Consider the following 115,343-nt stretch of genomic DNA (forward strand, 5'->3'; position numbering starts at 1 on the left):
CCCGGAATCATGGTGATTTCCTGTGGGCGCAGGTGGCCGTGATGAAGACAGTAGGGGTGAAGAGTTTGTACATAGCTATGTTTGACGAGATGAATGAAGGCACTGCCATATTCAAAGTGGCAGAGAATGCTTCTCAGGCTCCTACTGATAAATCGTACGTGAATCTTGATCAGGACGGGGTAGCTGTTTCATCTGATTTTTACCTGCGCCTGGTGAATGATGCGGGTAGAATGATCAAAGGTTTGATCCCCTATCAGGCTACTCATCCCACTCAACATGTAATAGGAGGGGCAGGTCCTCTGGCAGATGGCACCTATAAAATCATTAACCGGAATAGCGGAATGGCGCTTGACGTAGTGGCTCAGCTGACTACCAACGGTAGCGCTATTCAGCAATGGGGCTATAATGGAGGCAGTAACCAGCGCTGGGTATTAACCAGTTTGGGTGGTGATCATTACAAAATTACCGGTGTACAAAGCGGACGTTCGTTGCATGTAAAAGGAGATGATCTTACAGATGGTGCCAGGATCGAGTTGTATGATTATACCGGCAGTGCAAGTGAGCAATGGATTATCACTCCTACAGCCGGTGGTTACTATTTTATCCAGGGTGTACAAAGTGGAAAGGTAATTAATGTGCCAAGGCAGTCAACTGAAGCTGGTACATTAATAGAGCAATGGACTAATGATGGTGGTGCTAATCAGCAGTGGTCAATTAATCAATAAAACGGAATGAAATGAGGAATTTAATGCTTTTGATAGCGGTTTCTTTTTTGCTGAATAGCTGCACCACAAAGGAACTTATCAAAATAGATAATAAAGTAGCCGTTGTGGCAAATGCATCGGCTGCCAGCGGTAGCCTGGCAGATACAAATATCAGGTATTTCGGTCGCTGGGATTTTACTGATGCCAGTCAATATATCAGTTACTGGGGTGGTGCTTATATCAAAGTAAATTTTACCGGAACCACGGTGAAAATTAAGGTGGGTAATACAAGTAACTTCTATGCGAAGATCGATAATGGTCCCTGGGTTAGTTATAAGCAGTCTGGTGGCATCATTAATCTGACAGCTGTACCGCTTGTCAGTGGCACACATTCTCTGAGCGTTGCACAAGGGAGGGATTATGATTACCTGTTTAATTTTCAGGGTCTGATCTTAGATGGAGGAGCCGTAACAAGTGCGCCAACAGCATTAACAAGCCTGATAGAGTATATTGGTGATTCTATTACAGCAGGATATCTTGATGAACAAACGAATGTATCGGACTATGCCTGGGTTTGTTCTGAGAACCTGAATACTGAGCATACCCAGATAGCTTACCCGGGCATCTGGTTGATGGCTGGTATGGATACGCAGTATTTTAAGTTACAGACGCCCAATTATCCTTTATCTCCGGTCTGGGACTTTACACGATACACACCTGATCTTATCGTAATCAATCTTGGCACAAATGATAATCCAAATGTCATCAGTGACAGCATATTTCAAAAAGGGTATATTAGTTTTCTCACTAACATCCGGACTAAATTCCCTCAGGCTGAAATATTTGTATTACGTACATTCCTTGGATTATGGGCATCCCCTACATCTGCAGCTGTGAGTGCCAGAAACGCAGCAGGAGATACCAGGGTACATTATATTAATACACAAGGATGGCTGGCGCAGAACACCAGTGATTATCTGCCGGATAACCTGCATCCCAGTGTGAGTGGCCATATCAAAGCAGCTAACCTTTTACAGCCCATTCTGGCGCCTTATCTTAATGGCAGTCAGACTATTCCCGACGGGACCTATAAGATCATTAACAGGAATAGCGGACTTGCTTTGGATGCTGCGGGGCAGGGTACAGTAAATGGTACACCTGTTCAGCAATGGAATTATAATGGCGGAGGTAACCAGCAATGGACAGTAAAGAATCTGGGTAATAATCAATATGAGATCGCTGGTGTGCAAAGCGGAAAATCATTAGACGTAAAAGGGGAATCGGTTCTGGATGGAGCCGCTATACAGTTATATACTTATTCAGGCGGTAATCATCAGAAATGGGTGATTACACCTGCTTCTACGGGTTACTACACCATTACCAGTGTGCAAAGCGGGAAAGTGGCAGAGGTGGCAGCTCAATCCACAGCAGCTGGCGCAATAGTAAGTCAGTATACAAGTAATGGAGGGAATCATCAGCAATGGGCTTTCCAAACGCCTTAAAATATCATCCTGGCTCCGGTAGTTGTTTACCGGAGCCATTTATTACCTTTGCGTCATGTCGCACAGAGTTTACTTATATAATGTTAGTACCCCTTCAGCCGCACAGGACAATGATAAGATGATGATGGAATGGGGATATGAGATGCCGTTGTTGTTACAACCCTTACTGATAAACGGCGCATTCATTTCAGGCAATAATTATAATACCCATACAGATAGTAATGCGGGCTTGTATTATAATGCTCAGCCGGGGATTGAGAATCTGAAACGGTTTTACAATTTCCTGGAGAAGCAGGAATCAATTATTGCAGATAAAGCCGCTTTCTCAGCAGCTAAAAATAACCTGTTCAAATACCTGGATAACCTTAAACAGCCCTATTTTAACCTGGATATGTGGGATGTGTTCAATATGGAGGAAACACCGCATGAAGACCAGGCCGCAATATGGCAGGCTGATATCGCATTTAATAATGAGGTAATCACCAGGGCTATGGATAACAACGATATCTCCCTGTTATCTTATAAAGCGTTAAAGAATGTGAGTCTGGCTTTTCAGACATTCGCTGATCTGCTTAATTACGAAGGCTATCATTATGGATGGGCGCATATTTATGAAGAGATCCCTACCGTAGAAATTTACCAGGAAGATGAGTTATGGGGATTAAAAGGACCTGATGGAGATGTGCTGTTAAGTCCGCAGTTTGACGAGTTCTACGAGTTCAGTATGCAAGACCTTGCAGTGGTGATGAAGGACGGTAAATATGGGTATGTACATACTTCCGGCCAGATCGTGATCCCCCTGGAATGGGATGACGCATATGATTTTGAATATTCATACCTGGCTGTTGTTAAAAAGAATGATCTTTTTGGACTGGTCAATTTGGTTGGCAGAGTAGTAACCCCGGCGGAATATGAGGATATTGAGAACTTTGGGAACGAGGGGTGTTTTCTTGCACAGAAAAACGGGAAGTGGGGAATGCTGGATAAAGATGGCAAAGAGGTCCTGAGTGCAGCGTATGAAAAGATAATGCCGCTGTATGAGAATGTATTTATCATGCAGAAAAATAATTTATGGACGATTGCTGATTCACCCGCACATAAACTGAGTGATGATTTGTTTGATCTTGTAGTAAATAAAGTGCCTCATCAGGGGTTTGCTTATGCCTTTAAGGGAAAGGATGTTTTCCTGGTAGATAAATATGGGCTATCGAGGGCTAATAAAGACCTTGTACAGCAGGATGCCGGGAGTGAGTACTACCATCATTATTATGATGATACTGTACGTGACAGGCTGCTGGCTTATGCTGCGAGTCCAGATGAGGATACTGTTATCGATGCATACACCCCTGTAGAAGACCTGTATAACATCGGAGTAGATGCCCATAACAGTCAGGACTACCAATCGGCTATTCATTATTACACACTTGCGGCTGAAAAGGGATATGGGTATGCCATGAATAACCTGGCACATACTTATTATATGGTGGATGATTATATTGATCATGAGAAAGCCTTTTACTGGTATGAGAAAGGGGCTGCTGCAGGCAATACGAATGCGATGAACGGGTTGAGCCTGTGTTATCAGAATGGTATAGGTACTATCCCCGACATAGACAAAGCGATCTCCCTGTTAGAACAGGCGGCCAATGACGGGCTGGCGGTAGCCCATAATAATCTTGGTTTCTTATATTCTGATAATGACCCCGAGCTGGCATTGTATCATTATCAACTGGCAGAAGAGCTGGGAGAGCCGGATTACGGGGGGCTGGGTTATATGTATGAGGGGAAAGAGGATTTTGAGAAAGCCATTGAATATTACCGGAAGGATGAAACTGAAATCGGGGCCTATAACCTTGGTAATCTTCACAGGAAGGGACTGGGAACGGCAAAGGATATAAAAGCAGCTATAGGCTACTTTAATACTGCTGTGGAAGGAGGGTATGATGCTGCTCATATCGAGCTGGCCAGGATATATTTGTATGAAGACGGGTTTATAGATGCAGAGCAGGCTAAAAGGCATATTACAGCCGCTGAAGATGCCGGTCTGGAGATTCCTGTCTTATCTGAGTAATACAACTGTCCCTTTTCGTTCTCCATCTCCGCATAGTGTTTTAGCACGGATGATATAGACATAGGTACCTATAGGCTGTAGCTGGCCTTTATAGGTACCATCCCAGCAGGTATCTAAGGTGGTTGAATGAAAAATGAGTTCTCCCAATCTATTAAAAATACTGAAATCAACTGTCATTGCTCCCCAGTATTTAAATCCAAAACAATCATTTTTGCCATCACCGTTTGGTGTGAATGCTGATGCCATCGGGAAATTACTTAATGCGGAGGTAAGGTCCATTGCTATGGCAATAGAATCTTCACTACTGCATCCATTGGCGTCTGTAATCTGCACATGATAAGTGGTAGACGTAGTAGGTCTTACTACCGGATCCGCGATAGTGAGATCTTTAATACCAGCTGCTGCTTCCCAGATATATTGTACTCCACCTGAAGCTGTTAATTTGGTTTCAGGATGTGTGCAATCTATCAGATTAGTATATTTAACGGTAGTAGTTGGAGGGAGATTAACGATAACAGGTATATCCAGCGTTTGAGCAATCTGGCAGATATCATCTGTAACAATTACTTTATAGGTAGTATTGGATGCAGGAGTTATTACTAACTGATCTGTATTTCCAAGGGTGGTATTATCAGCATCCTGCCACTCATATGTATTCCCTCCGGTAACCCTGAGAACAGTAGATTCTCCTTTGCAAATTCCTGAAGGCGGGTCTACGATACCTGCATCAGGGTGATGTACGCTAACGAGTATAGAATCTTTATTACTACAGCCATCTGTGGTAGTAGCGGTTACAACGTACCTGGTATTGGCTGTTGGATTGGCTGATGGAACAGATGATGTAGCATCATCCAGTCCTGTTGCCGGCAGCCAGCTATAGCTCGACGGAATATCAGCCGTCGCAGATAATTGAGTAGGCGTACCTATACATGTAATTACATCTGCGCTTTTTGTTATTGAAGGAAGAGGGTTTGTACTGATGATGATGCTGGCTGTTTGTGAGCAGTCTCCATCAGTAGCGGTGACAGTATAAGTATTGTTAGTGGTTGGTGTTGCAACCGGATTAGCTATATTAACGGCGGAAAGGCTTGCGTCCGGCGACCATGTATAGGTAGGGTAGTTGCCTGTTGCATTGAGTTGTACAGGTGCTCCCATGCACACGGTTTTACTGCTGATATTCGTGCTAAGAGGATCACAGACCCATCTTAATGGCGTAAGATAATCTTCTACTTCTCCATCATCAGCAATACTACTTGCCATAGTGATGGCTATAGTAGACAACCGGAATCTGAACCCAAACAGTTTTGTGCTTCCCTGTACTGGTTTGTTGGGAATGCCTGTCCAGGTGAGGGTGGCTGTTGTTGCATTGTCCGGAACAGTAGCTGTGGCCATCTCACTGGCATCAAACTGCTGATTACGGTTAATGTCAAACCATCCGCTGAGATAAACGGCAGCGCCGGTGGTATTGGTCAGGGGAACGTTGATGGTGTAGGTGCCGCTACGGTCATAATCCGGGAAAGTAGTGATAGCCTCTTCATCTACTCCTGTAATATTATCATCTACATCATTAAAAGGATCGGAATCGGGGAGTACTGTGCCTAGTTTCAGATTTGGATTCTGTGTAACGGCAGGGAAGGGGACATCGTAATTACAGCTGTTGCTTTCTGCATAGCTGATCTTATGAGCCGCATAGCCATAGCTGGCCGGCAGATCGCCTCTGTCTACCGGTGTTAATATACCGAAGGCTACGGCCATCCCGCCGTTTACAACCCTATCCATATGTACTTCTACAGATACTGTTCCTGTTGAGGGGGCATCGGTAGCCATTAACGGACTTTGACCTATAGGTATAAATGAGTTGGCAGCATTTGAATGTTGCGTATCTGTGATTACGATCTTTTGTGTACCACATCCGGTGAGGGGATTGGTGATCCTTGTTGAATTCCTGTAGAATTGTAATGTTCTCCAGTTACCTCCTGTGGTGATAAAAGTGGTAGCTTCCAAATCTACTACACTGGCTTCCGCATCGACTGCACAAAAGGTGAACGGAGTAGCTACGCCGTTACGTGTGGCGTCTACTTTCATCGTAAAAACGCTGCTCTGTGATTGGTTTTCGGCGAATAGTGCCGGTTGTATTGCGGGATTGGAGAAGTCGTAAAGGAAATGTAGTACGGCGCCACTCCAGGTATTCATGACGGAGGGTCTGGGTATGGGGCCGCTTACTTTTGAAAAGGTAATTTTGATGGTAAGGCCATCTGTAGTATTGAATGTTTTACTGGCGCCATCAGCGAGAGTGAAGCCGGTCCAGTCGAACCACCATATATCTCCTTTGAGCGTTCCTTCGCCTAAATCAGCGTATTGTGCTTTTAATGAGAAACTTGTCAGGAGTAATAAAATCAGTAAGGAGTTACGCTTCATAATAGGTTGGGAGGCATTCTGCGCCACGAAATAAAGAAAAAAACGGGGATAATAAAAATCAAGGGAGATAAAGGTTATTGAATGGCAGAGGATTAAGGGGTATTATATATGTTTCTTTTATAATTTTTGCTTTCTCCTTCTTTCAATAATTTCTTCTTATAAAAATTTGGAATAATTAAAAAACTCTTTACCTTTGCAATCCCTAACACGGAAATGATGCCCAGATGGCGAAATTGGTAGACGCACTGTGTTCAGGTCGCAGCGCTCGCAAGGGTGTGCTGGTTCGAATCCAGTTCTGGGCACTTAAAATAGGAAACCTGCTCATAGAGCGGGTTTCCTATTTTAAATGCATTTCTACGTTTATTCTAACTTCGTGTTATTCAATTTAAAACAGGTTCGATTCCGGAACTGCCTTTCATAAGCATCACAGCCCAAGAACATGACGGATATAATTAAGGGTCTACCGGCATCGGAAATTTCACCGTATTACGTATTACTTAGAACCTATTCAGACTTAGGATTTAAAAAATAAAAGAAAACCAAGCTTAAATTATCGAACTCTTAGTCCATTTTTACAATTTAGGCTTATGGTTTGCCCTGCCAATGGTTATCATCGTCGCATGCTGTTCACCCATAAATCCGCAAAGCGTTTCATAGGCAAGTGCGCCTCTGAGGATTGGCATAACAATCGTATCACTATTGTTTTCGCGAGAGTGGAATCGATCAAAGAAAGATTCAGAGCTTCCGGGACCTAACTCTAGCATGTATAACATGCCTCCTGCAATAAAAAAAAGAGAGTTCGCTTCGGGTATATAGCGTGGCCCGGCCACGTTATAAATTATGTCTTTGTTGAAAGCTTGCAATGCGGCTGCTGCCACTCGGTATTTGCTGGGGATACCAGCATCTTCATTCATGATCATTTGTCGCAGGGCTTCTGCATGATGCTCAGGCATTTTTCCGTTTTTGAAAAAAGGGTTGCTTGCAATGTGAATGCGCCAGAAAATACTTAGTAGCATCAGTTTAAACTGTTCATAGGGCGCATTGTTGGCGATGACAAGTTCTAATCCATCCGGAGTAATTACCTTTTCGGTTTTGAAGCCATTTTTTATATTTTGTCCGTACAAAAAAATTGAACTTACCGTTTCCCATCTGTTTAGACGAATGGTGTCGCATTCAACACAAAGTATATATTTCTCAAATATTCCAGTTTGCACCGGAACTTTCCCACTTATGCCGTCTTGGTTATATTTCATCAACTTCGCCGATTCTTTGATCAGCTGTTTATACATGAAGTCGGGGATAATATGAGACTGCTTTATCAACTTTCTTTCAAGCTGACATAACTTGCAAATACCAACAGCATCATTCATATTTACGATTGTAATTATATATATCTGTACATTCTGAAGCATGTTGACCAGAATTTACAATATATCACTAAGTTAACAATATTCTAGATCATCATAAGTATGGACGCCAAGTTAGCTTGAAGCAATTTGAAAGATGAAAACACGCTAGGGTATATCACAAGTGAGTATTGGTAATGGCGGGTTATAGTTACAAGGAAATAAGGGCCCCCCGCCACTATCCTTGGTTCTTTTAGCCATTGAGTTAGTCCATTTACATACCACCCTATTACAGCTCTACTTTAATCTCCTCCCTCCTAAATTCAGCTAAAACATGCTCTATACACTTTTGTGGATGATACCCAAGTACTGAGTTTACAATGTTCAGAACTTCAGAATTCTTCTTTATTAATGCGTAAATAAGTAATATCCGGACATTCACTATTCACATTGAATACTCTTGCAACCAAATAATTAGACTTAACCTTTTCCTCAATAAACTTCCATTCAGAATTCCTCCAGAAAACCTCTGTTTTGTCAGTTTGATATTTCTTTGCAGTTGTAGATTTCGCATCTACGAAAAACAGTATGTTTTTTTTTGTCTCATCGTATATCTCAAAATCATATTCATTTGTACCAACAGTAACATCCGGATTCTCCGTACTCGTCCATTTTACTCTATCTTTACCAAATTTTTCGACTAAGTCAGCATATACTATAATCTCACCGACATTTCCTGAATTAAAAAAAGCGGCATCATTTGAAAAAGCCTGGCTACCAACTGCAAGGATATCTTCAAACATATCTACACCTAACTCGTTTTTAAGCCTGATTAGTTCTAAAATCTCCTCTATGTCACCGTTTTGCTCTATCTTTTTAAGAAAATAATACTGGTCTTTCGACACTTCGTATCCAGCAGATTTTCCATTTCTATCAATACTTAAATGGAGTTTAAGTAATTCATCTGCACTCATCTTTTCATCGGCTACCAGTTTAGTAAGGATCATCTTTAAATCAACAACTTTACGCTCATTGATATAAATTACATTTTCGTCAGAAATAGCTACATCATCTGATTTATATTCTTTAAATATATAATGGCCAAATTCGTTTAGCTTAATAATTGCCGGAAGTTTGCCTTTATATAGAAAAATGGAATACTTGTTATCTATCTCTTCCTTCCAATGGAGATAAAATTTATCAGACATTTCTACTGATTCCGCTTGCAGCTTAGAGAAGTTGAAACTATCTTCTATTATCAATTCCTTACCTCTATTCTCCTTTCTTTGATTATTGATAATAGAAACCATTCTTTTAAATATTTCAGTTGCATCTGTTTTTGTAAGTGTTAACTGATTTGATATCATCCAGGTAAAAGAATTATATAATAAATCTTCACTTCCTTCACTTTCAATTCTCGGGAAATGGAACGCATCTCCGTCTTTGAAATACTTTCGTATAGAGACTATAACGGAACTAGACGTATTAATTTTAAGATCTGATAAAAAAAATTCTGCTGATTCGTTTTGTTCTACCCATGCTTTAAGATAATCAGGTAACTGTTCTTCGGCTATAGCATACGCATCCGGGTATATAGCCTTCCCTGGATCAAACCCTAATAATACGGATGTCTCTATATCACTTATTTTGGACCAGTCAATTGCTTTAACACTCAATTTATCCTTATCCCAAATGCTGAAAATGAACAAAATAAAATTTAATTTCTGTTCGTCATCCAATTTATCATTCAAATCTGGGCAGACAAATTCATCTCCGGCTATATAAGGTTCAATTAATAATTGAGTATTTGCATCCTGATCTATTAACACCGGAAAAGTGTTAAAAATCTCCTCTATACCGTCATATTCTTGACTTAAGATAGCACCAGGTAAAGGAAAATCATATTGTCGCGTATAATAGGAGAATCCACCAAGTGGATAATTATCTTCTAAAGTTGCTACCTCATATGTATTCAGGTCCAGGTTTTCTATATTATTATGATATTGAATTATAAAGGCCAGTTGTTGAGCATTCTCAATGCACTTTGGAATTAATTTGCAAATCTCCTTAAAGTCAGGTTCTGCACTTACACCCAGCAACTTTCTAAGTTGATGTGCATTAAGCTTTAAATCTTCAAACCTTTTTACTACTAAATGCAGATAATCACTATTCTTGTAATTATCAGGAAACATCTTTTCCATACTAAGACTACGTGATTCTCCACCAAAATTTATTTCGCCAAGAGAAACTGGAATTTCCAATAGCTTAATAGGTCCTTTTTTAGTTACTATTACTATTTTACTTCTGAATAACCTCCGTTCTTCCTCCTGCTCCAGCTCTTTACAAGCCATATCAAGGATCTTGTATTCAAAACTTTCCTCAGTATAGTCATCTGAAATATCTAAACGAAATTCGGATAATCCTAATAGGAACCTTCGCTTAGGCTCCGGATACAAAATAACCTCTACCAGTTCATTTTGTAAAGAATTAATATCTATACTATCAATCAGCAAATCATAAAATGGTTCTTCTGACAATACTCCTTTTACATTCTTGAATTCACTCAGTTCAGGTGGCAGAATTTTGAATAATTTATTATTTATCAGCTCATCCGAACTTACAGTTTCATTCAGAAACTTTGCAGTTTTGCGGGTTACATTTACTTGATAAATATTTGGTGCACTGGGAGCAATACTAATCAACTTTCCTTTTTTCTCAAGGTAAAATGATTCAAAAAAATCTTCTCCGCTATTTATACAAAATTCTATAAGTACGCGAACTTCATCAGGCTCTAATAGTGTTGATTTAGGCTTAAAATCACGCAGGTAAGAGTTTTTGAGAGAGAATGGCGGATTGGCAAAAAAACTAATTACATTGTATTTTGGAGTATATTCTTCTATCAGGCTATAAATTGAGTTTTGCAGTAATCTATAATTTTTTGCAGTAGCAAGTTTATCATTATAGAATAAATTTCCAGAAGCGACAAATGATTCATTATTATCTTTGTCAATCACCGGAATAAATCGCTGATTTGTCAATGGCGGATTGTCTTCTTCCATGAGAAAATACTTTAAAATACTCTCATAAAATGATTTATGCTCACTAGGCTGCTGTATTATATTTTCCCAATTGGGAAGAATTAATGTTTTGTATATTCTCCGTTCTTCAAGTAAAAATTCATCAAGTTGCCGGAAATATTCTTCATCAATAATTTTATATTGTTCCAACCATGTAGGAGTTACTAAAGAAGTGTTTATTAGTTCTTTTAGTCCTTTTATATTACCCGCTTTGTTACTGAATAATTTTAATTTCTTTAGACTTTCTTCTCCAACGCCTGAAAATTTAGTATCTGGACGCAAAAAGTTTATAAAGAGCCCCTTTTTTTGAGAAGTTGTCAACTTATTACTCACTTCCGTTCTAGCTGAAATTTCATTAAATATCTCTACATCAGATTTCAAATACTCACTTAATTCATGACTGAAGTTGAGATTTAATTCAGATATATTTAGTTCAGACACTACAAAATTAAGCGCAATGAGCTCCGCTTTAATTCCTATCGTTTTAGGAGTAAGGAAGATGAGGTTTTTGTTTTCTTTTATATCCTTAATCGCATATAAATTACCATCAGAAAATTTAAACAACCTGATAACACCAATACGTTTTCTGGCTTCTGCATTGAATATCATTCTTTCCAACTCCTGTAAAAAAGAATCATAATCTTTTACTGACTGATTAGCTATCCATTCATCAAGTTTTGCAGTATCAGCGTTAATTAATATATCTCGAACCGACCATTCTTCTATCTTAAGATTTACTTTTATGGCATCAATTAATTCATCATCATCCTTTTCATGCCAGTACAACCATTCAATATGATCCAATCCTATTGTACCAAGTGATATTTCAGTTCCTATCTTTTTTATCCTTATATTCTCTATTTCATCGGAACATCCTTCCATAGTAGGAATTCCTTTGAATAAACGCTCTTTAATAAACTTAAAAAGATAGTTATTTATATTATTTCTGTTTGTAGGTTCGTTTGACAAAATGAGACTTGCATATGTGGCGCGATAAGCCTCAATATCCGAGCTCTCCTGTTCATCAAAATAAGCAAGAAACTTTTTACAGATTTCAGGTAGTAATCTTTCATTTATTTGAGAATCAGGCTGCAGTTTCCGCCTATCATTATTCATATCGAATGCATTACAATGCAACAGAAACCTAAATCTATTCTTTTCCTCATCCATAGAAAAGAAATTGTATAGATTCGGAGCGCTAGCAAGACTTTTAGAAATTTTATAATCTCTATACCAGGCAAATGTAAATTTTATATCTCTGCTATTGTTCCTGGGCCTGATATCATTAAATGCATCACTTAGTTGCGGGAAGCTTCCCATAAATGTTTCTGTCAGCGTTTGCTTGCCAATTTCATCACCATTTATATAAATTTTTTCAAGATTATTTAGAAAATTAAGAGAGTAAGAAATACCACTTCTTAAATTTCCTATGTTGTCATCAATGAATTTGAACTTTCCTTTTCCAAGTTTCAAGAAAAAAACAGATCCGGTGTTTAAGTTATTTTTCTTAATAAGATCCATTTTTTGCACTGACTGTTTCACCAAAGCTCTCACTGTTATCAGCTCGTCTTCTGTAAATACAATACCTTTTGTTTTATAATCTTTCAATCTTATTTCTTCATTAAGATCAGCAGGAAAACAAGTATAAATAATCTTAATAAGCCAAGGAAGTGTTTCGTCCTCATCATTACCCAGACAAACATCTTCATCATCATCAATAAAACCTTCTAATTGAGACTGATTGTTCCAGCTAAACAAAACAGGTCCTGCGTAGTCATTAATAATAGCATTAAGTCCGTCATCTTCACCCAATAAGCGATGTAAAATCTTAAATCCAATACCAAATGTTCCTATATCCTCACCATGTTTATCTGAATCTCCTACATTTAAAATGGCAGACATATTACTTTCAGAAAAGTAAGATCCATTGTTAATACATAAGAGGAAATTTTCATCATAAAGAACACTGAATAAAGTGGCATGACTATCATCTGCATTTTGGATAAGTTCATATATTGCCTGCTGATCTGCTGCGACATTCAATGAAGAACTTCTCAAGAAACCACCTATATTGGGTCTTCCTCCATAGATAAGATAAGGAAACCCCTTTTCCTTACGACCTGTTTCATGATGTATAGTATTAATGAAGCTTATGTCAATTGAGGGGTCATCATTTCTTGCCATATGCGCTTTGTACCAATTTCTGAAATTAACTGCACTTCTTGTAAATAGCATGTCCTGGGATTATTTAGTTACACAAGGGTTGTTTTAGGTTACCGGATTAATTTCTCACGACGTAAGGTTGAAATTTGATAATGTCTTTTTAGATTCAGACAGAGTCTCAGATTATCAAATATAACTTAAATTCATTTTGTACTACTTAATGCAAGAATTAAAATAAAGGGAATCATGCAATTCATTATATAAACCCCGCAATAAATGATATATTCTTTTAATCTGAATTGCGTCTGCTAAATAAATCTCCTAGGGGATTTATTTTCACCTACAAAACAAAGGAGCGTCCTTTAAAGAAATATTGGCATAAACTTCATTTAACTAGATAACAGGGAATTATGCAGGATTACAGCATTTACATAATACCTAGGCTCAGGTTAAACTATTGTGTTTCTATGACAGTTAATATGCTGTTAATCCGATCGTATTTTTGAGAAATACGCTGGCATTGAACACTTATCTGGGCAATTCTGTATAGTGCTTATATTATATCCGGAATTCATATTACATTTACAATATACATTATATGAAAATTTAACCTGATCACTGACTGATAGCAAACATGGAACAGTAAGCATTTAATAATTATAATCAGGATAACAACTCAGCATCTGTAACATAATTTCCTATCCCTAAATTCTAAACATGCCAAGAACTTTTCTGAAGAAGAAAAGGATGAACAAAGACAGTCATTTTCCCAACCTGGTTTTTCAATGGAAGCAGCCATTATAAAACTGATGCGTAAAGCATTTGAAGAAGCCATTGCAAAAATTTTAATCGCAGCTAAATTCCGCGAATCCGGGAATTGGATTTTAATATTTGATAATGCTACGCATTGATCTGACATAAGTTGTTTATAATCAATATCATTTGGTTCGATAACCTACCGCTACTGGGCACTTGGCGAAAAGCCGGAGAGAAATCTTCGGCTTTTCTTGTTCTGGGCTCTGTAAGTCTTTGGATCATGTTGAATTGGGGGGTGCAACATTTTCAGGAATCAATATAAAAATACGTGTACGAAAAAATAATGAGTGAAGTTGATTGTGACATTAGAAAAAATGGTTGAACCTACAAAAATAGCCTCATTGTTTATTTCTTGTATCTCCTGCAATACCTTATCTGAAAGAGACAATTATCTCATATTCAAAGAGCCATATTAAAGTCACATCCACTAAATTATTTGGAGAACTAAATAAAAAAGCCCTGTAATCATATAACTATAAGCTTATTTCTATAAGTTGAGACGTTTGGATTCGAACAGACAACCTATTGACAATCATAATACTATGCATAAGTCAGCACTGCTTCGCCGACATAAATGCCTTAAGGATACCTCACCCACTGCAGAAGTAGAAAATCTTCCGACCGCTTTTTCAAATCAGTTATTGTCGTGCAGATTTCATTATAGATAAATATCATTTTCATTATTATGTTACAAAACAGGGCAACCCGCAATTAACAATGTTTGTCACTTTATGCTTTACATTACCCATATTGAAATTTTATAATTAGTATAACAATATTTTATATGTCCACAAATACTTGGTCCAATACCGCCATTTTTAAGAAGCTGGAAGCAAATAAAAGCGATGTAGCCTCCAGGATTATAGTTTTCCTCAAACAACCATCAGTAATGAATAAGATCGAAAGTATTTTGCGAGATGGTAGCACTACTCCTAAGGACTTTACCCTACACAATGCAGATCATTCATTTCGGGTTGCTGAAAGAATGTGGGAATTGATTCCGGAAAAGACAAAAAAGATCCTTTCAGAATATGAATTGACATTTCTACTTTTATCTGCTTATTTACATGATATTGGAATGAGTCCTACCTATGAAAAAGTGATAAACCACGAAACGTATTTAACTACAGGTAACAAGCAATTACTGTCAGAACAGGAGATTGCAGACCTACAAAAGTGGATTGATAATGAACCTAAAACATCTTCAATTGATGTCAAAAAAGAAAAAATAACAGATGCTACCCTCTCCGATTATGTCCTATCCTATTATATTAGACATAAACACAATGACTGGAGCGGGGAATGGATTAAAGAAAATATTAAAGATGACCAATTACCTGGCCTTTTTGATTGGGTGGATGATCTGATTAAAGTTTGTAAAAGTCATCATTATGAACTTGAACACCTCTTGGGTGAGGCTTTTGATCCTAAGCCTGCAGGAACCGGGAAAGTATTGCACTTAAGATATCTTTCTATTTGTTTAAGAGTTGCCGACATTCTGGAGAATGACCCTGAGCGAACGCCAGAAGTAATCCTTCAGCATAGAATGATTGATAAAAAAAGTCTTACATATTGGTTAAAAGATAGAAGATTTACGCTAACAAGAAACAGTAACAGATTTTCTATATATGCGAGACCCGAAAAGGCTTATCTCCATAAAGCTATTGAAGAAACAGCAGACGGTATTGAAAGAGAATTAAAGTTATGTGAAGAATTACAGAAAACAAAGCCTTTAAATCATTCAACCTTTATAAAGATTGAAGGTTATTTATGGGAGATAGATTCATTTGTTATCAAAGATATAGCCCCAAAAGAAGATACCTATGTTTACATTCAGGGGGCATTTAGACCCAATACAGCAAAAATACTGGAATTATTAGGCGGCAATCAATTGTATGGAGATCCTATATGGGCAGTTAGAGAATTGATTCAAAATGCGTTTGATTCAGTGAAAGAAAGAATTGCCTACCAGATCATTAACGAAAATAGGTCTTCGACCGAATATCTTCCCAGGCTTGGAGATTTGTACTCTGTAGATATTAGCATGGAAGAACGGGTAGATGGGATATGGCTAATATGCAGTGACCAAGGAGTAGGAATGACTAAAAGTATTATAGAAAAATTTTTTCTAGAAAGCGGCTCATCTCAACGCCATGAAATAAAAGAGCTTGAAAGAAAATGTAACGAAAGAGGATTTAAATTAAATAGAACAGGACAGTTTGGAATTGGGGTTTTAAGCTACTTTATGCTGGCCGAAAAAATTGTTGTTATAACCAGAAGGGAATCAAACACCGGCTATGATCCGGATGACTCAGTAGCATGGCGCTTTGAAATTAATGGCACCCATGATTTTGGCGAACTAAAAAAAACTAATAAATCTAATGTGGGAACCATCATTGAATTCAAATTAAAACCCAACATCGAAAACGATATTCAAAATTGGTATTTGGCTATAGCGGAATTCATCGGAAATAACATAATTAAAGTCCCCTGTGCTTTATCATATAAAGATGAATTTAATCATCAAATAAAAAAAATAGTTTATGGGTGGGCTAAATCAAAAAAAGAAATCAGAAATAAAATAATTAATGATTTTGAAAAAAATTACGACTACGAAATTGATCAGCTAAATGAATATGTAACAGTAAAAAGAAAAGATGCGGCCGCTAAGTACAAATCTCTTATACAAGAAGTTATAAAAGAGATTGAGGATAAAATTGACTTCCTGGTTGATGAGGGTGATTTCCTGGGCTTAGCCCAATATAGAATACATATTCCTTACTTTAAATTATGTAAGGGGAATTCCTTCCTTTATTTAAAGGAACGTTTTGAGTCAGAAAACCATTGTATAGAAATGGTTAAACATGGTTACTATTGGTCTCCTGAATTTGATGAAATAAATTTAAGTTTAAAAGGAATAAAAATTGATCCTACGGAGAACCCTTTGCAACGGAATTTTAGCTATGACTTGCCCACATATGCATATATAGAATTGGATATTGAATTAATCGACCCCTCGCTTGTGACTGTATCCAGACATGGATTAAACATCGAGCATCTTATTAAAGATTTCACAACTTTTATTAATACAAAGTGCGTTGATTTATTACACAATAATAGCCATCTGTTTGAGAACCAGTATGGGACTTTGAATTGCCTGAAACATGATATTTTTCCTATTCATTCATACTGGATCTCTGAAATATCATTTAAAGACCGGAAAATTTGCACATGGAGTCCTATAAAATTACCAATAACTAAAATCCCACATGATGTACTATGCAAAGATGTTAAATATAGAGGACAACGAGTTCATAATATTACAGATATTGAACCTTACGAAGAGGGTGATAATTATAGTTTACGCTTCATTATTGACGGAGTTCACAAAATGGGCATATTTCAAAAAGAATTTTTTAAAGATAACAAGCCATTACTTGCTCCGATAATTACGGAATATAAATTTTCAATTTCAGATGGTGAATCAGAACGATACAATAGTATAGAACTTCCACAGGTTTTTAAAAATGTATTACTTTTTGAACCAGAAGAACCTAATACTTACACATTTTTAGAAGAAAATTATCTTAATAACCAACACGAACTGTATAAATATTTTGATCCTAGGATTTTCACCAATATTGAAGCTCTTGGGAAAGATATTTCAATTGATCAATTATCTGATCCCCAGTCATGTCTGAGCTTTGTTATATATTGTATTTATGATGATGATTGGGATGAGCTTTATGAAGTAATTGGAAATAAGATACAACATTGTTACAATGTGCTTAATATTACTGAAATAAATGTGTTGATGTCAGATTATTATATTACGAGATATTCACTTGGTAAAGAAGACCGATTTTATGCCGGATCTGATCAAGGATATCTAGATCCTGAGTTAATTGATCAAGAATTTCAGGTGTTGATAGATAAATAGTATTTAATAGATACTACTTTATCTAACAGATAGAAATTTTTGATTCACTGGATCAGTTGTAAAATAACCTTTGCAACTTATTAAAAATCAATGCAAATTGGTTCGATGATTTACCGGTACTGGGCACCAAATGGCGAAAAGCCGGAGATATTATCTCAGGCTTTTCTTGTTTTATAGCTTGTGAGACGTCTATTGGCTTGCTCATTATAGATCAAGTTGAATTGTTGGGGGATTGATAGTTCTCGCATACAATTTAGATAGTCTAAAGAGAAAGAATTCTACATCTCTAGCTCCTCTCATCGCATATCCAATTCTGCTGTTTAGAATATTTAATATTGTTGAAAGGACATTTTTTAACTAAAAATTTACAGTCTTTATTTCTCCTAATTTTAAAAAGGTCCGCCTATAATCGAGGATAAAATACCAAGTAGTTGGTATTTTTATTCCCTATGATTTTGATTAATCTTGTAAAATAATTCTACCACATTCAGAAAATATTTGCTAGATAAGGAATCATATTACAACCAAAGCATAGTATCGCAGATGCCAAACAAATTGATATTGAGCTTATGGTCTTTGAAACATACAAGTCAGCAACAATTATTTAATAAGAAACAAACTAAAATTGGAGTATTACATTCTGGATTAGCTTGTTATACTATACAACTTTCAGATGACTAACCTTTCTGGTCAGGTAATTTGAAATGTGGGTGATGGATATATCAATGGCCCAACGCCTAAAAATATAGTTCTTTAATTGATCAAATAAATTCGAATAACATATAAGAACTAACCTATAAGTTATATGTATACTAAAAAGAATCCTTGTTACTATTGGGAAATACTAATCCCAATAGTTTTTGCCGCTTCCTGTAAGTGTCCTTTACTGTCTGCGCCATCGGTCAAAGCCAGCCATATAACGGTTTACGATAGCACTAGCTTAATACTTGCTGTTCCACATGTTCGATATGCAGATGTCTATTGGCAGGGACCAATTGGTACACATGAAGGTGAGACATGGGTTATCGACACAGTGAACAAATCGATGTCAGGTACGTATAGCGTTTGGTATCAATATAGAAAAAGAAAACGCTGTTATTCCGACGAAACTAAGTATAGCTTAAATGTTGAAGCGTTCCCACAGTATCCTAATCCTCTCATCTTTTCAAATCAAAACGCGTTAGTCAGTGCTGGAAAGACAATTATACTTTCAGTTCCTAACATTAATGAGGCAGAAGTATATTGGACAACTCCGCAGGGAATTAATAAAGGAAACCCACTTGTGATACCTGCTGCCATTGCAGGAGATTCTGGTCTCTATTCAGTAAAGTATGTCCATAATAGTACACCCAGAATATCGTCTGTTTCTACATCCAAAAGCGTATATGTATATAGCCGAAGTATCATTGCAAACTTTAATAATAAAACCTACTACGTTGATTTTAATTCTTCTAGAGAATCTGTTGATATTTGGTTAAGAGCCGATAAATCGAAATACGATATAAATAGAGATCTCATGCTTGCGCAAGTAAACTTTGGCAAAATTACTCTTCAAGATGCTAAAACCTACTTTTGTGAGCAAATAGGCTACATTTCAAAAAGCAGACTTCTATCTGGCTGCATGATCTCTGCAGGTGCGGCGGGCTGCTTATTAGGCTCTACAGAAGGCCTACCTTTGGTCCCATCGTGTGTCGTACTATTGAACCTTTCGATTCCTGGAAGCGCCGCATGTCTCGACGAAGTTGGGGGAAATATCGCGGAGGTACTTGGTATTTCTGATGCTGCCGACATAGGTAGTACAGGGGCAGCTATTGCAAAAGACGATGTGGTAGGTGCACTTTCTGGATTAATGAAAATGGCCTGTTCTAAAGCACTCAATAAAGAACCAAAGATAAACGTGGATGGCACCGTAACATTAGTACCTACCCACTCACCCCCATCTACCTCAAAAGATTCTAATAAACCTGATGGAGGAAATGGACATGAGTTTGGCTTTGGAGCGAAAGGCAATGGCGGAAGCAGTAGTAAGACCGGCAACGGTGGTAGTAATTCTGGGGGGGGCAATACTGGTGGTGGGAATCGCGGTAATAAGAGCGGAGATAAGCCAGATAAAGGACAAGGTGGAACAATTCGCATACCGTAGGCTGGTCGTTGTGGTATTCCCCATAATTCAAAGTTAACCAATTGGGAAGGTAATATTTTATTTGATGAAAAAATGACATGTATATCATTGAATAGGACATCTAGCTACGGATGAATGTAAATTAAGTTACTATGTAACTTGTGTTTTTTAATAAGGATATATCTCACATGAGATCAGGTTCTACATGCATTTGTTGGAGATTGTATTCTTCCACTTAAGAATTTGTTTATAGTTTACTTTCTTACTTACCTTTTAGTACTAAAAACGGATACGATTGATAAATACCAAGTAGTTGGTATTTTATCGATCGTATTTTTTTCTCTTTAACTAAGAACTCCGAAATAATTTGTTATAGTCTCGTAGATATTTCAAAAAGGCAATATGATAAGCAAAACTGACATTACTGGAGAAAATGAAAATTTAGAATTCCAAGATGAATTTTATCTCCGCCAGCTGGCCAAATGGTAGAACAGTGTTGTCGCCTTATACTAATAATCATTTGCGTAAAAAGTACATGAAATAATTTGGTCATTTCGAAAGAACTAACGAATATTGTCTAATTAGTATTCCTAATCATTTCTGGGATTTTGGTAGCCATTTAATTATATCTCTTCTGTTGTAGCAGCGACCGAATTTTTTAGCGTTCCTATCTGCTATTTGAAGTGATTATATTTTGATATAACCTTACTTTTTAAATAGATTGTCATATGATGCTCTCCAGAGTTACCCTAAAAGGGTTTCGAAACTTTATGGATGCAACAATCAACCTGAATGATAAAACCTTGGTTATTGGTGCAAATGATGTAGGTAAAACTAATTTGCTCTGGGCTATTAGGCTACTCCTTGACAGGGGACTTTCAGACTATGATCTTGAACCCCTTGACAGCGATTTCTATGCTTATGAGGAAATCCATTCTTTTAATATAAATCTTTTCTTTAAGAATGTAACGGAAGATTGTGTTTTATCCAGGCTAAAAGGGAAGGTAGGTGAAAACAACGAACTATGCCTATCTTATAAAGCTGTCAGGGATAAGTCAACCGGTGCCAAAAGCTATTCTCTCTACGCAGGACCAGATGTTGATCAACTGGAAGAAATTCAGGAAAGATATTATTTAAAGGTATTAAACGTAAAATATATTGGTAGCCGGAGGGATTTGAATCCATATGTAAAAAGAGAAAAAGCATACCTTTTTCAGCAAGCAAAAGAAAACAGAAGTGAAGAACAGGAGAATGCTGATGATAACCTCTACCAGAAAATTTTAACCGACCTTAAATCAGTTGACTCCCGGATACCTAAGCTGAACTTTATTGCAACTGCGACCAAGACTATTAACGAGGAGCTAAATAAGTTATCCTTGCACCATACCAAACAACAGATTGTATTTGATGCGGTAAGCTCAGATGTCGATAATTTCATTAATAATGTTTCCATAGCTTCCAATACTAACGGCCAGAATGTGGCGGTTGGAGGAGATGGTCGCTTGAACCAGATCTACCTTGCTCTATGGGCATCCCGTAATGACCTTACTGAGGATGCACTAAAAGAAGTTACTATTTTTTGTATAGAAGAACCCGAAGCGCATTTACACCCTCATCAGCAGCGGAAACTTGCTGATTATCTGAATGAATCTTTGAAAGGGCAAGTTTTAATTTCTTCACACTCCCCACAGATCGCATCCGAATTCAGCCCCAACGCGATTGTTCGCTTATTTACTTTGGAGAATAAGACAGTCGCTGCGTCAAAAGGATGTTCAAAAATTATTGATGACGCTTTTGAGGATTTCGGATATAGAATGAGTATTATACCGGCAGAAGCATTTTTTTCGGACGTGGTGTTTTTGGTTGAAGGGCCATCAGAGGAGTTATTTTATAAAACCCTTTCCACGCAGATAGATGTTGATCTGGATATGCTGAACATTAGTATATTAATGGTTGATGGAGTTGGATTTGGAACTTTTATTAACATACTCAATAGTCTGGAAATTTCTTGGGTACTGAGAACGGATAATGATATTTCAAAAGTGCCTTATAAAGAACACTATCATTTTGCTGGAGTAAACAGATGTATCGGATTTTACGATGACTATACGCAATGTGATCCAGCTACGAATGCTTTAATTGCCAAGCATGGAATACATTTAACAGGATTTCCCACAAATATGCCTGAACTAGTGCATTTAAAAGCTGCACAAGCCATTATTGCAAATTTGGAGAAATATGATATGTATTTATCAGAAAAGGATCTTGAAAATGACCTGATCAATAGTGCAATCAAGTCAGATCTTGTAAGGCATTTTAACAATAGAACTGAAGCCAAGGTTATTAAGGTTATGCAAGAGAAAAAGGCCATCAGAATGTATGAATTTTTGAAGAAAAATAAAGCATCTCTTGCAGTACTCAAAGATTCGCAAATAGCTAAGCCCTTATTGCGCTGTAAGGAACTAGCAGAACTTATATAGAATGCAGCCCACTAAACAGCAGCAGCTAATTCTTGATCATGATGGGTGTGCCGTAGTCATTGCTGCCCCTGGTAGCGGTAAGACCTTTGTCATTTCTAATATGATCAAACAGAAATTGTCCAAACTTTCGGAACATCAGGGTATTATTGCAATCTCCTATACCAATAAGGCCAGTAATGAGTTGAAACACCGGAGCCTTTCTAATGGTGAAAATCCACGCTTCTCATTTTTTGGTACAATTGACCGGTTTACAATTTCCGACGTAATCATCCCGTTCGGGAAACATGTTTTTGGTATTCCTGCTTCTTCTTTTCGTACAGTAAAATTGAATGAATTGTCGGTAGAAGATGTTGAAGAGATCAAGAGATTGATGATAGACAGAAAGGTATTTAATCAGATGATTGAGAAACTGGGACGTTTGTTTATGAATGGGATTATTCTGATAGAATATGTTGGTTTATTGGCCAATTATATTTTCTCTGTATCCCAGGCATGCAAAGCATATCTTAAAGCCCGTTACACTCATATTTACATCGATGAATATCAGGATTCGGGTGCTGAACAACATCAGCTTTTTTTAAGTATTAAGAATTTGGGAATTAAAGCCATTGCGGTCGGAGATCTGAACCAATCGATATATGCGTTTTCCAATAAAGACGCGAAATATTTAAAAGAGCTGACTAAGAATGTTGACTTCAAATACTTTAAGTTGGATAAAAATCACCGGTGTGCTGCCGGGATCATTAATTATTCTAATTACCTGCTGAATCCTAAAACAGAGTTGATAGCAGATGAAGACCGTCCCATAATCTTTACAATGATTGATGGAGGGAATGAGGAGATTGCGGCATGGATTGATAAATTTATAGAAAAATTAAAAGAGGGATTTCACATCACTGACAATAACAAAATTGCCATTCTCACTCGGTATGGCAGGACTGCTGTGGCTATTGACAAAACACTAACCACTCCACACCGCTATTCGGAAAGCAACGAGCTAGATAAGAGTATGAACGTTTGGGCATCTATTTTTTCCAGCTTATTGTCCTTCCTTTTTGATCACAATTACCGTTTTATTGATGTTGTAGAACAAGTTACCGAATATAACCATCTTTCAAAAGTTGAATTGAAACGGCTAAATCAGTTAAAAAAGAGTATAGAAGCATTTCGGGGTAGACCGCTAAAAGAGCTAACCGCATTGAAAGAAACTTTCTGCGAGGTTGCCAAGATAATTGCACTTAATTCAGTTCATCAGGACTCGGTATTGTTATTGAATGAAGTATTGAATACCCCGGAAATGCTGGAACATTACTATCCGACAGCTACAAATGAGATTCATATTTTAACTCTGCACAAATCAAAGGGACTGGAATATGACTTGATAATCCATTTGGATTTGCATGAATGGGCTTTGCCTGCTAAACGTCCAGGACCGGGTAATGATTTCAACAACCCAGTGTTTGAGAATTATCAACAAGACCTTAATTTACATTACGTTGGGGTTACTAGGGCAAGAAAGGCATGCGTGCTAATTTCCAGTACAAAAAGAGTAAATAATACGGCGCAAGTTAAAAAAGGAAGTCCTTCTGAGTTTCTGAGCCTTAACGGAATTGAAAAATTAAGATATAGTAAGAAAAAAGAAGAAGGAAATGCTAAAAACTCATCTTAAACCAAGTTGGACATATTAGTTTCTAATGTTGATTTAAAGAATGTATCTAGTATGATATCTATTTCGTATGAGATGTTGAAATTTCGATAATTAATTGTATTTTTTATATGTTTCTATTGATTACTGATTATCATTCCCTTCTGGAAGAAAGCAACCTCTTTGAAGCTTTTGACTTATTAAAACTTTCCAAGAATTTCCTACTTTTGTTTATGACAGGTAGAACTTTTTAGAGAGTGTGTAAAACAAACAACTTTCTAAAAAGTTCTAAATCTTTGACACGTATTTGACACGAAGGCTTTATAAGTTATTGAGGTTCAGTATTTAATTCGCTCCTGTTCTGGTCACTTGGCGAAAAGCCGGAGATAGATATCCGGTTTTTCTTGTTTTATAGCTTTCGTAGGTAAACCTTAGATATTCTCACTATTGGCAACTATAAAACACCTTACATCTAACAACTCTTCGTACCTACTGGGAACTGTTTTCAGATTACCAGCCTGCAGTAACTGTGTTTAGGCAGTTCTTACTTTCGCAGCATCGCTATGCGCTCGTACTTTAGCTATCTCGCCACCAAAGTTAATATTATATGAAAATACATAGAGCCGTTCTATATATTATATTAAAACGTGTACTCAACAAATTGGAATTTCGCTTCAATTTGAAGCTAAACCGATTTTACTATAAGGAATTCTGATTATTAAAAAAAATTGTTCATTTTAGAATTATCAATATATTCATAACGTACAGGTTGTCTTCCTTACGAAATCGTAGGAATATTTCCAGTATGAAAATGGAATGTGAGTTCCCGTTATACAAGCATTTTCTTTTTAGCTTATCCCAATAATTACAACCCCAAATACCTTACTTGACGTAATGAACATTACTCTTTCATCTTATTTGAAGTAGTAGAATATCGCATTATTCAAAAAAGCCTATGCAAGTTTTGGAATAATAGTTAGTTTATTGCTACTTAAGTTCCTTCGGAACTCATAAATTGTCTCGTTATGAAAAAATTATCTGTTAAAGATCTGATAGAGTTTAGAAGAAAATCCGATAGAGGGAAAAAGACATTCGTTGAAAGCATTAAAGCTAAAGTAATCGAAGCCCCAACAGTAGGTGGAGGCGACTATTGGATAACAAGCTTAAGTGCTGTTTGTAATTCCTTTAAACAAGATAGCATTGAACTTGTTGATAAAAAGATAGATGAGTTAAACAGGAAGTTGAGTGATAGCCAACATAGCATTACAAAAAATATGTACAATCGAAATATTTCAATTCTCGAACGATACAAAAAGATGGACAGTAAAATGCTTCGTCCGAACGGAAAATTATCATTTCTAAAAAAATCCACTGGCGATTCATTGCTGACTATCAAAGGAATACAAGTTAAATCCAATCCCAGTCATATATATGCCTTTGGAACCAAAACGGAGGAAAAGGTTGGGGCTATTTGGTTTGTTGCGAAAGTAAATGGTTATCGTATTGAAGAAGTTGGCATGTTTTGCGAAATGCTATACAGATTTCTCGTAAATAATTATTCAAAAGAATACCTAGTTGACTCTAAATATTGCATAGCCGTTGACACATTAAGTGGCCATCGAGTAAAATATTCTCAGATAGAAGACGGCGACATCTCTCCAATGTTAAATTCAACTTTGTACGAGTTAAGTAAACTATTATAGGGGCATAGAAGAATCGTTATATACATTTCTTCACTCATTCATCAATAGAATGAAGACCTTATTGGCACTTTCTTTAAAAAAAAGAGTCATTTTTATTAATTCTCTATATTTTAATGCATATACTCACAACCTTACCACTGTTTGAAAAGAAAAACTTTTCTCCCCTTGTGGATAACCTGGGAGACCTTAACTAGAGAGAATACAATATCATTGCAATTGACAAAACGATTCCCGCAATATGAAAAAAAATTACCCAGGAAGATATTTCTATGGAATAGCTGTACAGACAAGGTTTCATTACAGACAATAGCCAGTTTTTTTATTACAGCCGTGGTTTTCGAACCAACAAAAGAAAATAAGCTCAAAAATAGTAAATTAGATACTGAATACTCAACCCCATGACTATTGATTCATTAACACCCTACTTATCTGCAATAAATGCAGTTTCCAGTGTTGCCGTCTTCACAGTAATTTTTAATTTAATAAAAACCCATAGAGAGACGACTACAGAAAGAATAAATACCTTATTAACACGGATTGATGCACTAAAAGATGACTCAGTCCGGAATGATAAATGGTTTGTAAGAGAAAAGGAGCTATTGGAGAGAGAAAAAAAGGAGAAGGAGGGTGAATTGACAAAACTACAAGTGCAGCTGGAAGAGGTGTTAAAAGGAGAAGGCGTAACCATGCAAAAACTTGCTTTGGGACAAACACTTAAAGAAAGTAACAATGAGGTAAAAAAGCTGATTGGGGAACTAAGCGAAAAAATGATTGAACAGATTAGGGAAATTACCAATAATAACCTCCAGCAAGATTCTATTGTTTCTCAATCACAATTGACATTGGCCAAAGCACAAATGGCAAGAGGCAGTTTTGATGACGCTGCAACTAACTTTGAACAATATACCTTGAACGAAAATGCATCTTGGGAGGTTCACTTCTCGAAAGCGGTCAATCTTGCAAATCTACGACAAGGTAAAACTTCCAATAGCGCCAGTGTTAGGGCTTACAGCGATGCAATCGGTGTTCTGCCGAATGAGATAGATCCCAATATAAGAGCAAGGGTATTTGGATACCGGGGTGCTATCCTTAAAAGGCTTGGCAGATTAGACGAAGCTGAAGCAGATTTACAGATTGCTAAAAAATACGCAACAGCTGACTATGAGGTGGATGATATTTATTACAACTTGGCCTGCGTCTATGCTTTACAGGGGAATAAAGATGAAATGCTATCAAGCATCTTTAAGATTAAGAACAAGAATACTTTCCTCTCAATAGAATATCACTTGGGTGATTATTTTAAACAATTTGTAAATGATGAAGATTTGAAATCTTTGCTGTCATCAAAAACACGTGGGTGATAAATTGAAAGAACAAAGTGATAGTAATCAGGGGATCTTTTGGGAACTGTGTAATTTAATCGAGAGTCTATTTTATAATTGCAATTCTACCTTGGTAACTTTGGCTTTGTTCCTGAAGTAACTGTAAACCTATATCAAAAGGAGACAATAAATATGCAGATTAAATTATTGGCATAATAAACTTTTAGAAATCCTCAGCATCAAAGATCTTTACCTGGTAAAGTTGAAGGTATCGTTTAAAGTGAACGCCCCTGATAGCACTTTTGGGAAGGAGGTCAACCTCACATGCTAAGATTTGTTGAAAGGAAAGCCATATCTGCAGCAAGGTAGGGGCCTGGTCTGCTTTTCTCATCCGCTTCAGCTCCACCCACATATCTATATCGCTTTCTCCAGGCCTGAAGCGGCCATCTACCACAGATCCGAAAACATACAGCGTTTTTATCCGGTGAATCAGACAGGCTTCCCGGATAGCGGGTAGTCTGTCTGTAAGATAAGTATGCATCAGTTTCGTTTTATCTGGCTAAGAATGGTTTGATCGGTGATCTTCTTATCGTTGGCTAGCAGCATCGCCTTGCTGATAATGACAGACATCATCATATCCCCTTCAAACGGCAGGAAAACCTTGTTGTTGAGGCCTTGTGCTCCTTGTACAATACAGAGATAACTATCATTAGGCTCCATAAGAATATTGCTGCTGCCCAGGTGTATTTTATAAGTAGTGAATGTGCCGGTCACTATCAGGAATTTTCCTTCAAAACTGCATTTATCAGCAATCGGTAGCCTGGAAACCAGGTTCTTCAGCGCTTCTTCCCTGATCCTGGCCGTTACGGACAGATCACCAAAGGCATAGCTTCTCCAGTATGTGCCACCTTCTTCTCCGCCCTTATCATACCAGGTAGGATCGTTCCCAACGCTGGTAACGCCCACGAACATATCAATGTCACGCATTACTTCAGAAAAAACGATCTCCGGGACTTCTGTGAGCGATACAGCCTTTTTCTTACGCAGGAATGTCACTGCATGAGTGGTAATGTGAGCAGAACCATGCATTCTACTGCGCACACCGAGGAATATACCCTGTGTGGCAAAAGCAGCCTGCAGGTCCCATTCGGGCAATTTGATGTTTGGCCCTTTATTCTCTATATCGCCAGGCGTCCACCCCTTCACCTTGCAGAGTGCGGCAAACTGGTCTTTGTTAAGAACATGGCTGGCAAAACGATTGGAATAAGTGCTGGTGGTTTTCTCCGCATCTGTGATCAGGTATACTTCGCGGAAAGCCTGTTTAAATGACTGCTGTATTTCATGGCTGTTAAGGTAGGTACGCCATTGCAATACGTGGGCAGCATCTGCAAAGATAGGATGCCATAATTCCACCTTGGTATGCTCGTCCAGCCAGTCCAGCATTTCGCCAGACACTGTACGGAAGCCTTGTTCTGTCCAGATGGCGACTCTGTTCTGGTCCTGTTTTGTGAATTGCCAGATCAGGCGTTTCCCAATAGCGCCTACCAAAGGGTGCTCAATATAGAGTGGTATCCATTCTGTAAACAACCAGCTGCGTTGTAGCCGGTAAAAACCTTCTATCCTGTTCCTGTGGATGGTGAACTGTTCGGCCAGTCTTTTAGCTTCCGCCTTTAGCCTTTTGAGGGCTGTTTCCGCCTCTTTCTTTACGCCGGCAGGTACCTTTGGTAATTCCTGCCCATTTTCCCACCAGACGATCTCTGTGGGTTTGTAATTCAGCAGGTCAAGACCTACAGTATAGTTACCTGTGTTAACCACCATCCGATGCACGGAGTCCAGTCCAAAATCGGGCACCATGGTTTCCTTCACCTGGTCGTTACTCATGTTCACCGATTTGCCCAGTGTAGTGATAGCCGCCTCTATCTTTTTGAGCAGGGGCTTCTTTTTTACCTTACCCTGTAGCTTTAATATACGAGCCATCGCAATATCCCGGGGAAGGCTCTGGTATATATGAAGAACATCCAGGCACTCATCATGATTGCTAAGCGCGAAAGCATCTACCATTAACATTAGCTCAGTGTCAGGGAAAAGGGCTGCAGTATGTAGTATGCCGCGCAGCAAGCGTCCACCCAACGTATAATAAAAGTAGTAGCCGGTAGAGGTATATAATGGGTTAACATCATTATCATAAATGTAATTCAACCCAAATACCTGGCTCACCCAGTTAGGGGTAGTTGCCTTTTCCCGCATATCGGTTTCCAGAGATATCCCCAGACTGGCAGCATTTCCTCCTGCAAAATGTTTCTTCCAATATTCATCCATCCGGTTTTTATAAGCTTCATAATCATCAATTTTATATCTGAGCCATCCTATCACATGGTCAATATATGCTTCTTTGCCTATGACCGTTATTTTTTCAAGCACTGTATTATACCATTCTTCATCCGGCATAATGTTATGGTTGTCCAGTGACAGGAAAAGTGTAAATAGCTCCTCCCAATCAGTGCCGGGTGGCACGGTTAATCCTTTTAAAATTCGCATAGTATAATATGAGTTTTATCCCCCTACTAAAGGCACAAGTTTGATAAAGGAAATGGTAGCATCTGGTTGCAGTCTTACGGTTTCATCAGGATCAGTATACTGTTTGTTATTTATCAGCAAAAGAAAGCCATTTTTATCAAATGCTTTCAGGGCAAGATCCACCTGTTCTGCAGGATCTTTTTTCGCGACCCCGTTTGAACGGACGGGGTTTAACAACAGCTCTTCTGCACGCGGCTGGACCAGTCCCATATAAGGTATAGATCCATTGCTGTTAAATGCCTTTACGTCTTCATATACTCTACTGCGGATCAGCTCACGGATAGTGATACCGGATGTATCCAGCTCAAGCCGGAACTCCTGTGTTATTTTGCCAGAAAGAGTTTCGTCCCTGATGAGAATTTTCATAGGTTGGTATTATGAAGGTAAATTTAAATAATATTCCGGGAATTAGCCGGTGATGACACCTTAGAACTGCAGTAATGCAACATCTAAAAGCCCTCTAAACCCCTACTCAAAGCGGATCTAGCCTTAACCAAACAACACTGGAATTGTACCCATATTTACTGGTGCTTATAACGTACTGATATTCAATCTATATGAGGGTATAAGCCCCATATAAGTCCCCTATAAGACCTATACAATTGTACTACAAGCCCACCTTATTTAAGGGGGGCTTATAGGGCAATTATATTTGTTGTAATTACAGGTTTTAAGTAAATTGTAGTATACACTACACCCCAAATGGCCAGACTTAGAGGAGGTATCGATTTTACCGGAACAATCGGAGGTTTATCCGCCTACAAAAGAAGGGATATGGATGGTACTTTTGTCCGCAGTCCCGGAGGAGCATCCAAAAAGAAAATTAAAACAGCTAAAAGTTTTGAAAGAACACGAGAGAACAATCTCGAGTGGAAAGGTTGTGGAAGAGCAGCTGCCAGAATCAGATGGGCTGTGTTGTTTGTAAGACATCTTGCAGACCATAACATTACATCTGAATTTTCCAAATTATGCAAAGTGATGCAGTTGCAGGATCCCGCAAATGGGAGAGGACAACGGTCTATTCTGCTTTCAAAACACAGGGAGCTCCTGGAAGGATTCCGCATTACGCAAAAGAATCCTTTTGATGGAGTAGTAAGGCATCCCTTAAAATGTGAGATTATAAGAGAAGCCGGCAGCGCATGGGTACAGTTACCTAACCTGATGCCGGAAATAAACCTGTTCATTCCGTGGCAATATCCGTTGTTCAGGTTTGTAATTTCACTACACGCTATCACAGATCTTCACTACAACTATCCCCAGTATACAAATAAAGATACTGACGCTGCACCAACTGCTTATACCGCCTGGCAGCCAACAGGTGAAAACTATACAGGAGAACGTATCGAATTACAATTAGAAGGGGGGCAGAAACTGGATGACTCGTGGACCTTTATACTGTCCGTAGGACTTGAAATGGGAACGCCCATCAGTAACAATGTCATAAATACGGTGAAATATACGGGTTGTGCCAGGATATTGGCATTAGGGTAACTGCCAGGAATGGGATCTATATCTTCTGAGTTTGTCTATCAACGAATCAAGTTGAAATGTCAATTCTCAAGGATTGCATTTGCTATGGGAATATCTGCGGGTGCTAAATTCCATTTATTAAGATCCTTTACATCTACCCATTCGTATTTGTCATGATCTGTAAGGGTATAATTAGCCTCTTGGAATTGACAGGTATAAGCAATAAGCTCAATGGTAAATGCATCATAAGGATGTATTACTGTTTTAAAGTGCTCGATGATTTTAACCTTCATTCCAAGCTCTTCATGCAACTCGCGAGATAGTGCATCTACATCCGTCTCTCCCGATTCAATTTTGCCACCTGGAAATTCCCAGTAACCAGCTAAAGACTTGTTGGCGTTTCTTCTACAAAGAAAAATCTTGTCATCCTTAAAGATTATACCACAAATGACCTTAATTGTACCCATGACTTTTACGATGATATTCCAGATTTGATTTATTCAAATAGTGCTGCTTATGGAAGAACAATTTTCCTTCTAATATCCCAATTAATTCTAAGTTGTCATTTATTGAAAACGAACCTTTATCAAACATTACATGATGGTTTGGGCAAAGGCAAATGATATTATCTATACTATCGTCACCATCATGAGGGTTCCCCAAGGGTTTTACATGAGCTCCTTCTGCATATCTGCCAGATCGTGTATTTATGGTATGTCTGCACACTTGACATTCATAATTATATAATTTCTTTATATCACGGACAATTTTAGTGTCCCTGATTATTCGTAAAATAGTACCTTCTTTTCGCTGCTTTTCTCTTTTGCTATATCTTAGTTCAAGTGTTTCGGGTAAGTTCCGTTCTTTATTTTTTCCACAATATTCAAGGCGAAACCTGCAAATTTTAAACCCACTTTTACCATTTTCTTCCCATGAATCTACTACGCTATATAGCCCTGCATATGTGTATCCAGTAGCAGGTGAAAACTCAGATTTGTGAGAATAGCCACGAATTACTCTCACCGGCAACCCTTGGTCCATACTTAAACGTAAACCCGCATTACCTTTATCCCATGTCTGGTCTTTAATTTGCTTCCTTGTATTAGGATCGTTTCCTCCAGCACCAGTATATATAATTTCATCACCGAGGTCTTCGTCATCTTCATAGCCTCCAGAAAGAACTATTGCAGCAACACCTTCCTTTGCATTGCCATCTATGCCAGCTCCCCAATTCCTATGAAAGCTAGAAAGCATCATTTCTTTTCTATCTTTAAACCAATGTCCTTCTCCGATGTCCAGTATTTCACCAAATATAATAGGTTTCCTCATTGTCTATCTTTAAACGCATTGAAATGGAGTTCTTTTTCAGGTTAGCACCGAATATTTAAACAACAGGGTATTTATAGGTTCATAACTATGTAAACAAATCTAAGTAAAATTTTGATTGCATAGCTATTAAGCTGACATGTTGAAAGTTAATAAGTGACTTAACATTGAGTTGTTAATTCCCTTATTCTTGGTACTGAAATAAGGGCTAATATTAGGTAGGGTTTCTGGGGTATCTTCAAACTTGCACGGCTTTTTAATGCTGCCATGTGTCAATTTTAAACAATCTGGCAGCAGAAGGTTTGTCAGCCATGACAAACCTTCTGAGAGATTTCTATTCTTTCCTCAAACTATTCACCGGGTTCACTAATGCTGCTTTGATAGCTTGGTAACTTACAGTCAATATTGCAATTGCTACTGATAAGAAACACGCAAGTGCAAATACCCACCAGTGAATACTAACACGATATTCATAATCCTGCAGCCATGTATACATACTCCAATATGAGAATGGCGCCGCTATTAAAAATGAAATAATGACCAGCTTTACAAAATCTTTGGATAGTAAAGTCGTAATGCTGGTTACAGACGCCCCCAACACTTTCCGCACACCAATTTCCTTGATCCTGTTTTCTGCCATATATGTAGCAAGACCAAATAAACCAAGGCATGAAATAAAGATGGTAAGTCCTGCAAATAAAGCAGCTAGAACCCCCTGACGTCGCTCATTATCGAATTTCTGCGCATAGGCTTCGTCTACGAATTTATACTCAAATGGATAGTCCGGGTTGTATTTATTGAAAATAGCTTCCGCCTTTTTCAGGTTTTTAGTAGTAGCATTTAGTTTTATCTGCATCACTTTGAAAGTCATGAAGCGACTCTTCGCACCACATATCAATATCGGTCTTGTTGGCTCATAAGGGCTGGTAAGAATAAAATCTTTAATAACCCCTACAATATGCCAGTCAATACCAAGGTCGCTGACTACTTTGCCAATCGGGTCTTTGAACTTCATTACTTTCAGCGATGATTCATTTATGATCAGCCCTGTTGAGTCGGTAGGGTATTTCTCCAAATCGAAATCACGGCCTTGTATAAATTGCAGACCAGCAGTAACACCCAATCCTTCATCAGCTAAATACCGGTCGAAAGATGTTTTATCATTCGGGTCTTTTCCTGCCCAATCCTGTCCCCATCCATCACTCCACCTTTCAGTAAGCGGAGAATTTGTTTTTGTAACTGATTTGGCAATACCTGATTCAATCAATTCATTTTTTATCAATGTATAGTTCTTAGGTATATCACCTGTCATGAAATGGTAAACAAGATTATCTTTATTATACCCTGTAGCCCGGTCAGTGGCATAGTCTATCTGTTGTTTTACGATGATAGTACAGATGATGAGAATGGTGGCACAGGTGAACTGTAATACAACCAGCGCTTTTCTTGGCGTTACTAATGCATTTACTTTTTTAAATGTGCCTTTTAATACTTTAACGGGTTGGAAAGATGAAAGAAAGAATGCGGGATAACTGCCGGCCAGTAAACCGGTGAACAGGATAAACCCGATAAATGCAATCCATGTATAGATGTTTCCAAAGTTTATGAATAGTTTTTTCTGCGTAAGCTGATTGTAGTCTGGTAAGCTTAGCAGTACAATAATAATAGCTACAATGCCTGCCAGAAAGGCGATAAAAACAGATTCCCCGATAAACTGAGTGATGAGAGAACTTTTCCCGGCACCCACTACTTTTCGTATCCCTACTTCCTTCGCCCGCTTTTCACTTCGTGCGGTACTCAGGTTCATAAAGTTGATGCATGCAATTAACAATATTAACGCCGCGATGATGCCAAATATTTTTACGAATGTGCTACGCCCACCGTTATCTTCTACGCCATTAGTGAAGCTGGAATATAGGCGCCAGCGATGAAGCGGATAAATAAACATCTCCCATTTCATCATTTTTGCTTCGCTACTGTAATGCTGTTTTAATTCTTTTATTTTAGGAGCGACAGCAGCATAGTTTACATTTGGCTTCAGCAGCACATAAGTAGGAGTGCTGTTATCATTCCAGCCTAAATCCTGTCCTTCCCCATATTTCAAAGATGACCAGGGCAGTAAGTATTCAAAATTGAACCTTGTATTCTCAGGCAAATCTTTTAGAATACCGGTAACAGTGAAATTATCCCTATTCTCAATTTTGATGATTTTCCCCATTGCCTCTTCATTGCCGAATAAACTTTTAGCCGTTTTTTCAGTAAGCACTATCGAATGCACATCATTCAATGCCGTATAAGGATTGCCTTTCAGCATCGGGAAGCTGAACACCTGGAGAAAACCGGTATCAACCGTAACTCCCGACTTCATCATTTTTTTATCAGCAACTGAAAAAAGAAGATTATCATTCGACTTTGCCCTTACTGCACGTTCTACCTCAGGTAAATCCTTTTCCAGGGCGGGGGCCGTCAATGTGGGTACGGTATTCCAGCAGGAAAGCTTACCATCAAGTGCTACACGATTCCATACCTCGTATATCCTGTCTTTATTCTCATGAAACTCATCATAGCTTCTTTCGTCTTGTATCCACAGCAAGATAAGTATTGCGGCAGCCATGCCTATTGCAAGACCTATAATGTTAATGGCAGAAAAACCTTTATTACGCAGAAGATTCCGGTAAACGACTTTGAAGAAATTTCTAATCATAATATGGGTTTGCGGGAATTGTACCAAGACAGTGCCGGATAATCATATGGTTGATTTACAATGTATTAGATTTGTATTATACAAGTTGGCTTGTTCGTTTTCAATACAAAACTGTCCGCTTCTGAACACCGGTTATATTCATGCCACTTCCATTTGCTGCTCGCCCCAGATACGCATCTGGTCAATAAACGGGAGCAACCCCGTTCCTGTTTCAGATAGTTTGTATTCAACGTGAGGGGGTACTATAGGATATGCTATACGGATCACAAGCTTATCTTCTTCCAACTCTTTCAGGGTTTGTGTAAGCATCTTGGGAGATATCCCTTCTATCACCCTGATAAGTTCCCCATATCTTAAACATCCTTCCCGGAGAGACCAGATTATACGACCTTTGTATTTACCCCCGATCCGTTGGAAAGCATAATCAACCGGGCAATAAGTTTTTCTAATCTTTTTTTCCATAAATGGGCGTTTTAATTATCTGAAAACCACTTTAGATACTTTTTAGTAAGTAGTACACCAATTGGTATGTACTTGTTATAAATATAACAATACATTTCTTTTGCATTATGCAAAATAATCCAGATTACACGTCAATTGGTCTCATTGAACTAAGGAATTATATCATAAATCCGGGGATGTGTGAGCCGTTCATAGATTACTTTGAAAAGAATCTGATTTCCCCTCAGATTGCATCAGGTGCTTATCCGCTGGGACAATACAGGATCAAAGGTGAAGCAGATCATTTCTTTTGGATAAGAGGATTTACCGACATGACTTCACGTGGGAATTTTCTCCGGACATTCTATGGTGGTCCGGAATGGAAGAAACATAAGGGGCTTGTCAATCCCATGTTAGCTAATAATGATAATGTTCATCTCCTGAAACCTTACAATGTACAGGTTTCGCAAGATATTTTACAAGCAGGAAAGCATTTGGCAATAATAGATTATTATATTTCCAATACCAGACTGCCGGAGCTCCTGGAAATCTTTACCACAAGCTACCTCCCGCTTCGAAAGAATGCAGGGTTACCAGATTGTACTTTATGGATAAGCGAATTAGCAGAGAATGATTTTCCTGCACTTCCGGTATTTCAGGACAAGAACCTGCTGGTGACTATAACATTCTATAAAGATGAACAGGAATACCAGCAGGGACAACAGCAACTGAATGAAACAATCAAAGGTCCTCTGCGTAGCCAGTTACGGGATGTCATTACATTACAGCATACCCTTGTTCTTTATCCAACGAATAACATCACGGAGAAGTAGGATTATTGAACATATACCTGTAAGGATTATATGTCCGTTCCGCTAATGGCTTCACCGAAAACCATCTGCCTATCTGAACATCATACATTCTGTCATGCTCATTATACCAATCCAAACCAGGGCCCTGTCTCATTTCCTTACTATGCAGATCGCTGCTTCTGTAACGGTATCTGTTTTCAGGATACAACAGCCCTTTTAACGCGATTGAGCTGAGACCGGTCATCGTTAATCCAAAGGGATAATAATGCGTCTCTTCCAATAGTGGCCCTGATATATGCTGAACAATGAGGTTGTCGAAATACATGTCTCCGGCTGATTCATTGCTCAGATAAATATACAGGAACCCGGATTTCTGGATGCGCATCTGTTCTATCACCAGGTTAAGCAGGGCATCAGGCGACCCATGTACCTGTCTTACACCACTATTGGCATCTACTATTTTAAACTGGTCATCGAATAAGATAAAAGACAGGTAGGCTTTAGCCAGGAAAGGACTATTCTCGAACGGATTTTTGTTCAGGAGCTGCTGATAATCTGTGCTGCTGAAACTTGTTGCAAGGGGTGAATTAGGGCCGTTTGAAGAGTGTATTCCCGCGGTGAGCCCTCCGGTACTAAAAACCTGCAAGAGGGCAGCTAACATGCTGGCAGGGGTATTACTGGACGTATTGACTGCTGTACTCTTATAGAATGCTCTGGTAATAGCTGCTATGGTATCACCTCTCATCACCCGCAACACAAGAGAAGGTCCGATTTTAGCACCATCCACTCCGTTTAACTTTGAAACATAGTCATTGGGACTGGTAGCATTATCAGTGGGATATCCCGAAGGCAATGCTGTTCGTGTATTATCAATATTGCTGAATAAAGCGTTTTCTATTGCACTCCGGGCCGTTTCCATGGAAGCAAAATATTGTGCCGTATCACGGTTGGCTCCCAGTACACTCCGCACATTTCCCTGGTAGTCTTTTACAAAAGCATCAAAGAAGTATTTGACAGGTTGTTCCGTTCTGTAAACCGGACGGATCTGCCCGTCATCATGTGAGATCAACTGTAATGTATCCTGTTCGTATACAAGACCACTTGCATAATCGATGACTTTTACACTGCCCTGTTGGGCGCTTGTATCAATAATAATCTTCGAAAGAAGATGACCGAGAGGATCGTACTGCATATAGATCATTCCTCTTTTCAGAAAAACGACAGAGGGCTGATTATTTTGATCATAAATGATACTGTCAATATCCTTGTTTTTATCCTTAGCCATGTTTCCATCAGGATCATAGCTGTAATCGGGGGTAGGGGTATTGATAGTCTCTCTGAAATCGCCAAGCGTACCTTGAGGGTTATTTGCCAGATCAGTTACATAGCTTAGCCGGTTGCTGTTTCCCTGGTAGTTGTATTGCAGACTATCAATGGTTTGGATGCTCACTCCATTCATGCCTGATTGTTTCATGGACAGGATGTTGCCATTGATATCATATGAGAGATTTTTCAGCGAGAAATTTATTTTGTCTTGTGTCCAGGCGGTGCTGCCATCATTCTGTTGATTGAATTCGCCGGTAATTAAACGGTTCATCCTGTCGTAATTATAACCGTATGCCCGTGCAGTGCCATCAGTTCCTCCTTTCCATTTTACACCGGCTATATTCCCGTTATAGTAGTGATTAGTAAAGCCTGTTTCATAGGAAATTTCCTGGCCAAACCAACTGCTGGTACTGTTAGGGGTATTGACAAATGATTTATTAATAGCTGTTAAACGGCCACGCAGATCATGCTGGTAAACCTGCGATTCTATTTGAAAAGAAGCACCGTTGACATACAGATTTTTTGTTTTGATCTGCCCCAGCTCATCATATTCCATTGTGGATACATTCCGTTGTAATGATGGATTATCGTTCAGTTTTTTAGTGAGCATATCAGGTCTTCCTGAGGCATCAAAATGATAGATGGTCAACAAGGTGGTTTGAGGAGTAACTGTACTTTTAGGATTGGTTTGATGGAGATAAGTGCTGATCAGTTTACCATCAAAGTTAAAGAGGTAACTGGTAAAGTCTCTGCCCCCCATGATATTATCGGCCGCGGTTTGCGTAGGTCTGCCCTTATTATTATAGAAATATGTAGTCGCCAGTTGTCGGTTGGTACCGGCGACTGTTGTTACTTTTATAGTTGGAAGTCCAATGGGCATATTAACAACGCCAGTTGGTAAGGGCTCTGCGTATTGATTACTTCCTGCATCTACCTTGGCTGCATCGGCAGCTGAATAGGGAATATAAGCAGGTATGAAAAAATAATTGTCGTACCAGGTGCGTATCAGCGGTGTAAACCCATGAACTGTATCTAAGCCAGGAACAGATACTGCGGGATTATATGGGGAAGAATTGATCAGGGTTTGCATCTGATCGCGTGTTGCACTACTGAAAAAGAGACCAGTAGCACGCTCTCTGTTTATTTCATCATAATAATACACCTGCCACATATTCCTGTTCTTCAGAATACCGGTCCTTGAAACGATTAACCGGTTACGGATATCATAGATCTGCTCTACAGAATCGCTGGCAGGTTGTTTGGATACTACCACTCTGCCCCGTCTGTCATAGCGGTAGATAAAACAAAGTCCTGCTGCAATATCGGGTGTAATGATCCAGTCTGATTGAATGGCCTGTACTGCTTTCGGTGGAATAATAACCCGCAGATGGTCCAGGTTATCATAAGTGTAATAGGTACAGGCCCAGCCGGTATGCTCTGTTCCCGGTGTTTCAGCAGCTTGTTCCTTGCTGAGGATAACATGCCCTTCCATATCCTTGTATTCGATCGATTTTGTTCCTGCTTCATCAATGGTAACGTTTTTGTATAATACGCCCGCCGGATAAACCTGGCTGGCAACAGGCAGGATGTCTCCGGTAGTAAAACGCCAGATCCGTACAGAGTCGCTCAGTGCATTGGTGAGGTATTGATATTGCCGGGGTTTGTTGCCGTCTGTTTTGGTATATGCATTGCCCGGGAGATAAGTTTTTTGTACACGGTTCAAAGGCGAATTTTCAAAGTCAGTCTGATAAAAGAAATAGCTTTCATTGTTAAAACCGGGGTTCTCTGCCTGGTTAGAATAGAAGTCCTGCTGTGCCTGAAAGGGATCAGTTTTGAATTTGCCATCATTGCTGTTAGAAGCATACGGCAGGTATTGAAAATACTCTCTGCCAGATGCATCATACAGAACAGGTGTCACCAGATCTCTGCCAGCAGGGCTTTTACGCCTTTCTACAATTTGTAATCGCCTGCCTGATCCATCCAGGTATTCAGTCGTTTCCTGTACTTCTGCCACTGTGGTGGAAGGAGCTTTTATAAAAACAGGATTCGTTGCCGGCATATGTGGCTGCAAGGTGCGGATATAACTGATCGTGGACCGCTGATACGCGGGTGGTAATGGCACCGCGACCGGCGAATAGGGTGTTTCGGTAACAGGTATATTCTGAGCAACAGTTATCTGTCCTATACAGACCAATAACAGCGATATGATAAATTGATATGTACGCATGGTTATTGAGTAATTGGTTTTACATATTGATAGTCTATGAGTTTCAGTATTTTTCCATCTCCGTCTCTCACCATTTTTAATCGCCCGGTTGCATCGTAGGAGTAATAGGTGATATTACCCCGTTCATCACAGGTGCTTGTGATACCAGTGTGAGGTTGATAGGTATATGTTTTTATTTGGGCTTTCGACGGATAGAGTCGTATATCGTCAACGTACCCACTGGAAGGGAATGTTACCCCCCCGGAAAGTGAAGTAGCAATCCAGTGTATGAAGAAAGTCCATCCGTTAATGGTCCTTCCTTTCAACGGTGTATAAGGAAACTCTGCTATAAAAGTAAAGGGTACTGCATTTTTTGTCCAGTAAGAAAGAACGCACATATCCCCGTGGTTTGTAAACACGGATGAGAGGCCACCTGTAGCCAGGTTATAACATTTTTGCCCGGAGGGAGAAGTTGGATCAGTTACCGGAACCCCGGAATAATTCCAGCCACCATGTTGATCTGTTTCAAATGAAGTATAAGCAACACTATCGGAAGTCGCATTCAATACTTCTGCAACCTTATACAGTTGCTGGTAGTCATATAAATAAGCAACACGTACGCCATTGACAGGTGTCATCAGTGTAAGATTGTTATTATTATCATAACGTGAAAAGGTGGTCGTTGTTTCGTATCTGCTGTCCTTTACAAGATTGCCTGTACTGATAGAGCTCGTTGTATAAGAAAGCATGGGGACAGGCTCATTCAGGTTTAATTGAAAGGTCTTATCAGGAAATGGTCTGTCTTCCCGATAGGTAGTTAATGTAGCGCCGGTTACATAATCTATACCCGCAATGGTACGGTATTGAATCTTTTCTATGGGTACCAGTACATTCAGTCTGCGCAAATTCCTGATGCCTCTTGCTTCTGCAGAACTGATAGTACTTGTATCGTAATCAAAAGAATAAATAGTGCGTTCATTTAATTTTTCTGCCTTACTGTTTAATTGTGTAACCAGTGTAGGCAATGTATGTGTGGCGGCGTTGGCCGTATAATTGGTCTGGTTCGTCAGACTTTGTGCAGGTAGATAATCGATCTTTTTTGATTGCAGCAGGTAAAACCGGTCAGAAAACAAAGTGGATAAGGAGACGTTGTAAGTGGATGAGTCAGACACACAATATACTGCGTAATTAGTCTTGAATCCTGTAGTAATCTGTTGTTTATTCAGCGTAGTATAAGTGTGCCGGTATTCCCGTATTAACTGATAGGTGTTACCTGTTGATGAATAGATTTTTTGATTCAGCAGTTTACCCGTATACCAGGAAGTGTTTACAGGTGCTACATATGGATCAGCATGACTTGCAGTTTTATCCAGAGGTAATAGATAAACATTTTCGGTTTTACCCAATTTCCCTGTTGCACTGGAATCATATACTGTTACGCGGCTATATACGACAGGGCTACCGTCAAAAGGGACCACGCTTTCATCGAAAATAACTGATTGTATACCACATGGAGGACAAACCCCGGTGTTTGTGATATAACGGGGAATATTCAGGAATGCCACCGCATGTAAACTATCTGCATACACGTATTTCCGGTAACGTGAAGGTGTTCCTGTACTGTCATTGATGATGATAGTCTTCACACGTACACCACCAATGATATAGGGGACCGGTGTACCTCCCGGTACTGTAAGAAAAGGAGAAAGATTTGTTAGTTCACTGTAAGCGCTAACCCTCAGCTGATTGGGTTCATATTGAAATGCAGTACTACCAGCAGCAGGATAAATGATCGACTGCAGCATACCATACACAGCAAATGTATCTGAAGAACGATTCCCATAACTGGCTACCGGATTGTTCCAGCCAGGTATAAGGGGTGAATAATCAATGTTGGGGATCAGGCCGGCATTATTAGCAGCATTGTAGTATCCCCAGTGGTCCTGATCCCTGGAGAATATTGCAGGAAATATAGCAGATTCATGATAATAGTTAAATTGCCATGTCTTATCAACGGTGGTGCCATTTAACTCATGAATACCGGATAATTTTAATCGTTTATTGGTATCGAAATAACTCTGAATAAAAGAAAATTCCTTGATCTTATTGTTATTCCCGCTAACGATGATTAACCCGGTTATAGAAGGAACTGCTGCTGCAGCTTGTATTGTTTTTATATCTTTCCTGAATGTTGTACTGATAGAGAATTTTACAAATCCCTGATCAAAAATGATGGAATCCGGTAACAGATAATTGATCTGTTCTGTACGGGTATAAGCGGATACACTATTATCAGTGCTACAGGTAGAATTAAAATGAATGACAGACTTATTTTTAGTTACTGTATAGCTATAACTTTTATACCTGAATAAAATAGTTCTGTTTTCTTTAGTGACAATTTTTGATAAATAATAGGCGGAAATATCATTAAAGTCGGGTCGGTATTTTTCTGCTGATGAATCGGTACTACTGGCATGCTCAGTCGCTCCGAAATAATAGTTATTATTTTCATTGTCCAGAATACGTATTTCATTCGCCTGCCGGAAGATCTTTAGATCCGTTTTCGGTACTGTTACTGCATTCATCAGCGTATCATAGTAATACATACCAGACCTACCTGGAAAAGTATAATGATACTGGTCAAATTCCGCATCTGCATTACCATTTACTACCTGTTCCAGGTAGCTCAATCGTTGCCCCGTATTCATATGTCCTTTTAAAAACAATTTCAGATTAGTCATGGAAGGAGAAGAGACCCCGCCATTGAAGAGGCCCGATGTATTAAAATCATTTAGTCCATTTTGCTGGAAAGAGATCATGCCACCATATTGTAATGACCATCCATCACCCACGGAAGAGGGTATTTCATCTACTTTTAAACCATTTTTATGATAACTGATACTGATAGGTAATGCAAAAGAACCAATGTGAAGATCAGCCAGTGGTATGCTTACATCATTTTCTGATGCAGGGGTTTCAATACTGACAATATCCGGCGATCGCGTAATGATCTGAGGCAGTTTCTGTTGGGCATGGATAGAAGTACTTGTTAACAGGAGTAATAACAATACGGGAATACGGGAGTTATACAATAGCATGACTTAGATTTATTTGGAGTAACCGAAGCGGATCTTTACGGGTTCTGAAAAAGGGGCTTGTTGTCTTGCGAGGAAATCATATAGCACAGTAAGTGTACCCTTTAATTTAGGACTTACTTTATAGGTATATTGTATACCCATTAAAGCGCTTTTCTGCCAGCCATTCCAGTTTTTGAGTTGTTCGATATGAGAGAAGGCTGTATAATAATTCATTTCCATACCACCGTTCAGAGAAAACGCTTTTTTAATACGGTAGTCGACAAATGACCTGATCCCGGTACCCTGACTGGAAAAGGCCATCCGGTTAAGTGAGCCCATCCCAAGTTTATAAGCGAGGCCTATACCGGCATGGGTTTTATCAGTGAATTTGTAGGCTGCCTGCAATGCGAGATCTCCGATAGTAGGATACCAGTTATTCGCCCTCTGGAACTGGGTATTACCACCCAATTCTATCCTTTGGAGAAAACGTTTTGTTTTCATCGGATTGGGCTTGAAATCCGGCATTTCTGCTGCATTATCAAGAAAAGGAAATTTGTCTTTTAACTGCTTAAACTGATCCCTCGCCTGGTTAACCTGTTGAGCAACAGCCTGCCGGGCATCAGGACCATCCCCAAGCCGCTGTTGTACCAGCTGTTCTACCTGGCTGCGGGTTTGTAATCCTTCCAGGCTTTGTGTAGTGTTAATATTAAGCAGACCAGCCAGGACGGAGTATTTGCTGAAGAAGTTCTGGAAGGCAGTTGATTTTCGCAATAACGCCATTACTTTGGCTTCCATCTTATCTCTATCCTGAATGATGGAAGTGTACTCCCGGACCTGTTCCTTATAATACCAGGCCTGTTTACTGAGTTGTTGCAGGTCTTTACTGAATGCGGTATACTGCGACAACTGCTCTTTTAATACCTGCTGTCGTTGATTAAGATAAGCGCTTACCTGTTCTGATTCCCCTATGGACGCTTCTAATTGTTTTACACGCTGCTGTAGTTCTTTAGAGGATGATAGAAATTTAGTAACCACCTGTAAAGTATCTAAGTAACTGTTGTAGTTATGATTTATCGCCCCGATAGCTGGTATTTTATCAAAGATCCGGTGGGCAGCAGCGGGGTCGGACTTCATTAATCTGGCCTTCATGCGTTGCTCACGGTTGAGGAACCAGCTTAAAGACTGCCGGCTTCTTTTCCGGATAAGGTCATTCACCTTTTGGGTTTTCTTCTGTATCTGCGCATAATATTTCCCCGGGATAATACTATCCTGTGCAAAGCATGAGACCGTTAACAATAAGAAAAGAGGGGGTAACAGTTTTTTCATAAAACCGGTGGTTGAGGTAACAGAATATTCTGGCGTTAAAACGTCACGCGTCCCGCTGATCTACGTGGAATTGATTGCTACTGGTTATATTGAGATAAAACACTTAACACAGAGTGTATCGAAAAAGTTTAAGATTGTCCGGATAAATTAATGAACAGCACTTTTAGAGAAAACATTTAACACTATTACGCCTATAACAATTAATGACAGGCCGGCTATCGCTGCTACATCTAATTTCTGCTTAAATAATAATAACCCCACAATAGCTGTTAATACTACTCCCAAGCCAGACCAAATAGCATAAGCAATACCCAGTGGGATACTTTTTAATGTTAAACTTAAACAATAGAATGCTACACCATATCCAACAACAACTATCGAAGAAGGAATCAGTTTTGTGAAACCATTTGAGGCATTTAGCGCTGAGGTGGCAGTTACTTCAGCAAGAATAGCAACTAGTAAAAGAAGGTACTTCATGAGATGAAAAGTTTCGACAAAATTATGTTGTTGAAAAAAAAGAAAGATTTTTTTGTCTTAATTAAAAGCGTCCATAAGTATTGATTTTAACTGGTATCAACAACCCCGATTACCATAAAACAGTATTGAGAATCAAGACGCTTAATTGTTTTTTATATTCATTCGCAGAAAATTCAGTATTTATTTTTATCTTAACCGCCCACTGTTATGTTACTGCCCCTAACCTGGCCTATATTCAACATTTACTCAATAAAATAACCAAGAAAAAATGAAAACCCGTATCAGAAATTTGAAATGTAGTCTCACACTTTTATTCTTTATGATGTATGGTCTTGTCAATGCGCAGAACAAGCCGTTTCCACAAGGTGTGAATTTTTCAGGATGTATAAAGCCCAGCAATGTCACGCAGGCGCAAATGAATACAGCCATCCAGACTTTTTACAATACTTATAAATCTAAGTATCTTAAACAGTGTCCAGACGCAACAGATCAGTATTATATGTATGCAGAAGGGAATCCTTCTTCCTCTACAGATGCTACTGTTTCGGAACAACATGGTTATGCCATGATTACAATGGTATTGATGGCAGGTTATGATGCCAATGCCAAGACTTATTATGATGGCATGTACAAACTCTATTCACGTTTCAGATCCACCAGTAACAACAACTTCATGTCGTGGGTGATCAAGAAAAACGGATCTGTTATGGTGGGTGGAGAAGGTTCTGCTACGGATGGTGATTTTGATATCGCCTATTCACTTATCCTGGCACATTACCAGTGGGGTGGTGGTCCGGCAGGAACCTCTGTTACCTACCTGAATGAAGCTAAACGTATTATCAATGCATTTAAAGGTACTAAAGGTGTAGTAGGCGCAACTACCTATCGCACTTTGTTGGGTGATGATTTCAGCAATCAGCTGAACACACGTTCATCAGACTGGATGATTGATCACATGACCGCGTATAAAAATGCGACTGGCGATGCTTTCTGGACCAATGTAGAGAACGAAGTATACAATTGCATAGATGACCTCACCGGAACAGGAAAACCCGGCGCAAGCACCGGATTAGTGTCAGATTTTGCAAAGAACGATCCTGCGGTACCGGATGCTGCCGGCGGAGGTACTGGTGAAGATGATGCTGACAAATACAGCTGGAATGGTTGCCGTTACCCATGGCGCATTGCAATGGGCTATCAGCACTACGGATCAACGAAGGCTAAAGCTGCTATGACAAAACTGCTGGACTGGGCTACAGGAACTCCTACAAGCGGCGATCCTCAGAACTTTAATGGCGGATATAATCTGAACGGCACCAAATTAGGCTCAGATGCAGGTGAACTGGCTTTTGTGGCACCTATTACCCTTGCAGCAACAGTAGATACCAAATACCAGGCTTTCCTGAATAAAGGATGGGGAGAATTAACGACCCTTTCAGGCAGCGATTCTTACAATGATGCGATCGGTCTTCTTTGTATGCTGTCTATTTCCGGTAACTGGTGGATACCTGGTTCTACCAGTACACCAACAGCGCCTGCTGCTCCATCCGGTCTGGTAGCTACGGTAGTTTCCAGCAGTCAGATTAACTTAAGCTGGACAGACAACTCTTCCAACGAAGATAATTTTAAGATTGAATACTCTACAAATGGTGGTACCAGCTGGACTGCCCTCGCTACAACAGCTGCCAATACAACCAGTTATTCCAATACGGGTTTAACAGCAGCCACTGCTTACTCTTACAGGGTGTATGCTGTAAATACGACTGGTAATTCTGCTTATTCCGGAGTAGTAACTGCTACCACTTCATCAGTAGGTACATCTGCTAACCTGGCATTGAATAAAACCGGTGTTGCTTCTTCTCTGGAAACATCTGCTTATCCTGCAAGCCTGGCATTTGATGGCAGCGCTACCACCCGTTGGGCCAGCGTTGAAGGAGTAGACCCACAATGGATCTATGTAGACTTAGGCGCTACGTATGCTATCAACAGGGTGAAAATTACCTGGGAAGCAGCTTATGGCAAAAACTACCTGGTACAAACTTCACCGGATGCTTCTACCTGGACTACCATAAAAACAGTGACAGGTAATACAGCACTTACAAATGATAATACCGGTCTTTCAGGTAACGGTCGTTATGTAAGAATATATGCCACTGCAAGAGGCACCGCATATGGATATTCTATTTATGAATTAGAAGTGTACGGTACAGCCGCACAAACATCTTCCAATATTGCTGTCAGCAAAACTGCCAGTTCTTCTTCAGTAGAAGAAGCCGGTTTTGAAGCAGCGAAAGCTTTTGACGGAGATGCTACCACCACACGCTGGTCTTCTGCTTTCACAGATAATGAATGGTTAGCTGTGGACCTTGGCTCTGCGCAGACTATCTCAAGGGTTGTCCTGAAATGGGAGGCTGCTTATGCGACATCTTATCGCATAGAAACATCTACCGATAACACAACCTGGACTACACAAAAGACCGTGACAGCAGGAACCGGTGGTACCGAAGATCTTAGCTTCACCGCTGTTAGTGCCCGTTATGTAAGAATGTACGGAGTAACGAGAGCAACGGTATATGGTTATTCCATCTGGGAATTTGAAGTGTATCCAACTACATTATCAAACAAAATTGCATATAGCCCGGCTAAGGAAAGTTTAACCGACCTGGTTTCAATCACTGTATCGCCTAATCCGGCAAAGGATGTACTGACTGTTAAATACAAAGGCACGACTCCGCAGTCTGTTTTAAGGATCTATAACATGAACGGACAGCAGACATACTTCTCAAAAGTGAATGGAAATACTACACAAGTAGATGTTTCCAGATGGCCTAAAGGAATTTATATTATTTCAGTAGGTAGTGTTCGCAAGAAAGTAGTAGTAGAATAAATACTAATCAGATTAAAGAAGCCGTATCAATTGTTTTGATACGGCTTCTTTATTTATAAACAGCATTAACTTTCTATCAGTTTTTATAAATATTGTATCAGCCCCCAATAAAAACAAAAAAAACAAGATGGATCCATTATTTTAGTACTCTCATGCTTAGATAGAGAATGCAAAATTAAACAGGTCGTAATGAAGAAACTAATCGGGATAACTGCAATATCCCTTGTAATGGTGGTATCCGGTTGTAAAACAACCACACCTTTAAAAAATACAGCATATGACATTGCTCCACCGGCTCCTTATGGCGCACTGCCTAATGAAGCGCAGCTGAGGTGGCATGAAATGGACATGTACGCTTTTGTGCATTTTACCGTAAACACGTTTACAAATAAAGAATGGGGTTATGGGGATGAAGATCCTGCTATCTTTAACCCTTCTGCATTTGATGCAGATCAGATAGTCGCTGCTATCAAATCTGCCGGATTAACGGGAGTGATCCTTACCTGTAAACACCATGATGGTTTTTGTTTATGGCCTACTAAAACTACGGAACATAATATCAGCCAAAGCCCATGGAAAAATGGTAAAGGAGATATGGTGAAAGAATTTGCTGATGCCTGTAAAAAAGAAGGGCTGAAATTCGGTGTATATCTTTCCCCATGGGATCGTAATAACAAAAATTACGGTACCCAGGAATACGTGAATATCTACCGTGAACAGTACAGGGAGTTATTAACGCAATACGGCCCCGTATTCGAGACCTGGCACGATGGTGCTAATGGAGGAGACGGTTATTACGATGGTGCCCGTGAGAGCCGTAAAATTGATCGTAGCACGTATTATAACTGGCCTGTTACCTGGCAAATGGAAAAAGACCTGCAACCAGGTGCTGTAGTGATGAGTGATGTTGGTCCGGATGTACGCTGGGTAGGTACTGAAAGCGGTTTTGCGGGAGACCCCTGCTGGGCTACTTATACACCACATGGAGAAAATGGGAATAGTACTCCTGCTCCCGGACTCTCAAAGTACGAAGAAGGATTAAATGGCACCCGTAATGGAAAGTTCTGGATACCGGCAGAAACGAATTTCTCTATCAGGCCAGGATGGTTCTATCATAAAAGCGAGGATAACCAGGTGAAAACACCGCAGCAACTGATGGACCATTATTTCGCTTCTGTAGGTGTAGGTACAAGTATGTTGCTGAATGTACCACCCGATCAACGCGGTCTGGTAAATGAAATAGATGCAGGCTCACTAAAAGAATTCGGTGCATTACTGGAAGAAATGTACAGTGTTAACTATGCAGAGGGTGCAACCGTGAAAGCAGACGATATCCGAAATACAGGAAAAGAATATGCCCCTGAAAATGTATTGGATAATGATCCTTACACTTACTGGGGAACTAAAGATAATGTGACTGCCAGCAGCATCGAACTGGACCTGAAAACGACCAGCACATTCAATGTGATCCGTTTAAGGGAGAATATCAAATTAGGACAACGAATAGACGACTGGGCCGTTGATATCTGGGAAAGTGGTAAATGGGTAACCGTTCAAAAAGGAACCGCTATAGGACGTTGTCGTCTTATAAGGTCCAATGAATTACTCACCACTTCCAAAGTGCGTGTACGAATTACTAAAGGAGCCGCCAGTATCTGTTTAAGTGATATCGCTTTATTTAAAGAACCCGCCAGGCTGACAATACCGGCTATTGAACGTGATAAGTCAGGAAATGTCTCTATCTCTACCTCTCCGCAGGTATTCGATATCCGTTATACAGTAGATGGAACTGATCCGGAACTTTCTTCTGCTCATTATGTTCAGCCATTCGCATTGCCGGAAGGTGGTGTAGTGAAAGCAAGAGCATTTAACAATAAAGGCAGACGCAGTGATGCCGGCTCAAGGACATTAGGTATTGTAAAGACCGGCTGGACTATCGCCAATAAGAAATTGGAAAAAGTGATAGACGATGAAGACAAAACTAATGTAATGATGCCCCTGAAAGCCTTTCAGGAACTGGCACCGGATGGTATCACTGTAGATATGGGACATGATGTCAAAATCCGCGCATTCACTTATCTGCCTGCTAAAAACTATCCTGCCAAAGGGTTAATTAACAAGTATAAATTCTATACCAGTGAAAATGGTAAGACCTGGGAAGAACAGAAAGAGGGAGAGTTCTCTAACATAAAAGCGAACCCTGTAGAACAGCGTGTAGATTTATTGACACCTGTTACAGCCAGGTATTTCCGTTTTGTACCTGTAGATGTTATTCCTGCATATGATACGTCCACTGATGTTGGTATAGCAGAACTGGGAGTTATTCAATAAGAAACAGGCTGCCTCAAAAGCTCAAAAGTATTAGTAGACACTAAAAAGGCTCCGTTAGGAGCCCCGTGTTTGTAGCACAATTTATATTCTACATAATAGACTCCGTTAGGAGTCCCCTATTATAACAAATAATAGGGGACTCCTAACGGAGTCTTGTTTTGTTGTTTAATATGTTTTTCTATAAACACGAGGCTCCTAACGGAGCCTATTTAGTGTCTACTGCAAACATATAGAGGGGGTATCAGTTACTTTCTTTTTATAATCATATCACCGCTGATGTAATTTTTAAAAACTTCCATTTATAAGATTTTATATTTGAAAAAATAGTTCACGTTAATGGATAATCAAATTAAAAAGCTCATATGCTTTGTACCGTTGTTGCTGCTCGTTAGTTTTTCCCACGGACAAACAAAGTATGTAAACACGTTTATTGGTACCGCTCCGCTTACAGATCCTAAAATCCTTGGTTATGAATTGCCTCATGGCTGGAGATCATGGGCTGGTCTTACCTTTCCCGGAAGTTCTTTACCTAACGCCATGGTGCAGCTGAGCCCGATTACCGCATACGGGTCTGGTGCAGGATATGAATATGAGGATACAGTCATTTATGGGTTCACACACACGAATAAGGGGCACTGGAATTTGTGTAATATTCCAGTGCTGCCGGTGTCTGATCCGGGTAAGGGATTTAGTTCGAGGTTTAGTCATAAAAGAGAAAGCTCGGCCCCGGGTTTTTACCAGGTATACCTGGAAGATTACAATGTAAATGTCAGCCTCACTTCTACCTTAAGATGCGGTTATCATCAATATGAATATAAAAACAATACCAACAGACAAATACTCTTTGACCTCGCCAAAGCTAATAACCATATTTCCAACTGGAATATAGAGCAGGATGGAAGCAATGCTTTACAGGGCTATCAGCAAGCAGGAGAGAAGATCTATTTCTATGCACGACTGAATACAAACGTCGAAAAGCTGGAAAAGACAAAAGAAGGTAAGCAGGATGGTTTTGCTGTAGTACATCTGGTAAATGGAGATGTAAAACCAGTAACACTCGAAATAGGAATTTCATTTGTAAGTACAGCAAATGCGAAAGAAAATCTGGAGAAAGAAATAGGTAATAAATCGTTTTCAGAAATCCGTAAAGAAGCAAATGATAAATGGGAAGCCTTGTTATCGCGTATCCAGATAAAAGGTGGAACAGAGAAACAAAAACGGATGTTTTATTCCTGCCTTTACCGTTCGTTCCTGTGGCCCGCCTTACGTAGTGATGTGAATATGGAATACACGGATGCAAAACATAATGTAGTAAAGAATGGATTTAACTATTATACAGAACCTTCTTTATGGGATACCTATCGTAATAAAGATGTTTTATTAGGATTGATATCTCCACAGGTAACATTGGATGTAATTAAATCTATGAAGGATGTGGGTGATAAAACAGGCTTCATTCCTACATTCTTCCACGGAGATCATGGCACATCCTCTATAGCAGGAGCGTATTTAAGAGGGATTGATAATTTTGATATAAAAGGCACTTACCAGATATTGTTAAGGAATGCGAATGTATCCGGTGGTGCCCGTCCTTATATAGCAGAATACATTGAGAAGGGTTATATCTCAGATCCTGATATTGCTAACCCTCATGTAGAAACGAAGGCAAAAGCAGGTGTTTCCAAAACCCTGGAATATTCTTATGATGATTACTCTCTTGCACAGATAGCCAAAAAGCTGGGAGATACCGCCAACTACAGCATATTAATGGCCAGATCAAAGAATTATAAAAACATGTTTGATCCTTCTACGCGGTTTATGAGAGGCCGGTTAGAAAACGGTGAATGGATTAAAAACTTCAATCCTCAATACCCTTATTACGAATACATGTACAGGGAAGCCAATGCCTGGCAGGTATCATTCTTTGCTCCGCATGATATGCCCGGACTGATCGCTTTATATGGTGGTGCAAAAGGATTCGAATCCAAACTGGACTCGCTCTTTACCATACCCTGGAATCCTGCCTATATTGCCAGGAATGTAGAGACTATGATAGGCCAGTACTGTCATGGTAACCAACCCGATCATGAAGCTCCTTTTGCTTATTACTTTATCAACAAACCGGAAAAATCACAAAAGATTATAGATACTATTCTGAATAGTTTATATGGGATAGGGGATGATGGTCTGGCTCTTTGTGGAATGGATGATGCCGGGGAGATGTCTGCCTGGTATGTGCTCAGTTCTTTAGGTTTATATACCTATTCTGCAACAGATCCTTCATACCTGGTGACGGTCCCTCTTTTTGATGAGGTAAAATGGAAGACCAACAGTGGTAAACTGCTTACATTGACTAAACCAGGAAAGGGGAGGGCACTGACAGCAATAAATGTAAATGGGAAGCGACTCAATGGTTATTTCGTATCCCATGATTTATTTAAGAGTGGGGGAGAGATTCAGATACAGACAAAATAAAAAAAGCCCCCAGGGGCTTTTTTTATTATAAATGACCTTTTGGTTTAGGAATTACCTTGCAGCAATTGCCGTTTTTATCCAATGGATCAGACAGATAAACGCCATTCGCTTTTTTATCTATTTTCTGGGTGTACTCCGCATCGAAAATAAGCCTGCCCTTATTGATCTCATAGAATTTCGAAGGGTTATAGTATATCGAATCATTCGATGGATAGGTTGTTGGCAGTTCACTACCACCAAACTCCAGATTACCATCATGGTCCATGTCCTTGACATCAGAACTGATGGCATCTAACAGTGAATCCGCTTTTGAGTTATTGATGCCGAAAACATACAATCTGTCTTTTTTAGGACTTCCTTTTATCTCCAGGAACAGGAATACATTACCATTGTCTTCTACCAGGCGATTACGTCTGGTGGCGTAATTGATATTGTCTGCGGCGAACTGGAAGGCCCGGTTGCCATTCACGAAGATAGTCCCCTTATACACCGTGATCTTTTGCTGCTTGCTGCTGGTGAAATGCAGCTCGGTCTTAGGTGTCTGGGCAAAGGCTGGCAAGCCAATAAAAAGCAGGAGACAGTGTCTGAGTTGAAAACGCATAGTGATATTGTTAAATAAGACCTTAACTTAAGTAATTTCCTGCTAAATACAAAAAAGGCGTATACAATACGTCTACAAAATATATGTGAAGTATCTCTCTGGAAGCATGTTTTATTATACTTTGTAGAGGCTTTGTATATAATTTATATCCCTAATCAGAGCTTTGTCAGATACTTTTGATTGATAATCAATGTAATCGGTTTTACAGATACACAACCCTCCTCTACTTGCTGTATTTACATTTTTGCCCATATTTTTGGGCACTATAGCTGCGTATTTAAACCTGAAAAAGCCAGCGTATTCTATTGAAATACTCACAAAAAATCGATGCTATTATATGCCCAGATACTTTGTTCGAGCGGTCTTTAATATCCTCTTATTGTTACAAATTAATGTCTGTTTTGCCGCTGTTTATGTTAATGTAAATAATCCCACTCCAGGTGCAGGGACCTCCTGGGCAACCGCCTATAACGATTTAAATGCCGCTTTTGCGGCGGCTCCCTCTGGAGCTGATATCTGGGTAGCCCAGGGGACCTATTACCCAACAACGGGGACCGACAGGACCATCGCGTTTAATGTACTACCGATGTACGTTCATGTGTATGGCGGTTTCGTAGGAAATGAGACCCTGCTGACCCAGCGCGACTTCAGGAATCACCCCACCATCCTGAGCGGAGATATCGGTGTAAAAGGAGATGCCAGCGACAACTCTTACAGTGTGGTACGTTTTAATGCAGGTGCTAACGGAAGCAGTACCTTTGATGGTTTTACCATCCGTGATGGTAATGCCAACTATGGATATCCCGGTTCTACAACACCTTCAGAGTATAATCAGGGGGGAGGTATTGAGCTGTACTCCACAGTAGTTAGTTTCTATACATATGCGTATGCTCAGGTACTGAACTGTACCTTTATCAACAACTTTGCAGTATATGGAGGAGCTTATGCAAGCTACTCAACCACAGGTACTATCGCTTTTGCTACCGCATTTAACTGTGTATTCAAAGATAATACTGCAGTGGTAGACGGGGGGGCATATGCTACGGTATCAGTGAATGGAGATGTGGTATATACCGACCTGTTGAACAGTGTCTTTATCAATAACAAAACTATCAATGGGGGAGGATCTGCTATATCAACCTATGTTGATACCAACCCCAATGCTGTAAGGGTTAATGTAACAAACTGTGTATTTTATAATAATCCACTACCTCTGATAAATAGTGTGTTGCTGAATGGTGCAGCAGTAAACAGGATCTGGTGTTCTTATTCGATCTTCTGGAATCCCACGCCCTATCCGGATAATAGTTTCATTAGTAGCGGAGGTGTTACCTATAATACCTGTGATATGTATATGGCTACAGCCAGCAGTGGTAATACGAATGTTGATCCCCTGTTTGTGGATGCGCCTGCAGGTAATTTTCATGTTTCACCCTGTTCACCTGTTATTGACTATGCTGGTTATGCTTATTATGGCGCACCATGGAATACTGATTTTGATGGAAACCCTCGTTTACAGGGGGGGAGTGAAGATTTGGGGATTTACGAATCAACGAAAACAACATTTGCTGCACCAACAGTTTCTACACCCACCCTTAACTATTGCGAGGGCGCTACTGTAACGGATGATTTGTCAGCCTTAGTGATTTCACCTACAGGTACACTCAACTGGTACGATGCATCCAATAATGCTTTAACAGGCGCGCCAACACCATCTACGACTGCTGCCGCCACCAGCATTTATTATGTGTCGCAGTCTGTGGGTACCGGTTGTGAAAGCCCTAAGACCCAAATTACAGTAGTAGTGGCAGCTGCCCCTTCAACACCATTAGATCCGGGATTGTCTTACTGTATGAATGCAACGCCTGCAGATTTAGATCTGAGTATTACAAAGGCTGCCCCTACAAATACGCTGATTTGGTATAGTGCAGCTACTGGTGGAACCGTATTACCTGCTACGCCTGTAATATCAACTGCTACTGCCGGTTCTCAATATTTTTATGTAAGTCAGAAGGCTGGTTGCGAAAGTGGTATTGCTACCGTAGAAGTGAAAGTGACAAAAACAGATGCACCGGTAACTACAGATCCTGCACCTGTCTATTGTCAGGGAGCTGCGGCAACACCTTTAGATATTACCGGGGCTTCCCTGTTATGGTATACAGCTGCTACAGGTGGAACGGGTAAGAGTACCATCCCAACACCATCCACCACTACAACCGGTTCCCAGGATTATTATATCAGTCAGACGTTGAACGGTTGTGAAAGTGATCGTACTGTCATTACTGTTACTGTAAACAACAAACCCGCCGCACCCACTACTACCAATACAACACTTACTTACTGTGTAGGTGTGCCTGCCGCAACACTGGATGCTACCGGTACTAACCTGCAATGGTATACAGGTGCAACTTTATTACCTGCTGCGCCAACGCCTTCTACAGCTACGGCTGGTACGGAGAATTACGGCGTAAGCCAGACAGTATCCGGCTGTGAAAGCCAGCAGACAGCCATTAGTGTTACAGTAGAAGCGCAATTGCCAGCGCCTGATGCAACAGGAGCCACTTACTGTCTGAATGATCCGGCGATAGCGCTGACGGCTACAGGGAATGATTTACTGTGGTATACTACAGATGCCGGTGGTGTAGGTAGTACTGAAGCGCCACAGCCGCTAACAATGAGCAGCGGTAATACTACGTATTATGTGAGTCAGTCGAATAATGGGGCCTGTGAAAGTGATCGTACAGCAGTGGTGGTTACCGTGAATGATTTACCGCAGGTAAGTATCAATACTGCAGGTAAGCCTGCCTGTCGCGGTACTTATGTAACATTACAGGCATCTGGTGCTGCTTCCTACCAATGGAGCCCTGCAACGGGCCTTTCCAATGCAGCAGTTAGTGGTCCGCTGGCATTGATGGATAACAACATTTCCTACACGGTAACAGGTACGGATATAAATGGCTGTAAAGCTACTGCACAGGTGAATTTACAGGTAAATGATAACTGTGGAGATTACGTGATGCCTACTGCTTTTACTCCTAACGGAGATGGGGTGAATGATCTTTTCCATGTAGTTAGCTACAACGTGCCTAAGACTTTTAATATGCAGATATTTAACCGTTATGGCGGAATTGTATTTGCAAGTAGTGATATTAATACCGGATGGGATGGAACGCAGAAGGGAACCCCTGCACCGGATGGAACATATGTATATATCATCCAGATTAACACCTCAGACGGAAAGGTGATCAATAAAAAAGGAACTGTATTACTGATCAGATAATAAAAACGGCCGGAGATACTCTCTGGCCGTTAATTTATTGTATCCAAAAGAAAATAATTACCTTATATATTTTATTATTTGATATAAATCATTAATATTAGGGTATTAATTGAATGATATGGCCCCACAGGATTTTAAGAATAATTGGATGCAGCATTCGGACAGCCCGCTTTTTCCGATATCCCCTGAGCGACTAAAACGCTTTAACTTATTGCCGTCTACAACTGCATTTCTAACAACAACAGGGTTCCCTAAATATGTAATGCCTGTCTTATCATTTAAAGAGGATTCCGATGATATTTTTTCTGGTATCAGCAGATTAAACGAATTGCATGATACTTTAGGGAATGATCCTGAATATGAAAAGTATGTTGTAATTGGCAGCTGCCGGGATCTGGACCCTATTGCCATTGATACAAAAGATTTTGACCGGATAGTAGCGCTGGACCGTAAAGATTCTTTTACACCATTTTATTTCAATAGTTCCATTGAAACACTGGCTGAATTCTTAATTATCTATAGAGATTTTGAAGAGTCTATTGTTACAGAACATGGCGTAGAAGGCTTTCAGAACGCGTATTTCACAGATATACAGCTTGAACATTTTCAAGGCTGCATGTCAAAGGTTGATCCGAGAGCATTAAAGGAGGGAAGCTTCTGGAAAAGTATCTTTGATATGTGGCTTTCATTAAGACAGCAATACCTGGATAGTTAAAATGGATCTGTGTTTGCTGATAATGTCATGAGTTCCGTATCGGCTATAGTCATCATTGCAAAAGGTTGTGGAGAAGTTTTTTTGCGCAGGATAATGGTGTAAGGGCTATCGAAGATCATTCTCTTAACGGGAATACTGTCTAATGCTGCCATCATATCAGCTTCATTGAATACAGTAGCGCCTTTTTCAGTTAAAAGAAATGCATTACGCAGGCTTGCATTGGTAATAGTGTAAGTTTCTTTTCCTGCCCTGAACTGTTGTCCTTGAACAGATGACAATTGTTGCGTCAGATCGAAGTTGATTTTCGGCGCAGAGAAACCATCATTTTCCATAAATGAAGTCCTCCAGGACTCTTTCTTTTTTGCATCAGCGATATCAATATTTACCGATTTGTAAAGTTTATTGAAATCATGAAATTGATTATATCCCATGCAGAATAGTATCTCTTTTGATGTATCCTGTGGGGTAATGCTAACAATAAAATGTTTCTCATCTTTATAAGAAAGAATGTCGATGTAATCACGATATTCATATGAATAAGTTATCCCGAAATATTTGACCTTTTTATTCCCGAAAGAGCCCTGTATCGTATCAAAAGAATGTTTAAAAGGAAGCTCTGCATACATGGTTGCCTTAACGTTGACCTCTCCATTCTCTGCACTTGCCTCTACTTCACTTCCTGGAATATTATCTGGTATTATTAGTGGTGAATAAGCCAGCGCTTTGATAGCAGCAGCGGTTTTATTTGTTAACCGTATGTTGTGATGTAAGAGGATATCCAGTTGTTGCCATGCCATTTCCATAGTAGGTATGTAGATATTATTTGCTCCCGGAACCAAAGGATCAGACATTGTTAAGATAAACCTCGTATTGGGTTTGGTGGAAATATCTTTGGATAAACTTGCATCGAAAAGTAAGGGATTCTTTCCTTCATACCTTTTTACAGGCTTACAATGACTACAACAAAATATAATTAAACAGGCAGATAGGGAAATACGCATAGGACGACAAAATAGATGTTTTTCCTCTAAATAAAAAACATACGGGTAATGGGTAGTGTCTCAGTTTGATTGCATAATCTTCGTGCCAGATGTTATTGATCAATAAATACACCTTATCTGACGTGAATATTAGGTGAAGTTAAATTGAAAAACAAATCCTGAACCCATATTCCAAAGCTAAATCAGAGAACTAAACAGTCAGATGCAGTGTATTTATGATCAATACATCTGGCAATCTACGCTGTCATTACATTCGAACTGAGGCACTACCGGGTAATGGTTACCATTACCCGTATTAGCTTATCTGCAATTATAACTGATTTGTAGATCCGTTAAAAGCATTGTAGCAAACTGCCCGTAGCCATGACTATTGGAAAAGTCTAGCGCTGTTGGCAGGCCATATTGATTGAAGGCAGTCGCATGAAATGAATTGTTTACACTGTAATCCCTGTCCAGAAATTGCCAGATAGGATGGGTACTACGTAAATTAATCTTATCATCGAAACTAAAGTTGGCCGTATTAGTAGCCCCGCTTCTTGTTGTAACTATCTTCACCAGGTTGCCATCCCGGTTATAAGTATATAATCTGGTGGTAATATCACTTTCAACAAAGCCATAAGTATCAGTGGATTTGATAATCCTGTCTTTCAGGTCATATCCATAGGTAGATACATTTCTTACCCTAAGTTGTCCATTATTGGTTTGATCCGGTAACGGGATACCCGGGCCAACAAGTCCGAATTCAAATGTAGTATCTGATATAATCCTGTTTTTTGCATCATAATGATAACGGTGCCATATATCAAAATAAGGGTTAGGACTGGTATAAACACCGTAAAAGTCTGTCAGCCTGTTTTTCTTATCGTAGATGAATAAAAAATTAGGAGAGCTGGTGCCTACGTAAGTGCGGGTAATACTCACAGGGTTCCCTTTGTTATTATAGGCAAAAGTAAGAGTGTCTTCAGGAGCGACAACAGCAAACCCCTGTATTATTTTTACAATCTGGCAGGAATGGGTAGCGGGGGAACAATCGGGATACTTGTTACAGCCGGATAAAATGCACGTCATAGCGCACAATACAATCAATGAAAATTGTTTCATGAGAAGATTTTTGGAGTGTAAAGAATTGTTACCTGGGAGTAGGGGTTATCGGTATGCAGGAATAAAGTACTTGGAATATAGGGAAGAGGTGCAGATACCTGCACCTCTTTAAAATATATTATACAGCTACATTAAACTCTCTCAATGTATCATTTAAACTTGTTTTGAGATCTGTAGAGGCTTTACGCTGACCAATAATCAGTGCACAGGGAACCTGGTATTCACCGGCAGGGAATTTCTTGGTATAGGAACCAGGAATTACTACGCTACGGGCTGGTACACGGCCTTTGTATTCTACCGGCTCAGGACCAGTAACATCGATGATCTTGGTACTTTTGGTCAGTACTACGTTGGCGCCTAATACTGCTTCTTTCTCAACAATTACACCTTCTACCACGATGCAGCGGGAACCTACGAAACAGCCGTCCTCAATGATAACCGGACCAGCTTGCAACGGTTCCAGTACTCCACCGATACCCACACCACCACTCAGGTGAACGTGTTTACCGATCTGTGCGCAGGAGCCAACAGTAGCCCAGGTGTCAACCATAGTGCCTTCATCCACATAAGCGCCGATGTTCACATAAGAAGGCATCAGGATTGCTCCTTTAGCTATATATGCGCCATAACGGGCAATTGCATGCGGGACTACACGTACGCCAAGGTCTTTATAATTGGATTTCAGCTTCATTTTGTCGAAAAACTCGAAGGGACCGAGGCTGATGGTCTCCATTGGCTGAATAGAGAAATACATCAGTATGGCTTGTTTTACCCATTCATTTACTGTCCAGCCATTTTCTCCGGGTTGTGCCACTCTTGCCTTCCCTTTATCTACAGCCTCGATCACGCATTTTACAGCATCCGTATATTTAGTATCCTGTAAAAGGGTGCGGTCGCTCCAGGCTTGAAGAATTAATTCTTTTTGCTCCATCTTGAAATGATTTTGTCACAAACATAAGAAAAGAAAAGGTATCGAAAGAGAGCTTGTTTTTACTAACTTTACCACCCTTTAAACACGACTATGAACATAGCCTTTGACGCAAAGCGGGCTTTTCAGAATAATACGGGCCTGGGAAATTATAGCCGTACCCTTATCAGTTCTCTCGCTACATATTATCCTTCAAATGATTATTACTTATATGCGCCTAAGCTTACAGAGATGTATGTTACGGCCGCATATCCCAACATACACACGGTATTGCCTGAAAAAAGACTGCACCGCTGGTTCCGCAGCGCCTGGCGCAGTAAATATGTGGTAGGGGAACTGGCTAAAAAGAATATTTCCATTTATCATGGATTAAGTCATGAAATTCCTTTCGGGATACATGAAAGCGGGGTGAAAAGCGTTGTAACCATGCACGACCTGATCTTTGAACGTTATCCCGGGCAGTATAACCCGATAGACGTGCAAACCTACCGCCGTAAAGCAAAGTATGCCAGTCTGTATGCAGATAAGATCATTGCTATCAGCGAACAGACCAAACAGGACCTCATTAATTATTATAATACACCGGCAGAGAAGATAGCCGTGGTTTACCAGAGCTGTGATGAGATGTTCGCAGTCTCTCACCCGGCAAACGTAATACAGGAGCTGCTTACGAAATATCATCTTCCAAAAGAATATTTTCTTTATGTAGGTTCTATTATAGAGCGTAAAAACCTGTTGTCCATCATAAAAGCAATGCTACAGCTAAAAGGCAAGGTGGACATACCATTGGTAGTGCTGGGAAATGGCAGTGGATATAAGAAGAAAGTAAAAGCATTTATAGCAGCCCATGACCTGTCCGACAGGGTCATCTGGTTAAATGAACAGGCTAAATTTGCTTACGGGGATTTACCCGCGCTGTACCAGGGAGCTAAAGCGCTGATCTATCCATCTATTTTTGAAGGCTTTGGTATTCCCATTTTAGAGGCTTTATGGAGCCGTACACCAGTGATTACCTCTGAAGGGTCATGTTTCCTGGAAACAGCCGGAAATGCGGCTGTTTATATCGATCCGCTGCATCCGCAATCAATTGCAGAAGCAATGAAGGAGATACTGGAGAACCCTTCGAAGGTGGCAGATATGAAAGAAAAAGGATGGGCACATGCCCAGTTATTTACCCGGGATAAATGTGCCGCAGGGGTAATGAAAGTATACGAAAGTTTATAGAACATGATTGATTTCGAAAATGATATTACAGCTTCTCTGGAAGCCCTCAGAAACGGGGGATTGATCCTGTACCCGACAGATACCATCTGGGGGATAGGCTGTGATGCGACAGACGAAACCGCAGTAAAGCGGATTTTTGCGCTTAAACAAAGGCCGGAGCAAAAAAGCCTGGTAGTACTGCTGGCTGATGTGCGGGACCTGCTGAAATACGTAGCAAGCCCCAGTCCGGATATAGCAGATATTATCGCCGGTTTCGACCGCCCAACCACGGTCATCTATGAAGGTGCCCTGGGCCTGGCCCCCAATGTGATCAATGAAGACGGCTCCATAGCCATCAGGATCGTGCAGGAGCCATTCTGCCGTCATCTGATAAAAAGACTGCGTAAACCGCTTATTTCCACCTCTGCGAATATCAGCGGACAAGCATCCCCTGCGTCTTTTGCCGATATAGACCCTACTTTAAAAAGTGGCGTAGATTATGCTGTGAACTACCGGCAGGATGAAATAACGTCTTCCCGTCCTTCCCGTATTATTAAGATGGGGAAAGATGGTTCCGTTCAGGTGATAAGAGAGTAGGCTAGTGGTTATGAACTAAAAAAACTACTTTTGCCGTTTTATTCATTTATGATCAGCAAAAGGCCTATAGATATTCCCTGTACATTGCAGGAGCGGAAAGTGTTGGAACAGATAGCGTTAGCCGCCCAGGAACTGGGTGTTCCGTGCTACCTGATAGGAGGCTTCGTGCGGGATAAGTTGTTGAACAGGCGTACAAAAGATATGGATGTGGTATGTGTAGGCGATGGTATCGCACTGGCACATAAGGTAGCCACTCATTTTGATAATGTACCAGTCAATTTTTTCAAAACCTACGGCACTGCCCAGGTAAAATGGAATGAGCTTGAAATTGAGTTCGTTGGCGCCAGAAAGGAAAGCTACCGGCGCGACTCCCGTAATCCGGAAGTAGTGCCTGGCACCTTAAAGGACGACCAGCTACGCCGGGATTTTACCATCAACGCGCTGGCTATCAGTCTGAATGAAACAGATTATGGTACGCTGATTGACCCTTTCAACGGTCTGGCAGACCTGGAAGCTAAAATTATCCGTACGCCACTGGAACCGGCACAAACGTTCATCGATGATCCGCTGCGTATGATGCGTGCCATCAGGTTTGCCTCTCAGCTGCAGTTTACGATCACAGACGAGGCATTCACTGCTATCCAGGATAATGCGGAAAGAATAAAGATCATCTCTCAGGAGAGGATCACAGACGAGTTTAATAAGATCATGTTGTCTCCGGTGCCTTCCGTAGGACTTGATTTGCTCTATAAAGCAGGACTTTTAAAGATCATCCTGCCCCAGATGATAGACCTGGTAGGTGTGGAAATGGTGGAAGGCAAAGGACATAAGGATAATTTCTATCACACCCTGCAGGTGGTGGATAATATTGCCAGGAATACGAAAGACCTCTGGTTACGCTGGGCAGCACTGCTGCATGATATCGGTAAGCCTGCAACCAAACGCTTTGAACAGGGCCATGGCTGGACCTTCCACGGGCATGATGCCGTAGGAGGGAAGATGGTCCCCAGGATCTTCGCTAAAATGAAGCTGCCTCAGCACGAAAGCATGCGGCTGGTGAAAAAGCTGGTAGAACTGCATCTGCGGCCTATCAGCGTTACCAAAGAGAATATCACGGATTCTGCTATACGCCGCCTGTTATTTGACGCAGGAGATGATATCGAAGGACTGATGATGCTCTGTGAGGCGGATATCACATCCAAGAACAGGGTAAAAGTAAAACGTTACCTCGAAAACTTCGAACTGGTACGCCAGCGGCTGAAAGAAGTGGAAGAGATAGACCGGATACGCAACTGGCAGCCTCCCGTAACAGGAGAAATGATCATGGAAACTTTTGGGCTAAAGCCTTCAAGAATAGTGGGAGATCTGAAAAATGCCATCCGTGAGGCGATACTGGATGGCGAAATTCCAAACACGTATGAAGCCGCATTTGCCTTCCTGCTGGAAAAAGCACAAGCATTGGATTTGACACCAGTTAAATAAAAATGTTAATTTAGTATTGTTAAATAACGTTAAAAGCTTAAAGTCAGAGGTTTAATGTTCTTATATAGCACACAAACCTGTCACTTTCAACAATCAAATAGTAAAAACCTTTATTGTCATGCCTGTTTTGAAATTCAGAGTTTATTGGGAAGAGGATGAAAGCGTGTACAGGGATATTTCCATTAAACCGGACCAGACATTTTTACAATTTCATCAAGTTATTTTACAGTCATTCGAATTTGACAATAAACATAAGGCCACTTTTTTCCGTAGCAATGACAACTGGCAACGGGGCAGGGAAATCATCCTTGAAAAGGATAATACTCCAAGAAAGGTTGACCCCCTTATGATGAACGAAACTGTTATTGCGGCTGCGGTGAAAACACCTAATCAGAAGTTCATTTACCTGTATGATTATGCCAAGAACTGGGTGTTCCTGGTAGAACTGATCGGTGTGTCCAAAGACGAAAACTCCAGGCTTACTTACCCTTACTGCGTAAGAAAGGAAGGCCTGGCCCCAAGTCAGTACGGTACCAAGGGATTAGTAGGTGATAAACTGGTGGAGATGGAAGAGAAGTACGACCTGAACAAGGAAGGTATGAGTGAAGATGGTTTTGGAGAAGAAGGTGAAGAGGATACCACTGATGCTGATGATGATGGTGGTGAAGAGAATAATTCTGAAGAGATGTTTTAATTGGGAAAGACCGTAATCATAATAGCTGGTCCTACAGCGGCGGGTAAAACAGCACTGGCTATACGTTTAGCCAGTCATTTTAAAACTGCTGTTATTTCTGCAGACTCCCGCCAGTGTTACAAAGAAATAAGTATTGGTACCGCCAAACCCAGTCTGCAGGAACTGCAGACTGTTCCTCATTATTTTATAGATTCCCACTCCATTAACGAAGAAGTGAATGCCGGTATCTTCGAGCGGCTGTCCTTACAGTATGCAACGGAGATATTTAACAACCGGGATGTTGCCGTGATGTGTGGTGGCACTGGTTTATATATCAGGGCCTTCTGCGAAGGAATTGATGATATACCGGCTGCACCTGCGGATGTACGTTTAAAGATCAATGAACAATATGCCATAGAAGGTCTTGAGTGGCTGCAAAAGGAAGTGCAGGAACGTGATCCTGCCTTTTATGCGGTAGCGGAGATTCAGAACCCCCAGCGGCTTATACGGGCGCTGGAAGTGTTATATACTACAGGGCAGTCTATCACTACTTTCAGAACAGCGAACAAAGCTACCAGGGATTTTAATATCATCAAGATAGGAGTTACTGTTCCGAAGGAACAATTGCATGCGAATATCGCTCACAGGGTGCATGCTATGATAGCCACAGGGTTAGTTGAGGAAGTACGCGCCGTATTGCCTTATCGTCATCACAATGCGTTACAGACAGTAGGCTATAAAGAGATATTTGATTATTTAGATGGGAAGATTACCCTGGAAGAGGCGACAGAACTAATCATTATCCATACCCGTCAGTATGCAAAAAGACAATTGACCTGGTTCAGGAAAGATCCCACTATACAATGGTTTGATGCCAGGGATACAGAAGGGGTTATGAACAAAATAGGGGACTCCTAACGAAGTCCCCTGTTTATTAAATCTTTTTCAGCAATACTTTCTGTTTATTAAAATCTGCACCGGCATCTAAAAATGCGATCATCTGTGGCCAGCTGGCTGCCGGCTCATAAGCATGATTATAACATTTGCGCACAGTAACAACAAGTGCATTTCCTTCCTGTTTAGTCGTACTAACAAAACTGCCCGCATCATTGATCACTGATTTATTCAGGTTCTCAATACCTTCTACTTTATATCCTTCAGGGATATTCAGGGTTACCTGGTAAGCTACTGTACGGGCATAGGACATATTGATGTCATAAGACCTTGTACGTTGTTCTGTAGTTAATTCTATCTGTCCGGTAATCAGTTTACCAAAGTCTACGATGTAATTATTACCCGCTTTTTTCACCAGTCCATCCATACTGAATTGCTGTTTCATCGCAAAAGGAGGATAGCGGTGCTGCAATCCTTCTTCGATGATTTCGTAAGTAGTACTGTCAGTAGGTTTGATGCTGTAATCGTTGGTGATATTCGTCGTTACTATTTCCTGCATATCCTTGCGGGCCTTGCTGAATGCTTCCGTATATTCTCCATAACGTTTGTACAGAGGTCCCTGTGCATTCAGGTCAGCGTTCAGCAGAGTAGGGGTGTGTACGCGTTTACGTTCCTGTTTCAGCATATCTTCATACAGCAGCATATCCATGTACTGATAACGGTACTGGCCTTTGGCAGAGATCGTACGTGCGATGTTCACCTGCTGCAGGTTGGCCGGATTAAAAATAACGTCCAGTGTTTCCGCACTCACGTTATCTTCTTTCTTACTGACAGGTAAAGTGATCCTTTTAAAAGAGGCTTCTTTTTCCTTCTTGCTGCCTGTTACTGCTACGGTATATGCTTCCTGTCCTTCGAGGGAAGAAGGCAGTTCACCGGGATAAGAGAACATGCTGCCCATATAACAATAGATAGGTTTACCATCAGCCGGATAGGCAATGATGAAGTATTCCAGGTCATTGAAAGATACAGCGTCGTTGAGTTTACCTTCACTGCGGGGTACAGCAGCAGCCAGTACACAGGGGATATCATACTCTTTCAGCATGAACCGCATTACATTGGCTACGAAATGCGATTTAGGCGTATAGAGTTTACGGTTTTGTCCTACTTCTATATTGGATGCGGTGTATTCACGGTAAAGCGTACTGTAACGTACATAGTAATAGATAAGTTCAGTCAGCTGTGTATCGGTGAGGGTTTTCAGGTCTTCATCTTTCAGACAGGTACTTTCCACTTTTGGAAACTCTCTCTTCATGATGTCGTAATTAAAGCTGTAATTAGCGCCCACACTGATGATTTTGTAAGTAAGATATTCTTTGATATCCTCTTCATCGATCCCGTTTACAACATCGTTGTTGTCATCTCTCATATAGGCAATACGTAAAGTAGGTAAGGTCCTCTTTTCGTATAACCAGCGTTCATCCGTTACTTTTGGGATATCTTTTTTATTGATGGTAAATACGTTGTTATCATCATCATCTTTGCTCCTTTTTAATTCGGAATCCTTTGCATTCAGGTATCTCCATGAAATCCCCATTTTCTTGGAGATCCTTACATCCAGTGAAAAATCGAGGATAGGATATCTTTCACCGATGGAGAAATCCAGGGGTTCCGGTGCAGCATAAAACGTAGATTTATCTTTGTAGATACGCATGTAGTAGTCGATGATATCGCCTACCTGTAAATCGGAAATGGCTATCTTCTGTTCTTTGTCTCCGGCTTCATCCTTTACATTTACCGCTTCTTTCATATCGATATCCCGTTGTTGCCCATTAGGTTTGATAATACGGATACCCATGTATGAAACCAGCTTATAACCACGCGACCAGCTATTCTGTTTCAGCTTCTGAATATTGAATTCAGAATATGCTTCCAGCGCTGATTTATCCTGTATTTTAATACGTTCGTGCATGGTAGTGGACAGGTGTTCCTGTTTACGGCTATGATCCGCTCCCATGGAGAATTTCATGGCAATGATCACGGCAGACTCGTTATTGTATTTTTCAGGTACTGTAGTAACGTTGAACGCAGCGTCTTTACCATCCCAGATCTCTTTTTTTATCTCTGCTGCATCTTCCTGGTATTCTCTTTCCTGTCTGGATTGTGCCATACCGGTAAGGCCGGTACAGATCAACAGCAGGATGAATGTTATCTTTTTCAAGTTCGTATAGGTTTATAGTTTAACGAGGGTAATTTGTTCTAAATATTTTTTGGAAAGAGAAGCAATCGCTTTGTTCCATTCCAGGAAGTCGGATCTTTGCAGATAGGTATTGAGGATCGTTATTTTTTTACGGTAATAGATCTTGTTATCCTTTACAGCATAGGTGATATCAATGGTGAATTTAGGATGTACGATGTGCAGGTTTTCCGGTAATGCACCTGCTTTATAACCTGCCGGCATCAGCAGATCTGTTTCTGTGATGAAGTTATCCTTACAATCAAACCGTAAATCTATTTTCCTTTTAACCGTATCTATGACTGCGTTGTTGAATTCTTTGTTATAGTCGATATCGATATACATTTCAGACCCAAAAGAAGATACCGCATCCTGGTAAACGAGGTCGAAGTTCACTTCCAGATTACCATCACGTTGTTCCAGGCTGGTGGTCTTCATGTTGGAGATCTTGTAGTGCATGTTACTGTTGGTGATATAGTTCTCCAGGGCAGTTTGTAAGCGGTCTTTTTTAACGCTATTGATACTGCTGAGGATATCTGTTTTGCTTTCACCTTCGTATTTGTACAGGATCTTACCAGCCATGTTATTGCCATCTACGTACAGTTCTTCTTTAAAGAGACGGCTGTTTTGTTCTGGCTTGGTACCGGGGATATGTTCCAGCAGGTAATTATCGCCATTCTCTATCATAACCTGTCTGCCCTGTATTCTTTCTGCATAAACGCCGGGCTGCATGTATTCTTCGGTAGCGTCCAGGAACCACCATTTGCCTTTATAATTCACAGCGCAGATCATGTGGTTGTCTACACTAAGAGAAGGGATGCTGTAGTCGTACATGATATGGTTGGTGCCTATCCAGCAAAGCCTGGCATCAAAACCGCAGCGTTGCAGCAATGCTTTGGTGAGGTTGGCCATCCCCTTACAATCGCCATATTTCTTACGCATTACCTCATGGGCTTCATCCGGTTTAAAACCCGCTATACCATCTTCAAAAGCGATATAACGCACGTTATCTTCCACCCAGTAAAAGATGGCTTTCAGCTGTTCCCATTTGTCGGTGATACCTTCCGTGATCTTTTTTGCACGTTCATCTAAAGCCACTGTATCGCTGTGTAACTGCAGGGTAAGACTATGATACCATTTATAGAGGTCGGCCGTAGTGGCGAAGTACGCAGATTTGTTGCCTTCGTAATCAGCCGTTTTACTGCAGATCATGATATGCGGCCATAACCAGGTGGGGCCGGGGCTCATGACTGTTTTCTTCATGGCCGGCATGTTAGTGGCAGTATAGGTGTATATATCAGCGTTCTTTTTACTGTCGAATGTTTTCTGAACAGAGATGTTTTGTCCTTCGAAATTGTAAGGATGTATATCTGCCTGCATCCAGCGGGGTACTATCACAGTAATCTTTTTCGTCCTTGTAGGATAGTTATCCGTGAAAAAAACAGTGGATAAATACCGTGGATCTTTGATCTCTTTTTCGATGGTCACTTTACTCTTAGATCCTTTTTGTACAAAGGGGAGTTCGAAGTAACACATCCTGGCATCAGTATAAAAGTAACTGTTGATGTTCAGGTAATCATAGGTAGGTCTGATGTCTCTGGCCCTTTTCCCGTCTACTTCTATGTTTACATCCAGTATTTCTTCCTGGTTGTTATATGTTTCACCAAAAGGGATAGAGGAGCGGAAGGCATTACAGATAAAGGTTTTTTCTATCAGTTGGTCTACCGTAACCTGTTTCTGTTTGCTATTATATTGATATTCATAGGTTTCTTCGCTATTGTAGAGTTCTATGTTGTCATCCTCTTTTTGCTGGGCCTTTAACAGCGGGACGTCTACGCAGACAAGCATGATAAACAGGCACAGGGAATACCTGATGGATAGGTGTAAGGACGATACATTCATAGATGGAGATAAATTATATATATAACATTATAAAAGTAATTAAAAAAATCTGAAGGTATGGGGTAAAAAAAAGGGGCTCCAACCGGAGCCCCTCTGTAAACATGATATAATATCTTAGAATTTCCAGCCGAAAGTGGCCAGTACATTTGTTGTATTTCCTTTGATAGTAGCAGGAGCAGGGGTTAAATAACCCTGGGTATTTGGTTCTATCGCGTAAGCTATTTCCTGGCGTTTGGTTTCTCCCAGTACAAGACCTAAATCTGCATAAAAGCCTCTGTTACGGTAACCGATACCACCGGTATAGTAATGACGGGTAGCATCCAGAGAACTGTTTTTATAAGGATTGCCATATAAAGCATAACCGAGTCTTAAAGCGATTACATGCAGTTTCAGTTCTCCACCCACGCGGATATTGGAAGCAGCCTGGTAAGTGCTTTTAATAGCATTGTTGCGGAGATCATTATCCTGTTTGTCATATACCGGATCATTGTTGAAGCGCATTTTCATAGATGCGTAATCGGTATATTCATAGTCGAAGGTCAGGAAGCCGGTAGGCTTACGTGTATCAGCAGAAGGGCTGAACAGGTAAGTGGCGCTCAGTACTCCTTTCCAGGGTGTTCTCACCATGTATTTAGACTGGTCCTGATCTCCGTTGTTAGTATCTATGGAGGAGAAGCTCACAGAGCCCTGTGTTTTGGTATTGGTTGTCATGTCTGTCTGGTAGTTATCTGTAAACCAGATCCAGGAAGGGGAGTGGAATGCTACACCCAGGCTCAAAGGTTTAACAGGCTTAACAATAGCACCCAGTTTTACATTGATACCATTACCATCTGTAGTAAGGTGTTCTGTAACGGAGAAATCATTCAGGTTAGCAGCCACCGTATTGACATTGGTCTCTCTCCAGGTCTTATCACGGGTGTAGTGTACGGTGGGGATATTGACGCTACCACCCAGGTACAGCATATTGTTATAATTAGCGCCAAAGTCGAAGGAGATATCATTGGCAGAACCACCGGTATTCAGCATGTTTTCCTGTCTTACTTTCACACTGTTGTCAGTAGCTTCAGCCGCAGAGTAAAACTTTGCAGTTTCTCCGGTGTTCTGTACGTAGTCGATCAGGTAAGTCTGATAGGCCAGTACAGCGCCATGCGCCAGTGAACCGATGGTCTGATCTCCTCCCAGCTGTGCATCGGGAGAGGTAATACCTGCTGCATCTGCCTGCAGGTAATAGTTCAGAGACAGGGAAGAGTTTGAGTTGGTACCTGTGTAATATACTCTTTCGTTATAGTTAGCGGTACGGTTGAAGCCCAGTGCGAAGCTGAAGTTTTCCCACTTGCTTCCTGGTTTCTTTCTTTTACCACCAAAGATCAGTGTAGCATTGCTGATATTCAGGTTGCCTTTGCTGTCACTGCCTGTTGTACCCAGGTAAGTGCCTTTGTTATCTGCCTGCTGGAATCCCAGGGTAAAGGAGAAGTCACTTGTTCTGAAAAACCCTGTACTTGCCGGGTTCACATAGATAGAGGAAACTTCCCCACCCAATGATCCGAGTGCGCCGCCCACGGACTGTGCGCGTGCTGTACCTGCCGGTGCGCTAGTGCTGAATCTTAACGCATCATCTATTGTTTGTGCCTGTAGTGTATAGCAGGTTCCAGTCATAGCAATGGCTAATAACACCATTCTTCTTAACATATGTTCGTAGAATTAAGGGTTAAAAAATACCCTGGCCATGCCTTGACCAGGGTACAGTATTTAGAATATCAATGATCGTGTGTAATGTGTGTTTAGTTCCTTGATCTTCCACCGGAACGACTACCACCGCCTCCGCCACCACCATATGAACCACCACCGCTGCTACCAGAGCTTCTGCTTGGTGTGTAAGACGGTTGATAGCTACGTGAAGGCTGAGATTGTTGTGGCTGATACACTCTTGAAGGAGCGCTTTCGCTTGTACGGCCACCAACGCTGGATGGTCTTTCACCAGGAGACTGATTGAATACACGTCTTGGCTGGTAAGAACCAGTGGAGCTTCCTGTACGTCCACCACTGTTATCAGTGGTACCGGTTACTCTGGAAGGACGATAATCAGAACTACCTACACGGCCACCGGGATAGTAGTTACCAGTACTGCTGCCTGTACGACCACCGGGATTAGTAGTACCGCCACCACCACTGAATCCATCACGTGAGCGACGTCCTCTTAATGGAGCGTAGTCGTAAGCACCATGTCCGTAGTAGCCACCACCATAATAACCACCACCGTAGTATCCTCCTATGTAGTAAGGATTATAACCGTAGTAGCTCCATGGGTAATAGCCATAGCCCAGACCCCAGCCAGAACCGTAGCCCCAGCCATAACCAAAGCCTAAACCAATGCTGAGAGATGGACCCCACATACTACCGTAGTAAGGGTAGCCACCATAACCAAAGGAACTGTAGTATGGACTGCCATACATACCTGAATAGATATTGGGAGACCCATAATATCCATCATTGTAATAGCTGCCATTGTAGGAGCTATTGTTAAAACGATCTATGCGGCGTGCATAATCACCCTGATCTTCATCATCATAAGTAACGTACGTACCGTCACCCTGATCATTTGCATCAGTAGCAGCAACGTTGTTATTGTTATTTTGATTATTGTTTTCAGAAGCATAGGTACGCTGAACTCTCGGAGAGTAATACACATCATCCGGTGTTTGAGTCGTTTTATATGCTGAGGAACAACTGCTTAGGATGAGCAGCGTTAACGCGGCAAGGTAAGGAGCTGATTTCATGTTCGGAATTTTAAGCCTGAATTCTATAGTAAATTTACATTATTTTAACGTAAAGAAAGGTTAATTGCTACAATAACATGTGACCACTCATAATATTTCACTTTATTATTTGAACGTTTCTGATTTTCATGTAGGTTTGTGGCATTTTACCTTTTGGTAATATAAATAACGCAAATATTAAGCCAAAATTATAGCAATAAAATAGACAATGAGTAAAGAGATTACGGCCCGCTCGGAAGATTATTCGAAATGGTATAACGACCTGGTACTGAAGGGAAGTCTGGCAGATTATTCTGCAGTAAGAGGCTGTATGGTGATCAAACCATATGGTTATGCCCTTTGGGAAGGTATGCGCGATGTACTTGATAAGAAATTTAAGGACACCGGACACCAGAACGCCTATTTCCCCTTATTCATCCCCAAGAGCTTTTTAAGTAAAGAGGCCGCCCATGTTGAAGGGTTTGCCAAGGAGTGTGCTGTTGTAACCCATTACCGTCTGAAAAATGATCCGGTAACTGGTGGTGTAGTAGTAGATCCTGAAGCAAAACTGGAAGAAGAACTGATCGTTCGCCCTACTTCTGAAACAATTATCTGGAATACATATAAGGACTGGATACAGTCTTACCGCGACCTGCCGCTGCTCATCAACCAATGGGCAAACGTAGTACGCTGGGAGATGCGTACCCGTCTTTTCCTTCGTACCGCAGAATTCCTGTGGCAGGAAGGTCATACCGCCCATGCTACTGCTGCCGAAGCGATTGCTGAAACTACGCAGATGCTGGACATTTATGCAGACTTTGCCGAGAACTATATGGCGATGCCTGTTATTAAAGGTGTAAAATCTCCTTCCGAACGTTTTGCCGGTGCAGTGGATACCTACTGTATTGAAGCATTAATGCAGGATGGTAAGGCTTTGCAGGCAGGTACTTCCCACTTCCTGGGTCAGAACTTTGCCAAAGCCTTCGATGTGAAGTTCTCCAACAAGGAAAACAAGCTGGATTACGTATGGGCTACTTCCTGGGGTGTATCTACCCGTCTGGTAGGAGCTTTGGTAATGGCACACAGCGATGACGATGGTCTGATACTGCCTCCGCGTATTGCCCCTTTACAGGTGGTAATCGTACCTATATATAAAGGAGATGAGCAGAAAGCTAAAATCGACGAGAAAGTACTGGCTATCGTGGCTGAACTGAAACAGGCCGGTATCCGTGTTAAATACGACGATTCCGATAACCAGCGTCCGGGATGGAAGTTTGCTGAATATGAAATGAAGGGTGTACCGGTGCGTATCGCTATCGGTGCAAGAGACCTGGAAAACAATGTGGCTGAAGTAGCCCGCCGCGATACGAAGCTGAAAACGAGCTTATCACTGGACGGACTTACTTCACAAATCAGCGCACTGCTGGAAGAAATTCAGCAGCAGATGTTCGATAAGGCATTAGCTTACCGCGATTCTCATATCACGCCTGCTGACACTTTTGAAGAATTCGAACGCTTACTGGATGAGAAAGGCGGTTTCATTTCTGCACACTGGGACGGTACCGCAGAAACAGAAGAACAGATCAAGGACCGTACAAAAGCTACGATCCGCTGTATTCCTTTAAATAATCCGCAGGAAAATGGTACCTGTATACTGACGGGGAAACCTTCAGTACAAAGAGTATTATTTGCCAGGGCATACTAATATTTATCGGCACTATTTACTACATTGTAGTAAATAGTGCCGGTTACTACTTACTACTTTTCAGGATTTAATTATCTGTTGCTTATGTTGATCCCCTTTATTAAGTTAACACAGCACAAAATCCTACCTTTATAGATGCCTGGAGTTCGTTACATATACTTATGGTGGATATTGGCTGCCTGCACGGTAAGCAATGTCTTTGGGCAGGGACTGATGATCCGCAACTATAATGTAAAGGACGGTCTGGCCAACGCTACTGTTTATTCTGCCGTACAGGACAAAGAAGGCTTTATCTGGTTTGCAACACCTACCGGTGTTAGTAAATTTGATGGCAAACGCTTTCGTAACTACTCTAAAAAAGACGGTCTTACAGATAATGATGTAGTGAAGTTATATGCGGACTTCAAAGGAAGAGTATGGTTTTTTACCCTCAATGGCCTGCCCTCTTTTTACAAGAAATACACCATTCATACCCCTGCCAATGATTCTACGCTGACAATAGATCCCCGTGGCCAGTACATGCAGTACATGTTTGAAGATGGTGCTCATGGCGCCTGGTTCCTGAATACAGATAATCGCGTTATTCAGTACAATGATAAGAAAACTGAATATAAATACGATCAGGGGTATGCTAAAATCAGAACAGAGCTCTTTTACTTCCTGAGAAATGATAAGATTTTCAAACCGCTTCAGTCTTACTTTACTCTCAGCAGCCTCAGAGACATCGATAACTCCGATCAGAAGATACTGCCTGTAAGTCCGGTTCCTGTGAATGATCCGGCCTTTTATGCCCGAGTGCATAAAGATCCTGTGATCATCATAAAAAATACTTTATACACTTACAGTATCACAGATGCTATCTGTTTTTTCAATGGAGCCGATTGGGGCATCCGGGATGAGATCAGTAATATCTGCCTGGATAATGATAACCTGTGGATAGGCACTGCACGTGCCTTATATTACCTGAAGGGTTTCTTTAAAGGAGAACATAAGCTCACAAAACTCCTGGATAATCACTATATCACTTCCCTGCTGAAAGACAGGGACGGTAATATCTGGATCACCACCTTTGGCGATGGTGTATACAATATCCCCTACAAAGATTTTTATTTCAACTACCTCGATAATACCAACGGATTATACTCACACTCCATCTTCAGTATATCTAAAGATGAGAAGAGCGGTATCCTGCTGGTAGGACAAAACGGGGGGATGCTCAATACCCTTGACAGCAATCATACTGTGCGCCAGTTTAACCTGGACAGCACCAGTGGCCGCAACAGCATCCTCTCCATCTTACCTTATAAGGATAATGAGGTGCTGATAGGCGCCGATAACGGGTTATTCGTTTTTAATACCCTCACACAAAAAGCGCCCCTACTGAAAAAAGCTGTAAAGACATTGAAAGATGTGGATATAGGCAGCAACGGTAAGATCCGGATAGTATCAAAAGACCAGGTAATCACAGATGAGTATTCGACTAAAATACCGGATGCACTCATCACTTCCATCGTTAGTATCAACGATACTGCTTATTACGTAGGCACCAATGCCGGATTACTTTACGGTACCGACAGTACCCGGCAGATGGTAATACCCGGAACAGATGTAGCCCTGCATCAGAGTATCAAAGACCTGAAATGGATCAATGGGGATTTGTGGATAGGCACCAGCGATCAGGGATTGTATGTAGTGAAGGATAACCAGGTGATCAAACACCTCAGTACTGCCGATACACTGGTGAGTGATATCTGCCAGCAACTGTATTATGATGGGATAGGCCGTTTATACGTTTCTACCAACAAGGGTGTATCCGTCATAGATGTAAACACGAAAAAGAGGATCCGCAACATCACATCCAATGACGGATTGATGAGTGATGATACCAGGGGAGTATATTATCAGCAGGGAATGCTGTATATCGCTACCTCTAACGGTTTGAGTTATTTCAGTGACAGTAATATGCCGGTAGATACAGTGCCACCGGTGATTTACCTGAGTAATGTGAAATACGGTGACAGTACCTTCCGGCCCGATAAAGACTACTTTGTACACCTGTACCAGCGCAAAGCCTCTTTTGAAGTGGAGTTCGGGGCCATCGCATACGACCTGCCCGAGCTGGTGCAGTACCAGTATAACTTTTCCAGTGATACCGCCAGTGGTTGGGTCACTACCATGTCTAACATTGTACCTTTCCCCGATTTACAACCGGATACGTATAAACTACAGATCCGGGCAAGGAAGTATAAAAGCGACTGGAGCAAGCCAATCTTCATTACGATAACGATACTACCACGCTGGTACCAGGAATGGTGGGCCAGAGGTATCCTGATCTTACTGTCATTATTACTGGTGTTCTTTATTCTCCGGTATATAGTAAGGCGTATCAAACAGGCAGAGAAGCGTAAAACGGAGTACAACCGTCGTATTGCAGAACTGGAAGCAAAAGCATTGACAAACCAGATGAACCCTCACTTTATCTTTAACTCTCTTAACTCGGTACAACACCTGATTATGGAGAAAGAGGAGAAGCAGGCGCTCAACTTCCTGGCAGATTTTGCGACGTTGATGCGTCAGATGCTGAACAATTCAAGGAAGTCTTACCTCTCTCTGGAAGAGGAAATCGCTTTCCTGACCAGGTATATTGAGTTAGAAAAGATCCGTTTTTCGAATGTTTTCATCTATCATTTTACCCTGGAAGACGAATTAAAAGATTATACCATTTATATTCCGCCAATGATCATACAGCCAATTGTAGAGAATGCGATCAAACACGGGCTTGCACCTAAAAATGGGGAAGGCCGGCTGGAAGTGAAGCTGGGGTTGAAGAATGATATGTTGTATTGTTCGGTGGATGATGATGGAATAGGTTGGGAGCGTGCTAATAATATCAAAAGCAGCAGGTTGATAAAGCATGAATCTACCGCTTTGAGCGTGATCCGGGAGAGGTTGCAGATTATAAAATCTTTTAATGGAAATATTGGAAAGTTGGAAATTATTGATAAATTTAAGTTCGGTTTCGGCAATAAGGAGGGTACTCTGGTTGAAATTCTGATTCCCATTGTTAAGATGTTATGAGTAATATAAAAGCTGCGATCGTAGATGATGAAGTTCGCAACATCCACATTTTGCGAAATATTCTTGAAAATTACTGTAAGGATGTTACGGTAGCAGGGGAGGCGCAGAACATACATGAAGCGGCGGAAATGCTTAAGAATACCCAGATAGACGTACTGTTCCTGGATATTGAGATGCCGCCACATAATGGATTCCAGTTATTGGAGATGTTTCCTGTGCTAAACTTCGAAGTTATTTTCATTACTGCGTTTCAGGAATATGCGTTACAGGCAATTAAATTTGCCGCATTGGATTACCTGCTCAAACCTATCAAGGTTAGTGAGGTGGAAGACGCGTTAGAGAAAGTGAAAAAGAGCAAGAAGGGGAGACTCAACGAGCTTGCTTCTATCCTGAAAGACTATGTAAAGAATAATGACAATGCTTTCTCCAAGATAGTAATACCTGTAAACGACGGTTATAACGTAATTGATCTGAAAGATATCATTTACTGTGAGGCATTCGACAGTTATACCAAAATTCAACTGATCGGTAATGTATCACATCTTATTTCCAAATCTCTGAAAGAATATGAAGAGATGTTGTCTGATAAAGGTTTTTACCGGGTACACAAATCATTCCTCATCAACATTCACCACATCGTTAAGATCATAAAAGGATTAGGTACGGCAGTGGTGATGAGTGATCAGAAGAATATCCCGATCTCTTCCAGGAAAAAAGATGAATTCTTTGCACAGCTAAAAGGCGTGATCAACTTATAAAAGAAATGCCCGGCAATTTGCCGGGCATTTTCTTTTTATATAGGATACGTTAGAAGGTTTCACCATTCGCAAGATCTATATTGTAGTAATACACCCCATTCATTTCGGGATATACGCCTTCCAGTTGTACTTTCTTTTGTTTTGCCAGCACACGTTTCAGATCATCTAATGAAGCAACGGGTTCTCCGCCGGCTTTAAGGATGATGAAGGAACGCTTCATGTTGGTTTGTTTCTTCAGGATACCACTGCTGATGTTATCTACGTATACACCACCACGGATACCCAGTTTAGCCGCATCAGTTTTATCCAGTGCTACCATGTCTGCACCTAATGCATCCAGTACCGTACTTTTCACGATCTCTGTATTACCATCTGCATTTTTCAATACAGTGTTGGTAGTATACTCTTTATCGTCGCGCAGGTAGTTGATGCTGATCTTATCACCTGGTTTGTAACGGGCGATCTGTTCTGTCATCTGTGGGATAGAAGAAGTAACGATACCGTTGATACCGGTGATAACGTCCCCTTTACGGATACCCGCTGCAGATGCTGCACCTGATTCGGTTACACCTGTTACCACCACACCATTGATATCTCTTCTGATACCTGCATCTGCCCATCTTTCTTCAGGGATAGAGCTGGGATCCTGATAGAGGATACCGAGGTAAGCTCTCTGTACATTACCGTACTTCATCAGGTCGTTCACTACTTTCTTCACCAGGTTCACTGGTATGGCGTAGGAGTAACCTGCGTAAGCCCCGGTAGGAGAAGCGATGGCGGAGTTGATCCCTACCAGTTCACCGGCAGTATTGATCAATGCACCACCACTGTTACCCTGGTTCACGGCAGCATCGGTTTGGATGAAAGACTCTATAGCGTTTCTTCTTACCTGTTTATTGATACCGATGGTACGTGCCTTTGCACTCACGATACCTGCAGTAACGGTTGTTTCCAGGTTTAAAGGGTAACCTACGGCCAGTACCCATTGTCCGATTTCTACTTCGTCTGAATTACCGTATAACAGGTAAGGCAGGTTCTTCGCATCTATTTTTATCACGGCAAGGTCGGTGTTAGGGTCTGTGCCTACTACCTTTGCCTTGTAAGTTTTATAGTTGTTAAGGGTAACAGCTATTTCGTCTGCATCATCCACCACGTGATTATTAGTGATGATGTACCCATCGTCAGAGATCAGCACGCCTGAGCCAGAGGCCATTTGTCCGGGAACGTAGTATTTACGTCCGCCACCTTCACCCTGGAATTCTTCTCCGAAGAAGTCGTCCCCGAAGAGGTCCTGTAAAACAGAACGTTTTTTCTGGAGGTTGTTACTTACTTCTCTTGGGTTAATCTTTGTTTTGATGTGGACTACACCGGGTGTAGCAATTTTAGCTGCCTGCGTAAAGTCGGTAGGCGGAGTGACATTTTTCACTTCTGCCCCGGGCATGTAGCTTGCGTAGTTAACGGGGATGTTGTTAGAACCGTTCTGGTAAGGACCAGCCAGCCTGGGTTGATATTTGTTGTACACAAACATGCTGGCAAGTGCAGTTGCCGCGCTGATTAGAACAGTTGCCGCGATTTGCCTGAATTTCATACTCTTTGTTGTTTAAGTGATTTGTTTGAATGTATAAGGAATATATCAATTTACATGCCTCTGATACAAATGTAAGGGTACGGGAGAATCGTTTGATTCCCGTACCCTTTACTTTAACACATTTTTATATGAAAAGTTAATACCATCTTAAGGTGTGGGCTGTCAGTATATCATGGCAGCTGTCAGAATAACGCGTAAAACAGACAAATTGGTATTACAGTCCTGTTAAGAATTGCATGGTATCGATTCCATCCGCATAATCAGACAGGCCGGGTTGCTGGGCGGTACCGAACGGGGTAAAGCCATGGCCTACCAGGCATTGCAAATCCTCATGGTCCTTCAGCTCTGCTGCCTGGGCTGCAAAATCTGTATAATAACTGTAATTCAAAACACTGATAGGTGAGAAAAGGGAAGGTGCTTCATGCAGTAGCAGGCTTTCATTGCTCATATACGGACTGCTGTTCAGCAGGAGTAACGCCAGGTTATAATCGTAGTTGTTCTTGAACTTGTGGAAGTCTGCCAGGTAATCGTATTTACGGAATGCCAGTAGCAGGGCTTCGAAGTTGTAGCCTTCCGGAACGAATATTTTGGTCACGTTGCGGCAGCCAAGACCGAAGTACAGCATGGCATCATCTGCCAGGGCGCTGAGTTCTTCCGGGGTTTCGGTACCATCCAGGATAGCGACCGAAGTACGGTTACGGCGGATGATATTCGGATACTGGGCAAAATAGTAGTGGAAGTACCGGGCAGAGTTATTGCTGCCGGTGGCAATATAGGCATCGCAGTTCTTCAGCATGTCCATTACCAGGGTCTGTTCTGCAAATTCCGGGTACCAGCTGCTCATCTTGTTGAGGATATGCTGCATGAGTACTACATCTTTGGAGGACAGCTTGATGCGTACCTGGTGTCCGCTAAGGAATCCGCACAGCCAGTCGTGAAAACATACCAGCGGGATGTTGCCAGCCGCCACTATACCCACTATACGAGGGTGTTGTTCCCCTGTTTTAATGGGGTAAGCTGCCAGCCAGGCGGTTAGTTTGGCTTCATCCAGGTAATAACGGCAAATATTTTGTATAGATAGATTGATGAACTCGGGGGTAAACCATCCGTTTGCCTGGGAAGCCTTTTCTTTAGCGGCCTCAAGCTCAGGATCATTGCCTGCCAGATACTGGCCCAAACGGACCAATGCTGTTACTTTTTCTTTACTACTCATGAAAATGTATAAATAATTAGCTTTTTAAATTCTATTTTTGTTCACAAAATTAATGGCTTACTACTTAAACAAAAAGTTTATAACATGGCAATTAAGATAACAGATGAATGTATTAACTGTGGAGCATGTGAACCCGAGTGCCCAAACAACGCTATTTATGAAGGTGGTGTAGAGTGGGCAATGTCCGATGGAACCACGCTCAAAGGGACTTATGTGATGATGGATGGCACCACTATTGAAGCCGATAAACGTAATGCACCTGTCAGTGTAGACAGTTATTATATCGTTGCAAATAAGTGTACGGAGTGTCAGGGTTTCCATGAAGAACCACAATGTGCTGCCGTTTGCCCGGTAGATTGCTGTGTTCCGGACGAAATGTACCAGGAAACTGTGGATGAATTGCTGGCGAAGAAAGAGAAGTTACACATTTAATACAGGAAGCAAAGGAATTGAAAGGGAGAAGTGGTTAGTCCGCTTCTCCCTTTTCTATAGAGATCCAGTTAGCGTAGATTGCCAGATGGTATTGATCATAAATACACTGGATCTGACTGTTTAGTTCTCTGATTTAGCTTTGGAATATGGGTTCAGGATTTGTTTTTCAATTTAACTTCACCTAATATTCACGTCAGATAAGGTGTATTTATGATCAATACCATCTGGCACGAAGATTATGTAATCAAACTGAGGCACTACCAGAAAGCAAAAAAAGTGGACATCCCCCATTTTTCTATTAACTTTAGCCGCTTATTATTAAATAATATATGAAAAAGAATATCGCCCTTGTCGCTGGCGGGTACTCCGGAGAATATGTAATATCCGTGAAGAGTGCGGCCGTAATTGAAAATCACATTGACAGTAATCTCTATAATGTATATAAAATAATAATTGCCAAAAAGAGCTGGCCTCATAACGGACCTGACGGACCGGCAATTTTTGTGGAAGAGAGCTGGACTCACAGAGGCGCTGACGGACAGGAAATTGCGGTAGACAAGAACGATTTTTCATTGACAATTGGGGGGAAGAAGGTAACATTTGATGCAGTATTCATTGGTATTCATGGTACTCCGGGAGAAGATGGTCGTTTACAGGGCTATTTTGAAATGCTGGGTATTCCGTTTACCAGCTGCGGTATGGTCACTTCAGCACTGACCTTTAATAAGGGCTTCTGTAATAAGGTGGTGGCAGCGTTGAATGTTGTAAATGTTTCAAAATCAGTACATATATTCAGAGATCAGCCTTATGATACCAAAACTATCCTGCAGGAACTGAAATTGCCGGTATTTGTAAAACCGGCAGAAGGAGGTAGTAGTATCGGTATGTCTAAAGTGAATACAGCGGATGAATTACCGGCAGCTATCGATAAAGCGTTTAAAGAAGATGTACAGATCCTGATAGAAGAATTTGTGAAGGGTAGGGAGATTACCTGCGGATTATACAGATCTGAAGGGAAATTCACGGTATTACCGTTAACAGAGATCATCAGCAGTAAGGAATTCTTTGATTATGAGGCGAAATATACGCCGGGCATGTCTAAAGAGGTAACACCTGCGGAAGTGCCGGAAGAAATAGCTGAACCGATCCGTAAAACAGCACAGGAGCTGTATAACCGTTTAAACTGCCAGGGAATTGTGCGGATGGACTTCATCTGGGAGGAAGCAGGTAACCGTTTGTTCTTCCTGGAAGTGAATACAATGCCTGGTCAGTCAGAGAACAGTATTGTTCCTCAGATGGTTAGGGCGGCCGGTAAAACTTTACAGGAGTTTTACGGCACATTAATTGAAGACTGCCTGAAAAGGTTTTAAGTTTGACATCAACTCATATCCAATAAATGCCTGCTTTAGATCAATTAAAAGTTAAAACAAAGTCTGTGTTGAAATCAATAACAAAACGCTCCTTTGGCTTTAATCTCGCTGTAGCGGTGGGATCAATCCTCCTATTGGGGCTGTTGTTCTTCCTGTCGCTTGGGATTATCACCAAACATGGAGATACGCTGACAGTGCCTGATGTATATAAGAAAAATGTACAGGAGGCTACTATGCTACTCGAAAAAGCAGGATTTAGTGTGGATGTGAGAGATTCTATTTATATAGACAGTATTCCGGCGCTGGCAGTTTGGGAGCAGACTCCGGAAAAAGGGTCTACTGTAAAAGTTGGTCGGACTATTTACCTGACTATCAACAAAGTAGTTCCTCCGATGGTAGCCATGCCTGACCTGGAAGGTTTTACCTTCCGTAGTGCTGAAATGATGCTGCATGCACTGAGACTGAATGTGGGAGATACTATCTACAAACCGGATTTTGCTACCAATACTGTATTACAGCAGTTGTTGAACGGCAAACCGCTGAAGGCTGGTAAAATGATTCCGGAAGGAAGCAATATTACACTTGTACTAAGCAGTGGTACCGGTAATACAGAGAACCCTGCTCCGGACCTGGTAGGACTTTCCTTCCTGGAAGCCAAAGAAACATTGAGCGCAAGCAACCTTTTGATAGGAATTGTGTTAGTAGATCCGAATGTTACTGATACTGCGAATGCATTTGTGGTGAAACAGGACCCTATGCACAGGAACAACCTGAACGAATTGAATATGGTGAGGGCAGGAGAGGCCATAGACCTCTGGTTGTCTGCGGCCAAACCTGTAAAGGATGCCGGGGTAGCGCCTCCACCAAAGGATAGTACTCCAGAATAATTATTTACATCTAAAATTTAAAGTGATGGAAAATATCACAGCAGAAGAACTGAAAAAACGTATTGATAGCGGTGAAGATTTGAATATTGTTGATGTAAGGGAACCGCATGAGCATGCAGAATTCAACATCGGTGGCGTATTAGTGCCATTGGGTGATATCCGTGCGATGCAGGTAGATGAGCTTGAAGACCTGAAAGATGAAGAGGTGATTGTTTACTGCCGTAGTGGTGGTCGTAGCAGTCAGGCGGCTATGATTTTAGAAACAATGGGCTTTAGCAATGTAAAGAACCTGGCTGGTGGTATGTTAGCCTGGCAGGAGAAGTTTGGCCAATAAGAATTTTGGTGGTTAAATGCGCTGTGTTTAACTATATACTCCGTTAGAAGTTCTCTGTTATAAATAGGGGACTCCTAACGGAGTCTTTGTTTGATGGATTGTGTTGTTCTACAAACACGGGGCTCCTGACGGAGCCTGAATAGTAGATAAAGCACAAAAGAACCTGTATTTGTAACAAAACATAATAGGCTCCTGACGGAGCCTGAATAGTAGATAAAGCACAAAAGAACCTGTATTTGTAACAAAACATAATAGGCTCCTGACGGAGCCTGAATAGTAGATAAAGCACAAAAGAACCTGTATTTGTAACAAAACATAATAGGCTCCTGACGGAGCCTGAATAGTAGATAAAGCACAAAAGAACCTGTATTTGTAACAAAACATAATAGGCTCCTGACGGAGCCTGAATAGTAGATAAAGCACAAAAGAATCTGTATTTGTAACAAAACATAATAGGCTCCGTTAGGAGCCCCGTGTTTGTAGCAAAAGCCTATCTTCTCCACAATAGACTCCGTTAGGAGTCTCCTGTTAAATTCCTTCAAAGAAGGCGCAGCTGCCGCCTATCCACGTATGTGATTTATCTTTTGTAACTCCTATCATCTTACTTTTACTTAACCTGGCAAGGTTGTGTACCAGCAATGGTCGTGTAGCACCATCCTCCCATATATACATCATTCTTATTTCACAGTAAGCCGGGCCATCGGGTGTTTCTATAGCAGGTGCATATTGCACTTTACGCTGTAAGATCCAGTTCTCCGGGTCTTTGATCTTATCTATATCTTCCGGTGTGATATCTATTACTACACCCTGGCCTGCAAAAGAGAAAAGAGGTTTTAATACATAGTTTTCCAGATCGGATGGGATAGCAGGCAACTGATGTAGAAACCAGCTTTCAGGCACAAATTCATTGTGAATAAAAGGCATGGTGTATTTGCTGATACGATAGAACCAGTTGGGGTGTGTGATCCATTCAACATCTAAATCCTGGAAGAGATCTGCGTGTTCTCCTAATGTAGGTTTCTGACGTAACAGATCATCGAAGATAACACGGTTGTACATACGTTTTATCCTGGTTTTAACACCATCTCTGACATAGAAAAGTTGTTTACCTTCCTGGATCAGATCTGTGATACATACAGGTGTAATTCCCAGTTTCTTCTCAGTATAATAAAAGTCTATTCTTGTTTTTTGTTCATGAGGTTTTACTTCCAGTAAGATGACTTCTTCTGTTTTGTAAGGCCCTGTAATTACCTGCTGTAGCAGGTTTAAATAAGTAATATCGTTTAATCCGTTAAAGTAATTATTAACGGTATCGGGTATATTAAAATGTTCCCGGAACTGCCGCGTCATGAGTTCCTGGAAAGTATATAAAGAAGGGAATCCCTGTAGCTCTATCAGTTGTGGATTCAGTAGGTCTGATTCGTCTGCATCTTGTTCTTTTACATCCACTTTGTCTTTACATACAGCAAAATCGATAACTATAAAATGAGGATGTGCTGTTTCATTGGGTACATCCATACCGGCAGGAATCGCATCTTTAGTCAATGTTTTAAAATCCGGGCGTACGATAACATCTATAATCGCTTCGCAGGCCTGCATCAGTTTAGCTGTTAACTGAGCAGGTATGAAAACAGGTGTTTCTGCTACTTTAAAAGCAGGCGCTTCACCAGCTTCCGCTGCCATTCCATTCAGGAAATCCTGGTATAACCGGGCAGTAAAATGTTGATTGTAAGATGCTCGCAGAGAAGGGATCATTGATTAAAGATTGCTTTGTCCAGAAAGGATGGAATAAAAGAGGCACGTGTAAGCATGATCTTATCAGGATCAGATAATTGTTCCAGCATGCTGTTATATTTCTCTGCCCCGTAATTAGTGATCACCTGGTTTTTCTTTTCCTGTTGCAGGAGATACATCCGCATACCGGCAGCATCCGCTTCCGGATGGAATTGTGTACCAATGAAGTAGTCGTTGAAACGGATGGCCATGGTAGCCCGTTCCAGCGGTACATGTGGTCTTTCTTTTTCAATGGCCAGTACCCTGGCACCGATATCTTCCAGCTTTTGCTGGTCCAGTTCTATCACCTGCCAGTTGCGGCTGTCTACAATATAATACGGCTCCGGTAGTTCGCTGAATACGGTTTCTTCTTCACCTGCGGTAGTTTTGTGAACAGGGAATACGCCAAAGGCAGGAGACCTGCGCCGGCATACATTTCCCAGTTCCAGGTGACGGCACATCAGCTGGAAGGAATGGCAGATAAGCAAGACTTGTTTTTTGGATGACGACTGCTCATTCCACTGCATGATATCATTCATCAGGGAGAAGTAGCGCTGTTCCCAGCCGCAACCTTCGCTGTCTAAAGGACTGCCGGGGCCGCCGGTAGAGATGTAGATATCGTAGGAGAGGTCGGGGATCTGCTCTTTTACCCGTACTTCGAATTCGTCAAATGCAAGTTGCAGGTTATGTGTTTTAGCGTATTGCGTCAGGACTTCCCTGATGCAACGCATGCCTTCATTCGGCACTTCTTCATACATATCTAATACTGCCACTTTCCAGTGCTGCTTGGTAGGTGTCATGCTGCAAAGTTAATGATCAGCAATCTTTCAGGAAAACCGAAGTGATAAAATCTGTTACGGATACGAGGTCCTGCGTCTGGCCAAATACTGTCAGCTGCTGATCTGCACCGGTCCCATGGTCCAGCATGTAGCGGGTGTAGTCGATATAATCACGACTGCCCAGTTCATCCACTACGTCATCTACAAAGTCCAGCAACTCATAAATGAGAGAGCGGGCGTTTACTTCCATTTCCTTACCGAAGTCAACCAGGTTCCCGTCAATACCATAGCGGGAAGCCCGCCATTTATTTTCGTTTACCAGGGCGCGGTTGTAAATGATAAAGTTGAGATTCTGCATACGCAGCTTGTAGATCTTTGCACAGAGCGCCTGGAACAGGGCGGCTATTGTACAGGTTTCCCTGACGGTGAGCGGAACATCGCAGATCCGGAATTCCACGGTATTGAAGAAGGGGTGTACCCGAAGGTCCCACCATACTTTTTTAGCGTTGTCTATGCAGTTGGTTTTCACCAGCAGTTGTATGTAGCGGTCGTATTCCTCAATACTGCTGAAATAGTCCGGGATACCGGTACGGGGGAATTTATCGAATACCTTGGTACGGAATGATTTAAAGCCGGTATTCCTGCCTTCCCAGAAAGGAGAGTTGGTGCTGAGCGCAAATACATGGGGCAGGAAATAACGCACGGAATTGGCGATATGCAGGGCCAGTTCCCTGTTTTCCATGCCTACGTGTACATGCAACCCAAAAATAAGGTTGGAACGTGCGGCGTCCTGCATTTCATTGACGATATCTGAATAGCGGGGATGATCTGTGATCAGCTGCATGGCCCATTTGGAGAATGGGTGTGTGCCGGAGGCACCCACGCTGAAACCAAGGTCTCCTGCTATCTGTGCAATGCTTTTACGCAGGAGCGATACATCAGCAAAGGCTTCGTCTATGTTGTTGCAAACCTGGGTACCTACTTCTACTACAGCCTGATGAAATTCGGCTTTTACTTTGTCTGGAAGCACTTTGTGGGCCTGTTCAACAATCTTTTGTTCATGAGACCTCAGCTCGCGGCTGGTGGGGTCCATAACCATATATTCCTCTTCTATGCCGAGGGTGAAATTTTTGGACATGTGGCGCTATTGGTAAAACGATAACGAGGCTGACCAGGTTAATTAGTCAGCCTCGGAATTATGTCCAAAGGTAGGGTACAACTACCTCATTCTTTACTCTTTCTTTTTGGTCTTTTTGGCGGGAGCTTTTTTAGGTGCTTCCTCTTTGGCGGTTTTTACTGCTTTAGCTGCTTTCTCCGCTTTAGGTTTCACTGCCGCAGCAGGTTTCTTCGCCGGTACATCAGGTTTCTTCGCTGAAACCGGCGTAGCACCGGGAACAATAGCTGTTTGTTTGCCATGAATAGCCTGTTGCAGGAAAGTACCCCAGGTGAGGTTATCTGTTCCGGGAACCTGTTTGCCGGCTCGTTCAATGAGGTAGGTGGCCATGGTTTCTATCACCCATTCAAAGTTGTTAGTACCAATGGTATGGGCATCTGCTTCGGGGGAAGGGTTCCAGAAGTCGATGACATAGGGCACGCCGCCTTTCACCGCAATTTCCACTGCATTGAAATCATAGCCCAGGTATTGATTCAGCATGGCTACCTGGTGGGAGATAGCGCTATGTATGGCTTTATCGCCATTATCTTCCTGTAAATACCTTTGATTTTCAGGTTGATAAGGATCGTAAGGGATGACCCTTACATATTTACCACCGATGCAATAACAACGGTAATAGGATTCGTAGGCAATTTCTTCCTGCAGCATCATCACCAGTTGTCCGGTGCGGGCATGTTGTGCAAAGAACTCCTCACGGTTATGTACTTTATACACATTTTTCCAGCCACCACCATTGTAAGGTTTGAGGTAAGCCGGGAATCCGATATGTGTAAAGATGGCATCCCAATCGAAGGGATATACCAGGTTATGGAAGGATTTATCAGAAGTATTCTCCGGTAAGCTACGGCTGGGCAGTAAAGCCGTTTTAGGTACTTTCACACCAGTCCTGTGTGCCAGTTCATTATTCACGAATTTATCATCGGCACTCCACCAGAAAGGGTTGTTGATGACTGCTGTACCATCCAGGGAGGCTTGTTTCAGCCAGGTACGGTAAAAGGGTACGTGCTGGGAAATGCGGTCCAGTATTACGGCATAATCAGCGGGTATACCCTGAATCACTTTATCTATCGACACAAATTCTGCTGTTACTCCGTCTACCTCTTTTTCGTTGATACGGTCTATGAGCGCTTGTGGGAAGCTGTTTTCCTGACCGGAAAGAAGTCCTATTTTTTTCATCCTAAGGTTGTTTTGCAAGTGATGGAGGCTCAATATTCACGCCAAGACAAAAAAAACGGGCTGGAACTAAAAGAAGTCCAGCCCGCCAGATATAGATTGAATGTATTAGAAGCTATAACGGATGCTTAACTGGCCTCTCCAACGTGATAAGTAATCATTCACGGTGTAAGGTCTGAGGATACCGTTGATGTTATTCATCTTTGTTTTATCAAAGGTGAATGTTGGTGTAGCTGTCTGTGAAGTCACAGAGAACAGAGATATTGACTGGTTTGGCAGGTAGTAAGACCAACCCCAGTTATGATTCAGCAGGTTGGCAGCGTTGAGGATATCAAAGCTAACTGTCAGTTTGTGTGTTTTGTACATGTAGAAGTCCTGTGCGATTTTCACGTCGAAGTGACTTTCCCATGGCATTCTTGCACCATTACGTTCAGTGTTTTTACCAGCCTGGTTAGCCAGGTATTTGTTGTCTGCGCTGAATGCTTTGAAGTCTGCTAACTGCTGATCAGGAGTTACTGTTACAGTAGCACCGGTTCCGTCTTTGTAAGTAAGTGTAGAGAACTGACTTGCATCGGTAGGAGCGTACAGTAAACCTGCAGCACCTGTTTTACCGGAAACGTCATCACCATTAACGTTATTGTTATATACAAAAGAATAACGCTGACCGGTGAAGCCTGAGTAAACTACACCAATAGTAGTTGCCAGGTGGTTATGTGCGTATCTGAAAGTTTTGGAAGCAAAACCCACGATGCGGTGTCCCGGATCGAAGTTAGCATGTGTAGCATCATTTACGCTGTTCAGGCCATTGGTGTTATATACAAAACGCCAGTTAGAATAAGCAGTAGAGCTGGTACCATCATTTACAGCATAAGATTCTCCGTAAGTGTAGGCCAGGCTACCTGTCCATCCTTTATACAGTGGTTTCTGAATCTGGAAGGTCAGGTTGTATGCATAACCTTTGCTGGTGTTATCCATGTAGATAACGTTGGTATAGGTAGCATCTGCACGCTGGAAGTTGTACCATGGGCGTGTTTCAGTACCAATCTTTGTTGTACCAACCTGGGGGCCTACGTTGAGGTCTCTGTAGTTGATGTTATTGATAGTTTTGGTAAATAATGCTTCGAAGCTACCAATTAAACCCCACCATGGTAATTTCTGGTCGATGGCCAGGTTCGTACGGAATACCTGTGGGTATTTGAAGTTCTTAGAAGTAACGTCGATTTCAGTAGGAGCGCCGGTTGGTGGAATGTAAGCACCTAAGTGAACGTCGTTCTTATTGTAATTGAAGTTTGGATTAGCAGGTAACGGGTTACCGCTGTATTTGATAAATGCTACGCCGGTGTTGGAGTAAGAGTTAGAGATCCATACCAGAGGAACACGACCGGTGAACAGACCAACACCACCTCTCAGCTGTGTAGTACCATCACCTTTTACATCCCAGTTAAAACCTACTCTTGGAGCAAATAATAACCTTGTTTTAGGAATGTTGGTGTTATTAACATTATTGGTAGTAGCGATAGTAGATGCGTTGAATGCTGCATTCGCATCAGGTTTGTTGAAGAATACAGGTAAGTCGATACGCAGACCGTAAGTCAACCTGAAGTTTTCTTTCAGATCCCATACATCCTGTCCGTATACGCTGAACTGGGCAGCATGGATTTTACCAGGAGCGTTATCATCACCACCTTTGGTAGAATAGCTGATACCATAAGTAGTAGGAGGTGCATTATTCAGCAGGAATGCCGGCACGCTTCTGTAGCTATAGTTACCGTAGTAATACTGAAGGAATACGTTGTTAGTATTAAAGAACTGGTTATCAGTACCAACAGTGATGGTATGTTTGCTCTTGATAATAGTGTAGTTATCAACCAGTGTAAAGTTATCCTGTCCCAGTGAGTTTCTTGCAGAAGACGGTTCAGCACCGAGGTTGTAAGTCAGTGAGTTTTCTGTCATGTTTACTGAAGGGAACAAAGAAGCTTCTCTTTTGTCGCGGATACGGTTATAAGTAACGCGCAGTACGTTTGAAGTAGTGTTAGAGAAGTTACTGTTCAGTTCAATAACTGAAGAGTTAGTCTTGTTCAGGATATAATAACCATCGTTACCGAAGGTCATGGAAGTAGCAGAACGGGAGATCACATAGTTACTACCATCCACATAACTGTGACGGATAGTTAATTTATGTTTATCGCTGATGTTCCAGTCTAAACGGGCAAATACAGAAGTCGCGAATTGTTTCTTGGTGATATCTGTATAGCTACCCGGATCGTATCCAAGGCTCTTTACGTAGGTACGGATACTGTCTAATCTTGCCAGGTTGAATTTAGAACCTGAACCAGCTTCTGCCGGGTTAAATGCCAGCGGAGTTGATACGTCGTTCCTTTCAGCATTTACAAAGAAGAACAGTTTATTTTTAACAATGGCGCCGCCTAAGCTGGCACCCCAGGTAGTATTTTTATAATCGTTGTACTTAACCTGGCTTTGTACGTTTTTACCGATGATACCTTCATTCTGGTTAATGAAATAACCGGAACCATGGAAATCGTTGGTACCACTTTTAGTAACGGCATTGATACCGCCACCGGTGAAACCACTCTGGGTAACGTCGTATGGAGACAATACGATCTGTACTTCCTGGATAGATTCCAGGGGAACAGCGTTTGCACCTGTCTGACCACCATTTGTACCTGTAGCTGATAAACCAAATACGTCATTTGCATTGGCACCATCCACGGTAAACTGGTTGAATTTATTACTCTGACCAGCAAAGGAGATACCCAACGGGCTACCATCTGTGTTGCTGTAAGTAGGAACTGCCTGTGGTGTTAAACGGGCAAAATCCTGAATGCTTCTCGTAACGCTTGGTAATTCAACCAGTTGACGTTGAGATATGTTGGTAGCAGTACCATTTCTCTGGGAACTGATGACACCATTGCGGGTACCGGTAATAGTTACTTCAGATAATGATTTGCTTTGATCGCTCAGCTTACCGTTCTGGGTAAGAGGGCTACCCAGGCTGAGATAAAGATCTTTGTAGGTAGAGGTTTCATAGCCTACATAGGTAACAGTAATGGTATAAGGTCCGCCGACACGCATGTTTGGGATAGTATAACGTCCGCTTTCCTGAGTTGTGGTCCCGTAAACGGTTCCGGTAGGTACGTGTACCGCTTTAACGGTAGCGCCTATTAGTCCTTGCCCCTTATCGTCTTTAATCACCCCTGTAACTCCACTGGTGGTTACCTGTGCAAAAGAGTAGCACACGCTCAACAGTACAATGAATGTGAGTAACAATTTTTTAAAGCCCATATTTGCAGTTTGATTTTATGTCGCAAAGTTGGTAAATAATCTTTAACAGATTTTAACTATAAATTAACAAATTGTTAAGCCCTTGTTCATCTTCCGTATTATGGTTCTTCTATTGGATACGAATACAATTTAACAGCGATTTAATGGAGTTTGTTTAAGAAACACTGGAAGAAATTCTAAAAATTCGAATAGAATTCTTTGTAATACTTATCTCTTTGCTGCTGTAGCTATCGATTTTTAGGACTTTTTGTATTAATTATTCAAATATTTAAAAATTAACATGTATGAGTGCTTTGATATAGGTGCCTGTTGAACCTGTTTTTAGCATAACTTTGCGTATTAACTTAACAGGAGATCTTTATGTTAGATACAATAGAATCAGCCATAGAAGACATCAGGAAGGGAAAGCTGGTAATAGTGGTGGATGATGAGGACCGTGAGAATGAAGGTGATTTTGTAACGGCAGCCAGGAATGTGACGCCGGAAATCATCAATTTTATGAGCCGTTACGGTCGTGGACTGATATGTGCGCCCCTGGTAGAGGAGCGCTGTGATGAACTGAAGCTGGAAATGATGGTACGTGATAATACCGCCCTGCACCAGACACCGTTTACGGTATCTGTAGATTTGCTGGGACATGGTTGTACCACCGGTATTTCTGCTTCCGACCGTGCCAAAACAGTACAGGCGTTAATCGATCCGAATACCCGCCCCGAAGAACTGGGCAAACCCGGACATATCTTCCCCCTTAAAGCCAAACGTGGTGGTGTTATCCGTCGCGCAGGCCATACAGAAGCTACCATAGACCTGGCCAGACTGGCAGGATTTGAGCCGGCAGGCGTACTGGTAGAGATCATGAATGAAGATGGCTCCATGGCACGTTTACCTCAGTTACGTGAAATAGCCACTCAGTTTGATCTGAAACTCATTTCTATTAAAGACCTGATAGAATACCGCTTAGAGAACGAAACACTCATAGAAGAACAGGTAAGCGTTCACATGCCTACAGAATATGGTGATTTTAAACTGATTGCGTTTAAACAGCTGAATTCAGGAGAAACACATATGGCGCTGAAGAAAGGCGACTGGGAAAAGGGTGAACCTGTCCTTGTGCGTATCCACTCTTCCTGTATAACAGGGGATATCCTTCATTCCTTACGCTGTGATTGCGGTGAGCAGTTACACAAAGCCATGGAAATGGTAGAGCAGGAAGGCAAAGGATTGATCCTTTACATGAACCAGGAAGGCCGCGGTATTGGTCTGCTTAATAAACTGAAAGCATATAAATTACAGGAAGAAGGACGGGATACTGTTCAGGCTAACCTGGAACTGGGCTTCCAGATGGATGAGCGGGATTATGGCGTGGGAGCACAGATCCTCCGTCATCTGAATATTACCAAAATGAGATTGATTTCCAATAATCCACGCAAGCGTGCGGGATTAAAAGGATATGGACTGGAAGTGGTGGAGAATGTACCTATTGAAGTGGTACCTAATCCTCATAACGAGTTCTATCTGAAAACAAAAAGAGATAAACTGGGTCATGAGATCCTGAAAGGATAAGATGTTTTTTAAACTAAGAAGGCCGGCCCTGTTTACAGGACCGGCCTTCTTAGTTTAAATATGATCAGGGGACTCCTAACGGAGTCAATTATGGAGAATATAGATTGTTTCTACAAACACGGGGCTCCTAACGGAGCCTATTATGTTTTGTAAAACATTTTCTACAAACACGGGGCTAACGGAGCCTATTATGTTTTGTAAAACATTTTCTACAAACACGGGGCTAACGGAGCCTATTATGTTTTGTAAAACATTTTCTACAAACGCAAGGCTCCGTTAGGAGCCCCGTGTTTGTAGAAAAAGATAAAACAACAAATTTGACTCCGTTAGGAGTCCCCTGTTTATTACTTAGGAGTTGGTTTCTTTTGTAAAGTATCTTTTCTCTGCTGTAACTCCTGCTTATCCAGCTCTTCCTGTTTAATAGCATCCGCCCTGCGGAAGGAATCTATTCTCCGCTTACGCTCTCTTTCATTAAATAACTCTGAGAAACGGTTGTACTCACGTACATAGGAGATACCAATACCTGCCTTGTTACGGTTCACCAGGTTATACACGTCGTAGTCCGTTTTACTGAATGCATTGACACGCACACGCCCTTCAGGTGTTAACAGATACTCCGCCCGGAAGTCACCGGCAAAGCGGTTGGCACTGGTAGAAGTGGCAGCCTTACCCCAGTCGTAATCACCGCCTACATACAGGCGTATCCTGTTATTATAGAGGTTACTGGTTACGCCGGCGCTTACCTGGTTACGGTCCATAGAGGAGTTATCCTGGTTGCTCACGTTGTAAGCGCGGTAGTTAACGTTGATACCAATGCCGCTGTTCTTCAACAAGGCACCGGTGATATTATTCAGGATAGCCTGTGCCTGCGCACTCAACGCCTGTCCCACACTGTTCTTACCGGTAATGGCCACGTTGGCAGCACCAGCAGAGTTAGGGTCATCCGGCAGGAACTGATTGAACAGCAGCAGACCGGCCATCTGTTGTAATGCTTTATTCTGATCAAGATTTACCTCATGTAATTTAGCTGCCACACCACTTTCATATGCGAGAGAACCTACTTCAGGAAGGTTAATCTCATAAGTGATATCAGGTTTCATCAGCTCTCCCCGCAGGTTAATGAGAATGTCTACTCTTTCAGTACGGGTAGCCAGTTTATCGCTGGAAGTGGAGGCTGTTCCTACCAGGTTATATAAACTTACTTTAGGTAAAGAGTATTTGGCATGGATATCTACTTTGGCTTCGCTGGGGTTACCATTCCAGGTGATGGAGCTGTTCTTGTCTATATCAAACTTCCAGCTGGTAAGACGTTGTAAAGTAAAGTTATAAGACCCGTTACTGATCTCATAGTTACCAAACATGCTGAAATCACCTTCAGTATTTACCTGTATCTGCAGATTACCGGTACCATTAGCCGAGATCATATCCCCGGAAGCAGCATCCATAATCACATCTATCTGTGCATCCGGCGTAGCCGAGATATCCAGTTTTACATTCAGTTTTACGTTGTCCTTACGCTTTTTCTTCTCTTCCTTCATCTCTGTACCGTAAGACTTGAACGTGATATATTCTGATCTTCCTATGTCTTTACTATCAGAAAGCGGTAAGTAAAAATGTGTTCCCCGGATTGGTCTGGCGGTGATCTTCAGCTGTAAATCATTCAGTGGTCCGGTAAAGTATACCTTACCATCTGCAATTACATCTCCATAAAATAAATCACTGTCTGCAGCTTCTGTATTCAGGAATACAAAGTTACGGGCCGTTACTTCGAAGTCGAAGTTGAGGTTATCAAAATGATCATGAGAGATATATCCGCTGGCGCTTGCCCGGGTGTTATTTTTATCTACAATAGTGAAGTTCCCGAACTCGATCAGGTTATCATCTATGTTTATATTTAGTTTAGGAATGGTATAATGAGTACCGAGATACAACACTTTTACACCCACACTATCTATTTTCAGACTGCCTTTGACGGAAGGCCGGGTGGTAGTTCCGCTGATATCCAGTTTACCGGTAGCCAATCCTTTTAAGTCTGTCACATATACGTTTACGAAACGATCCAGCAATGCTACGGAAGCCCCGTTCAGGTCTACAGTAGCCATGAGGTTATTATTAGTACTGGAAACACCTACTTTTCCGCTGGCTACGAAGCTCTTACCGGTATTTTCAGATGCTACGGAGAAGGTAGCTTCTTCGGTTTCCTGGCGGTAGCCGCCTTTGAATGTAACAAGACCAAGAGAATCGTTATCCAGGCGTAGTTCACTGGTGGTAATATCTGCCTCAATGTCCAGGTTCCGCATAGGGTCGGATACGCTGATGGAACCATCTGCTAATCCTTCTATACGCATGGTGGTCAGCTGGGCAGGGATCACATCTGCCAGGTTCAGATTCTTCAGAGAGATATTGAACCGGGATTCATCAGGATTGTATTCATTGGTTTCTACCGTCACACTCTGCTCGTTACGGGTAACACGCAGATTATGAACGGTGAGGAAGTGTTTACTCCAGTAGATCTCATTGCCCGGCGTTACATTCCATTGTCTTTCATTGACGGTGAAAGCGCTGTTCAGGAAATTCACTTTCACCCCATCCTGTACGGTTACTACGCGGGCGTAAAAGCCATCGAGGGAAGAGGTATCTTCTGCCTGTAAATCTACCTTAATATAAGAAGTATCCCTGCTGGAACTGGCCAGTATCAATGGGTTCTGGAACCATTGCTGTGTACCCGAAGACACTTTGCCTATGCTGGTACTGATATCTATCTTATTAAAATCCCCTGTACTTTTCAGTTGCAGATCTTCAAACTTATATTTATCATAAGCAGCTTCGGGAACAGAAATATTCAGGGCGAGATTACCTTTAATCGTATTTAGTGATCCATCAATTTTAGACTGATCAAACCCGGAAACCTTATCCGTAAATCCACGGATCAGTTTATCTACCTGTCCTAACTGGAATGCAAAGGAGAAGTCCTGCTTGATATCCCCAACAGGAGCAGTAGTAAAATAGCTGGGGTAGTATTTATTCAGCAACAGGCGGAAAGCATCCGGCAGCTGCATAAAGCTGTAATTCCCTTTTACGTATCCGCCAATTTCACTACCCTGAATAGACAGTACTTTTACCCCGTTATCCAGATGAGTAGCCAAACTCAGGGAGTCGAATTCCAGGCGGTGATTATTCCTGTGAAGAGACACATCGTATACCCTGGCAGAACCGTTGAAGTTATCAATGTTACTACCGGCAAAGTTCAGGTCCAGTTTAGCCTGTAAATTGAGAGAATCATTGACGATATGCAGGGCTTTGAGGTCACTGCGACGGATATCCGAGTTGAATTTAAATACGGGTACCGGTTCGTTAAAGTCGATGGTACCTGCAAAATCCATGTCCAGGTTAGGATCATTGGCGGTGAGAGAACCATTAAAGAATTTACGGTTGAGTTCACCTTTGGTTTTGATATTACTGTAAGAGTACCCGTAGAGGGCTATCTGTTGTACATCTGCATCTACAGATGCATTCAATGTTTTGAAGTTGAAGCCGGCCCCGTTTACTTTAGCACTGAGGGAAACCGTGCTTAACTGAGGAACGTCCAGCAGGTCGCCCAGGTTAAAGTTGGTGGTAGTGAGACTACCGGAGTATACCGGTACATCACCGCTGGTTTTAAAGTTCAGATCCGAGCTAACATTACCCATATTGGTCTGGAACTTACCATAAGCCACAAAGTCATTCACGAATCCGGTGAAGCTACCCGCAAAGGCAATGTTGGTGAGACGATCTATACGCACCGGGTCTACATTTCGTAAAGCGGGAATGAAGCTCTGTACGTCGGCACCGGTGGTAACCAGCTCGTCTGTGTGGAAATCAATGAAGGTTTCATTGATTTCCGGCAGGCCACGCATTTCCAGGCTACCTTTCAGGCGGGTATTCGGACCAGCCTGCATCTCAATATTACTGGCTTTGAGGTTGCTGACAGGGCCTCTGGCATCTCCGTTTAAAGAGATTTCCTTTTTCCAGGAAGCAAGCGGCGGTGCGAAATAAGCGATATCGTCTGAGGAAAGTTTACTGTTTACAAAGTGGGCCCGCATGTATACCAGGTCTATATAGTCGCTCATATCACTGATATCAGCGTACTGCATGGTATAGTAGTTACGGAGATGACTGCGGGCAGTTACCAGGTCCATATCAGAGAACTCCATTTCTACCGGCGACATTTTAAACCTGGCAGTGAGTTTTTTCAGCTCAAAGCCGCAGCGTTCTTTTGTTTTTAAGGTAAGATCGCCGATGATACTGTCTTTTATGAGGCTGGTATTGGCCAGTTGCAGGTTGATTTCATTGAAGCGGATATGATGTGGTGCAAAATAGCCGGCTTCGATGGCGGTAGTATCCTGTAAATCATCCAGGCCAAAGATCCCGTCTTTTATGGACAGGTCTTTTACTATCAGTTTCCAGTTGTTGCTGTTCCAGCGCAGGGCGGGAATAGCAGCAGTATCTGTGAGTGGCGCGGAAGCCGTTTTAGGCAGGCGGTGACGCAGGGGAGAGGAGGCATACCTGGAAATGATAAACGTTGGTTTCTCCAGGGACATTTCCTGGATATCAATGTTATGTTGTTTCAGGTCCAGGTTCTTGGCATCCAGGTAAATACGTTTGGCATCAACACGCATATCTTCTCCTACCCAGGCATCTGTCTGGTTGATATGGATATTCCGCAGGTCGGCCTGTCGGAGGTCTATGGAAATGCCGCTTTCTGTTTTAGGTGTTTTGCTGGTGTCTGGTGCACTGCTAAAGGCATCCTCAATAAATGCATAATTCCAGACAGAGTCGTTCCTGTGGCGTAAGAGGTTGATCTGAGCATCTTCCAGTCCTACGAATTTGATGACCGGTTTCTCCTGGAAGAAGAACCAGTCGGTGATACGGACTTGCAATACACCCGCATACAGGAGTGTATCTTTATGCTGATCTTCTATAAGAGTGCCTTCCAGTCGCAGGCTGTTAAAAAGTCGTATGTTAACATGATCGATCTGTACCCTTGTCTTCAGTTGGGCAGATAAGCGGGAAGTAACCTGTTGCACCAGGTAGTTCTGGACAGCCGGTATATTCACCAGGATACCCAGTAAAATAGCGATCCCCAATATAGACAACAGGACAATAGATGTTATTTTACGTACCTTTTTCAGCGCAGCAAATGTTTAATCCGGGCAAAAATAGTTGAATTAGTCCATAGTCCCTAGCCGGCTATCTATGATAATATTTTTTAACAATTTATGTAGTATGTCCAGCTGATGTGAGGTATGATGGGCGGAAACAACTATCCTGTTGATAGGTGGACTATCCGGGGATGGGTATCTGAATGAAGAAATAATAATATCATGTTCCAGCAGCTGCGTTTCTATACCTGCTGACTGCTGTAATATGAACATGGGTAGCAGGAAAGGATTATGGATATTAAGGAGATCTCCTGTAATGATCTTAAAATAAGCAATTTGCTTGTGTAGCAGCGCTCTTTGTGTATCGTGCAGAGAAAGGCTTTGCAGGAAGGCATATGCGTTGGCTGGCATTAGCGGTGTACCTGCGGTGAACAGGGGGAGCTTTTTGATGGCGGCAATATGGGCGCCTCTGCCGGCTACTACACTACCCTGAACGCTATAGGCTTTTGCCAGGGACGCTGCCAGCAGGTAATCCTGATGTGGAGGTAGTGTATGCGTGATACCATTGCCGGTAGGCCCCAGAATACCTATACCGTGCGAATCATCAATCAATACCAACGCCTTTCTTTTCAGCTGTGTTAACCAGCTGAAATCATTGATGGTACTGGTGAGCGGATTCACCCCATCTGCGACTATTACAAATGTATCATCCGGATGGCTGTTTATCAATGTTATCGTCTGTGCGGCCCAATCGTGCCAGGTAGTATCCGGTATTACAGGTTTACCCACCCATAGGGCCGGATGTGCAGACGGTGCATACAATAATGTTCCCTGTGTAGCGGCATATTGTACTGCTGCCTGGGATGCCATATAACCGGAAGAGAAGGTTGCTGCTGCCTGCTGGTGCAGGGCGGTAGCCAATGCATGTTCCAGCTCGTCATACAGGGAGAGCTGCACATTGGCTATGCGGGAGGAGATGAATATTGTACCATACCGATCAATACCGGCTTTCAGTGCTTCTTTGAACAGGGGATGTGTGTGCAGCCCAAGATAAGAGAAGCCTGAAAAGAACAGGTGTTCTTTCCCGTTGATATCAGCGGTATTACCAGGAGTGATATCAGTACGTAAGGTCTGCACTATTCCGCTTTTGTTTTGATGATGAAGTAATATTCGCCGGATTTTACTTTCATATCAAAGTGTGTTTCATCCAGGTTGGTAACGGTCACCAGGTTTTCAGCATCGCGTAACCCATTGGGAGCGGTGATGGAGATGACAGCGCCATTGCTTAACAACTGATATTTTCCGGTATCTGGTTTGTTATCAATGGTAGCGATGAACACATCATTATCCAGGAACTGATAATATACGTTACTGTAGTAGCCACGCTTCAGGTCTATGGCCTGGGTGATCTGCGTGTTATCGTAGGGAGATCCCGGCGGCACTACAAAATCGTATACGCGCCATTTCTTATGGATCAGTAAACTGTTGGTATGACTGCTATTGCAGGCTGTGAGGAATAAAGCCAGTAGTAAGTATCTCATTTATTTACCAAACTTTTCTCTGTTAAAATCCTGTGAATGTCCTTTGGGAATAGACAGGCTTTGCCAGTTATCTTTCTTAATCATTTTACCAATGTACACAATTTGACCAACGTGATGAGGCACATGACTTAATTGCCTGTTGATGGCATCAATCACGAAATGTGGTTCATTACGTATGTAGATGGTTTTTTCCAGATCAGCGGGTTGTAATGCAGCAAGTGCATTCATCATACAGGTCCATCCTTTTTCCCAGATCTCTGATATGTTTTCTTTAGTGGCTTCATTCTCTTCAAACTCAGTGTCTCTGTCGCGCCAGGACTTTTCCCCGTCGGAAGTCAGGAAGTCTGTCCAGCGGGAGAGCATGTTACCACTCAGGTGTTTAACGATGAGATAAATACTGTTAGGTTCACCATCAGGTTGCCAGTGCAGTTCTTCTCCTGTTAACTGTTCCATCGTTTTATCTCCCAGCATTTTATAATAGCTGAGTCTTTTGATGGCGCTATCCAAATAGAGTTGTTCTATCATGGTTCAATCATTTTAATATCCTGCGGCGCTGTCATCACCTCTTTTATCACCTACGGCTTCCAGTTGTCCTTTCTCATTTATTTTGATCACTTCTGTACGGCCAATATATCCCAGGGTCCTTATTTTATACCCCATATTTTTCAGTTGCTGTGTGAGTGTATCCGGGAAATCCGGTTCTACTGCTACTTCATCTGGTAACCACTGGTGATGGAATTTAGGTGCATTCACTACCTGTTCTGTAGGCAGATTAAATTCCAGTACGTTCATCAGCGTCTGGAAAACAGAGGTGATGATGGTAGAACCGCCTGGAGTACCTGCTACCAGGTAAGGCTGACTGTTTTTTAATACAATGGAGGGAGTCATGGAACTCAGCATTCGTTTACCCGGAGCGATAGCATTTGCTTCTGCGCCTACCAGTCCGTACATATTAGGTGTGCCGGGTTTAACGCTGAAGTCATCCATTTCATTATTGAGGAAAAAGCCTGCACCACCTACTACCACTTTGCTACCGTAACCACCGTTTAAAGTAGTGGTAACGGATACTGCGTTGCCGTCGGCATCCATTACAGAAAGATGGGTGGTCTCCATACTTTCAGTAACAACACCTGCTTTGGTTAGTTTACTGGAACCTGCTTTTGTTGGATCGTAATCCTTCATACGTTCTGCGAGGTAAGCTGTTGAAGTGAGTTGTTTCACTGGTACTTTCACAAAGTCGGGGTCTCCGAGAAATTCTGCCCTGTCTGCATAAGCGCGGCGTTCTGCTTCAACCATTAACTGTACGGATTGTAATGAATGAAAGCCCCAGGTTGCCAGGGGATATTTCTCCACCATACCCATCAACTGTTGTAAAGCTACGCCACCACTGGAAGGCAGGGGCATGGTTACTACCTCATATCCTTTGTAATTAAATACTTCAGCTGTTCTTTCCTTTGCTTTATATGCCTTTAAATCAGCTGTAGTGATAAGGCCATGACCACGTTGCATTTCTGCCACTATCAGTTTAGCCGTTTCTCCTTCATAGAATCCTGCACGTCCTTTATCGCGTATTCTTTTTAAGGTATTGGCCAGGTCTTTCTGAATGAGTGTATCTCCTTCTTTCCATGTTCTTATAAAAACACAGGATTTTGTATTTAACTGTTTAAATTGCTCCTGATGTGCATTCAGACCTTTTGCTTCTGCTGCTGTAATCACAAAACCTTTTTCAGCCAGTGTGATAGCGGGAGCTATCAGTGTAGCGATAGGTAAGCGGGCATATGGCAATGATGCGTAAATGCCTGCAATAGTACCTGGTACACCGGGGGCCAGGTGTCCGTCCTGACTCAGTTTTGTGTCAGCGTTGCCGCTCTTGTCGAGGTACATATCCCGGGAAGCCTTTGCCGGAGCTGCTTCACGGTAGTCTATCGCAATGTTTTTCCCGTTCTTAAGATGGCCTACCAGGAAACCACCACCACCGAGGTTACCTGCAGCAGGGTATACAACAGCAAGCGCTAACTGGGTAGCAATGGCAGCATCTACTGCATTACCATGCTGTTGTAACATTTGCAAACCTGCCTCACTGGCTAATGGATGGGCCGATACGACTGCGCCATGTGTTACAGTGACATTCTTTTGAACCGTATAGTGATACGCGTTTTGTTGAGCATATCCTGTCGTCGTCAGTAAAAGCAAAATTATTATACGCATAGTATATTATTGTAAAATCAGTAATTTAGTAAGTAACCCATAGAAAAACCCGTCACCACATCTAAATCAATTATATAACCCAAATCTAACACTTTATGTTACGCCCATTTAACCATTTGCTATTTTTTGTTTTATTATTTATTGTCGTCGTGCAGGGGTATGGCCAGACCATTACCGGTACTGTCACTGATGGCAAGTCTGCACTGGCCGGTGCTACCGTACAGATAGAGCATACCAACAAAGGCGGTTATACCAATGCCCAGGGTAAGTTCAGCCTGGATGTAATACCCGGAACTTATACGGTGCTTATCAGTTATGTAGGTTTTGTGGCACAACGGAAACCGGTGACAGTCACCGCCGGACAAACAGCCACCATAGACGTAGCCCTGGTGGCCAGTATTACCATGAATGAACTGGTGGTACTGGGTTCCCGTAACCTGCCACGGACACAAACGGAAACGCCTGTACCCGTAGATGTCATTGATATCAAACGCATTACTTCTGATGCGCCGCAGGTATCTATCAACCAGATCTTAAATTATGTGGCCCCTTCTTTTAGTTCGGGTACCCAGACTGTTGCCGATGGTACAGACCACGTAGACCCTGCCTCTTTACGCGGATTAGGGCCCGACCAGGTGCTGGTACTCGTAAATGGGAAACGCCGTTACAACACGGCACTGGTAAATGTAAACGGAAGTTTTGGCCGTGGTGCCGTAGGTACCGACATGAATGCCATTCCTACTGCTGCTATCGACCGCATTGAAATACTGCGTGATGGTGCTGCTGCACAATATGGTTCGGATGCCATTGCGGGTGTGATCAACATTATCCTTAAAAGCAGTGTGAACCGTTTAAACGTAAACGTTACCACGGGAGCGAATGTAACTTCGCAGGCGGATAATAACATGGATGGTCAGACGGTGCAGACGGGTGTTAACTATGGGATACCTGTAGGCTCCCATGGAGGGTATATCAATTTCGGCGGTTCCTATGATTTCCGTAATTATACGAACCGTTCAGGGCCATGGGTAGGTGCCATTTACAGAACTTATCCCGGTGCAGTGGATAAAACGGATTCTTTTTTAGTGGCGAATAAAATCACCCGTAATGATATCCGCATGAGAGCGGGGCAATCGAAAATACGCAGCTCGCAGTTATTTGTGAACGCCAGTTTTCCATTAGAGAATAATGCAGAGGTGTATCTGTTTGGGGGTATTGGTTACCGGAATGGAGAAGCCGGAGGGGTGTACCGTTTACCGAGTGATAGCCGGAATATCCTGGACATTTATCCCATAGGGTTCTTACCTGAAATCCATAGCGATATTTACGACCGTTCTTTAGCTGCCGGTATCCGTGGTAATGTGGGTGAATGGAAAGTAGATTTCAGTAATACCTATGGCCGTAATGAGTTTGATTTCAGCGTAGCGAATTCACTGAATGCGTCTATGGGGAAAGCATCGCCTACCAGTTTCACCTGTGGTGGTTTGATATTCATGCAGAACACGACTAACCTGGATTTCTCCCGTCGCCTGGGAGTGTTTGATGTGGCATTTGGCGCGGAGCATCGTTTCGAGCAATATCAGATCGTGGCTGGTGCGGCGAACTCTTATACGGATTATGGCCGGGCGACTAAAATCGGTACGGATGCCAATGGCAATCCTATCCTGATACCGGACCCTAAAGGTTCTGTTAACACCGTATTTGGGCCAGACGGAACTGCACGGGCAGGTGGTGCCCAGGTGTTCCCTGGTTTCCGTCCGGAGAATGCGATTACGGCTACGCGTAGTGCTATTGCCGGCTATGTGGACGTAGAGGCTAATTTTACAAAGGAGTTTTTGTTGGGAGCTGCGTTGCGTTTCGAGAACTATAATGACTTTGGCAGTACTTTAAATGGTAAAATCACCAGTCGTTATAAACTGAGTGAGAAGACAGCTTTGCGTGCCTCTGCAAGTACTGGTTTCAGAGCGCCTTCTTTGCATCAGCGTTTTTATTCTTCTACTTCTACTTTGTTTGTAGACGGTGTACCTTATGAAGTAGGTACTTTTACGAATGACAGTCGGCCTGCGCAATTGTTAGGTATTCCTACTTTGAAACCGGAGAAATCTAAAAGCGTGAGTGCTGGTTTTACCAGTACTTTTGGCAAATTCAGTCTTACGGTAGATGGTTATTTTACGCGTATTAATGACCGTATAGTTTACACTGATCAGTTCTCCGGTAGTAATGCGGATACTGCTTCTGCGGTGGATAAAGAGATTTATCAGCTGTTATCTTTAGCCAATGCCAACAGGGCTGCTTTTTTTGCCAATGCTATCAATTCTGAGACCAAAGGTATAGACGTTGTGTTTACATATGGCACACGTTTAGGCGCGGGTTCTTTCCGGGCAGACCTTTCCGGTACTTATGGGTATACGCAGCGGGTAGGGGCGGTAATGGCGTCTGAGAAACTGAAGGGTAAGGAGAATATTTATTTTAGCCGGGCCAGCAGGATTTATCTGGAGAGAACTGTTCCCCGTGAGAAGATCAATGTAACCCTTTCTTATACTATCCGTCGTTTTAATGTGTTTTTGCGTAGTGTACATTTTGGAAGTGTAGAAGAAGCGACCAACGATCCGAATTTCTATCAGACGTACTCCGCTAAGGTGGTAACGGATGCCGCGGTAGGGTACAAGCTCACCAAGGCATTTAAAGTGAGTGTAGGGGCTAATAATGTCTTTGACGTGTATCCCGATCTGGTGGCTAATCCTAATAATACTACTAACAACCAGTTCCGGTATAGCAGGAGAGCTACGCAGTTTGGCTATAACGGCCGGTTTTTGTTTGCAAGGTTGGAGTTAAGTTTGTAAAGCATTCTTTTATTTGAGCCGCATGGGTTTTTAACCTGTGCGGCTTTTTTAATTCCCTCGAATTCGACGGAGTTAAAAGATACTTTGTTCTCTCTATAAAGAAATATTGATAGGCTTCTGATAAGGTATTGATAAGGATCATCCTACGTTTATCCTACGTCTTTAACGTAGGATAAACGTAGGATGATCCTTATCAATACCTGTTTTGAACCTATTCAGAACCTGTTCAGAGTCTATTCAGAGACTGTTTAGAAAGGAATAGTTGGCTCCTTATCTGAAAATAGTTAGCCATAAATTCTAATTCCCTCGAATTCGAGGGAATTAGAATTACTAAAACCAACAAACGTGTTATTTGTGTTAACGATATTTTATATATGTTTGTAGGAGGGGGCAATTTTTTACGCAGTCGGGAGGCGTTTTACCTTAACATAACCTATGAATACAGCAATAAAATGCATGTGCAGTTTAATGCTGTTTGTTGTAACAACCAGCTGTAACAACCAGAATATTAACGAATTTACCCTGCGGCAGATTATGCGGGAAGAAGATGGAACCGTATGCAAACGGGTATATACCATTCCCGATGTACCAGGACAAGAACTCGTAGAAGTTTATTTCAGAGACGGGAGATTAAAAGAACAGTATTATCGTAAAAATGGTAAGCTGAATGGCTGCCGGACGATTTATTATGCGAATGGTCAGTTATCTGAAACGGGTAACTGGCGCGATGACCAGCGGATTGGCGTATTTATGTATTACCGTATTGATGGCGTACTGGATTGTATGCAGAATTTTAGTTTGTTGGGGGATAGTATGAAGGAATAATATTTATTTACCCATAACCCTTACCATGAAGACCACGATTTTATTTTTCATGTTGCTGCTTAATTTGTCAGCCCTTAATGGACAAACTATATGCGCAATAGCAAAAGAACCTAAAACCTATTACACAGCCCTGAAATCTACCAGCCTAATCTCAGATGATAATTGCAGTTTTAAAGTATTGGACTCATTAAGAGACTATGTTATCAGAGATAATGATACCACTGCATTAGTGATCCTGAATAAGATGGCAGCTAAATTTGTAGGTACAGCAGCAGAAGCCCTGGATAATATTGCCGCTGCAATCTTTCATCAGAATCTGCCTTTCCTCCTGTGGTTCTGTGATGCCAATAAAAACAGTTCTATTGAAAGGACAGTCATCCTCGGTCTTAGCATAGAGGTATATGTTGATAAAGAGAAGGCAAAAGAGCGGATTAATAAAGAAGCTGCTACCGGTAAAAGTACATTAACACTTAGCCCATCCCAGATAAAAATACTCAACCGCATAATAAGTAGCATAGATGGTTAAAATATCTATCTTAGTAGCATAAATTGCTGGATGTATATGCGCAAAGTATTGTTGTCTGCTGTATGGATGATCTTCATGTTATCAGGTTTCGCCCAATCGTTGCAAACACCTGAACAATTCCTCGGTTACCCTTTAGGCAGCCAGTTCACCCCTCATTACAAAGTACTTGAATATTTCAAGGCTGTAGCCGCCGTTACGCCTAACATGCAGCTGGTACAATATGGTACTACCTACGAAGGCCGTCCGCTGATGCTGGCTACCATAACCTCTCCGGAGAACTTCGGTAAACTGGAACAGATCAGACAACATAACCTGGAACTGGCTGGAGGAAACGGGAAGACGGCCAACGGAGACCCTGTCATCGTATGGCTTAGCTACAACGTACACGGGAATGAAGCCGTATCCTCAGAAGCGGCTATGCTTACCCTGTATAAACTGGCGCAGAAGGATCAGCAATGGCTGAAAAATACGGTGGTCATCATAGATCCCTGCCTCAATCCGGATGGCAGAGAACGTTACGTGAACTTCTACAACCAGGTACATACGAAGATGATTGATCCGGAGTTATTCGGAAGAGAACATCATGAACCATGGCCGGGTGGACGTGCCAATCACTATTACTTTGACCTTAACCGCGACTGGGCCTGGCAAACACAAACAGAATCCCGTCAAAGGATATTACAATACAACCGCTGGATGCCACAGGTACATGTGGATTTTCATGAACAATCCATTAACGCTCCCTATTACTTTGCCCCGGCAGCAGAACCTTTACATGAGGTGATCAAGCCATGGCAAAGGGATATGCAGATCCTTATCGGTAAAAACAACGCTAAATACTTCGATAACGAAGGCTGGTTATACTTCACAAAAGAAGTATTCGATATGTTCTATCCCAGCTACGGAGATACCTATCCCACCTACAACGGGGCTATCGGTATGACTTACGAACAGGGTGGTGGTGGCCACGCCGGTATCGCTGCGCTGAAAGAAGACGGAGATACATTAACGTTATCCCAGCGCATTGCTCATCATCTCACAACCGGCTTATCTACTGTAGAAATATCCTCTCAACAGGCGAATGAATTACTGTCTGATTTCACACACTACTTTTACGAAGCCGTACATACTCCCGAAGGACCTTTCAATGCTTATGTAATAAAGGCCGCAGGGAATACCGAAAAACTGGCCAGTTTGGCCACATTGTTAAACAATAACAATATCCGTTTCGGATACGGCGCCGCTGTAAATAAAGCTACCGGCTTCAATTATTTTAATGGTAAAACAGAAGGGTTTACGATAGAAAAGGAAGACCTGGTGATCAACGCAGCACAACCCCGCTCTAATTTACTACGTGTATTATTTGAGCCGGATTCCCATCTCAATGATTCCATTACATACGATATCACTGCCTGGGCTTTACCATATGCTTACGGCTTGCCCAGTTATGCATTAAAGCAATCATTAGAACCTGCAACAGACAGCTTCCCTGCTGCTAATAATACTTACCTGGCAGCTGCTAAACCATACGCTTACCTGGCCCGCTGGAACAGTATTAAAGATGTGAAATTCCTGGCAGCACTGCTGCAAAAGAAGATCATGGTACGTTATGCCGAAGAGCCTTTCACAGCAGGAGGCAAGGCCTTCCCCGCAGGAACACTCATCATTACAAGATCCGGTAACGGGGCTCATTTTGATGAAGATGTAACCGCACTGGCGAACAAGTTTAAAACAGGACTGGATATAGTAGGTACCGGATTTGTAGAAAAAGGAATGGACTTTGGCTCTGATAAAGTACATTATATTAAACCGGTACGTGTAGCCGTTGTAATGGGAGATGGTATTTCTTCCCTCGCTGCCGGTGAAGTATGGCATTTCTTTGAACAACAGATCGGTTATCCGATCACTGTGATTGATGAACAAAACCTGGACGCAGTAAACTGGAAAAACATTGATGTACTGATTTTACCGGATGGTACCTATAAATATCTGGGTGAAAAAGAAGCAACGGGCCGGTTGAAAGACTGGATTTCCGCTGGTGGAAAGTTAATTGCTATGCAGGATGCACTCAGCCAGATCGCTACTTTAGACTGGGGCATTAAAATGAAAAAACGTGATGAAGATATCCTGGAGAAGAAAGATGAATATGGCTTGGTGAAACCTTATGCCAACAGAGAAAGGGAAAGCGTAAAACAGATGATTCCCGGCGCAATCTATAAAGTACAACTGGATAATACTCACCCTTTAGCTTTTGGTTTCCCGGATACATATTACACCCTTAAACAGGATAGCAAAATATATGAATTCCTGGAAGATGGTGGCTGGAATGTGGGCGTACTGAAAAAGGATAATTACCTCAGCGGATTTGTAGGCACAGAAACACGTAAGAGGCTGAAAGATGGATTACTCTTCGGTGTAAAAGAAATCGGTGAAGGTAAAATTGTGATGATAGCAGATGACGTATTATTCCGCAGTTTCTGGGAAAACGGTAAGCTGCTGTTCGGTAATGCTGTTTTTATGGTGTATTAAAATCTTTTGATATTACATCCGATAGTCGCTGTAGTATTCACTTTCAGCGGCTTATTGGCCAGCATATCGTTAATCGCGTTATTCAGGTGACGGCTTTTTACCGCGTCTGCATTGCCTGGATTATCGTCTATTGCACCTTTATATACCAGTTTAGCATTCTGGTTAAAAAGATAACATTCAGGCGTATGCGTAGCTTCGAAAGCATCCGCCAGTTCTCCCTTATTATCAGCTACATAATACCAGGTGTATTGTTGCTCTGCAGCATATGTTTTCATAGCGTCAAACTGCTCCCTGCTGCTGTTGGCATTCACCAGTACCACGCCTATATTATTACTCAGCGCATAACGGCAGATCTCCTGTGTTCTTGCCTTATTCCTTTCTATATAAGGACAGGCATTACCGGAAAACATTACCAGTATTCCATTGCTTTTTTTAGCCTGATTAAATGTAATATCCTTACCTGAAACATCATGAAGAAGCAGGTCTGCTTTAGGAAGGGGGGCGCCTATTTCAAGTGGCAAATCAGGCACACTGGCGTAGGTGAGCCACGAACAAATGAACAGTTGAGAGCAAATTTTTAACATAAACTCAAGATATAGGTACGTACTAAAGGGCCACAACACTACATTAAATACAATCTAAAGATACGGATTTTTTATAATTTATCGTGGGCTGGGGTCTCCCTGAGGATCCTGATACTCGCATTCAGCTCAAAACCAACGAGTAAGATGAAAGAGTAGAAATAAACGGATAACATCAGGATGATGATAGTGCCGATAGAGCCGTAGATCTTGTTATAGTTACTGAAGTTATTAACGAAATAGGAGAATAGGATGGTGACGAGGATCATCAGCATGGTTGCAAAAGTAGACCCTGCGGTAATGAATTTCCACTTTTTGGTAGTGGCGGGTACAAAGCGGTAGATCACAGACAGGGTAGAAAAAAAGAGCAATCCTATCAAGATCCAGCGGGTAACATCTGCCAGGGAGAGAATCTTTTTGTTAGTGATACCTAAGGCATCAAAGATGAACCTTAATACGGTTCCCTGGGCAATGATAAGGATGACCGTCAGCAGTAGCAGGAACACGAGAATAACGGTGATTCTCAGGGCCGTTAAACGTTTCTGCCACCATTTCCTTCTCCTGAAACCGGGAGATTTTTTATTAAAGGCGCGCATCAGACCCATTACAGCATTGGAAGAGGCAAAGAATCCCATCACGAACGCAATGGATAACAGCCCGTTACGATGTGTATACAGGAAGTCATGGATCATATCGCGTACAATAATGTAGGTATTGTAGTTGGGCGTTACATCTTCTGCCAGTTCGTAGAGGGTAGGTTCTACATTCTTCATGGGAATGTAGGGCACCAGTGTGAACAGGAAGATAAAGAAGGGGGGAATGGCCAGCAGGAAGTTGAATGAAATAGCTGCTGCCCTTTCCCCCAGGCTTTTATTACGGGTTTCTTTCAGGAAAAACTTGACTACATCGTAAAATGGCAGTCCTTCAAAGCCGGGTAACACAAGCGTTTTGCTTCTGTTAACCACACTGCGGACTGGTTTTGAATTGAGTACAAGTCTTTCCGGTCTGAACATAATTTTATATTCCTCTTGCGTTTAACGCCGCCTGGTATGCTCTGGCATTCTTCATGTGATCTGCATAGTTAGCTGCAAAGGCATGATAACCGGAGAAGTCCCATTTGGCGCAGAAATAGAGGTAGTCTGTTTCCGGGGTATTCAGCACGGCTTCCAGTGTTTTGATGGAAGGAGTACAGATAGGACCCGGAGGCAAACCCTCGTTACGGTACGTATTGTAAGGAGAGTCGAACAGCAGGTGAACTTCCCTGATTCTCCTCAGGCCAAAATCCTGCAAAGCAAATTTCACGGTAGGATCTGCCTGCAGGCGCATTCCTTTACGGAAGCGGTTCAGGTATACACTGGAGATGAGCGGTTTCTCATCATTCTTATTACTTTCTTCTTCCACGATAGAGGCCAGGATGGTTACCTGGTTCATAGTGAGGCCCAGGTGTTGGGCAGATTCCCTACGGGCTTGTGTCCAGAATTCTTGTCTGCCTGCTTCTATCTTCTTAAAAGCATTTTCCGCAGAAGTATTCCAGTAAAACTCATAGCTGTTTGGAAGAACAGCACACATTACGGTGTTGGTATCCACATTGAACTGGCGAAGATATACCTGATCATTGATTAAGGCCAGCAGGGTAGCAGAATCGGCTTCCAGGTTGGCGCATATCTTATGGATAAAGTCTTTTTTGGTACGCAGTTTTGTGATGGTAAGGGTCACTGGTGTTTGCTTGCCGGAACGCAGCAGTTTCACGATCTCAAAATTGCTCATTCCCCGGCTGATTTTGTATTTACCGGCTTTTACGTGCTGAGGATAACCCAGTTCACGCGCTACCCAGTCGAAGCTGCTGCGGCTGCGGATGATCTCCTGCTCTTCCAGTCCGTCCAGTACCCCTGAATAGGTACTGCCGGTGCGCACATAAAAGAATTTATTGTCTCCGAATGCTTTTGTATTAGGACCAAATGTACGGTAGCCAACATATACTAAAACGCCTGCTGCAAGACAGCACAAGGCAACCAGCAAACGTTTTACCCAGGGGGATTTTTGTTTCTTCTGTTTTGATTTACTCTTTTTTGCCATAGAGGGTAGGGTAGTATTCAATAAAAAACCTCGCTTTTTGAGGGCGAGGTTCTACATTATCTTTATCAAACCGATTATTTAGTCGGTTGAGGCGCAGGCGCAGGTGTCATTGGTGCTGAAGGCTGTACGGGAGCGCTACCAGCAGCTTGTTCCATGATGGTTTTAGGTTGTTTTGCCGCTGTTCCTTTTGTAATGAAGAAGGAAGAAGTAAGGCAAAGCACTGCGATAAGGGCAGCCAGTACCCATGTACCTTTTTCAAGTACATCTGTAGTCTGACGAACACCCATTACCTGGTTACCGAAACCACCGAAAGAACCGGATAATCCACCACCTTTAGGGTTCTGCACCAGTACGAAAAAGCCTAACAGCACGCAGGCCAGGATGATTAATATACCGAAAATGAATAACATAATATATGCGTTAATTATTGTCTGTTAGTAACTGTAAATCCTTAATCTTTTGCGCAAAATAAGCGCTTTTGTTGGGATTAAGCAAACTTAATTTTTGATATATGTGGATGGCCGTTTGGTACTGCCTTTGCTTCGCCCAGATTTCCGCCAGTGTTTCAGAAACAACGTCGTCTGTAAGGGTGATAGACTCCATGGCCATCTTTTCTACCGCCTCGGAAACTTCAGGATCAAAGTCTTCATAACTACGCTTTAACTCCTTGTGATATTGCTCTTTAGTAGCCTTTTCCGAGAAAGTATGTTTGATATCTTTCAACCAGGAAGTGAAGCTCTTCATTTCAGAAGCGCCTTTTTCATTGAGTACTTCGGCCTGTTCAGGCTCTTTCAGGCGTTTATAGGCGAAGTAGTCATCAGTATATAAAGGCTGGTAAGTAAGGGTATTTTCCGCAGGACCCATTTCCAGCGGGAAGATTTTGATATCCTCATCCTCTATTCCGGTGTTTACAGTGGTATCAGCTATAGGCTTTATTACTGTAATAGGAGAAGGGGCTGCTTCCACCTCCGGCGCTTTATAAACCGTTTCCGGTGTTTCGTATAAAATTTCAGGTTCAGGAGCAACGTAAACAGGCTCTGGTGCTACGTAAGCAGGTTCCGGAGCTGCATAAACGGGTTCAGACGGTTCATCTACCACTATTTCCTTATCAGAAATAGTAATAAACTCCTCTTTCTCTGGTGTTAAAAGAGATTCGTCCAGTAAAGGAACATATGCAGCAGGTTGTTCCGGTTCAACAGGTTTTACCGGTTCAGGAACAACGGGTACTTCAGGAGCTACAACAGCCTTTGCTTCATCACTGGTAATGAACCGGTAGAAGTAATGCATGTTGGTACTGTACAACTGCGCTGTTTTAACGGCCGGAGCCAGCAGATTGCGTTGTACGGTATATTGTTTTTTGGCAAGAAGCAGGCGTGCAGTAGTAAAGTACGGATACGACGTTACCAGCTGCTCTAAAGCTGCCTCATCCACCTGCTTAATATCAGGTTCCTGGAAGATATGCTGAATGATCCTGTTCGCGGTCATATGCTGCTAAAGTATGAAAAAAAATCAAATATGTATCAAGTACTTACCAGTTAGCATAAGCTTTATTAAAGATATCATCCACCACTCCCGGAATGATCGTATTCTCCAGCAATCCATTCTCTACTGCGCTGGGCAGCTGGGTAGCCGGGAATTCCGCCGGACGGGTAAAAGACTGGGTAAAACCCTTCTTATCACCTACTCTTTTAATAAAAGTGATGCTTACGGTTACGTTCAGACGAGAAGTGGAGGCTTTATCCACATTGGTAACAGCGGCGTTACTGAATGAATAACCTGTAATAGACCCTTTGAACTCGTAATCAGCATTATCCTCATTGGTTTGGGTAAGCCTGGTTTGCGACTGGATCTTGGTACGCAGCTTTTCAGTCAGGTTCTGGCTTAAAGTCGGGTTATTGATAGGTGCCCTGTTCTCAATAAACCGCACATTCACTGTTTTAGCCCCAGGATCTATACTGGCACCGGAAGCTGAGTATTTTACGGAGCATCCGCCCAATACCAGCAGCATATTTATCGCGATAAGTAGTCTGATCATTTTCATTATTCGTTGATGTTGTATTCTTTCAGTTTCCTGTACAAAGTTCTTTCAGAAATACCTAAATCCAACGCGGCATCTTTCCTTTTTCCCTTATGTTTTTTCAGGGCTTTTACAATGAGTTCTTTTTCCTTGTCGGCTATAGATAATGTTTCTTCCACTTCTTCGTGGTGATCTATCTTATTATTATCCTGTAAGATAAAAGGCTGAGGGGAAGATAATGCGGTAGAACTGTTGCTGGTGACTACTTCCTGTTGCGGGTGGAAGTTGTGCATCACATGATTATCCTGGAAGTTGTTATTGTGTACGATGTTAGGATTCTGCAGGATATCAAAGAACATCTTCTTCAATTCCGTTACATCCTTTTTCATATCAAAAAACAGCTTGTAAAGAATATCCCTTTCGCTGGCAAAGTCGCTGTTACCGTTGGATTGTGGTCCGGCCAGCATAGGCAGGCGGGATGTTTCCTGTATTTCCGGTAAAAAGCGTCTTAATTCCTTGGCATTTACCAGTTTATCTACTGCCAGTACAGAAATCTGTTCTGCCATGTTCTTCAGTTCACGTACGTTACCTCTCCAGGGGTAATTCACCAGGATATCCCGGGCTTCATCATCCAGCTGTATAGAAGGTGATTTATAACGTTCGGAGAAGTCTACACAGAATTTGCGGAACAGCAGGTAAATATCCTCTTTTCTGTCGCGCAGGGAAGGGACCCTGATAGGCACTGTATTTAAACGGTAGTAGAGGTCTTCCCGGAACTTACCCTGCTGTGTATGGTCCAGCAGATCGCGGTTAGTAGCGGTAATCACCCTTACATCTGTTTTCTGTACTTTGGAAGATCCTACTCTTATGTATTCTCCTGTTTCCAGTACGCGTAGTAAACGGGCCTGGGTACCGAGGGGCATTTCCCCGATTTCATCCAGGAAAATGGTACCACCACTTACGGTTTCAAAGTAACCTTTGCGGCTGTCTACGGCACCGGTAAAGGAGCCTTTTTCGTGACCAAATAATTCAGAGTCGATGGTGCCTTCCGGAATAGCGCCGCAGTTAACGGCGATAAATGGGTTATGTTTCCGGGCACTCAGGGAGTGGATAATATTGGAAAACACTTCTTTACCAACGCCGCTTTCTCCCACAATCAATACGGTAAGATCCGTATTGGCCACCTGTATTGCTACCTGCAGCGCATAATTCAATGCGGGGGAGTTTCCTATAATGCCAAATCTGTTTTTAATGGACTGTATGTTATCCATATCCTTAGTTTATCCTTTTGCCTTGCCCGAAGGAACAACAAAAGGAGCAGTGATCCAATAATTTATCTCTTTATGCTTTGCCTGTCGATATTCCCAATAAGGTGCCGGCAGTACAATCCTCTACCTTCACCCATACGTATTCGCCTTTTTTATGATCTTCTTTAGGGAAAATCACCACCTTATTTTGATCTGTTCTTCCAAACAAATGTTCTTCCGATCTTTTTGACGTTCCTTCTACCAGTACTTTGAATGTCTTGCCTACATCTTTCTGCATGCTTAACAGGGAATGTCCGCGGTGTAATTCCACTACTTCTGCCAGTCGTCTTCTCTTCACATCTTCCGGAATATCATCCTGGTAACGGCGTGCCGCCAGGGTTCCCGGACGTTCTGAGTAGAAGAACATATAGGCGAGGTCGTATTTGACATAGTCCATCATGCTGAGAGTCTCCTGATGATCTTCTTCCGTTTCTGTACAGAAACCGGTGATCACGTCGGTAGACAGGGCACAGTCGGGGAGTATTTCACGTATCCTCTCAATCTTTTTC

The 115,343-nt window shown here is 41.7% G+C and carries 76 protein-coding genes and 1 tRNA gene (2 of these 77 only partly in view); 35 read left to right on the forward strand and 42 right to left on the reverse strand.

Annotation, left to right across the window (positions count from 1 at the left end; genetic code table 11):
- The 3 genes in view from BMW86_RS20960 to BMW86_RS20970 are tightly spaced (at most 55 nt apart) and all read left to right on the forward strand, a layout consistent with a single transcriptional unit that may run on beyond the window.
- Positions 1-725, forward strand: the end of a protein-coding gene (locus tag BMW86_RS20960; RefSeq protein WP_089783905.1) for an RICIN domain-containing protein. Its footprint begins 967 nt before the window's first position; only the last 725 of its 1,692 coding nucleotides appear in the window; the start codon falls outside the window, past its left edge; its stop codon occupies positions 723-725.
- Between the two features lie 11 nt (positions 726-736).
- Positions 737-2,206, forward strand: a complete 1,470-nt coding sequence (locus BMW86_RS20965; protein ID WP_089783906.1) for an RICIN domain-containing protein — start codon at positions 737-739, stop codon at positions 2,204-2,206.
- Positions 2,207-2,261: 55 nt separating this feature from the next.
- Positions 2,262-4,277 (forward strand): SEL1-like repeat protein, encoded by a 2,016-nt coding sequence (locus BMW86_RS20970; RefSeq protein WP_089783907.1) that lies wholly within the window; start codon positions 2,262-2,264, stop codon positions 4,275-4,277.
- Here the strand turns inward: BMW86_RS20970 and BMW86_RS20975 are convergent.
- Entirely contained in the window at positions 4,266-6,695 is a 2,430-nt protein-coding gene (locus tag BMW86_RS20975) for a CshA/CshB family fibrillar adhesin-related protein (protein WP_089783908.1), read from the reverse strand. The two genes, BMW86_RS20970 and BMW86_RS20975, sit on opposite strands and share 12 nt — an antisense overlap.
- Before the next feature lie 218 nt (positions 6,696-6,913).
- On the opposite strand from BMW86_RS20975, the gene BMW86_RS20980 reads away from it, so the two are divergent.
- Positions 6,914-6,997 (forward strand) — tRNA-Leu (locus BMW86_RS20980).
- A 270-nt stretch (positions 6,998-7,267) separates the two neighbouring features.
- Here BMW86_RS20980 and BMW86_RS20985 read toward each other — a convergent pair.
- Both BMW86_RS20985 and BMW86_RS20990 read right to left on the reverse strand, forming a co-directional pair.
- Positions 7,268-8,065: a hypothetical protein gene (locus tag BMW86_RS20985; protein WP_089783909.1), complete on the reverse strand. Its 798-nt coding sequence runs from the start codon at positions 8,063-8,065 to the stop codon at positions 7,268-7,270.
- A gap of 368 nt (positions 8,066-8,433) precedes the next feature.
- The gene (locus BMW86_RS20990) at positions 8,434-13,302 is read right to left on the reverse strand and encodes a sacsin N-terminal ATP-binding-like domain-containing protein (protein ID WP_177189345.1); all 4,869 of its coding nucleotides are present in this window, start codon (positions 13,300-13,302) and stop codon (positions 8,434-8,436) included.
- A gap of 764 nt (positions 13,303-14,066) precedes the next feature.
- Between BMW86_RS20990 and BMW86_RS33220 the strand changes: the two genes are divergently transcribed.
- The 7 genes from BMW86_RS33220 (at position 14,067) to BMW86_RS21025 (ending at position 27,348) form a co-directional block, all read left to right on the forward strand.
- A complete protein-coding gene (locus tag BMW86_RS33220) occupies positions 14,067-14,192 on the forward strand; it encodes a hypothetical protein (protein WP_255372973.1) in 126 nt (41 codons plus the stop codon).
- Between the two features lie 689 nt (positions 14,193-14,881).
- Positions 14,882-18,037 carry an HD domain-containing protein gene (locus tag BMW86_RS20995; RefSeq protein ID WP_089783911.1) on the forward strand — a complete coding sequence of 1,052 codons (3,156 nt, stop codon included), beginning with the start codon at positions 14,882-14,884 and terminating at the stop codon, positions 18,035-18,037.
- Between the two features lie 805 nt (positions 18,038-18,842).
- Positions 18,843-20,180 carry a hypothetical protein gene (locus BMW86_RS21000; RefSeq protein WP_089783912.1) on the forward strand — a complete coding sequence of 446 codons (1,338 nt, stop codon included), beginning with the start codon at positions 18,843-18,845 and terminating at the stop codon, positions 20,178-20,180.
- A 710-nt stretch (positions 20,181-20,890) separates the two neighbouring features.
- Positions 20,891-22,639 (forward strand): ATP-dependent nuclease, encoded by a 1,749-nt coding sequence (locus tag BMW86_RS21005; protein ID WP_255373012.1) that lies wholly within the window; start codon positions 20,891-20,893, stop codon positions 22,637-22,639.
- Between the two features lies 1 nt (position 22,640).
- A complete protein-coding gene (locus BMW86_RS21010) occupies positions 22,641-24,308 on the forward strand; it encodes a UvrD-helicase domain-containing protein (RefSeq protein ID WP_089783914.1) in 1,668 nt (555 codons plus the stop codon).
- Positions 24,309-25,309: 1,001 nt separating this feature from the next.
- The gene (locus BMW86_RS21015) at positions 25,310-25,987 is read left to right on the forward strand and encodes a hypothetical protein (RefSeq protein WP_089783915.1); all 678 of its coding nucleotides are present in this window, start codon (positions 25,310-25,312) and stop codon (positions 25,985-25,987) included.
- A gap of 398 nt (positions 25,988-26,385) precedes the next feature.
- Positions 26,386-27,348: a tetratricopeptide repeat protein gene (locus BMW86_RS21025; protein WP_089783917.1), complete on the forward strand. Its 963-nt coding sequence runs from the start codon at positions 26,386-26,388 to the stop codon at positions 27,346-27,348.
- 184 nt (positions 27,349-27,532) lie between these two features.
- Here BMW86_RS21025 and BMW86_RS21030 read toward each other — a convergent pair whose 3' ends face one another.
- From BMW86_RS21030 to BMW86_RS21040, 3 genes are read right to left on the reverse strand one after another with little or no spacing between them, the layout of a single operon-like run.
- Positions 27,533-27,850, reverse strand: a complete 318-nt coding sequence (locus tag BMW86_RS21030; RefSeq protein WP_089783918.1) for a nucleotidyltransferase family protein — start codon at positions 27,848-27,850, stop codon at positions 27,533-27,535.
- Positions 27,850-29,847, reverse strand: coding sequence for a DUF4132 domain-containing protein (locus BMW86_RS21035; protein ID WP_089783919.1), 1,998 nt, complete (start codon positions 29,845-29,847; stop codon positions 27,850-27,852). Before BMW86_RS21035 ends, BMW86_RS21030 begins: the two co-directional genes overlap by 1 nt.
- Positions 29,848-29,862: 15 nt before the next feature.
- Positions 29,863-30,252, reverse strand: a complete 390-nt coding sequence (locus tag BMW86_RS21040; RefSeq protein WP_089783920.1) for a hypothetical protein — start codon at positions 30,250-30,252, stop codon at positions 29,863-29,865.
- 336 nt (positions 30,253-30,588) lie between these two features.
- On the opposite strand from BMW86_RS21040, the gene BMW86_RS21045 reads away from it, so the two are divergent.
- The gene (locus BMW86_RS21045; RefSeq protein ID WP_089783921.1) at positions 30,589-31,377 is read left to right on the forward strand and encodes a hypothetical protein; all 789 of its coding nucleotides are present in this window, start codon (positions 30,589-30,591) and stop codon (positions 31,375-31,377) included.
- A 59-nt stretch (positions 31,378-31,436) separates the two neighbouring features.
- On the opposite strand, the gene BMW86_RS21050 is transcribed toward BMW86_RS21045, so the two are convergent.
- The 4 genes from BMW86_RS21050 to BMW86_RS21065 all read right to left on the reverse strand — a co-directional run bounded on the left by BMW86_RS21050 (position 31,437) and on the right by BMW86_RS21065 (position 35,848).
- On the reverse strand, positions 31,437-31,823 hold the full coding sequence (locus BMW86_RS21050) for a (deoxy)nucleoside triphosphate pyrophosphohydrolase (protein ID WP_089783922.1): 387 nt from the start codon (positions 31,821-31,823) through the stop codon (positions 31,437-31,439).
- Positions 31,810-32,685, reverse strand: coding sequence for a YDG/SRA domain-containing protein (locus BMW86_RS21055; RefSeq protein WP_089783923.1), 876 nt, complete (start codon positions 32,683-32,685; stop codon positions 31,810-31,812). The genes BMW86_RS21050 and BMW86_RS21055 overlap by 14 nt, the downstream gene beginning before the upstream one ends.
- Positions 32,686-33,016: 331 nt before the next feature.
- A complete protein-coding gene (locus tag BMW86_RS21060; RefSeq protein ID WP_089783924.1) occupies positions 33,017-35,386 on the reverse strand; it encodes an ABC transporter permease in 2,370 nt (789 codons plus the stop codon).
- A gap of 138 nt (positions 35,387-35,524) precedes the next feature.
- The gene (locus BMW86_RS21065; protein ID WP_089783925.1) at positions 35,525-35,848 is read right to left on the reverse strand and encodes a winged helix-turn-helix transcriptional regulator; all 324 of its coding nucleotides are present in this window, start codon (positions 35,846-35,848) and stop codon (positions 35,525-35,527) included.
- 107 nt (positions 35,849-35,955) lie between these two features.
- Between BMW86_RS21065 and BMW86_RS21070 the strand changes: the two genes are divergently transcribed.
- Positions 35,956-36,660, forward strand: coding sequence for an NIPSNAP family protein (locus tag BMW86_RS21070; RefSeq protein WP_089783926.1), 705 nt, complete (start codon positions 35,956-35,958; stop codon positions 36,658-36,660).
- Here BMW86_RS21070 and BMW86_RS21075 read toward each other — a convergent pair.
- The 4 genes from BMW86_RS21075 to BMW86_RS21090 form a co-directional block, all read right to left on the reverse strand.
- Complete coding sequence (locus BMW86_RS21075; protein WP_089783927.1) at positions 36,647-40,192, reverse strand: DUF6443 domain-containing protein; 3,546 nt, start codon at positions 40,190-40,192, stop codon at positions 36,647-36,649. The two genes, BMW86_RS21070 and BMW86_RS21075, sit on opposite strands and share 14 nt — an antisense overlap.
- Positions 40,193-40,194: 2 nt before the next feature.
- Positions 40,195-43,269, reverse strand: coding sequence for an RHS repeat domain-containing protein (locus BMW86_RS21080; protein WP_089783928.1), 3,075 nt, complete (start codon positions 43,267-43,269; stop codon positions 40,195-40,197).
- A gap of 9 nt (positions 43,270-43,278) precedes the next feature.
- Positions 43,279-44,574 carry a hypothetical protein gene (locus BMW86_RS21085; RefSeq protein WP_089783929.1) on the reverse strand — a complete coding sequence of 432 codons (1,296 nt, stop codon included), beginning with the start codon at positions 44,572-44,574 and terminating at the stop codon, positions 43,279-43,281.
- 147 nt (positions 44,575-44,721) lie between these two features.
- A complete protein-coding gene (locus BMW86_RS21090; RefSeq protein WP_089783930.1) occupies positions 44,722-45,051 on the reverse strand; it encodes a DMT family transporter in 330 nt (109 codons plus the stop codon).
- A 268-nt stretch (positions 45,052-45,319) separates the two neighbouring features.
- Between BMW86_RS21090 and BMW86_RS21095 the strand changes: the two genes are divergently transcribed.
- The 3 genes from BMW86_RS21095 (at position 45,320) to BMW86_RS21105 (ending at position 52,744) form a co-directional block, all read left to right on the forward strand.
- Positions 45,320-47,938 (forward strand): glycosyl hydrolase family 8, encoded by a 2,619-nt coding sequence (locus tag BMW86_RS21095; protein ID WP_089783931.1) that lies wholly within the window; start codon positions 45,320-45,322, stop codon positions 47,936-47,938.
- Between the two features lie 189 nt (positions 47,939-48,127).
- Positions 48,128-50,269: an alpha-L-fucosidase gene (locus BMW86_RS21100; protein ID WP_089783932.1), complete on the forward strand. Its 2,142-nt coding sequence runs from the start codon at positions 48,128-48,130 to the stop codon at positions 50,267-50,269.
- A gap of 336 nt (positions 50,270-50,605) precedes the next feature.
- The gene (locus tag BMW86_RS21105) at positions 50,606-52,744 is read left to right on the forward strand and encodes a GH92 family glycosyl hydrolase (RefSeq protein ID WP_089783933.1); all 2,139 of its coding nucleotides are present in this window, start codon (positions 50,606-50,608) and stop codon (positions 52,742-52,744) included.
- Positions 52,745-52,769: 25 nt separating this feature from the next.
- On the opposite strand, the gene BMW86_RS21110 is transcribed toward BMW86_RS21105, so the two are convergent.
- Positions 52,770-53,345, reverse strand: coding sequence for a hypothetical protein (locus tag BMW86_RS21110; protein ID WP_089783934.1), 576 nt, complete (start codon positions 53,343-53,345; stop codon positions 52,770-52,772).
- 337 nt (positions 53,346-53,682) lie between these two features.
- Between BMW86_RS21110 and BMW86_RS21115 the strand changes: the two genes are divergently transcribed.
- Positions 53,683-56,625, forward strand: coding sequence for an Ig-like domain-containing protein (locus BMW86_RS21115; protein WP_089783935.1), 2,943 nt, complete (start codon positions 53,683-53,685; stop codon positions 56,623-56,625).
- Between the two features lie 118 nt (positions 56,626-56,743).
- On the forward strand, positions 56,744-57,340 hold the full coding sequence (locus BMW86_RS21120) for an SUKH-4 family immunity protein (protein WP_089783936.1): 597 nt from the start codon (positions 56,744-56,746) through the stop codon (positions 57,338-57,340).
- On the opposite strand, the gene BMW86_RS21125 is transcribed toward BMW86_RS21120, so the two are convergent.
- From BMW86_RS21125 to BMW86_RS21135, 3 genes are all read right to left on the reverse strand, one after another.
- A complete protein-coding gene (locus tag BMW86_RS21125) occupies positions 57,337-58,191 on the reverse strand; it encodes a hypothetical protein (RefSeq protein ID WP_089783937.1) in 855 nt (284 codons plus the stop codon). The genes BMW86_RS21120 and BMW86_RS21125 overlap by 4 nt on opposite strands.
- 450 nt (positions 58,192-58,641) lie before the next feature.
- Positions 58,642-59,442 carry a hypothetical protein gene (locus BMW86_RS21130; protein ID WP_143056646.1) on the reverse strand — a complete coding sequence of 267 codons (801 nt, stop codon included), beginning with the start codon at positions 59,440-59,442 and terminating at the stop codon, positions 58,642-58,644.
- Positions 59,443-59,560: 118 nt separating this feature from the next.
- Positions 59,561-60,373 (reverse strand): 2,3,4,5-tetrahydropyridine-2,6-dicarboxylate N-succinyltransferase, encoded by an 813-nt coding sequence (locus tag BMW86_RS21135; RefSeq protein ID WP_089783939.1) that lies wholly within the window; start codon positions 60,371-60,373, stop codon positions 59,561-59,563.
- A gap of 90 nt (positions 60,374-60,463) precedes the next feature.
- Here BMW86_RS21135 and BMW86_RS21140 point away from each other — a divergent pair, with 90 nt between their 5' ends.
- From BMW86_RS21140 to miaA, 5 genes are all read left to right on the forward strand, one after another.
- The gene (locus BMW86_RS21140) at positions 60,464-61,594 is read left to right on the forward strand and encodes a glycosyltransferase family 4 protein (RefSeq protein WP_089783940.1); all 1,131 of its coding nucleotides are present in this window, start codon (positions 60,464-60,466) and stop codon (positions 61,592-61,594) included.
- Positions 61,595-61,597: 3 nt separating this feature from the next.
- Positions 61,598-62,170 carry an L-threonylcarbamoyladenylate synthase gene (locus BMW86_RS21145; RefSeq protein WP_089783941.1) on the forward strand — a complete coding sequence of 191 codons (573 nt, stop codon included), beginning with the start codon at positions 61,598-61,600 and terminating at the stop codon, positions 62,168-62,170.
- 48 nt (positions 62,171-62,218) lie between these two features.
- Entirely contained in the window at positions 62,219-63,652 is a 1,434-nt protein-coding gene (locus BMW86_RS21150) for a CCA tRNA nucleotidyltransferase (RefSeq protein WP_089783942.1), read from the forward strand.
- 118 nt (positions 63,653-63,770) lie between these two features.
- Positions 63,771-64,346: an IS1096 element passenger TnpR family protein gene (locus BMW86_RS21155; RefSeq protein ID WP_089783943.1), complete on the forward strand. Its 576-nt coding sequence runs from the start codon at positions 63,771-63,773 to the stop codon at positions 64,344-64,346.
- A complete protein-coding gene (gene miaA / locus BMW86_RS21160; protein WP_089783944.1) occupies positions 64,347-65,243 on the forward strand; it encodes a tRNA (adenosine(37)-N6)-dimethylallyltransferase MiaA in 897 nt (298 codons plus the stop codon).
- Between the two features lie 16 nt (positions 65,244-65,259).
- On the opposite strand, the gene BMW86_RS21165 is transcribed toward miaA, so the two are convergent.
- From BMW86_RS21165 to BMW86_RS21180, 4 genes are all read right to left on the reverse strand, one after another.
- Positions 65,260-67,437, reverse strand: coding sequence for a DUF3857 domain-containing protein (locus BMW86_RS21165; protein WP_089783945.1), 2,178 nt, complete (start codon positions 67,435-67,437; stop codon positions 65,260-65,262).
- Positions 67,438-67,449: 12 nt separating this feature from the next.
- The gene (locus BMW86_RS21170) at positions 67,450-69,354 is read right to left on the reverse strand and encodes a transglutaminase domain-containing protein (protein WP_089783946.1); all 1,905 of its coding nucleotides are present in this window, start codon (positions 69,352-69,354) and stop codon (positions 67,450-67,452) included.
- Positions 69,355-69,468: 114 nt separating this feature from the next.
- Positions 69,469-71,043 carry an OmpP1/FadL family transporter gene (locus BMW86_RS21175; protein WP_143056647.1) on the reverse strand — a complete coding sequence of 525 codons (1,575 nt, stop codon included), beginning with the start codon at positions 71,041-71,043 and terminating at the stop codon, positions 69,469-69,471.
- A 92-nt stretch (positions 71,044-71,135) separates the two neighbouring features.
- Complete coding sequence (locus tag BMW86_RS21180; RefSeq protein ID WP_089783948.1) at positions 71,136-72,131, reverse strand: hypothetical protein; 996 nt, start codon at positions 72,129-72,131, stop codon at positions 71,136-71,138.
- 208 nt (positions 72,132-72,339) lie between these two features.
- Here BMW86_RS21180 and proS point away from each other — a divergent pair, with 208 nt between their 5' ends.
- The 3 genes from proS to BMW86_RS21195 all read left to right on the forward strand — a co-directional run bounded on the left by proS (position 72,340) and on the right by BMW86_RS21195 (position 77,651).
- Complete coding sequence (gene proS / locus BMW86_RS21185) at positions 72,340-73,815, forward strand: proline--tRNA ligase (protein WP_089783949.1); 1,476 nt, start codon at positions 72,340-72,342, stop codon at positions 73,813-73,815.
- Between the two features lie 135 nt (positions 73,816-73,950).
- Positions 73,951-76,893: a sensor histidine kinase gene (locus tag BMW86_RS21190; protein ID WP_089783950.1), complete on the forward strand. Its 2,943-nt coding sequence runs from the start codon at positions 73,951-73,953 to the stop codon at positions 76,891-76,893.
- Complete coding sequence (locus tag BMW86_RS21195) at positions 76,890-77,651, forward strand: LytR/AlgR family response regulator transcription factor (protein WP_089783951.1); 762 nt, start codon at positions 76,890-76,892, stop codon at positions 77,649-77,651. Before BMW86_RS21190 ends, BMW86_RS21195 begins: the two co-directional genes overlap by 4 nt.
- Positions 77,652-77,700: 49 nt before the next feature.
- Here the strand turns inward: BMW86_RS21195 and BMW86_RS21200 are convergent, their stop codons facing one another.
- On the reverse strand, positions 77,701-79,239 hold the full coding sequence (locus BMW86_RS21200) for a S1C family serine protease (RefSeq protein WP_089783952.1): 1,539 nt from the start codon (positions 79,237-79,239) through the stop codon (positions 77,701-77,703).
- A gap of 214 nt (positions 79,240-79,453) precedes the next feature.
- A complete protein-coding gene (locus BMW86_RS21205; RefSeq protein WP_089783953.1) occupies positions 79,454-80,452 on the reverse strand; it encodes an aldehyde dehydrogenase family protein in 999 nt (332 codons plus the stop codon).
- A gap of 84 nt (positions 80,453-80,536) precedes the next feature.
- Here BMW86_RS21205 and BMW86_RS21210 point away from each other — a divergent pair, with 84 nt between their 5' ends.
- The 4 genes from BMW86_RS21210 to BMW86_RS21225 all read left to right on the forward strand — a co-directional run bounded on the left by BMW86_RS21210 (position 80,537) and on the right by BMW86_RS21225 (position 83,475).
- Positions 80,537-80,884: a 4Fe-4S dicluster domain-containing protein gene (locus BMW86_RS21210; RefSeq protein WP_089783954.1), complete on the forward strand. Its 348-nt coding sequence runs from the start codon at positions 80,537-80,539 to the stop codon at positions 80,882-80,884.
- Positions 80,885-81,213: 329 nt separating this feature from the next.
- A complete protein-coding gene (locus BMW86_RS21215) occupies positions 81,214-82,254 on the forward strand; it encodes a D-alanine--D-alanine ligase (RefSeq protein WP_089783955.1) in 1,041 nt (346 codons plus the stop codon).
- 65 nt (positions 82,255-82,319) lie between these two features.
- A complete protein-coding gene (locus BMW86_RS21220) occupies positions 82,320-83,141 on the forward strand; it encodes a PASTA domain-containing protein (protein WP_177189346.1) in 822 nt (273 codons plus the stop codon).
- 25 nt (positions 83,142-83,166) lie between these two features.
- Positions 83,167-83,475, forward strand: a complete 309-nt coding sequence (locus BMW86_RS21225) for a rhodanese-like domain-containing protein (RefSeq protein ID WP_089783957.1) — start codon at positions 83,167-83,169, stop codon at positions 83,473-83,475.
- Positions 83,476-84,003: 528 nt separating this feature from the next.
- Here the strand turns inward: BMW86_RS21225 and BMW86_RS21230 are convergent.
- The 5 genes from BMW86_RS21230 to BMW86_RS21250 all read right to left on the reverse strand — a co-directional run bounded on the left by BMW86_RS21230 (position 84,004) and on the right by BMW86_RS21250 (position 91,677).
- Positions 84,004-85,230, reverse strand: coding sequence for a hypothetical protein (locus BMW86_RS21230; protein ID WP_089783958.1), 1,227 nt, complete (start codon positions 85,228-85,230; stop codon positions 84,004-84,006).
- Positions 85,227-86,048 carry a type 1 glutamine amidotransferase gene (locus BMW86_RS21235; protein ID WP_089783959.1) on the reverse strand — a complete coding sequence of 274 codons (822 nt, stop codon included), beginning with the start codon at positions 86,046-86,048 and terminating at the stop codon, positions 85,227-85,229. The genes BMW86_RS21230 and BMW86_RS21235 overlap by 4 nt, the downstream gene beginning before the upstream one ends.
- A gap of 16 nt (positions 86,049-86,064) precedes the next feature.
- Positions 86,065-87,165 carry a carboxylate-amine ligase gene (locus BMW86_RS21240; protein WP_089783960.1) on the reverse strand — a complete coding sequence of 367 codons (1,101 nt, stop codon included), beginning with the start codon at positions 87,163-87,165 and terminating at the stop codon, positions 86,065-86,067.
- Between the two features lie 93 nt (positions 87,166-87,258).
- Complete coding sequence (locus BMW86_RS21245) at positions 87,259-88,377, reverse strand: ATP-grasp domain-containing protein (RefSeq protein WP_089783961.1); 1,119 nt, start codon at positions 88,375-88,377, stop codon at positions 87,259-87,261.
- A 105-nt stretch (positions 88,378-88,482) separates the two neighbouring features.
- Complete coding sequence (locus BMW86_RS21250) at positions 88,483-91,677, reverse strand: TonB-dependent receptor (RefSeq protein WP_089783962.1); 3,195 nt, start codon at positions 91,675-91,677, stop codon at positions 88,483-88,485.
- 360 nt (positions 91,678-92,037) lie between these two features.
- Here BMW86_RS21250 and BMW86_RS21255 point away from each other — a divergent pair, with 360 nt between their 5' ends.
- A complete protein-coding gene (locus tag BMW86_RS21255) occupies positions 92,038-93,240 on the forward strand; it encodes a bifunctional 3,4-dihydroxy-2-butanone-4-phosphate synthase/GTP cyclohydrolase II (protein WP_089783963.1) in 1,203 nt (400 codons plus the stop codon).
- 344 nt (positions 93,241-93,584) lie between these two features.
- Here BMW86_RS21255 and BMW86_RS21260 read toward each other — a convergent pair whose 3' ends face one another.
- From BMW86_RS21260 to ggt, 5 genes are all read right to left on the reverse strand, one after another.
- Positions 93,585-98,375, reverse strand: a complete 4,791-nt coding sequence (locus tag BMW86_RS21260; protein ID WP_089783964.1) for a translocation/assembly module TamB domain-containing protein — start codon at positions 98,373-98,375, stop codon at positions 93,585-93,587.
- Positions 98,376-98,447: 72 nt separating this feature from the next.
- Complete coding sequence (locus BMW86_RS21265; protein WP_089783965.1) at positions 98,448-99,518, reverse strand: pyridoxal phosphate-dependent aminotransferase family protein; 1,071 nt, start codon at positions 99,516-99,518, stop codon at positions 98,448-98,450.
- Positions 99,518-99,922, reverse strand: coding sequence for a hypothetical protein (locus BMW86_RS21270; protein ID WP_089783966.1), 405 nt, complete (start codon positions 99,920-99,922; stop codon positions 99,518-99,520). Before BMW86_RS21270 ends, BMW86_RS21265 begins: the two co-directional genes overlap by 1 nt.
- Positions 99,923-100,447, reverse strand: a complete 525-nt coding sequence (locus BMW86_RS21275) for a DUF1572 family protein (protein WP_089783967.1) — start codon at positions 100,445-100,447, stop codon at positions 99,923-99,925. It lies immediately after the preceding gene.
- A 12-nt stretch (positions 100,448-100,459) separates the two neighbouring features.
- Positions 100,460-102,130, reverse strand: coding sequence for a gamma-glutamyltransferase (gene ggt / locus BMW86_RS21280; protein ID WP_089783968.1), 1,671 nt, complete (start codon positions 102,128-102,130; stop codon positions 100,460-100,462).
- A gap of 95 nt (positions 102,131-102,225) precedes the next feature.
- On the opposite strand from ggt, the gene BMW86_RS21285 reads away from it, so the two are divergent.
- The 4 genes from BMW86_RS21285 to BMW86_RS21300 all read left to right on the forward strand — a co-directional run bounded on the left by BMW86_RS21285 (position 102,226) and on the right by BMW86_RS21300 (position 108,853).
- The gene (locus BMW86_RS21285) at positions 102,226-104,973 is read left to right on the forward strand and encodes a TonB-dependent receptor (RefSeq protein ID WP_089783969.1); all 2,748 of its coding nucleotides are present in this window, start codon (positions 102,226-102,228) and stop codon (positions 104,971-104,973) included.
- Positions 104,974-105,408: 435 nt separating this feature from the next.
- Positions 105,409-105,798 (forward strand): toxin-antitoxin system YwqK family antitoxin, encoded by a 390-nt coding sequence (locus BMW86_RS21290; protein WP_143056648.1) that lies wholly within the window; start codon positions 105,409-105,411, stop codon positions 105,796-105,798.
- A 25-nt stretch (positions 105,799-105,823) separates the two neighbouring features.
- A complete protein-coding gene (locus BMW86_RS21295) occupies positions 105,824-106,324 on the forward strand; it encodes a hypothetical protein (RefSeq protein ID WP_089783971.1) in 501 nt (166 codons plus the stop codon).
- A 36-nt stretch (positions 106,325-106,360) separates the two neighbouring features.
- Positions 106,361-108,853 carry a M14 metallopeptidase family protein gene (locus tag BMW86_RS21300; RefSeq protein ID WP_089785725.1) on the forward strand — a complete coding sequence of 831 codons (2,493 nt, stop codon included), beginning with the start codon at positions 106,361-106,363 and terminating at the stop codon, positions 108,851-108,853.
- Here the strand turns inward: BMW86_RS21300 and BMW86_RS21305 are convergent.
- From BMW86_RS21305 to miaB, 8 genes are all read right to left on the reverse strand, one after another.
- The gene (locus tag BMW86_RS21305; protein ID WP_089783972.1) at positions 108,850-109,437 is read right to left on the reverse strand and encodes a redoxin domain-containing protein; all 588 of its coding nucleotides are present in this window, start codon (positions 109,435-109,437) and stop codon (positions 108,850-108,852) included. The genes BMW86_RS21300 and BMW86_RS21305 overlap by 4 nt on opposite strands.
- Before the next feature lie 71 nt (positions 109,438-109,508).
- Positions 109,509-110,447: a YihY/virulence factor BrkB family protein gene (locus BMW86_RS21310; RefSeq protein WP_089783973.1), complete on the reverse strand. Its 939-nt coding sequence runs from the start codon at positions 110,445-110,447 to the stop codon at positions 109,509-109,511.
- A 4-nt stretch (positions 110,448-110,451) separates the two neighbouring features.
- Complete coding sequence (gene mltG / locus BMW86_RS21315) at positions 110,452-111,510, reverse strand: endolytic transglycosylase MltG (protein ID WP_089783974.1); 1,059 nt, start codon at positions 111,508-111,510, stop codon at positions 110,452-110,454.
- A 74-nt stretch (positions 111,511-111,584) separates the two neighbouring features.
- On the reverse strand, positions 111,585-111,920 hold the full coding sequence (secG, locus tag BMW86_RS21320; protein ID WP_089783975.1) for a preprotein translocase subunit SecG: 336 nt from the start codon (positions 111,918-111,920) through the stop codon (positions 111,585-111,587).
- Between the two features lie 10 nt (positions 111,921-111,930).
- The gene (locus BMW86_RS21325) at positions 111,931-112,995 is read right to left on the reverse strand and encodes a PXPV repeat protein (RefSeq protein ID WP_089783976.1); all 1,065 of its coding nucleotides are present in this window, start codon (positions 112,993-112,995) and stop codon (positions 111,931-111,933) included.
- 43 nt (positions 112,996-113,038) lie between these two features.
- Positions 113,039-113,545 (reverse strand): LPS assembly lipoprotein LptE, encoded by a 507-nt coding sequence (gene lptE / locus BMW86_RS21330; RefSeq protein ID WP_177189347.1) that lies wholly within the window; start codon positions 113,543-113,545, stop codon positions 113,039-113,041.
- 5 nt (positions 113,546-113,550) lie between these two features.
- Positions 113,551-114,798, reverse strand: a complete 1,248-nt coding sequence (locus BMW86_RS21335; RefSeq protein WP_089783978.1) for a sigma-54 interaction domain-containing protein — start codon at positions 114,796-114,798, stop codon at positions 113,551-113,553.
- Positions 114,799-114,868: 70 nt separating this feature from the next.
- Positions 114,869-115,343, reverse strand: the 3' end of a protein-coding gene (gene miaB / locus BMW86_RS21340; RefSeq protein WP_089783979.1) for a tRNA (N6-isopentenyl adenosine(37)-C2)-methylthiotransferase MiaB. The gene runs 938 nt beyond the window's last position; the window shows 475 of its 1,413 coding nt (coding positions 939-1,413); the start codon falls outside the window, past its right edge; its stop codon occupies positions 114,869-114,871.

The sequence above is a fragment of the Chitinophaga sp. YR573 genome (assembly GCF_900110995.1).
In the GTDB taxonomy this organism is placed as follows: Bacteria; Bacteroidota; Bacteroidia; order Chitinophagales; family Chitinophagaceae; genus Chitinophaga.

What these genes read in the sequence shown, in the direction of transcription:
- BMW86_RS20965 (WP_089783906.1), top strand. Translation starts at nt 737, where the DNA reads ATGAGGAATTTAATGCTTTTGATAGCGGTTTCTTTTTTGCTGAATAGC.
- BMW86_RS20970 (WP_089783907.1), top strand. Translation starts at nt 2,262, where the DNA reads ATGTCGCACAGAGTTTACTTATATAATGTTAGTACCCCTTCAGCCGCA.
- BMW86_RS20975 (WP_089783908.1), bottom strand. Translation starts at nt 6,695, where the DNA reads ATGAAGCGTAACTCCTTACTGATTTTATTACTCCTGACAAGTTTCTCA.
- BMW86_RS20985 (WP_089783909.1), bottom strand. Translation starts at nt 8,065, where the DNA reads ATGAATGATGCTGTTGGTATTTGCAAGTTATGTCAGCTTGAAAGAAAG.
- BMW86_RS20990 (WP_177189345.1), bottom strand. Translation starts at nt 13,302, where the DNA reads ATGGCAAGAAATGATGACCCCTCAATTGACATAAGCTTCATTAATACT.
- BMW86_RS33220 (WP_255372973.1), top strand. Translation starts at nt 14,067, where the DNA reads ATGGAAGCAGCCATTATAAAACTGATGCGTAAAGCATTTGAAGAAGCC.
- BMW86_RS20995 (WP_089783911.1), top strand. Translation starts at nt 14,882, where the DNA reads ATGTCCACAAATACTTGGTCCAATACCGCCATTTTTAAGAAGCTGGAA.
- BMW86_RS21000 (WP_089783912.1), top strand. Translation starts at nt 18,843, where the DNA reads ATGTATACTAAAAAGAATCCTTGTTACTATTGGGAAATACTAATCCCA.
- BMW86_RS21005 (WP_255373012.1), top strand. Translation starts at nt 20,891, where the DNA reads ATGCTCTCCAGAGTTACCCTAAAAGGGTTTCGAAACTTTATGGATGCA.
- BMW86_RS21010 (WP_089783914.1), top strand. Translation starts at nt 22,641, where the DNA reads ATGCAGCCCACTAAACAGCAGCAGCTAATTCTTGATCATGATGGGTGT.
- BMW86_RS21015 (WP_089783915.1), top strand. Translation starts at nt 25,310, where the DNA reads ATGAAAAAATTATCTGTTAAAGATCTGATAGAGTTTAGAAGAAAATCC.
- BMW86_RS21025 (WP_089783917.1), top strand. Translation starts at nt 26,386, where the DNA reads ATGACTATTGATTCATTAACACCCTACTTATCTGCAATAAATGCAGTT.
- BMW86_RS21030 (WP_089783918.1), bottom strand. Translation starts at nt 27,850, where the DNA reads ATGCATACTTATCTTACAGACAGACTACCCGCTATCCGGGAAGCCTGT.
- BMW86_RS21035 (WP_089783919.1), bottom strand. Translation starts at nt 29,847, where the DNA reads ATGCGAATTTTAAAAGGATTAACCGTGCCACCCGGCACTGATTGGGAG.
- BMW86_RS21040 (WP_089783920.1), bottom strand. Translation starts at nt 30,252, where the DNA reads ATGAAAATTCTCATCAGGGACGAAACTCTTTCTGGCAAAATAACACAG.
- BMW86_RS21045 (WP_089783921.1), top strand. Translation starts at nt 30,589, where the DNA reads ATGGCCAGACTTAGAGGAGGTATCGATTTTACCGGAACAATCGGAGGT.
- BMW86_RS21050 (WP_089783922.1), bottom strand. Translation starts at nt 31,823, where the DNA reads ATGGGTACAATTAAGGTCATTTGTGGTATAATCTTTAAGGATGACAAG.
- BMW86_RS21055 (WP_089783923.1), bottom strand. Translation starts at nt 32,685, where the DNA reads ATGAGGAAACCTATTATATTTGGTGAAATACTGGACATCGGAGAAGGA.
- BMW86_RS21060 (WP_089783924.1), bottom strand. Translation starts at nt 35,386, where the DNA reads ATGATTAGAAATTTCTTCAAAGTCGTTTACCGGAATCTTCTGCGTAAT.
- BMW86_RS21065 (WP_089783925.1), bottom strand. Translation starts at nt 35,848, where the DNA reads ATGGAAAAAAAGATTAGAAAAACTTATTGCCCGGTTGATTATGCTTTC.
- BMW86_RS21070 (WP_089783926.1), top strand. Translation starts at nt 35,956, where the DNA reads ATGCAAAATAATCCAGATTACACGTCAATTGGTCTCATTGAACTAAGG.
- BMW86_RS21075 (WP_089783927.1), bottom strand. Translation starts at nt 40,192, where the DNA reads ATGCGTACATATCAATTTATCATATCGCTGTTATTGGTCTGTATAGGA.
- BMW86_RS21080 (WP_089783928.1), bottom strand. Translation starts at nt 43,269, where the DNA reads ATGCTATTGTATAACTCCCGTATTCCCGTATTGTTATTACTCCTGTTA.
- BMW86_RS21085 (WP_089783929.1), bottom strand. Translation starts at nt 44,574, where the DNA reads ATGAAAAAACTGTTACCCCCTCTTTTCTTATTGTTAACGGTCTCATGC.
- BMW86_RS21090 (WP_089783930.1), bottom strand. Translation starts at nt 45,051, where the DNA reads ATGAAGTACCTTCTTTTACTAGTTGCTATTCTTGCTGAAGTAACTGCC.
- BMW86_RS21095 (WP_089783931.1), top strand. Translation starts at nt 45,320, where the DNA reads ATGAAAACCCGTATCAGAAATTTGAAATGTAGTCTCACACTTTTATTC.
- BMW86_RS21100 (WP_089783932.1), top strand. Translation starts at nt 48,128, where the DNA reads ATGAAGAAACTAATCGGGATAACTGCAATATCCCTTGTAATGGTGGTA.
- BMW86_RS21105 (WP_089783933.1), top strand. Translation starts at nt 50,606, where the DNA reads ATGGATAATCAAATTAAAAAGCTCATATGCTTTGTACCGTTGTTGCTG.
- BMW86_RS21110 (WP_089783934.1), bottom strand. Translation starts at nt 53,345, where the DNA reads ATGCGTTTTCAACTCAGACACTGTCTCCTGCTTTTTATTGGCTTGCCA.
- BMW86_RS21115 (WP_089783935.1), top strand. Translation starts at nt 53,683, where the DNA reads ATGCCCAGATACTTTGTTCGAGCGGTCTTTAATATCCTCTTATTGTTA.
- BMW86_RS21120 (WP_089783936.1), top strand. Translation starts at nt 56,744, where the DNA reads ATGGCCCCACAGGATTTTAAGAATAATTGGATGCAGCATTCGGACAGC.
- BMW86_RS21125 (WP_089783937.1), bottom strand. Translation starts at nt 58,191, where the DNA reads ATGTCTGATCCTTTGGTTCCGGGAGCAAATAATATCTACATACCTACT.
- BMW86_RS21130 (WP_143056646.1), bottom strand. Translation starts at nt 59,442, where the DNA reads ATGAAACAATTTTCATTGATTGTATTGTGCGCTATGACGTGCATTTTA.
- BMW86_RS21135 (WP_089783939.1), bottom strand. Translation starts at nt 60,373, where the DNA reads ATGGAGCAAAAAGAATTAATTCTTCAAGCCTGGAGCGACCGCACCCTT.
- BMW86_RS21140 (WP_089783940.1), top strand. Translation starts at nt 60,464, where the DNA reads ATGAACATAGCCTTTGACGCAAAGCGGGCTTTTCAGAATAATACGGGC.
- BMW86_RS21145 (WP_089783941.1), top strand. Translation starts at nt 61,598, where the DNA reads ATGATTGATTTCGAAAATGATATTACAGCTTCTCTGGAAGCCCTCAGA.
- BMW86_RS21150 (WP_089783942.1), top strand. Translation starts at nt 62,219, where the DNA reads ATGATCAGCAAAAGGCCTATAGATATTCCCTGTACATTGCAGGAGCGG.
- BMW86_RS21155 (WP_089783943.1), top strand. Translation starts at nt 63,771, where the DNA reads ATGCCTGTTTTGAAATTCAGAGTTTATTGGGAAGAGGATGAAAGCGTG.
- BMW86_RS21170 (WP_089783946.1), bottom strand. Translation starts at nt 69,354, where the DNA reads ATGAATGTATCGTCCTTACACCTATCCATCAGGTATTCCCTGTGCCTG.
- BMW86_RS21175 (WP_143056647.1), bottom strand. Translation starts at nt 71,043, where the DNA reads ATGTTAAGAAGAATGGTGTTATTAGCCATTGCTATGACTGGAACCTGC.
- BMW86_RS21180 (WP_089783948.1), bottom strand. Translation starts at nt 72,131, where the DNA reads ATGAAATCAGCTCCTTACCTTGCCGCGTTAACGCTGCTCATCCTAAGC.
- proS (WP_089783949.1), top strand. Translation starts at nt 72,340, where the DNA reads ATGAGTAAAGAGATTACGGCCCGCTCGGAAGATTATTCGAAATGGTAT.
- BMW86_RS21190 (WP_089783950.1), top strand. Translation starts at nt 73,951, where the DNA reads ATGCCTGGAGTTCGTTACATATACTTATGGTGGATATTGGCTGCCTGC.
- BMW86_RS21195 (WP_089783951.1), top strand. Translation starts at nt 76,890, where the DNA reads ATGAGTAATATAAAAGCTGCGATCGTAGATGATGAAGTTCGCAACATC.
- BMW86_RS21200 (WP_089783952.1), bottom strand. Translation starts at nt 79,239, where the DNA reads ATGAAATTCAGGCAAATCGCGGCAACTGTTCTAATCAGCGCGGCAACT.
- BMW86_RS21205 (WP_089783953.1), bottom strand. Translation starts at nt 80,452, where the DNA reads ATGAGTAGTAAAGAAAAAGTAACAGCATTGGTCCGTTTGGGCCAGTAT.
- BMW86_RS21210 (WP_089783954.1), top strand. Translation starts at nt 80,537, where the DNA reads ATGGCAATTAAGATAACAGATGAATGTATTAACTGTGGAGCATGTGAA.
- BMW86_RS21215 (WP_089783955.1), top strand. Translation starts at nt 81,214, where the DNA reads ATGAAAAAGAATATCGCCCTTGTCGCTGGCGGGTACTCCGGAGAATAT.
- BMW86_RS21225 (WP_089783957.1), top strand. Translation starts at nt 83,167, where the DNA reads ATGGAAAATATCACAGCAGAAGAACTGAAAAAACGTATTGATAGCGGT.
- BMW86_RS21230 (WP_089783958.1), bottom strand. Translation starts at nt 85,230, where the DNA reads ATGATCCCTTCTCTGCGAGCATCTTACAATCAACATTTTACTGCCCGG.
- BMW86_RS21235 (WP_089783959.1), bottom strand. Translation starts at nt 86,048, where the DNA reads ATGACACCTACCAAGCAGCACTGGAAAGTGGCAGTATTAGATATGTAT.
- BMW86_RS21240 (WP_089783960.1), bottom strand. Translation starts at nt 87,165, where the DNA reads ATGTCCAAAAATTTCACCCTCGGCATAGAAGAGGAATATATGGTTATG.
- BMW86_RS21245 (WP_089783961.1), bottom strand. Translation starts at nt 88,377, where the DNA reads ATGAAAAAAATAGGACTTCTTTCCGGTCAGGAAAACAGCTTCCCACAA.
- BMW86_RS21250 (WP_089783962.1), bottom strand. Translation starts at nt 91,677, where the DNA reads ATGGGCTTTAAAAAATTGTTACTCACATTCATTGTACTGTTGAGCGTG.
- BMW86_RS21255 (WP_089783963.1), top strand. Translation starts at nt 92,038, where the DNA reads ATGTTAGATACAATAGAATCAGCCATAGAAGACATCAGGAAGGGAAAG.
- BMW86_RS21270 (WP_089783966.1), bottom strand. Translation starts at nt 99,922, where the DNA reads ATGAGATACTTACTACTGGCTTTATTCCTCACAGCCTGCAATAGCAGT.
- BMW86_RS21275 (WP_089783967.1), bottom strand. Translation starts at nt 100,447, where the DNA reads ATGATAGAACAACTCTATTTGGATAGCGCCATCAAAAGACTCAGCTAT.
- ggt (WP_089783968.1), bottom strand. Translation starts at nt 102,130, where the DNA reads ATGCGTATAATAATTTTGCTTTTACTGACGACGACAGGATATGCTCAA.
- BMW86_RS21285 (WP_089783969.1), top strand. Translation starts at nt 102,226, where the DNA reads ATGTTACGCCCATTTAACCATTTGCTATTTTTTGTTTTATTATTTATT.
- BMW86_RS21290 (WP_143056648.1), top strand. Translation starts at nt 105,409, where the DNA reads ATGAATACAGCAATAAAATGCATGTGCAGTTTAATGCTGTTTGTTGTA.
- BMW86_RS21295 (WP_089783971.1), top strand. Translation starts at nt 105,824, where the DNA reads ATGAAGACCACGATTTTATTTTTCATGTTGCTGCTTAATTTGTCAGCC.
- BMW86_RS21300 (WP_089785725.1), top strand. Translation starts at nt 106,361, where the DNA reads ATGCGCAAAGTATTGTTGTCTGCTGTATGGATGATCTTCATGTTATCA.
- BMW86_RS21305 (WP_089783972.1), bottom strand. Translation starts at nt 109,437, where the DNA reads ATGTTAAAAATTTGCTCTCAACTGTTCATTTGTTCGTGGCTCACCTAC.
- BMW86_RS21310 (WP_089783973.1), bottom strand. Translation starts at nt 110,447, where the DNA reads ATGTTCAGACCGGAAAGACTTGTACTCAATTCAAAACCAGTCCGCAGT.
- mltG (WP_089783974.1), bottom strand. Translation starts at nt 111,510, where the DNA reads ATGGCAAAAAAGAGTAAATCAAAACAGAAGAAACAAAAATCCCCCTGG.
- secG (WP_089783975.1), bottom strand. Translation starts at nt 111,920, where the DNA reads ATGTTATTCATTTTCGGTATATTAATCATCCTGGCCTGCGTGCTGTTA.
- BMW86_RS21325 (WP_089783976.1), bottom strand. Translation starts at nt 112,995, where the DNA reads ATGACCGCGAACAGGATCATTCAGCATATCTTCCAGGAACCTGATATT.
- lptE (WP_177189347.1), bottom strand. Translation starts at nt 113,545, where the DNA reads ATGATCAGACTACTTATCGCGATAAATATGCTGCTGGTATTGGGCGGA.
- BMW86_RS21335 (WP_089783978.1), bottom strand. Translation starts at nt 114,798, where the DNA reads ATGGATAACATACAGTCCATTAAAAACAGATTTGGCATTATAGGAAAC.